Source organism: Mesorhizobium sp. M0340 (assembly GCF_040321535.1).
In the GTDB taxonomy this organism is placed as follows: Bacteria; Pseudomonadota; Alphaproteobacteria; order Rhizobiales; family Rhizobiaceae; genus Mesorhizobium.
In genome coordinates this window covers 1-111,583 of the sequence record NZ_JAMYRR010000002.1, presented here as the reverse complement: position 1 = coordinate 111,583, position 111,583 = coordinate 1, and the positions used below count along the sequence as shown (strand labels likewise).

Below are 111,583 nucleotides of genomic sequence, written 5' to 3'. Positions count from 1 at the left end.
CGATCAGCTTGATCATTGCTGCTTTGTCGGCGTCCGAGACGCCGGGCGGTGCGAAGACGCCACGCCAGTTGAACAGCTCGACATCGATGCCGGCTTCCTTCATCGTCGGCGCATCGATCCCCTCCTGGCGTTTGTCCGCGGAGATGGCCAGCAGCCGCAGCGCACCCGCCTTGACCTGTTCGGCGAACTCGCCGTAGCCGGAGATGCCGGCCGCGACCTGGTTGCCGAGCAGCGCCGAAAGCGCCTCGCCGCCGCCGGCGAACGGCACATAGGAAAGATTGGTGGCCGGAACACCAACGGTCTTGGCGATGAGGCCGAACAATATATGGTCCGAGCCGCCGGCCGAACCGCCGGCAACCGGAACCTGCGTCGGGTCAGCCTTGAGAGCAGCGACAAAGTCCGCGGCCGTCTTGAACGGCGAGGCGGCCGGCACCACAAGCGCCTCGAACTCGCCGGTGAGGCGGGCGATCGGCGTGACCTCGGTAAGGTTGTTGGCCGCCTTGTTGGCGATGATGGCGCCGACCATGACCATGCCGGCCACCATCAGCGCATCGCCCTTGCCCTTCCACTGGTTGACGAATTGCGGCAGGCCGACAGTACCGCCGGCGCCGCCGACATTGGTGATCTGCGAGCCGGAAATCAGTTTTTCGCTGCGCAGCACCTGGTCCATGGCGCGCGCCGTCTGGTCCCAGCCGCCGCCCGGCGCCGCCGGCACGAAAATCTGCAGCTGCGGCGCGTCCTGCGCAAAGGCGGGGACAAAATGCGATGCCGCGAGTCCGGCAGCACCTGCTGCCGCGGTGCTCATCAAGAATCGGCGTCTGTTCAGCATGGGATTCCTCCAAATCGCGACACCTCCTCCGGTGCCTGCCAGAAACGTGGCCTGATTTCAGACCCGCTCGATAAAATTCATGCAGAGTTTGCGTCCTCCTGTCAAAGACAGAACACGCTGCATGCGGCACAATCGGCCTGTGCGGTCTTCAGGCAGGCGAACTCGACGCCGGACGACGTGGCAGGCAGAGGCCAGACGGTGTCCGTCAGGGCTGCCGCTCCAGCAGGATGGTCGGCTTGCCTTGGTAGACGGTTCGCAGCACTTCGCCATAACCACATTTTGCCGCGACGTTCAGCGATCCGGTGTTCTCCGGATCGATGATGCAGACGGTCTTCGCGGCGCCGAACGTCTCGTCGCCCCAGGCAAGCACCCGTGCGACGACTTCGCTGGCCAGCCCGTGGCCATGCGCGCCCGAAACCAGAGCCCAGCCGGTCTCCGGAATTCCCTCAATCGACGGCGTCATGTCGCGTTTCAGATCGTGAAAGCCGGCCTCGCCGATGAAGCAGCCGATCGCCTTATCCTCGATCGCCCAGAAGCCGTAGCCCAGAAGCGACCACAGGCCGGCGTGGCGTAGGAAGCGCATCCAGCTTTCCTCCCGCGTGCGCGGCTTCCCGCCGATAAAGCGGGTGACGACGGGATCGGCCCACATAGCGACATAGGCGTCGAAATCGTCAAGCCGGTGCGGCCGCGGGACCGTGCGCGAGGTCTCAAGCACTGGGGCGACAATTGTATGCGGACTGGCCATGGTCATGTCTCGGTTGTGTTGTCGGTGCCTGATGCAGGTCTTCCAAAAGGGGGACAGCGACACGCACGAGACGGGAAATCCAAATCCGTTGTGAAAAACAAGAGCCAAGGCTGTGTAGATCATCTTCCAGGCTGATGTGAATCCTGCCAGGCGGTGTTAGTTTTTCTCCGGTATTGGTTCAGGCGCGTTGGGTTTCGGCGCTGCCGTCCGACAGAGGGAATCCAGCATGGACACCACCGACCTTGTGCTTGCCATCTTCCATCATTTGCTGGTGTTTTCGTTGGCAGGCATCATCGGCGCCGAATTCGTCCTGATCCGCAGCGACTTGTCCGCCGCGACGCTGAAGCGGCTCGTCGGCATCGACCGCCACTACGGCATCATTGCCATGCTGATCATCGTCGTTGGCATCGGCCGCGTCGTCTATGGTCTGAAAGGCTGGGAATTCTACGTCTACAATTGGGTGTTCTGGGCAAAGATGGCCGCTTTCGCCATTGTCGGCCTGTTGTCGATTATCCCGACCATCCGTTTCCTGTCCTGGAACAGGCAGGCGAGCGTCAGTCCCGGCTTCCAGGTTCCTGCGGTGGAGCTAGCGTCCGTTCGCACCTATGTCCGCACCGAAGCATCGATCTTCCTATTGATCCCGGTGTTCGCGGCGGCGATGGCGCGCGGCTACGGCTACTAGAATAGGTTGGAGGAAGGGTATCGCACGGCCCAACCTTCCCACCCGTTTGCGCAGAGAAACGTGCAGTTGGCCGTTTGAGCGCGATTGTCATTTGTCGGGTTGCGCTAGTTATTGCTCCATCTACAGTCGTTTTGGAGGAACCCGCGCAGCGGTTGGCAATCATATCCTGGGAGGAAACACGATGCGAAAACTCATCGCCGCGCTGGCTGTCGCTGCGGCCGCCATGCTTTATCCGTCGGCGGCTGGCGCGCAGACCTACCCCGAACGCACCATCACCATTGTCGTGCCGTTTTCGGCCGGTGGCCCGACCGACACCGTCGCGCGTCTTGTCGCGGAAGCTATGTCGAAAGACCTCGGCCAGCAGGTCATCGTCGAGAATGTCGGCGGCGCCGGCGGCACGCTCGGCGCCGGCCGCGTCGCAAATGCCGAGCCTGACGGCTACACGCTGCTCCTTCATCACATAGGCATGGCGACAAGTGCTACGCTCTATAGAAAGCTCGCCTACGACACGCTGAACGGCTTCGAATATGTCGGCCTCGTCACCGAGGTGCCGATGACCATCGTCGGCCGCAAGGACCTCGAGCCGACCGATCTGAAGGGGCTGGTCGACTATGCCAAGGCCAACAAGGACAGCATCACCGTTGCCAACGCCGGGATCGGTGCCGCCTCGCATCTGTGCGGCATGCTGTTCATGAGCGCCATCGGCACGCCGCTGGTCACCGTACCCTACAAGGGCACCGGCCCGGCCATGACCGATCTTCTCGGCGGCCAGGTCGATATCATGTGCGACCAGACGACCAATACCACCAAGCAGATCCAGGGCGGCACTATCAAGGCCTATGCCGTAACCTCGCCACAACGCCTCGATGTGCTGCCGGACGTGCCGACGACGATAGAAGCCGGCCTTCCCCAGGTGCAGGTCGGCATCTGGCACGGAATCTATGCCCCCAAGGGCACACCGGCCGAGATCACCGAACGCCTTTCGAAATCGCTGCAGGTGGCGCTGAAGGACCAGAATGTCGTCGCCCGATTTGCCGAACTCGGCACCAAGCCGTCGCCGGAGGCCGATGCCACGCCGGCCGCGCTCAAAGCCAAGCTGGAAAGTGAGATCGCGCGCTGGAAGCCGATCATCGAAGCGGCCGGCCAGTACGCCGACTAAAGGTTCTAACGGGGCGCCATCAGCGCCCCGTTTTTTTACACCGGCATCGGCACGCCCATGAGGCGAGCCGGGAGGACGCAATGAAACCTTTCGCAATCGACAGGACCAACGGCATATGCGCCGCGCTGTTGGTCTTTATTGGCGCCTTTTTCGCGCTGCAGTCGCTGGGCCTCGAAATCGGCACCGCCTTTCGCATGGGGCCGGGCTATTTCCCGCTCGTGCTGGCGATCGTGCTGATCCTGCTTGGCGCCGCCATCCTTGTCCAAGCGGTGCGTTTCGAGAGCGAGCCGATCGGTTCCATTGCGTGGCGCGGCATGCTGTTTATCCTGCCTGCTCCGATCTTCTTCGGCCTGACGGTGCGCGGCCTCGGCTTCATCCCGTCGATCTTCCTGACGGCGCTGATCGCATCGTTCGGTAGCGGCCGCATGAGGCCGCTGACCGCACTCGTGCTGTCGGCCGGCCTGACGCTGTTCGCATTCATCGTCTTCAGCTACGCACTCGGCCTGCCGTTCCGGCGTTTCGGCCCGTGGTTGCCACTGTCGTTGTGAGGAGATGAAATGGAACTCCTCAACAATCTCGCACTCGGCTTTTCGACAGCCACATCTTTGGCAAATCTCGGTTTCTGCCTGATCGGCGTCCTTCTCGGCACGCTGATTGGCGTCCTGCCCGGCATCGGTGCCACCGCAACCATCGCCATGCTGTTGCCGATCACCTTCCAGATCGGCGACCCGGTTTCCTCTCTCATCATGCTCGCCGGTATCTATTACGGCGCGCAGTATGGCGGCTCGACCACCGCCATTCTCATCAACATGCCCGGCGAATCCTCGTCGGCCGTCACCGCAATCGACGGCTATCAGATGGCCAGGAAGGGCCGCGCCGGAGCAGCTCTGGCGACCGCGGCAATAGGCTCGTTCTTTGCCGGCACGGTGTCGACCTTCCTCGTTGCCATCTTCGCCCCACCGCTGACGGCGATAGCGCTGAGATTCGGCGCTGCCGAGTATTTTTCGCTGATGATCGTCGGCCTGGTCTCGTCCGTCGCGCTCGCCCACGGCTCGATCGTCAAGGCGCTGGCCATGGTCGTGCTCGGCCTGCTGCTGGGACTTGTCGGCACCGATATTTACACCGGTACGCCCCGCTTCACGCTCGGCATCCGCGAATATGCCGACGGGCTGAATTTCGTCGCGGTGGCGGTCGGCGTCTTCGGCGTCGCCGAGATATTGCGCAACCTCGAAAACGAGCATGAGCGTTCCGTGCTGATCCGAAGTATCTCCGGCCTTATGCCGAGTAAAGAAGATTTTCGGCGCATGGCGGCTCCCATCGTGCGCGGAACGATCATCGGTTCGGCGCTGGGTATCCTGCCCGGAGGCGGCGCGATCCTTGCCGCCTTTGCGTCCTACACCATCGAAAAGCGCGTCTCGAAAAACCGGGGGGAATTCGGCAAGGGCGCCATCGAAGGCGTCGCCGGACCGGAATCGGCCAACAATGCCGGCGCCCAAACCTCCTTCATCCCAATGCTGACGCTCGGTATTCCGGCCAACCCGGTAATGGCGCTGATGATCGGCGCGATGATCATCCAGGGCATCGTGCCCGGCCCCAATGTCGCCATCGAACAGCCCGCGCTGTTTTGGGGGATCATCACCTCGATGTGGATCGGCAATCTGATGTTGATTGTCTTGAACCTGCCGCTGATCGGGCTCTGGGTGAAACTCCTTACCATCCCCTACTACGTGCTCTTCCCGATCATCATGGCGTTCTGCTCGATCGGCGTTTACAGCGTCAACACCAATGTCTACGACCTCTATGCCGTCGCCTTCTTCGGCTTGCTTGGCTACCTCCTGACCAAGCTGCGCTGCGAACCTGCGCCGCTGCTGCTCGGCTTCGTGCTCGGCCCGCTGCTTGAGGAAAACCTGCGCCGCGCCATGATCCTCTCGCGCGGCGACCCAAGCACCTTCGTGACGCGGCCGATCAGCGCCAGCCTGCTCCTCATCGCGCTCGCCGTGCTCGTCATCGTCTTTCTCCCCGCGGTCAAGAAGAAGCGCGAAGAGGTGTTCGTCGAGGAGAGTTCCTGAACATGGATGTCGCCGCATAAAAGGAACTTTAGATTCAGCTAGCGGGCAGTGGTTGCCGCTGCTCGGTCCTGAGCTGCTTCCACTGGCCCGAGCGGCCCGATCTCGACCAGTGGTGCAGGCACGCTGGTCGTCTTTTCCTTGGCCTTGCAGATATCGGCGATGACGCAGGCCGGGCAATCCGGCTTGCGTGCCTTGCAGACATAGCGGCCGTGCAGGATCAGCCAATGATGCGCATGCCGGATATATTCATCCGGAATGATCTTCAGGAAACCTTGCTCTACCTGTTCCGGCGTCTTGCCCGGCGCCAGGCCGAGCCTGTTACCGATGCGGAAGATGTGCGTGTCGACTGCCATCGTGTGCTGGCCGAAGGCGACGTTGAGCACGACATTGGCGGTCTTGCGGCCGACACCCGGCAGCTCGACTAGTTGATCGCGATCCTCAGGCACCTCGCCGCCATGGTCACGGATCAGCGCCCCGGACAGCGCGATGACGTTCTTGGCCTTGTTGCGCCATAGCCCGATGGTGCGGATATAGTCGCCAAGCTTGGCCTCGCCCAGCGCCAGCATCTTTTGCGGCGTGTCGGCAATTTTGAACAGCGCCCGCGTCGCCTTGTTGACGCCGGCGTCCGTCGCCTGAGCCGAAAGCACCACTGCCACCAGCAGCGTGAAGGGGTTGATATGTTCGAGTTCGCCTCTCGGCTCCGGCCGCTGAACGGAAAAACGGCGAAAAATCTCATGCACCTCGGCCGGGCTGTAAAGCGCCCGCGATCTCGCCGGCCGCGGACGCGGCTTGGCGTTCGAGCCATCGCGGCGGCCGGGCAGCAGGTCTTTTTTGAGCGCGGAAGAGTTTTTGGGCTTGGGGCTTGTCATTGCCTTCCTATAATATTCCCCAATGAGCGACACAAACGCCTCATTTCAGGCCGACGAGCCATTCTTCCAGGCGCTGCTGACACCGCACCGGTCGCTGGGCAAGACCGGCTTTGCCATCCTGATGGGCGCACTGCTGTTCGGGTGGCTGGTGACCGGAGCGTTTTTTCTGTCGCGCGGCGCCTGGCCGGTGTTCGGCTTCTTCGGCCTCGACGTGATCGCCGTCTATATCGCCTTCCGTGCCAATTATCGCGCCGCCCGGGCTCGCGAGGAGGTGTCGGTGTCGCGCACCAGCCTCGATATCCGCAAGACTGCCCCGTCGGGCAAATCGGAATCACACCGCTTCAATCCGTTCTGGGCACGCTTTTCGATCGCCCGCCACGCCGAGATCGGCATCACCAGAATGGCGGTCGAGGCGCAAGGAAAAACCGTCTCGATCGGCGCCTTTCTCAACCCCGACGACCGCGAGAGTTTTGCCACCGCATTTTCGCGCGCTCTGGCGACCGCCAAGGCGCGCTGAGCCAGCGTTTCAGAACCGATAGCGCAACAGCCTGCCGATCTTGCGCAATGCTGGAATGTATTTCCAAAGGCGAACAAACAGTTTCGCGAGCCAGCGCATGCGAGCGGCATGTTCCGGCTTATAGGCAGGGATGTCCTCGATGAACCGCAGCTTCGGAACGGCTCGCTCCAATTCATGCGGGTTCTCAATGCTCCAATGGACCTCGGCGCCGGTGGCGCGGAAGGAGGAATTGAGGCGAATGATCTTCAGGCCCAGGCGACTATAGGCATCGAAAACCAGTTCGCCGCTCGAAAGATGTCCCACCAAACGAGAAAACAGTTGCTGCCCGTCCTCGGCGGCCAGGTAGGGAGTCAGGCCTTCCGCCACGACTATGGCCGGGCGATCCCGAGGTACTTCATTCAGCCATCCAGGTTCGGTGAGCGACGAAGCGATCAGGTGGTAGCGATCCCGCACGGGATAGAGCCTGCGCCTGAGGTCGATGACTTCGGGATAGTCGACGTCGAACCAGTCCACGCCGGCTGGCGGGTCGATACGGAATATGCGCGTGTCGAGCCCACACCCCAGATGCAGCACGATGGCGTCAGGATTTCGGGCGAGAAAGTCCTGAACGCAGACGTCCAGCGTCTTTGCCCTGATTGCTAGACCGATGCCGAGATTGTTGTCGACCTTGAGCCGTGAGAAATCATAGTCGATGTTGCGCACCGCCTCATCGGCAAAGTAGTCCCTGAGCAGCGAATTGGGCAGCCGGCTCTCCAGCGCCTTGCCGTAAAGTGTCAAAAGCAAAGTCTCCTTTGCCCCGGTCAGGTTTACTTTTTCACCAGCCACGACCGTCCTCCCCATTCAAAGCCAGCTCTATCTGGTACATGCTGCGGGAAAGCAAGTTTCGGGTGGTGATCGCCGCCGCGAAGGACGATATTCGCACGCAAGGAGATACTGCCATGAACGCCCAAATGCCTCTCAAAACGACAGCAATCCTTCAGAAAGACATCACCCCTGAAGGCGGTGACTACGAAATCGTCCGTCGTGCCATCGAAAAGATCAGCCTCGACTATCGCGACCAGCCTTCGCTGGAAGTGCTGGCCGAGGAGGTCGGCGAGACGCCGACCGGGCTGCAGAAGCTGTTCACCCGCTGGGCCGGCTTGTCGCCCAAGGCTTTTCTGCAGGCCGTTACCCTCGATCATGCGCGCAAGCTGCTCGATGCCGGCATGCCGCTGCTTGAAACCTCGTTCGAGCTCGGCATGTCCGGTCCAGGCCGGCTGCATGATCTGTTCGTCACCCACGAAGCGATGTCGCCGGGCGATTACAAGACGCGCGGCGCCGGGCTCACCATCCGCTACGGCTACCATATCTCGCCTTTCGGCATCGCCCTGATCATGGTGACCGACCGCGGCCTCGCCGGCCTCGCCTTCAACGATCCGGGCGGCGAGCGTGCGGCCTTTGCCGACATGTCCAGCCGCTGGCCGAACGCTAGCTATGTCGAGGACATGGCTGCAACGGCGCCCTATGCCGCGCGTATTTTCGATCCGACGCTGTGGCGCGCCGACCAGCCGCTCCGCGTCGTCATGATCGGCACCGACTTCCAGGTCCGCGTCTGGGAAGCCTTGCTGCGTATTCCGATGGGCCAGGCCTGCACCTATTCGTCGATCGCCGCGCGCATCGGCGCACCGAGCGCCAGCCGGGCTGTCGGTGCCGCGGTCGGTGCCAATCCGATGTCCTTTGTCGTGCCGTGCCACCGGGCTCTCGGCAAGTCCGGTGCGCTCACCGGCTACCATTGGGGCCTGACCCGCAAACGCGCCATCCTCGGCTGGGAGGCGGGACAGGTCTCTTCGTGAATAGCCAAAGAATGGAACGATAGGAGCGATGTAAGGACCGCTAGGGTGACAAGCAGCGATCTTACGGAGTAGCTTCCCGCATGCGCTAGCGGGAGGCACTTCTTGATCGTCGTCATCGGCTCCATCAATCTCGACCTCATCGCCAGTGTCGACCGCTTGCCCGGTCCCGGCGAGACGGTGCGCGGCTCCGGTTTCGCTACTGCTCCCGGCGGCAAGGGCGCCAACCAGGCGCTGGCCGCCGCCCGCGCCGGGGCTAAGGTGCGCATGGTCGGCGCAGTCGGCAAGGACAGCTTCGCCGGCGAGGCTCTGGCGCTGCTGCGCGACGGCAAGATCGACCTGTCCGGCGTCGGCGAGACCTTTGCCTCTACCGGTACTGCGCTGATCATGGTCGGCGCCGACGGCGAGAACGTGATCGCTGTCGTGCCGGGCGCCAATGATTCGGTCGTGCCGGGTGACCTTTCCAAGGCCTTCCTGAAAAACGGCGACGTCGTGCTGCTGCAACTGGAGATCCCGCTGCAGACCGTCGAGGCAGCACTCGACGCGGCAAGGACGGCCGGCGCGATCACAGTGCTCAACACCGCACCTTTCCACAGCGACGCTGCCGGCTTCCTCGGCAAGGCCGACTATCTCGTCGCCAACGAAACCGAGTTCGACCTCTATGGCGAGGCGCTGTCATTGAGTGGCCGCGACCGCCCGGCGCGGATGCGCGACTATGCCTCGAGAACCGGCCGCACCATCGTCGTCACGCTTGGCCCGGACGGCGTTCTGGCAGCAACGCCGGACGATCTTCTGATGGTTCCGGCGCTGAAGATCACCCCGCTCGACACGGTCGGCGCCGGCGACACGTTCTGCGGCTATTTTGCAGCCGGGCTGGCAGCTGGCCTGCCGCTCGACCAGGCGCTTGCCCGCGCTGCCGCAGCCGGTTCGCTGGCCTGCCTGAAAGCCGGTGCACAGCCGGCCATCCCGCTGGCCAGGGACGTCGATGCCGCCTTGCAGAAATCCGCAGGCTAAAGCGGGATGACAGCCGCGCGCCCGACAACGAAGCATGCGGTGCCGCCCGCCGGCGACATCTGCCGCCTGTCTGCCGTGGAGCTTGCCGAGAAGATCAGACGCCGGCAACTTTCGGTGCGCGAAGTGATCGCGGCATTCCTCGACAGGATCGAGGCGGTTAACCCGCGGGTCAACGCTATCCTTTCGTTGCGTGAGCATGCCGACATCCTGCGCGAGGCCGACAACGCTGACGCCCATCTGGCGCGGGGAGTAGATACCGGATCGCTATTCGGCCTGCCGATCGCGATTAAGGATCTTGCGCTGACAAAAGGCCTGAGAACCACCTTCGGCTCGCCGATCTTCGCCGATTTCGTGCCTGAGGAAGACGACTTCTTCGTCGAGCGCGTCCGCAAGGCCGGCGCCATCATCATCGGCAAGACCAACGTTCCCGAATTCGGGCTCGGCTCCAACACCTACAACACCGTGTTCGGCCAGACGCGCAACGCATTCGACCCGGCGCTGACCGCCGGCGGCTCGAGCGGCGGCGCGGCGGTCGCGCTGGCGCTCGACATGGTTCCCGTTGCCGATGGCAGCGATTTTGGCGGCTCGTTGCGCAATCCCGCTGCCTACAACAATGTCTATGGGTTCCGCCCGTCGCAGGGATTGGTGCCGGCTGGCCCTGACCTTGATGTGTTTCATGCGCAAATGGGCGTCGAAGGGCCGATGGGGCGTAACGTGCGCGACATGGCGCTGCTGCTCGACGTGCAGGCCGGCTATCATCCTCGCGCGCCGCTGTCGCATGATAAGCCAGGCTCGTTTCTCCAAGGGGTGGAAACGCCGGCGGCCGGCGGGCGTATCGCCTGGCTCGGCGATCTCGGCGGCCATCTGCCGGTTGAAGCAGGCATTCTACAGCTTTGCGAAGCAGCACTCGGCCGGTTCGCGGATGTGTCCTTCGAGGCCGAGTCGCTGATGCCGGAATTCGACTTCGAAGCGCTGTGGCAGGCCTTTGTAACGCTTCGGCAGGCGAGCAGCGGTTGTGCGCTCAAGGTGCACTACGATGATCCCTTGAAACGCAGTCTGCTGAAGCCGGAGGCCGTGTGGGAGGTGGAACATGCGCTTCGCCTCACCGCGCCGCAAATCCATGCCGCAACTGTGAGGCGCTCGTCCTGGCATCGAATGCTGCTATCGCTCTTCGAGCGTTTCGACCTGATTGCGCTGCCAGCCGCACAGGTCTTTCCCTTCGACGTCGCCACTCTCTGGCCAAGGGAAGTGGCCGGGCGTGCCATGGACAGCTATCACCGCTGGATGCAGGTCTCAGCGCTCGCCACGCTGGGCGGCTGCCCGGCGATCAATGTGCCGGCGGGCTTCGACTCCAGGGGCAGGCCAATGGGCATGCAATTGATCGGGCGGCCGCGCGGTGACCTCTCCGTGCTGAGGGCGGCTGCCGCCTATGAGGCAACGCTGCCATGGCAGGCCGGCGCCTGCTGAAATCAGCTCCGCATTGTCGGCGCCTCGCCGACTTGCACGCAGCTCATCGCCATGCATTGATCGCGACAGCACGCCGCACGAGCGGCATTCTGCGGAGGGAAAAATGTCGCTGGAACTCTACGCCACCTACGTCGTCGCCTGCATCGTCATCGTCCTGGTGCCTGGACCGACGGTCACGCTGATCATCGCCAACAGCATACGCCATGGCTCCCGCGCCGGCCTCGCCAACGTCGCCGGCACCCAGGCCGGGCTAGCCATCATGATCGCCATCGTCGGCATCGGATTGACTTCGCTGATCGCCGGCATGGGCCACTGGTTCGAATTGGTCAGGCTGATCGGCGCTGCCTACCTGATCTGGATGGGCGTGCAGATGTTCCGCTCGAAAGGCAAGCTGAACGCCGACGGATCGGCAAAAAGACCGCGCGGCGGCTTCTTTTTGCAGGGCCTGCTGGTGGCGATCAGCAATCCGAAGACGCTGGTGTTCTTCGGCGCCTTCTTTCCGCAGTTCATCGCGCCTGAAGGCAATTACGCGTTACAGATCGGCGTCATGGGTCTCACCGCCATGATCTTCGCCGCCCTCTCGGATTCGACCTACGCGCTGGCCGCCGGCCGCGCCGGGCGCCTGCTGTCGGCCGGCCGCGTCAAGCTGCTGTCGCGGATCAGCGGCAGCTTCCTGGTCGGCGGCGGCCTGTGGCTGGCATTTTCAAAGGCGAAGTAACGGCACCTTTCCCTTCTCCCCTTGTGGAGAAGGTGGCCGAGCGAAGCTCGGTTGGATGAGGGGTGTTCCAGCCTGGCAATGACGGCACTCCGCCCAACCCATCAAGGGGGAATGAAGACGGCCCTAAAGCCGCCCCAGCCTTTCCAGCAACAGCTCGAAAAACGCATCGTGGTCGATGTCACGCATCACCATGGCGTTCTTCGGCCGCTTGGTCACCCCCCACCAGTCGATCACCGTCATGCCCATGGTGAGTTCCGAGGCGGTTTCCACAGTGACATTGCAGTTGCGGCCCTTGAACAGCTTCGGCTTCAACAGATAGGCGATGACGCAAGGATCGTGCAGCGGGCCGCCGTCGGTGCCGTATTTTTCCTCGTCGAACCGTTCGAAGAATTCCAGCATGTCCGCGGTGGCCGTGCCGACCCGGGTGCCGAGCTTGCGGAAGGCCTTCGTGCGCTTGGCGGTGGTCAGCGCCTTGTGGGTGACGTCGAGCGGCATCATTACGATCGGAATGCCGGATTTGAACACGACGTCGGCGGCATGCGGGTCGACATAGATGTTGAATTCGGCGGTCGGCGTGACATTGCCGCCCTCGAAGAAGCCGCCGCCCATCAGCACGATCTCCTTGATGCGCGGTGCGATCTTGGGCTCGCGGATCAGCGCCAGCGCAACATTGGTGAGCGGCCCGAGCGCGCACAGCGTGATCGTGCCGCTCTCCTCCCTCATCAGCGTCTCGACGATGAAATCGACCGCATACTCGTCCTGCAGCTTCATCTTTGGTTCGGGCAGTTGCGGTCCGTTGAGGCCGGTCTTGCCATGCACTTCCTCGGCGGTGACGAGTTCGCGCGCCAGTGGCCGGATGGCGCCTGCATAGACCTTGACGTCCGTCCGGCCGGCCAGTTCGCAGATCTTGCGGGCGTTTTTTTCGGTAAGTTTCAGCGGCACGTTGCCGGCCACCGCGGTGATGCCGACGATCTCCAGCTCGGTGCTGCCGAGCGCCAGCAATATGGCGACGGCATCGTCCTGGCCGGGGTCAGTGTCGATGATGATCCTGCGGGATTGGGGCATTTCAATTCCTTGTTTTGGCAAGTCTTTTTGGGCGGGACGTGTGACGGCTTGAAGTCTGCCGGGCGGCGGACCATATCAAGACCATCGGGAAAAATGCCATCCGGGTTTTTCCACTTTATGTCGCTCTTGAGAGGACACTGTAACATGAGCCGAATGACGCCTTTTTCCAGCCCGCTTCTCCTCGGTTTCGATTCCATGGAAAAGACGCTGGAGCGCTTGGCAAAGTCCGGTGACAGCTATCCTCCCTACAACATCGAGCGCCTCAGCGGTGCCGACGGCAAAACCGAAAGGCTGCGTATCACGCTCGCCGTCGCCGGTTTCGCGGAAAGCGATCTCGATGTCACAACGGAGGAGAACCAGTTGGTCGTGCGCGGCCGTCAGAACGACGACACCGAGCGCGAATTTCTCCACCGCGGCATCGCCGCGCGCCAGTTCCAGCGCTGTTTCGTGCTGGCCGACGGCATGCGGGTGATTGCGGCGGAATTGAAGAACGGCCTTCTGTCGATCGATCTCGATCGGCCGGAGTCCGAACGGCTGGTACGAAAAATAAACATATCGGTGAAAGACTGATTTTGCCGATAGCTCTCATGCGGGATGGCCTTGAGCGGCGTCTCGCGGCAAGGAGGCTTGAAATGACCAGAACTAACGAAAATATCATCATGACCAGCGGCGAGTTCGCCCATCTCGGCGAAGGTTCGGTAGCCTATCTCAGGAAAGTGTCGAGCGACGATCTGCGCGGCCGTTTCCCGGGCCTCGGCGAAATCGCGCCGGGTCTGGAACTGTGGGCCCTGTTTGCCGCCAATGGCCAGCCGATCCTGCTTTCGGACGCTCGCGACCGGGCACTGGCTGGCGCGCTGGAAAACGATCTGACCCCGGTCGCTATCCACTAACGTCGTTATCCACTGACAACGGCGCCATCAACTGACACATATGGCGCAGCGATCTGGTTGGAAACGGACAGGGCCGCACACGGCGGCCCTTCAACGGATTTAATCAAAACCTCAGGCGGCGTGCGAGGCCTGCGTGTCCGACAGCAGTGCGTGGATGGCCACGGCGTCGCGCGTGCCTCTGATCTTGGCAACCGTGTCGGCATCGCGCAGCACCCGCGCGATGCGCGACAGCGCCTTGAGGTGGTCGGCGCCGGCACCTTCGGGAGCCAAAAGCAGAAACACCAGGTCGACCGGCTGATCATCGAGGGCCTCGAAGTCCACCGGTGTCTCCAGCCGGGCAAAGACGCCGGCGATCCGCTTCACCCCAGCCAGCTTGCCGTGCGGAATGGCGATGCCGTTGCCGACGCCGGTCGAGCCAAGCCGCTCGCGTTGCAGGATGGTGTCGAACACCTCTCGCTCCGGAATGCCGGAAATCGCCGCCGCCCGTTCGGACAGCAATTGCAGCAGCTGCTTTTTGGAGTTCGCCTTCAACGCCGGCATGATTGCCGGAACGCTGACGAGATCGCTCAGATCCATGCTTGAAATCCCTTGTTCGCCTGCCGTCGCCAGTCCCCACGCTCGCGTGCGGCTGGTTTTTACCCCTGCGCGACCTTGGCCGTGGACGGGTCGATCCAGCCGATATTCCCGTCCGGCCGGCGATAGACGATATTGAGATGGTCGTTTCCGGCATTGCGGAAGACCAGGACCGGGCTGTCCTTGGTGTCGAGTTCGATCACCGCCGACGCCACCGACATGGTCCGCAGCGTCATGGTCGATTCGGCGACGATGGCCGGCGCGAAATTCTCCGGTATGTCCTCCTCGTCGTCGGCAAGCGGCGCCATCACCGTATAGGCGACGTCGGTGAGCTCGCCGTTGCTATTGCCTGAATTGTGCGACTTCAGCCGGCGTTTGTAGCGCCTGAGTCGTGTTTCCAGACGGTCTGCCGCGGTATCGAAGGCAAGCGTTGGATCCTGGGCATCGCCGGTCGCCTGCAGCGAAGCACCGGAGTCCAGCCGGATCATGCAATCGGCCGTGTAGCGCGACCCCGATTTGACGACTACGATTTGCCCTGAAAAGCCCCGATCGAAATATTTCCCGATCACTTCCCCGACACGGTCGTTGATGCGCGTACGGAACGCATCGCCGATATCCATGTGTTTTCCCGATATGCGCAGTGTCATCTGAAAACTGACCTTCCTTGCTCAGGCTTCAAACTGTCCCGAGTTTATACTCGTGGTCCGCGCGCACAAGCTTTTGCGGCGTCACTTGCGCCGATTTTAGATCCGAACTTTCCGGTTGATCACAAGCCGCCTTCTTGGCCGTCCCGTGGCCTACGTCGTGACGGACCATCTCTCGTGCGGGCATCGGCGAACTCAAATCCACTCGCTAGCCCGTCTCATGCGGGCGGGCTTCTAGCCACTTCGTTGCCGCTTGTCAATGAACTGCGAAAGCTGTGGAAATTCCGCCGGAGCTCAACGGCCGGCGCTGGCCAGAGCGCGTTTTTCGCGCCGTCGCTGCACCGAAGAGGGTATGTTCATGCCTTCCCGGTATTTGGCCACCGTGCGTCTGGCAATGTCGACGCCGCTTTCCCGCAGCATGTCGACGATGGCATCGTCGGAAAGCACATCGACAGCTTTCTCCTCGTCGATCAGCTGCTTTATGCGGTCGCGCACCGCTTCGGACGAATGCGCATCGCCGCCACCTGACGAAGCGATCGAGGCGGTGAAGAAATAGCGCAGCTCGAACACACCGCGCGGCGTCAGCATGTATTTGTTTGCCGTGACCCGGCTGACCGTTGATTCGTGCATGCCGATGGCGTCCGCCACCGTACGCAGATTGAGCGGCTTCAGGTGCCGCACGCCGTGGACGAGAAAAGCGTCCTGCTGGCGCACGATCTCAGAGGCCACCTTGAGAATGGTCTTCGCCCGCTGGTCGAGGCTGCGCGTCAGCCAGTTGGCGTTCTGCAGGCATTCGGCGAGGAAATCCTTTTCCGCCTGGTTTTTCGCATGTGGCGTGACCTGGGCGAAATAGATGTGATCGACCAGCACGCGCGGCAGCGTCTCGGCATTGAGCTCGACCGTCCAGCTGCCGTCATTGGCTGCGCGCACCTCGACGTCGGCCACGATTGCATCGCTGGCACCGCGCGAAAACGCCATTCCCGGCCGCGGGTCGAGCGCCCGGATCTCGGCCAGCATATCGAGCAGATCCTCCTCGTCGACGCCGCAAATCCGCTTCAGCGTCTGGAAATCGCGCCGTGCCAGGAGTTCGAGATTGGCGATCAGCGCCTTCATCGCCGGATCGAGCCGGTCGCGCACGGCAAGCTGCAGCAACAGGCATTCGGCGAGGTCGCGGGCGAAGATGCCGGCGGGCTCGAATGTCTGGCAGACCGCCAGGACCCTTGCCACCGCCGTGGCGTTCGTGCCGAGGCGGGCCGCGATCTCGGCCATGTCGGCACGCATGTAGCCGGCCTCGTCGAGGCCGTCGGCAAGCTCGCTGGCGATCAGGCGGGCCGCCGGATCGGCAAAGGCGAGCGCTACCTGCTCGCCGACATGGTCGCGCAGCGTGATGGCAGCCGCCGCCATGTCCGCGACGTCAAAGCCGTCGGAGGAAGAGGTGGAACCGTTGCCGGACGCCGATTTCCATTGCGCCGTCAGGTCGGGCCCCAGCCGCTCGCTCGTACCAGGATCATCGGGAAACAGGTTTTCCAGCGATGTATCGAGCTTTTCCGAGATCGCCTCGGCGCTCCACGCCGTCTCCGCTTCGAACCAGTCGCCGTCGGCAGCCGGTTCCGGTGCAGCGTCGCCCTTCTGCGCCTGGTCGCTGGCGGCGTCCTCCTGCGGTTCGGCACGTTCCAGCAGTGGATTGCGTTCGATCTCGTCGTCGATGAAGCGTTCCAGCTCGAGATGGGTGAACTGCAGCAGGCGGATCGACTGCATCAGCTGCGGCGTCATCACCAGCGACTGCGACTGTCGTAGCTGTAGTTTTGCCGCCAACGCCATGGTTCGGTTTCAAACGCTCCGTCTACGCACCCGCACTGCTGGAAGGAATTTTCCAGGCCAGCATAGAAACTGGCCCGGCTTTTGCTTGTCAAGGCGAGGAGCGGTAAAACTCGCCTGCCGACACGTTTTCAGGCAGAAAATTGAAGAAAAAGCTGCTGGACTACGCCGGAAATCCCGCTCGAACCGGAATTTCGCACTTAGAGCGTAAATCCCTCGCCGAGGTAAAGCCGCCGCACATCGGCATTTGCGACTATCTCGTCGGCCCGGCCATGGGTCAGCACCTGACCGGCATGGATGATGTAGGCGCGGTCGATCAGGCCAAGTGTCTCGCGGACATTGTGGTCGGTGATCAGCACGCCGATTCCACGTGCCGTCAAATGGCGCACGAGCTGCTGGATGTCGGCGACGGCGATCGGATCGATGCCGGCGAACGGTTCGTCGAGCAGCATGTAAGCAGGGCGGGTTGCCAACGCACGGGCAATTTCGAGGCGTCGCCGCTCACCACCGGAGAGCGACAGCGACGGAGCCTTGCGCAGATGGCTGATGTGGAATTCCTCGAGCAATTCGTCGAGCAGCCGCTCACGCTCCTTGCGGCTCTTTTCGACCACTTCGAGCACGGCCCGGATGTTTTGCTCGACATTCAGGCCGCGAAAAATCGACGCTTCCTGCGGCAGGTAGCCGATGCCGAGACGGGCGCGGCGATACATCGGCATCGATGTGACGTCGAAACCGTCGATTTCGATGGTGCCTTCATCGACCGGCACTAGGCCGGTCACCATGTAGAAACAGGTCGTCTTGCCGGCGCCGTTGGGGCCAAGCAGCCCAACCGCCTCGCCGGCGCGCACGCCCAGCGTCACGCCGCTGACGACTTTGCGGCCCTTGTAGCTTTTGGTCAGCCCTTTGGCGATCAAGGTTCCCTTGAACTTTGCCGCTTCGACGGTGACCCTGGCCGGTGCCGCAAGTTTGCTGGCGGCGCGCCCTGGAAGACGCGCCAGCAGCGACGATATGCCGGTCATCAGGGTTTCGCTGCTCCAGACTTCGCCGGTGGCGTGATCGACATCATGACGCGGCCGCCGCAAGCGTCGACCTGGGCAAGGCCGCTCTTCATCTGCACGGTAAGCTTGCAGCCGACAAGCACGTTGTCGCCTTGCGAGAGCACGACCTTGCTGCCCGAAAGCACCAGCACTTCGGTCTTCATATCGAAGGTGCCGCGGTCGCCGGTGGCAACCTGATCGTCCGATTTGATGTAGACCTTATCGTCGACCTCGAGATGGTCGATGTTGGCGGATCCGGTCATTGCCGCGGCACCCGCGGGCTGGGCGCCTTTGGTGGCGCCTGCATCCCTGACGTAATAGACCGTCATTTTGCCGGCCTTGAGCACGGTTGGACCCTGAACGACGTTAACGTTGCCGGTGAAGACGGCGACGCTTTCCGCCTGGCGCACCTCGAGCTTGTCGCTTTCGATCTGGATGGGCTTGTCGCCCGACAGCCTGAGGCCGGACATTTGGCTGGTGGCACTGGATTGCGCCAGCGACGGCGCCGTCCCGAAGGTCAGCCCCAAGGGCAACCCAAGCGTTAACGCCGAGATCGCGGCGAGGCGCCGTGCCGAACTACTGAACCGCATTGGTCTCTCCGCTCTTTGCCTCTGCCGCCTTCAAACTGGCGGGATCGATGTCGACGCGCACCTTGTTCTCGAAAATCAGGACCTTGCCATTGTCCTGGACCGACATCGAATCCGCCCTGATCCGCGACCCGCCGCGGCTGACATCGACAGGTTCGCTTGTCTTCATAGTGCCTTCGGCCATGTCGAGATAGACTGATTTAAATTTTGCCACCACGCCATCCGTGGTCGACACGGTCACGTCGCTGGTCAGGCTGAATGTGTTGCCGTCGCGATCGTAGGTGCCGTGCGCAGCACCGATGGCGGCGGTGTTGTCGGCCGCAATCGGCAGCTTGGCCTTGATACCTTCCAGATCGATGATGCCCTGTTTGCTGACATCCTGTATGGCGCGGAGCGCTGTCATCGAATAGGGCAGGTTTTGCTTGGTGAAGCCGTTGAGCTTGGGATTGGCCATCACCAGCTTGCCATCGGCAAAGGCGCCGCCGTCGGCCTGCACCTCGATTGCAGCGGGTGCCATGAGATAGGAATAGACCGGAAACGCGACCGCGATCGCGGCAGCGACCAGCGGTACGGCCAGCTTCAGGATCCGGACCCGGCGCGAATGACGCTGCGCAATGTCAAACGCGTCGACCCGCGCCCGGCCTGCGGCCTTGGGAGCCAACTCCGTCTCGGTGTTGGTCGGTTCGATTGGTCCCGCTAACATGACTGCTTCTTCTAAACCCCTGCCCGCCAGGCCGCCCTATAGGTGGGATGCCGGCGCCCTCAAGCAAGCACAAGCCGAGGAAAACCGCAAAAATGTGACAGCCGCCCCTGTACAACGAAAATGGCCCCAGCGCAGCCTGTACCTCATACCAGATATAGGCGCACAGTGTTAGAGCCTGTGGAACGCGACAGGTTGAGGCTTGCCGCGAATGCCTAAGGCCTTTGTCGCAAGGCCGTCAGGAAACGGTAGCCGGGCGCGAATGGTTGCTTTAAAAGCATCTGCTCCCACCGACTACGAGGCTGACCATGGCATTGAGAGCCGACGACCTGATCGACCGCCGCCGCTTGCGCCGCAAGCTGACATTCTGGCGTATCGCGGCGATTATCGTCGCCGCAGCCGGGCTGATCGCCTTTTCGGCGTGGATCTATGGTGACGACTTCACCAGCGCGGCAGTCGACCACATCGCCAAGGTCAAGATCGAAGGTACCATCACCGAAGACGAAGAACTGATCAAGCGGCTGGAGGCCATCCGTCAGTCGCCGCGCGTCAAGGCTGTGATCCTGTCGATCGATTCACCCGGCGGCACCACCGTCGGTGGCGAATCGATCTATGAGGCAGTGCGCAAGCTCGCCGCCGACAAGCCGGTGGTGGCCGAGGTCGGCACGCTCGCGGCTTCGGCGGGCTACATGATCGCCACTGCGGCCGACCATATTGTTGCACGCAAATCCTCGATCGTCGGCTCGATCGGCGTGCTGATCCAGTACCCGGACGTCAGCGGCCTCATGGACAAGCTCGGCGTCAAGCTGGAGGAGGTGAAATCCTCGCCCTTGAAGGCCTCGCCTTCTCCGTTCAAGCCGACCAATGACGATGAGCGCGCCATGGTCCGCAAGCTCATCCTCGACAGCTACGACTGGTTCGTCGGCATCGTCGCCGAGCGCCGCAACATGACCAAACCGGAGGCGCTCGCGCTCGCAGACGGGTCGATCTTCACCGGCCGGCAGGCGGTCACCAACAGATTGATCGACGGGGTCGGCGGCGAAGCCGAAGCGATCGACTGGCTTGCAGGCAAGGGTGTCGATGCCAAGCTCAAGGTGGTGGAATGGAAGGACACGGAAAAACGCGGTGGTCTCCTGTTCTCCAAGGCGATGGCGCAGACTGTCGGCGCTGCGCTAGGCCTGCCCGGCCATGGCGGCGACGTCCTTCACGAAATTGGAGCGGACCGCTTGTTTCTTGACGGTCTCGTTTCCGTCTGGCACCCTTGAGGAACCGCTTGGACGAGTGAAAAACCAAATAAAATCATTCTGATAATTTCGGCGGCACTGCTTTCACGGGGAGCCTTTTCATGATCAAATCCGAACTTGTTCAGATCATCGCCACGCGTAATCCGCATCTTTTCCTGCGCGACGTCGAAAACATTGTCAGCGCTATCTTCGATGAAATCACCGACGCGCTTGCCGAGGGCAACCGGGTCGAGTTGCGCGGCTTCGGCGCGTTTTCGGTGAAAAACCGCCCTGCCCGCACCGGCCGCAACCCGCGCACCGGCGAATCCGTGGAGGTTGAGGAGAAATGGGTACCGTTCTTCAAGACCGGCAAGGAATTGCGTGAAAGGCTGAACGGAGGCAAATAGGCGCGGCACGCGCCACCGCTCCTGCCTTTTCTTCCGAACGGAAAAACATGTTCAATCGCTTCATTCTCATCATGGTTTTCGTGCCGCTGGCCGTCATCCTGATTGCGCTGGCCGTCGCGAACCGCGAACCGGTAGCCTTCACACTCGATCCGTTCAATCCCGGCAATCCGGCGCTGACGCTGACCGTGCCGCTCTTCATTTTCCTGTTCCTGGCGCTGGCTATCGGCATGATCGTCGGCAGCCTGGCGACCTGGATCAAGCAGGGCCGCTACCGCAAGCTGGCGCGCCAGCGCGGCGCCGAGGCCGAGAACCTGCGCCAGGCGGTCAGCCGCGCGCCCACCGCGTCGCAGAGCCCAGTCTTGCCGAAGCCGACGAACTGAGCCGCGGCTCGGGCCTGAGGCACAACCGGCCTAGTTCTCCACGGAGCCTTTCATGCTGACCATTTCCGCCGCCGAGGTCGACCGCGCGCTGACCTTTTCCGGGCTGGTCGAGACGTTACGCGCCGCCTTTCGCGATGGCGCCGTGCAGCCGGTCAGGCACCATCACACGGTCGAGCGGCCCGATGGCGCCGCCTCGACGCTGCTTTTGATGCCGGCCTGGACCGACTTCAACGCAGCCGGCACCTCGGCCGATGGCCATATCGGCGTCAAGATCGTCACCGTGTCGCCTGACAACAATGCCGTCGGCAAGCCCGCGGTGATGGGGCTTTACCTGTTGCTCGACGGCGCTACCGGCGAGCCTCAGGCCTTGATCGATGGCCAGAGGCTGACACAGTGGCGCACGGCCTGTGCGTCGGCGCTGGCTGCCTCCTATCTGGCCCGCGAGGATGCATCACGGCTGCTGGTGGTCGGCGCCGGCGCGCTGTCGCCATTTCTTGCAAAGGCGCATTCGGCGGTGCGTCCGATCACGAACATCCGCATCTGGAACCGCACGTCGGCGAATGCCGAAAAGGTCGCGGCAAAATTGCGTGCCGAGGGTTTTGCGGCCGAAGCAGCAGGCGATCTCGACGCCGAACTCGGAAAGGCCGATATCGTATCGTCGGCGACCATCACCACCATGCCACTGATCAAGGGCGCACTCTTGAAGTCCGGCACCCATGTCGATCTCGTCGGCGGCTTCACGCCGGCGATGCGCGAAAGCGACGACGACGCGATTGCACGCGCCCGCGTCTATGTCGACACCCGCGCCGGCGCCACCAAGGAAGCCGGCGATATCGTCCAGCCGCTGGCCTCCGGCGTTCTGAAGCCGGAAGCCATTGTCGCCGACCTCTATGAACTGGCGCGCGGCCAGAAAAAAGGCCGGCAGAACGACGACGAGATCACGCTGTTCAAGTCGGTCGGCGCAGCCCTCGAGGACCTCGCCGCCGGCATTGCCGTGTATCGGGCAAGCGAAAGGGGAGTAGGGGAGTAGGGGAGTAGGAACCGCACTGATCGTGCGGCGCCGCGCCAGCTATGTTTTCCTGTCACGTACTCCCCTACTGCCCTACTGCTCTACTGCTTCACCGCCTTTGCCAATAAACCCGCAGCCGGTGGCTGTCGGGATCAAGCGCGACGAAGGTGCGGCCGAAATCCATGTCGGTCGGCGTCTGCAGAATTTTTAGCCCGCGGCCGGCCCACTCGGCATGGGTGGCGTCGACGGCACCCGGCGTGTCCAGCGCAAAGACGATTTCGGCGCCGCCGCCCGTTGCCGCGGCGGCCGGTTCCACAGTGTGACGCGACCAGAGGCCGAGCTTGAAGCCGTTGTCGAGCACGAACAGCACGAAGGTCGGCGAGGTCTCGACCGGTTGCCGCTCAAGCAGCGCGCTATAGAAGGCGCCGCTTTGCTCAGGCTTGTCGACATAGAGGATGACGAAATTGGGCGGTGTCATGAATTGCTCTCCAGATGGTTTCGACTGGAGGAGCATAGCGCATGCCACTGCCAGATTCTGGCAGCAGTCTCAACTGAGCAGCAGCCTTAGCTTGGCGTGTCGAGCGTCGCCCGCCATTCTTTGAGCAGCACCTGACGGCGGCGCGGATAGCGCATCTCGGTGGCGTTGAGGCCGGATATCCGATCGGCGCGAAAGTGCCTGAAATCCTGGCGCATCTCGCACCAGGCCGCGACGACGCGCACCTTGTCGAAGAAGCCGAGTGCGAACGGCCAGACGGTGCGCTCGGAGGCAGCGCCGCCGGCGTCGCGATAGACAAAGCTCAGCTTGCGCTCCTCGCGGATGGCCTGCCGCACCACGCCGAGATCGATGCCTTCTGTGACCTCGGTGCGCGACCCGACCAGCAGCGTCGAGGCATCGAGTTCCTCGCGCAAATCGTCCGGCAGCACCGCCGCGATCTTGGCCAGCGCGTCGGTGGCGGCGTTCGCAAGCCGCCAGTCCGGCTGCTTGGCCACCCAGCGCGAACCGAGAACGATCGCCTCGATCTCCTCATCGGTGAACATCAAGGGCGGCAGCATGAAACCTGGCCTGAGCACGTAACCCAGCCCCGCCTCACCCTCGATCGGCGCACCCTGCCCCTGCAGCGTGGCGATATCGCGATAGAGCGTGCGGATCGACACACCCATTTCGCCCGCGAGGCTGCGGCCGCTGACCGGCCGGCGATGCCGGCGCAGGATCTGGATCAGGTCGAGCAGGCGTTCGGCGCGGGACATGGATCGCAACCCGGTTTGATGGATGTCCAATTTGAATGGACGATAGTGCGCCTGCCCTTTCGACGGCAAGCAAGACGATCGCCGACCGGAACGTCTGCGCCCTGACGCCGTTGTCTGGCCATTATGGATATACGCGGTTTTCTGTTGTTCTGGTCGGTTTTGACCGCCATCGTCGCGGCGCTCAGCCTTGGGCCGTCTTTCGCCCATGTGCTGGAATCGGTGCCGCGGCTGACCAGATGGCCGCCTTCGCTCTGGCGTGAAACCACTGTCTTTAACGCTCAATTCCGATTCTTCGCGATTGTCGGCGCACCGCTGGACGTGGCGACAATCGTCTGTCCGGGCCTCCTCGCCTGGATGCTGCGCAGCGATCGCCCGGCATTCTGGTGGGTTTTGGCCGCCACCGTGCTCTACCTGATAGCGCTTGGGGCGTGGTTTGCGCTGGTCAAACCGGCAAACGATGTCCTGGCCACTTGGGTACCTGGACCGATCCCGGACAATTTCGAAACTATCCGGAGCCGCTGGGAAACCGGCCATATGGTCGTCACCGGCTTCAAGGCCGTTGGTTTCATAGCGCTCGCAATCGGCCTGCTGTCGATCAGGCGCGGCTGATCCGGTTGCGCACGTCGGCAGCCCTTTTGTTGCGCCGGTCAATGTGCTGTGGCAGAAGCGGCCAAGCCGCCGTCCGGAGATGCGCCTTCTTGAAACCTTTTCGCGACAGACGCCGCGACAGCCGACCGCCCGCAAAAGGCGGGGCGGAGCATGTCCGGCGGCGCGACGCCAGCCCAACCGCCGGTCCGGAGCCTAAACCGCAAGACCGGTCCGAGCCAAAAGCCGCGCCGCGCATGCTCTCGCGCCGCGATGGCGCGCTGCCTGCCGAACATTTGCCGCTGATCCTCGAAGTCGGCCCCAATCAGGACTACGCGCTGCTAGACAGTGGCGCCGGAGAAAAACTCGAGCAATACGGCCCCTACCGCATCGTTCGGCCGGAGGGCCAGGCGATCTGGCAAAAGGCTTTGGCGGCCAGGGACTGGGAACGCGCCGACGCCATTTTCACCGGCGATACCGACGAGGAAGGCATCGGCCGCTGGCGCTTCCCCAAGACGCCGCTCGGCGAGACCTGGCCGATGAAGCATGACGGCATCGAGTATCTCGGCCGCTTCACTTCGTTTCGCCATGTCGGCGTCTTTCCCGAGCAGGCCTCGCACTGGGACCACATGGCCGGACTGATCGCGGCGGCAAAACGGCCGGTGAAGGTGCTGAACCTGTTCGGTTACACCGGCCTAGCCTCCCTGGTGGCGGCGCATGCCGGCGCCGAGGTCACCCATGTCGATGCTTCCAAGAAGGCGATCGGCTGGGCACGCGAAAACCAGGAGATGGCTGGGCTGTCGCAAAAGCCGATCCGCTGGATCGTCGACGATGCCGTGAAATTCGCCGAACGCGAGGAGCGCCGCGGCAGCCGCTACGACATCATCCTGTTCGACCCGCCCGCCTATGGCCGCGGACCGAAAGGCGAGGTCTGGCAGTTGTTCGAGGACCTGCCGGCGCTGACCGATATCTGCCGCGCGATCCTGACGCCGAAGCCGCTCGCCGTGGTACTGACCGCCTATTCGATCCGCGCCTCTTTTTTTGCGATCCATGCCCTGATGCGCGACACCTTCGCCGGCATGGGCGGCACGGTCGAGTCGGGCGAATTGATCATACGCGAGAAATCTGCCGGTCGGGCGCTTTCGACCTCGCTGTTCTCGCGCTGGGTGGCCTGAATGAGTGCGTACGAACGGCACGCAGGCGCGCCAGGGCAGGTGAAGGAAGTCACCAGCCTCGCCAACCCGCTGATCAAGGACATCAAGGCGCTCGCGCTGAAGAAATTCCGTGACCAGCAGAATGCCTTCATGGCCGAAGGCCTGAAGCTGGTCATCGACGCGCTTGATCTCGGCTGGTCGATCAGGACATTGGTCTTCGCCAAGGCCGGACGTGGCAACGCGGCAGTCGAAAAGGTCGCGGCGCGCACGGTCGCCGCCGGCGGCACGGTACTTGAAGTCTCGGAAAAGGTGCTGGTCGCCATCACCCGCCGTGACAATCCGCAAATGGTCGTCGGCGTGTTCTCGCAGAAATTGCTGTCGCTGAAGGACATCCGCGTCGAGGACGGCGACGTCTGGGTAGCACTCGACCGCGTTCGCGACCCCGGCAATCTCGGCACCGTCATCCGCACGGTCGACGCTGTCGGCGCCAGGGGCGTCATCCTGGTCGGCGAGACCACCGATCCCTTTTCGGTCGAGACGGTGCGCGCCACCATGGGCTCGATCTTCGCCGTGCCCGTCGCCAAGGCGCCGCCCGAGGCTTTTCTCGCCTGGCGAAAGAGCTTCCCCGGCCTCGTCGCCGGCACCCATCTGAAGGGTGCGGTCGACTACCGCTCGGTCGATTTTTCAAAAGGCCCGGTGCTTTTGGTGATGGGCAACGAGCAGCAAGGCCTGCCTAACCAGCTTGCCGCAAGCTGCGACAAGCTGCTGCGGATACCGCAGGCCGGCCGCGCCGATTCGCTCAACCTTGCGGTGGCCACCGGCGTCATGCTGTTCGAGATCCGGCGCGACGCGCTGAAGCTCGGCCCGGAGGACGCCAGATCGTGACATCTCAAACCGTGAAACTGCAAACCATGAAGTCCTGGAGGCCGTACGCTCTTCTGGTCGTCGCCGCGATAGCGCTCGACCAGTGGCTGAAATACCTCGTCGAAACCGGCCTTGCCTTTCAGGAACGGCTCGATCTGCTGCCGTTCCTGGCGCTGTACCGCACCTACAACACCGGCATCGCGTTCTCGCTGTTTTCGTCCTTCGGCGACACCGGCCTGGTGGTCGTCGCGGTTCTGGTGGTCGCTTTCGTGCTCTATCTTGCGGCCCGCACGCCGCCCGGCCACCTGCTTGCCCGCATCGGCTTCGCACTGATCGTTGGCGGCGCGCTCGGCAACCTGATCGATCGCGCAATCTACGGCCATGTCATCGACTATGTCCTGTTCCATACGCCGGTCTGGTCCTTCGCCGTCTTCAACCTCGCCGACGCCTTCATTTCCGTTGGTGCCGTGCTGGTCGTCTTCGATGAGCTCATTGGTTGGCGGCGCGGAATGTCGAGCGATTGACCTCACTCGCCTGGCGCCGCACATTCTGATCTGCAAGCCCGAGGAGAAAACATGCCCGAAACCTTCAAAGCCATCCTCGTTTCGCGCGACGCCGAGAAAAACCAGTCGGTCGCGGTGACCGAGCTTACAGAGGCAGACCTGATGGAGGGCGACGTCACCGTCGCGGTCGAGGCGACGACGGTGAACTACAAGGACGGCCTTGCAATTACCGGCAAGGCGCCGGTAATCCGCCGCTGGCCGCTGGTGCCGGGCATCGATTTCGCCGGCACAGTCATCTCGTCCTCCAATCCTGACTGGCGCAAGGGTGACAAGGTCATATTGAACGGCTGGGGCGTCGGCGAGACGCATTTCGGCGCCTTTGCCGGGCGCGCCCGTGTCAAAGGCGACTGGCTGGTGCCGCTGCCGGACGGAATGAGCCCGCATGATGCGATGGCGATCGGCACCGCCGGCTACACCGCCATGCTTTGCGTCATCGGGCTGGAGCGCCACGGCATCGTGCCCGATCGCGGCCCGGTGGTGGTGACCGGCGCTGCCGGTGGCGTCGGCTCGGTCGCGATCTCGATCCTGTCCAGCCTCGGCTATCATGTCATCGCCTCAACCGGCCGCGCTGCCGAAAGCCCCTATCTGATCGACCTCGGCGCCGCGGAAGTGATTTCACGCGACGAGCTTGCCCAGCCGGCAAAACCGCTCGCCAAGGAACGCTGGGCCGGCGGCGTCGATGCCGTCGGCAGCCACACGCTGGCCAACGTTCTGTCGATGACCTCCTATGGCGGCGCCGTCGCCGCTTGCGGCCTCGCCGGCGGCATGGACCTGCCGGCCAGCGTCGCCCCCTTCATCCTGCGCGGTGTCTCGCTGCTCGGCATCGATTCGGTGATGGCACCCAAGGCGGTCCGCCTCGAGGCCTGGCGCCGCATCGGCACCGATCTCGATCACGCAAAGCTTGCCAGTCTGTCGACGAGCATCGGCTTCGACGGCATCATCGGCGCCGCGCATGACATCGTCGAGGGCAAGATCCGCGGCCGTGTGGTGGTGGACATGTGAGCCCCGGGGAAAAAGAGCGCGACCGCTAAAATTCGAACGATCAATCACAACCTTCGATAAGCTCTGTCTGGCAGGAGTTCCGTATGATTGCGGAACCCGGCATCAGAGCGGCGGAACCAGCCGAACGGGCCGACGGGACGGCCCCCGAGGCGCCAGGACGGCAGCTTGTCGCCGCGCCACCGCTGGCGCCGGAATTGCCCGACGCCAACCGCGAAGGCCTGTCCTTCCTGACGCTGGTCGCCATCGTCGTGCTGGCGGGCCTGTCGCATTTGACCGGAGCGCCGATCTTCATCACCATCGGCCTTTTGGCGACAGCCATGGCCGGGCTCGCCATGCATCTGCGCAACAGGCGCACCGAGCGCCGCGCAGTGGCCCTGCTCGATGCCACCACCGCCCGCAGCCGCGCCGAAATCGAGACGCTGGCCGACCGCATGTGGGAGATGCAGGAGAGCGAGGAGCGCTTTCGCGGTCTGATCGATGCACTCGGCGATCTCGTCGTCCACCGCGACCGCGACGGCCACATCGTCTACGCCAACAAGGTTTTCGCCGACCTTGTCGAAACCGACCAGCGCGAGCTGGCCGGCAAGACCCTGGCCGAACTAGGCATCGATGTCGGAATCGTCCCCGACGCCGCCTTTTCCGACCATGAATGCCTGAGTTCCACCGACGTCGCCATTCGCACGCCGGACGGTCCACGCTGGTTCTCTTGGATCGAGCTGTCGGTGCGCGACAAGGACAGCGGCGCCGTTTCGCATCGCGCCATCGCCCGCGACATCACCGCCCGCAAGCGCGCCGAATCCTCGCTGATCACCGCCCGCGAGCGGGCCGAATATGCGAGCCAGGCCAAATCGCGTTTCCTCGCCACCGTCAGCCACGAGATCCGCACGCCGATGAACGGCATCATGGGCATGGCCCGGCTTCTCGCCGACACCAGCCTTTCGCCCGAGCAGCGGACCTATGTCGGCGCCATCTCGACCTCGGCCAGCGCGCTGCTGGCGCTAATCGAGGACCTGCTCGACTACTCCAAGATCGAGGCCGGCCGCTTCGATCCCGAACCGCAGCCGATGTCGGTGCGTGAGATCGCCGACAATGTCGTCGAGCTTTTGGCGGCGCGGGCTTTTGCCAAGGATATCGGCCTCGGCTGTCATGTCGAACCCGACGTGCCGCAGCTGATCACCGCCGACCCCGGCAGGGTCAGGCAGGTGCTGCTCAACCTCATCGGCAACGCCGTCAAGTTCACCGACAGCGGCGGCGTCCTGGCAAGCATCGCCCGCGTCCGCACCGAAACCACCGACCGCATCCGCTTCACCATCACCGACACCGGCCCCGGTCTGCGCGAGGAGGACATGGAGCGCATCTTCGAGGACTTTGAACAGGCTGACGGCACCTCGACCCGTGCGCATGGCGGTGCCGGCCTCGGTCTTGCCATTTCCAAGCGCCTGGTGACCGCCATGGGCGGCACCATCTCTGTTTCGAGCCGCCTTGGCCAGGGATCTGAATTCGTCTTCGAGATTCCCGCTATTTCCGCCGTCGAGGCGCCGCAGATCCGCGAGAACCCGCTGTCGGGCCGGCATGCGGTGATCGTGTCGAAGAACCCGGTCGAGGCCGAAGCCATCGCCCGCACCATTCGCGCCAATGGCGGCACGGTCGATCTGGCCACCGCCGCCGCCCAGGCGACCGCTTTCGCCGAGGGCTGTGACGTGCTGCTGATCGATGCTGCCATGGAGCAAAGCGACGGCAGGCTGCTCAGGCGCCTGCGCCAGAGCGGATTTGCCGAGTGCGAGGCAGTGACGCTGATCGCGCCGACCGACCGCGGCATGCTTGGCGAGTTCCGTGCCAATGGTTACGCCACCTTCCTGGCGAGGCCGGTGCGCGGCGAGACACTGCTGCGCGTGCTTTTGACCAGCCATGCACCGGTCATCGCCGAGCCGCAACTGCAAAGGCGCGGCGCGCAGGCCGGGCATGCCATTGGCGCCCGCCAGCAGGGCCTGTCGGTGCTGATCGCCGAGGACAACGACATCAATGCCATGCTGGCCCGCGCCACGCTGCTGAAGGCCGGGCATCGCGTGAAAGTGGTCGGCAACGGCAAGGCCGCGGTCGAGGCGGTTATCAGCACCGGCCACAAGCACCGCTACGACGTGGTGCTGATGGACTTGCACATGCCTGTCATGGACGGCCTGGACGCCATCGCCGCCATCCGCCGCCATGAGGAGGAGACCGCGGTGCCGCCGGTGCCGATCATGGTGCTGTCGGCCGACAGCCAGGAAAAGACCCGCCATGCCGTGCTCGCTCACGGTGCCAGCGGCTTCGTCACCAAGCCGCTCGACCCCGATGCCCTGGTTCATGCCGTCGAGGGGCAAGTGGCCGCCTGAGGCACAACATAGACGGTTGATAGATTACCCAGCCGACGAAGTATTGCCCGCAGAGCCGTATCACGGTACTGTCACAATCCTGTTGCACCTACACCGTATCCCCGTGCCAAGAGGGATGGCTCGAAGGAGAATCACTCGTGCATACAGTCATGCCGGAATGTGATGCTCGGCCGAACGCCAGCGGGCCTTTGCTCGTCGGCCGGAACGCCGATGCCGTCATAAAAGGCGCATCGCTCGGCCGCATCGGCAATCTCGAAGTGCGGCTCGCCCGCAACGAGGCCGAGATCGCTGCCGCGCAGGAAGTGCGCTACCGGGTGTTCTACGACGAGCTTGGTGCCAGGAAGGACCTGTTCCAGATGCAGGACCGCCGCGATGCCGATCGCTTCGATCCCCTCTGCGATCATCTGCTTGTGTTCGATACTTCGCTTTCCGGCCCCGAGCATCGCCGCATCGTCGGCACCTACCGCCTGCTGCGGCAGGAGATTGCCGCGGCGGCCGGCGGCTTCTATTCCGAAGGCGAATTCGAGCTGACCAAGCTGATCGCGCGGCATCCCGGCCAGCGTTTCCTCGAGCTCGGCCGCTCCTGTGTTCTGCCGGAATACCGCTCGAAGCGCACTATCGAGGCGCTGTGGCAAGGCATCTGGGCCTATATCAACCATTACGGCATCGGCGTGATGACCGGCTGCGCGTCGTTCCACGGCACCGTGCCGGCGGCACATGCCGAGGCGTTGACCTATCTTGCCCACCACTGCCGGACGAATTCATCCTGGGATGTGCGCGCCGTCGCCGGGCGCTATTGTTCCATGGACCTGATGCCGATCGAGGCCGTCAACACCAAGGCGGCGATCGCCGCGATGCCGCCGCTGGTCAAAGGCTATCTGCGCGTCGGCGCGCGCATCGGCGACGGCTGCGTCATCGACCGTGATTTCTCGACGGTCGACGTGTTCGTGGTGATGCCGGTCAAGGAGATCGGTGCCCGCTACGTCAATTATTATGGCGGAGAAGCGCAGCGGTTTGCTGCCTGAGTAGGGGAGAAGGGAACGGCCGGAGTAGGCAAGTGCTCTGCTCTATTTTACCCGACGTAGCGGTATTCCCTACTCCCGTACTGCCCTATTCCCCTACTCCCCCAACTTACGCATCTTTCTCGGCCTGCTCGTTCACCGGCCCCGGCTCCACCGGCGCTTCGCTCGCCACATGCTTGGGGCCGCCCTTGGCGACGCCGACCATGGCCGGCCGCAGCACACGCTCGCCGATCGAATAGCCGGGCTGCACGACCTGCACGACTGTGTTGGCCGGTACGTCGGGATTGGGCACCTCGAACATCGCCTGGTGGAAATTCGGATCGAATTTCTCGCCCTCCGGCTCAAGCTTCTTCACGCCGTGACGTTCAAGCGCCGACAGCATGGCGCGCTCGGTGATCTCGACGCCGTCGATCAGCGCCTTGAAACCGGCATCGCCCGAAGCCTTGGCCTCCTCCGGGATGGCATCCAGGGCACGGCGCAGATTGTCTGACACCGAAAGCATGTCGCGGGCAAAGTTGGCAACCGCATAGGCGCGCGCATCGTGCACGTCGCGGGCGGTGCGGCGGCGCAAATTCTCCATGTCGGCCGCGACGCGCAGCGCGCGATCCTTCAGCTCTTCGTTTTCCTTCAGAAGCCGCACAAGCGCTTCATAGTCGCTGTCGACGCCGCCTTCCCTTGGCTCCGCGGCAGCCTCGGTCTTCTCGGCTTCATCGGGCGCGCGTTCGTCTTTTGCCTGGTCGCTCATCGCCGTTTCCCGTCATTTTCGAATGGTGTGGATTTGCGCCCGATATCGAGGTTTGGCGGCCAAAAATCAAGGGGCAAGCGATACTGCAGCCGCTGGCCACGGCTTGAGGGCGAACAGCAGAGACTTTTCGATTTTAATTCAAACTTTACCGTATCCGACGGCTTTGCTTGCCAGGCTACTACAATGCGGGAACCATTCCTCCTGTGGAAGAGTTTCGAAGCCGACACAGGATTTTGGAAGATGTCCCGCACCAATGGCGAAAAGCGCGACGGGCTCGCCCTCGATATCCGGCGCCAGCTCGGCAATGAGACCACCAAGCGCTTCCTGCGCACCCTGCCGGCATTCCGCACGGAGACGGATATTCCCGACCGCCTGAAGAAATTGCTCGACCGCCTGGATGGCATCGAAACCAACATGGTCGCAGGCGGGCGCCGTCGGTAGGCGCCGTTGCCGGCGACGCGCCCGGCGACTGTGGCCGGGATTCGTCGCATCGCGCGACATTTACCCGCAGTAACTTTGCGTGATCTTCGTCTTGCGGCAGCGCCCTGCTCCGCCTATGTTTCATGATGAACATGATTTCCCCCGAAGCTGTGGCAAACAGCAAGCGCGCCTGGTTGAAAATCCTGTCGCGCTATAAAAAGCCCGACAGGCGTCGCAGCGCCGTCGAACTCGCCATCACCCTCATTCCCTTCGCCACGCTGTGGGCACTGTCCTCGGCCGCCTACGCCTATGGCCACTGGTGGGGTCTGGTCCTCATCCTTCCGGCAGCCGGCTTTCTGGTGCGGATCTTCATGATCCAGCACGATTGCGGTCACGGTTCCTTTTTTGCCAATCGCTATGCCGACGACTGGATCGGCCGTGTGCTTGGCGTGCTGACGCTGACGCCCTACGATTGCTGGCGCCGCGCCCACGCAACCCATCACGCCAGCGCAGGCAACCTCGACGAGCGCGGCACCGGCGACATCAAGACACTGACCGTCGCCGAATACCGGCAACTGTCGTGGCGAGGCCGGCTCGCCTATCGCCTCTATCGCCATCCGCTGGTGATGTTCGGCCTTGGCCCGATATGGATTTTCATGTTCGAGCAGAGACTGCCCCTGGGCATGATGCGGGGCGGTTTCACCCCCTGGGTGTCGTCGATGTCGACCAACCTCGCCATCGCGGTCATCGCCGCGCTGCTCATCTGGTTCGTTGGCCCCGGCGCGTTTCTGGTCGTGCATCTGCCGATCGTCATCCTCGCCGGATCGGCCGGCATCTGGCTGTTCTATGTCCAGCATCAGTTCGAGGAGACGGAGTGGACAAAGGACTCCGAGTGGGAATTCCAGCACGCTGCCCTGCACGGTTCATCCTATTACGACCTGCCGCCGGTGCTGAACTGGATCACCGGCAATATCGGCGTCCACCACGTGCACCACCTTTCGGCCAAGGTGCCGTGCTACCGGCTTCCGGAAGTGCTGAGGGACTATCCGGAATTGCGTGAGATCGGCCGCGTCACGCTCCTCGACAGCCTGCGCTGCGTCAAGCTGGCGCTGTGGGACGAGACCCGCAGCAAGCTGGTATCGTTCCGCGAAGCGCGGATCCCCGTTTAGACACACCGCCGCACCTAAAGCGCGTCGCGCTCGACCGGGCTCACGCGAAGCGCTTTAGGTTCTTGTTTATGCATGCCGTTATCGCAAAACCGCTGAACACTTTTGCGCGACATGCGTTAGGGGTGCGGCAGGCTCCAAAATTCCGAGCTTAAGCCGCCTGGCGTTGGTCGCGCATCAGGATCTCGCCCTGGCGGATCTCGGTGCCCAGCACTTTCAGGCATTCGCGCATGAACGCGGCAAGGCCCGGCCAGCCCTTGGCCGACACCAGATTGCCATCGACATGGGCGCCGGTCGGCGCAACATCGATATAGATGCCGCCGGCCAGCGTGACTTCCGGCTCGCAATATTGCAGTGCCGCGACTTCGCGGCCGCGCACCACGCCGTCGACTGCGATCAGGATCTGCACGCCGTGGCAGATGGTGAAGATCGGCTTTCCCGTCTCATGGAAATGCCGCACCAGCGCCTGCACGCGTTTGTCGATGCGGATATATTCCGGCCCGCGCCCGCCCGCCGCGTAGACGGCATCGTAGTCGGAGGGATTGACCTCGGAAAACGTCTTGTTGAGGATGTAGTCGTGGCCGAGCTTTTCCGTATAGGTCTGGTGGCCCTCGAAGTCGTGCAGCGAGGTCTTCAGGATATCGCCGGCCTTTTTGTCGGGGCAAACGACATGGACGGTGTGGCCGACCGCATGCATGGCCTGTTCAAAGACGAAAATCTCGTACTCCTCGCTGAACTCGCCAACGAGCATCAATATCTTCTTGCCAGCCATACCCGGTTCCTCCCTTGTGGCCACATTTATTCGGATCGCGAAATAATGGGCCTATCCTAAGGCGGAGAGGCGCAAAATAAAAGGCTGAATCGGGAATGTGGTCCGACCAGACAGGCTTCTGGCCCTCTGGAGCAGATCAGCCGGGGCGCACCCGCCGCCAGGAATATTTCGGGCCTTTGGGCTCCGGCTTCACCGCCGGCTGATAGAACAGCGGCAGTCCGCCTGTGCGGCCTTGCTCGAGCCGCTTCAGCAGCACCGGGTGAGAGATCTCGAATTCGTCGAAGCCGAGGCGCAGCATATGCGGCAGCTGGTCGATAAGCACCTGCCCGGTGGCGCGCATGGCGCCGGTGAAGTGGTAACGGCTGCGCAGCAATTCGCCCTTGGAGAAGGAGCGGCCGTCATTGAACGCCGGAAAGGCCAGCGCCACCAACGACAGCTGGTCGAGCAGGCCGGCGATCTTGTCGAGCTGGTCGCCGGGCTGCAGCAGCACGCCGATGCGTTCCTTCGCCGACCGCCGCACCTCCGGATCAAGGCCGAGAAACGCCTGCAGCGGCAGGATGAAGCGGCCATTGCCGACCAGCGCCTCGGCGCTTTCGGCATGAACCCACTCGTCCTCGCGGAACCCATCCGGTGTCCACAGCCGCGTGCCGTTTTCGGCTATCAAGTCGCTCATCAAGAGAATTCCCAAGTCCAAAGATTCTAAAGTGCAAAACACCTCAGGGTGTGTTGAGATTCAGGTCAGGCCTAGCCGGAGCCGAAGGCGGGCGCGAAGCGACCAAAATGGTGGCTTCCAGGAACCGGAGCGGAGCGTACTCTTGGGTACGTGAGCACCGGAAGCGCAGGAATCCGCCGTTTGCAGGCCGGCTGAATATCAATCTACCCTAAAGTGAGGCGTCAGTCAGCGACCTTTCCAACCCCGACAAGTGGATGCCGCATTCGGTCTTGGCGTGCCCGGCCCAGCGGCCGCTGCGCGCGTCGTCGCCCGGTTGCACCGGCTGCGTGCATGGGAAGCAGCCGATCGACAGATAGCCATAGGCGACCAGCGGGTTTTCACGCAGCGCATGTGCGCGCATGTAGCCGGCCTGGTCCGATGTCGTCCAGTGCGCCAGCGGATTGATGCGGATGCGCGAGCCGACCGCCTCGAACACCGGGAGCGCTGCCCGGGTCGCCGCCTGGAAGCGCTTGCGCCCGGTGAACCAGGCGCGGAACGGCTCGACGCCGCGCGCCAGCGGCTCGACCTTGCGCACGTCGCAGCAGGCGTCGGTGTCGGTCTCGTTCAGATTGCCGGTCGGGTCGATCCTTGCCAGCGCCGCATCGTCGGGCCTGATCACCCGGATATCGGTCAGCCCGAAATCGGCGGCCAGCGCGTCACGATAGCCGAGCGTCTCCTCGAAATGCTTGCCGGTGTCGAGAAAGATCACCGGCAGCGTGCGGTCGATCTCGGCGATCATGTGCAGCAGCACCGCCGAATCCGCGCCGAAGGACGAGACGGCGGCGATTTCGCCGTGAAAGAATTCCCGGGTTGACCGCTCGATAATCTCCAGCGGCTTCAGATGGCCGTAGAGCGCGTCGAGACCCGCCGCTTGGGCGGCGATGCCGGCCTCGACGTCGACAATACGGTCAAGCGGCCTTGGCTTCGCCAGCATAGAGCGCCTCCTTGAACGGCGCGGGACCGACACGGCGGTAGGCGTCGATGAATCTTTCGTTTCTGTCCAGCCGAAGCCCGAGATAGGTCTCGACGATCTGCTCGATGGCATCGGTGATCTCTTCCGAACTGAAGCCGCGGCCGATGATCTCGCCGACCGAGGTGTTCTCGTCGGCCGAGCCGCCGAGCGTCACCTGGTAGAGCTCGGCGCCTTTCTTCTCGACCCCGAGAATGCCGATATGGCCGACATGGTGATGGCCGCATGCATTGATGCAGCCGGAAATCTTCAACTTCAATTCGCCGATCTCGCGCTGGCGCTCCAGTGAGGCGAAGCGCCGCGAGATTTCCTGCGCCACAGGAATCGAGCGCGCCGTCGCCAGCGCGCAATAATCGAGGCCGGGGCAGGAGATGATGTCGCTGATCAGGTTCGAATTGGCCGTCGCCAGCCCCATATCGACAAGCGCGTCATAGACCGCTTTGAGGTCGGCCCGCGCGACATGCGGCAGGATCAGGTTCTGCTCGTGGCTGACGCGCAGCTCGTCGAATGAATATTTTTCGGCAATGTCGGCGACCGCTTCCATCTGGCTGTCGGAGGCATCGCCCGGCGTCTCGCCGATGCCCTTGAGCGAGATGGTCACCGCCGCGTAGTCGGGATGGCGATGGGTGACCACATTCTGGTCCAGCCATTCGGAAAAGCTCTTGGAGTCGAGGCGGGCAAGCTTGACCGCCTCGTCGCCTTCCGGCCGATCGACAAGCGGAGGCGGCGCGAAATAGGCATCGATGGCGCGGATGTCTTCTTCCGGCAGCCTCAGCTCGGCGTCCTTCAACTCCTGCCATTCGGCCTCGACCTGGCGGGTGATCTCCTCGACGCCGGTCTCATGGACCAGGATCTTGATGCGCGCCTTGAACTTGTTGTCGCGACGGCCGTAGAGGTTGTAAACGCGCAGGATCGCCGTGCAGTAGGACAACAGATCTGCTTCGGGCAGGAAATCGCGGATCTTCTTGGCGACCATCGGCGTGCGGCCCTGGCCGCCGCCGACATAGACGGCGAAACCAAGCTCGCCGGCGGCGTTCTTCTTCAGGTGCAGGCCGATGTCATGCGTCTGGATGGCGGCGCGGTCGCGCTCGGCGCCGGTCACCGCGATCTTGAATTTTCGCGGCAGGAACGAGAATTCCGGATGCACCGAGGACCATTGCCGCAGGATTTCGGCATAGGGACGCGGATCGGCAACCTCGTCAGCGGCGGCGCCGGCGAAGTGGTCGGCGGTGACGTTGCGAATGCAGTTGCCGCTGGTCTGGATGGCGTGCATCTCGACGCTTGCCAGATCGGCCAGGATCGCCGGGATGTCCGACAGCGCCGGCCAGTTGAACTGGATGTTCTGGCGCGTCGTGAAATGCCCATAGCCCTTGTCGTATTTGCGGGCGATGTGGCCGAGCATGCGCAGCTGCTTGCTGTTCAGCGTGCCGTAGGGCACCGCGATGCGCAGCATATAGGCATGCAGTTGCAGATAGACGCCGTTCATCAGCCGAAGCGGCCGGAACTGGTCCTCGGTGATCTCGCCGGCAAGGCGCCGCGCGACCTGGTCGCTGAACTCGGCGACGCGGGCCTTGACGAAATCGTGGTCGAACTCATCGTAACGGTACATATTCAGGTCTTTCCGGGCGCGTCCGCCCGTTATTTTCTTCGTTCGAGCATGATCGGGATCATGCTTGTGTCATCTATGCCGCGCGCGCGGCATGCGGACGGGCCTGCTTGCCCAGATCGTTGCGGGTGGTTGGGCCGGCAGCACGGATCTTTTCGCGCAGCCGGACCGCTTCGACAGTGCCGTTGGCCACGGTCACGTCGATCAGGTTGACGTCGACCACTTCGTTGGCGGCGGAGGCCTTGGCGCCGATCGCCTCCAGCCGGTCCTCGGCCGCCTTGTCATGGGCGATATCGGCATGGTCGATGGTCTCGGCCCAGCCGCCATTGGCGTACCAGACGGCTATGCCGTCGGCGAGGCGGTTCGCGGTCAGCACTTTCATTGGTTCACTCCTTGCGCCGCAGCACGGGCCACGCTTTGCTGCCTGTGTGCCGCCAGCGGCTCGGACCGTTCGAAATTGGCGCCGGCCACCGCGTCGCCGATGATGGTCATCACCGGGCCGCTAAGGTCGGCGCGCGCCTCCAGCGACGGCAGGTCGGCGAGTGTGCCGTGGAAACGGCGGCGGTTGGCAAGGCTGGCATTCTCGACCACGGCGACGGCCGTATCCGGCGACAGGCCGGCTTCGATCAGCCGGCCGGCGACCTCGGCGGCGACCGAGCGGCCCATATAGACGGCGACCGTCGCGCCGGAAATGGCGAGCTTTGCCCAGTCGGGCAGCGAATTGCCCTTGAGGTCATGGCCGGTGGTGAACACCATCGACGACGACACGCCGCGCAGCGTCAGCGGCAGTTCGAAATCGGCGGCGGCGGCGAAGGCGGCGGTGACGCCCGGAACCACTTCGTAGGCGACGCCGGCATCGCGAAGCGCCGCCATCTCCTCGCCGGCCCGGCCGAACACCAGCGGGTCGCCGGACTTCAGCCGCACGACACGCTTGCCGGCGTGGCCAAGCTCGACCAGCAACGCATTGATCTCGGCCTGGCTCTTGGAATGGCAGCCCTTGCGCTTGCCGACCGGCAGGCGCTCGGCATCGCGGCGGCCCATGGCGACGATCGCCTCCGGCACCAGCGCGTCATGGACGATCACGTCGGCTTCCATCAGCAGGCGATGGGCGCGCAGCGTCAAAAGGTCCTCGGCGCCTGGACCGGCGCCTACAAGCGCGATATGGCCCGATGCCGGTTCTTTCGAAAGCAGCAGGCCGACGGCCGCATCATGCGCCTGCGAAAGCTCGCCGGCCTCGACAGCGCGGGCTGGCGCGCCGCCAAAGAAATCGCTCCAGAAGCGGCGGCGGGCATTGCCTTTCGGCAGCAGTTTTTCGGCCGCGCCGCGAAACGAGGCGGCGAGCGCTGCGAGCGGACCGAGCGACGGCGACAGCATGCGGTCGATGCGGCTGCGCAGCATCTGCGCCAGCACCGGGCCGGCACCTTCCGTGCCGATGGCAATGGCGACCGGCGCGCGGTTGACCAGTGCCGGCGTGAAGAAATCGCATAGCTCCGGCCGGTCGACGGCATTGACCGGAATGCCCAGCCGGCGCGCATCCCCGGCAACGCGGCGATCGAGCGCCTCGTCGCCGCTGGCGGCAAACACCATCACCGCCCCATTGAGATGTGCTGCATCATAGGCGTCGGCGATGTGGGCGGCCCCCGTCTCGGCGATAAAGGCCAGCAGCTCCGGGCTTGTTTCATCGCTGACGATGCGCAGCACAGCGCTCGACTGCGCGAGCAGCCGCGCCTTGGCCAGCGCTTCCTCTGCGCCGCCGACGATGGCTATGGCTTCGCCCTCGACCCGCATGAAGACGGGAAAGGCATTGAGCTTGGGCGTGGCTTGCGGCATGACGAGCGGAATCCTGGAACCGTTTGTCAGTTCTACGCGGGGGCGCGAAAAACCAGAAGGCACCCACTCGCGCATCGCTTCGTAGCAGGCAATCTCTTTTCTGCAAGCACGAAGGCCAAGAGAAAAATATTCCACATTCAAATGCGGAGCAGATTGAAGCTGCTGTTGCAGCCCTTGATCCGCTGCCTTTTTAGCGGCCGGAGGAGCTAACCACAAACCAGATTTTTCTAAATTCTATCAATTTAGTAGATTAAGCCGCCGGATGCTGACCGAGCGATCGACGGCAGCCCCGCACTCTCGCCGACCCCTGTCGGAGCACCGGGTCCGAGTGCCGGAACATTCCCGCCTTGGTACGCGTTTGCCCTATGGACCCGGGCCGGTCACAGCCCTGCAGCAAAGGCCCGGCGATGGGTTCGAAAATCAAAAAGGAGCGCCCCCATGAGCAACGTCAGACTGAAACGCGGACTATGGATCGTGGTGGCAGATGGCGAAAAGGCGCTGTTCCTCGAGAACCGTGGAGACGTCCAATATCCCGATCTTCAAGTCGTGCACGAGATGGAGCAGGAAAATCCGGCAACCCGAGAACAAGGCACGGACCGCCCCGGCCGCTACAGCGACGGCCCTTCCGTCCACCGCAGTGCGGTCGAGGACACCGACTGGCACCGTCTCGGCAAGGAGCGTTTTGCCGAAGAGATTGCCGACAGGCTCTACAAGCTCGCGCATCGCGGCACATTCAAGGAGATCGTGCTGATCGCGCCGCCGCCGGTGCTGGGCGACATGCGCAGGAAACTGCACAAGGAGGTCACCGACAAGTTAACGGCCGAAATTCCCAAGACGCTGACCAACCACAGCATACCCGATATCGAGAGCCTGCTGCAGGCGAGCTGATCGGGCATCGGCGGCGTGCAATTTCCTTACTAATCCCAGGCTGGAGCAGGTCCTCCCGTGAAGGATGGGGAGAGGGGGTCGCAAGCGCTGGGGTTCCCCCTTCTCCCCGTTCTTCACGGGGGAAGGTGCCTGGCCGGCGGGATGAGGGGCAGCGCCGACAATTGACAAAACTCAGCCGCTCAAACGTGCTGGCCGCCGTTGATGTGAATTTCCGAGCCGGTCACGTAGGACGCCTGCTGCGAGCACAGGAAGAAAATGATGTCGGCAACTTCCGCCGTGGTGCCCAGCCGCCTCAGCGGGATCGTCTCGACGATTTTTTCTGTGCCCGGCGACAGGATCGCCGTATCGATCTCGCCCGGCGCAATCGCATTGACGCGGATGCCGTGCGGGCCGAAATCATGCGCCATTTCGCGGGTCAGCGAGCCGAGCGCCGCCTTCGATGTCGCATAGGCGGTGCCGGCGAAAGGATGCACGCGGGTGCCGGCGATCGAGGTGACGTTGACGATCGAGCCCTTGGCCGATGCCAGTTCCTTGAACAATCCCCGCGCCAGCATGATCGGGGCGAAGAAATTCACCTGGAAGACGTCGCGCCAGACATGCATCGGCGTGTCGATCGAGTTCATGCGGCTGTTGCCGTCCTTGAGCTTCGGCGAGATGCCGGCATTGTTGACCAGCGCATGCAGCTGGCCGCCATGTGCTTCCAGGCGGTGGCGAATCTCGGAGATCGCGATGCCGACATCCTCCTGGTCGGCGAGATCGACCTTGATATGGTCTTCCGGGCCGGCCGGCCACGGGCAGTCCTCGGCAAAGGCCTGGCGCGAGCAGGTGATGACGCGCCAGCCTTCGCGTGAAAAGCGCTTGACCGTGGCATGGCCGATGCCGCGGCTGGCGCCGGTCAGCACGATCGTCTTTCTGGTGTCGAGTTCAGCCATGTCGCTTGTCTCCAGGCGGACATGTAGCGGAACACGGTCGCGGTTGCGAGGGGGATCAGCCTCAGCCGCCCGTCAGAATATCCAATATCGAGGTCTGCCGCTTCTTGACCGGGCCGCCGACTTCGCCGGGCGGCACCGGGTGCTTGATCGATGCGGTGGCGCTGTCGACGCCCGGCATGGCCAGCCCGCCGGCATCGACCGTCTCGGCAGGACGCACGGGACGCGAGGCCGGCTGGGTAGCTGCTGTTGGGGGCGCCGATTGGCCGACGGAAGCGACCGGCGCCGGCGGCGCCGTGTCGGACGGTATGTCATCCGGGACGATGGTGTCGGGCGGCGTCGATTTCCAGGTTCCAGGCAGCGGCCGCACCGGCACGCCCTCATGCGCGGCGACCATGAACTCGTGCCAGGCCTGCGCCGGCAGCGCGCCGCCGGTGACCTTCTTCATCGCGCTGCCGTCATCGTTGCCGAACCAGACGCCGGTGGTCAGATTGGCTGTATAGCCGATGAACCAGGCGTCGCGCGAATTCTGGCTGGTGCCGGTCTTGCCGGCCGCCGGCCAGGCGAACGCCGCCTTCCTGGCAGTGCCGATCTCGACCGTGCCGGTCATCATCGAGTTCATCATACCGACGACGTCGGGCTTGACGACGCGCGGCGCACCGCCGCCATTGTTTTCGTAGAGCACCTTGCCGTCACTCGTCGTGACCCGGCGGATGAAATGGATGTCCGGCTTGTAACCGCCATTGGCGAAGGGAACATAGGCCGAGGTCAGTTCCAGCGGCGTCACTTCCGAGGTGCCCAGCGCGATCGAGGTGTTGGCCGTCAGCTCGGACTGGATGCCCATGCGGTGCGCCGCCTCGACCACCGCATTCGGCCCGACTTCCATGGTCAGCTGCGCGGCCACCGAGTTCAGTGATTTTGCCAGCGCCGTCGCCAGCGTCACCTTGCCGAAATATTTGCCGCCGTAATTGTCGGGCGTCCAGTTGCCGATCTTGATCGGCGCGTCGTTGCGCACGCTGTCGGGCGTGCGGCCGGATTCCAGCGCCGCCATATAGACGAACGGCTTGAACGCCGAGCCCGGCTGCCGGCGCGCTTCCGAGGCGCGGTCGAACTGGCTGGTCGAATAGTCGTAACCGCCGACCATCGCGCGCACCGCGCCGGAATTGTCGATCGACACCAGCGCGCCCTGGCTGACATTGAGTTTTTTGCCGCTCTGGTCGATCAGCCGGCGGATCGATTGCTCGGCGAGCTTCTGCAGCGTCAGATCGACGGTCGTGTCGACGACGATATCGCGGCGCACGTCGCCGATCAGGTCGGGCAGTTCTTCCATGATCGTATCGGCGACGTAGTTTTCCGAGCCGGTCCAGTACGACGGCGCGCGCGTCGCCGGCGCGCTCATTGCCGTGGTCTGCTCCTTGGCGCTGATCTTGCCCTCGTCGCGCATCGCAGCGAGCACCAGCTGCGCGCGCTGCTCGGCCGCCTTCGGGTCGCGCGCCGGCGACAGCCGCGACGGCGCCTTGAGCAGGCCGGCGAGAAGTGCCGCCTCCGACAGCGTGACGTCACGCGCGCTCTTGCCGAAATAGCGGCGCGAGGCTGCTTCGACACCATAGGCGCCAGAGCCGAAATAGACCCGGTTGAGGTACATTTCGAGGATCTGGTCCTTCGTATGCTTGTGCTCCAGCCACAGCGCCAAGAGCACTTCCTGCACCTTGCGTTCCAGCGTGCGGTCCGGCGTCAGGAACAGGTTCTTGGCCAGCTGCTGGGTCAGCGTCGAGCCGCCCTGCGAAAAATGCCCGCCCAGCACATTGGTCACCATGGCCCGGGAAAGGCCGATCGGGTCGATGCCGAAATGCGAATAGAAGCGGCGGTCTTCGATGGCGATGACGGCCTCGGGAATATAGGGCGACATTTCGTGCAGGCCGACGGCCTCGCCGCCGCTCATGCCGCGATTGCCAAGCAGCTGGCCGTCGACCGAGACGATCTTGATGTTGGGGGCGCGATCGGGAATGGCCCAGGTGGTGGCCGCCGGCATTTTCGCGCCGTAATAGACGACGATGCCGGCAGTGGCGATGCCGCCCCAGATGGCCAGCACGAAGCACCAGTAGAACAGCCGGCCAAGCACGCCGAACACACCGCGCCGGCTCTTGCCGCGCCCGCCACGAGACGGCTTGGCCTTGGTCGATTTGCGCTTTGCAGCGGCTTTACGGTTGCTCGGCACGACGCGGTCCTCCTCGCTCACCGAAAAACCGGCCGAGGATCTCGCCCCTGGCGATGCCTCGAAGCTGGGCTCGATGCGGTTGTCTTTCCGGTTCGCCATGCGCTGTGCTGTCTTCCCCATGCCTATGGCGTTCGGGTTGAAGACTAGATGCGGCGATTTAAGGGCGGGTTAAGTCGGGAAAAATCGAAATAAAGTGTATTCAACCGTTTGCGGAGCAGGCGCGGCCCGCGACAGCGCCAAAGCCGGAAATGAAAAACCCGCCTCGGCGGGCGGGTTGTTGGAGCCAATGAGCACCATAGCGAGATTAGTAGCATAGCTGCCGGCACAAAGCAAGAACAAAATACGCGTTGCCGCGCAATAATTGCTCGGTTGGCGCTGCCCCTCACCCTTACCCTCTCCCCGTGAAAGACGGTGCGAGGGGAGATCGCCGGCGTTGCGGCCAAGCCCCTTCTCGCCGTTCTCACGCGGAGAAGGGGCTTGGCAGCGGTTGAGGGCAGCGCCGAGTTCGACCGTTGCGACAACCCTCAGTCGTCCGCGTCCGGGTCGTCGGAGGCCGGCCGCCAGCTGATTGGCTCGATCTTCCTTTGCGTATGGCCGTCCGTATAGGCCCACCAGCCGGCATCGCTTTCGTCCCAGTCGCCGCCGGCCGCCTTCAGCCGGTCGAGCGAACGGTACTGCGCGATGCTCTCGTTCATCACGCCGTCGCTGTCCTGCCAGTAGACGGTGACCTTGGAACCGTCCTTGGGTGCCGTCTCGATTGGTTTTCGCGCAGCCATCTCAATTCCTCCCGGTGAAGCGAACGGAGGGCCGGGACAAGCGCCCTCGGTTGCTGGCCGATGGCCTTTATGAGAATTCGCTCCGGCGAGACATATGGCGTGGTTTTCGAGAACCGGAGCGCAGCGGACATTTGGGTCCGTGAGCACCGGAAGCGGAGAAAACTGCGCCAGATGGCCGCCGGAGTAGAATTATCATGAAGGCCATTAGCTGTGGGCGAAGATATCCTCCTCATCCCAGCCCATCAGGTCGAGTTTCGCACGCGTCGGCAGGAAGCGGAAGCAGGCATCGGCCTCCCTGGTCCGGTTGTCGCGCGCCAGACGCGCGCTCAGTACGTCGCGCAGCCGGTGCAGGTAGAGCACGTCGGAGGCGGCATATTCGAGCTGCTCAGGCGACAGCGTCTCGGCTGCCCAGTCGGATGATTGCTGCGCCTTCGACAGGCCGACCCCGAGAAGCTCGAAGCAGATGTCCTTCAACCCGTGCCGGTCGGTGTAGGTGCGCGTCAGCCGCGACGCGATCTTGGTGCAGAACACCGGCTCCGGCATGACGCCGAAGGCGTTGTAGAGCACGGCGAGATCGAAGCGGCCGTAATGAAAAAGCTTGGTGATGCTGCGGTTCTTGAGCAGGCTGACGAGGTTCGGCGCCTTCTTCTGGCCGGGCGCAATTTGGATGACGTCGGCCGAGCCGTCGCCCGGCGAGATCTGCACGACGCAGAGCCGGTCGCGATGCGGGTTCAGCCCTAGCGTCTCGGTGTCGATGGCGACCGCCCCGACATCGTAATGCAGCAGGCCGGGCAGATCGTTTTTGTGGAAACGTATGTCGCTCATCGTCTTCTCCGGTCGCGGCCCCGTGCAGCGATGCGCGACGGACCGTGCCCGTCCTTGCCGCGATCCGGCGAAAAATCAACAAAAACTTGAGTCTGGCGCAATTTCAGCGTGTCAGCGCCTCGAGAATGCGCGCCCAGGAGCGCTGGCCCTTGTGAAAGGAGCTCATCTCGTACTTCTCGTTCGGCGAGTGGATGCGGTCGTCGTCGAGGCCGAAACCGACCAGCAGCGATTCCATGCCGAGATAGGTCTGGAAATCGCCGACCACCGGGATCGAGCCGCCGCCGCCGGTTATTACCGCCGGCTTCGGCCATTCGTCCGACAGCGCCTGCTTGGCCTTGGCCAGGAAGGGCGAGTCGTAGGAAAGCTGGATTGCCGGCGAGCCGCCATGCGGATGAAATTCGACCGAGCAGTCCGCTGGCACGCGCTGCCTGGCAAATGCCTGGAAGGCGGCGCGGATTTTTTCCGGATCCTGTTTGTGGACCAGGCGGAAGGAGACTTTTGCCGAGGCTTGCGCGGCGATCACCGTCTTGAAGCCCTTGCCGGTATAGCCGCCGATAATGCCGTTGAACTCGGCCGTCGGTCGCGCCCAGGTGAGCTCGAGCACCGAGCGGCCCTTTTCGCCGGACGGAATCGACAGGCCGATCGGGCCGAGGAAGGTCTCGGCCGTCTCGCCGAGCGACAGCCACGATTGCAATATCTGCGACGGCGTTTCCTCGACGCCGTCATAAAAACCTGGAATGGTGACGTGACCATCGGCATCGTGGATGTCGGCCAGGATCTTTGCCAGGATGCGGATCGGATTGGCGGCCGCACCGCCATAGAGCCCGGAATGCAGGTCGCGGTCGGCGGCAGTCACCGTGATCTCCTCGCCGACCAGCCCGCGCAGCGAGACGCAGATCGACGGCGTATCGCGGTCCCACATGCCGGTGTCGCAGACCAGCGCGAAATCGGCCTTGAGCTCATCCGCATTCGCCTCGAGAAACGGCTTCAGCGACGGCGATCCGGACTCCTCCTCGCCCTCGAACAGTATTGTGATTCGGCACGGCAATCCGCCATGCACCTGCTTCCACGCGCGGCAGGCCTCGACGAAGGTCATCAGTTGGCCCTTGTCGTCGGCCGCGCCGCGGCCGGTGATCACCTTGTGGCCGGGCCCGATCTCCTTGACCGCCGGCGCGAACGGGTCGCTTTCCCACAGCTCGATCGGATCGACCGGCTGGACGTCGTAATGGCCGTAAAACAGCAGATGCGGCGCGCCCGCCGGCCCATCGTGATGCGCGACCACCATCGGATGCCCCGGCGTGTCGCGCAAGCTGGCGTCGAAGCCGATCAGCTTGAGCTCGGCGACCAGCCATTCGGCGGCCTTGCGGCAGTCGGCGGCGTAGTCCGGATCGGTGGAGATTGACTTGATGGCGAGCAGGCCGAACAGGCGTTCCAGGCTCTGGTCGAAGTTCTTGTCTAGGCGGTCGAGAACAGGGGAAACTGCGGACATCTGGCGGGCCTTTCGATTCTGGCGGCAAATCTAGAGCCCATGCGGCGAAACGGAAAGCCCGCGACCGTTGGGCCACAGCTTCCTATCCAACGGCAAAAAAATGCCGCCGTGGTGGAGGGGAACCACGGCGGCCTTTACTCGAAACGATGCGGCAGCCCGGAGAGGGGGGATAGGCTGCCGCAAGTGTCCGGCATAGGCGGGGGACGGGCCTTGCTCCGGACTTCGGCGAAAACTGCCGATGCGTTTTATCTGTGTCTGCGAACGTGGCGATTCAAGGGCACAAAAATTACACTTTTGTAACATAGGCGTGAGCGAACAAAGCTGCGGCCAAGCGCCAGGGCCGGCCAAGCTCGCACGCCATTTGTCAGGGTGTTGCCGGAACCCTTGGCGCAAGCCGCCTTTGGCATGGACCGCGGCGCTGCGCCGCGCTATCCCTCGTGCCATGAAAAAAGGCGATCATCTCTTCCTTGTCGACGGCTCCGGCTACATCTTCCGTGCCTATCACGCGCTCCCTCCGCTGTCCCGCAAGTCCGACGGGCTGCCGACCAGTGCCGTGCTCGGCTTCTGCAACATGGTCTGGAAGCTGACGCAGGACGCCCGCAACACCGATGTCGGCATCGTGCCGACGCATTTCGCCGTGATTTTCGACTATTCGTCGAAGACCTTCCGCAACGACCTCTACCCCGAATACAAGGCCAACCGCTCGGCGCCGCCGGAAGATTTGATCCCGCAATTCGGCCTGATCCGCCAGGCGACCAGGGCCTTCAACCTGCCTTGCCTCGAGACGGAAGGCTACGAGGCCGACGATTTGATCGCCACCTATTGCCGGCTTGCCTGCGAAGCCGGCGCCGACACCACCATCATCTCCTCCGACAAGGACCTGATGCAGCTGGTCGGCCCAACGGTTGCCATGTACGACCCGATGAAGGACCGCCAGATCGGCGTTTCCGAGGTGATCGAGAAATGGGGCGTGCCGCCGGAGAAGATGATCGACCTGCAGGCGCTGACCGGCGATTCGGTCGACAATGTGCCGGGCGTGCCCGGCATCGGGCCGAAGACGGCGGCGCAATTGCTCGAACAGTTCGGCGACCTCGACACGCTGCTCGCCCGCGCCGGCGAGATCAAGCAGGACAAGCGGCGGGAATCGATCATCGCCAATGCCGACAAGGCGCGCATTTCGCGTGACCTGGTGAGGCTGAAGAACGACGTCCCGGTGACCGAAGGGCTTGACGAGTTCGTGTTGCACGCGCCGGACGGCCCTAGGCTGATCGGCTTTCTCAAGACCATGGAATTTTCGACGCTGACCCGCCGCGTCGCCGAAGCGACCGGAACCGACGCGGGCGACGTTCCAGCCACCCCCGTCACCATAGAGCGTGCCGATACCGCGCACGGCCCCGATATGGGTTTTGGCCTGTCCGCCGCCGCCGAGAGCCCACCGCCGCCGGACGAAGCGGCGCTCGAAGCCCCCGCTGCAGCCAAGCAAGGCGACACCCCATCCCTGCTTTCGGCGCTTCGCCTGGAGGCTGCCACCACCCGCAAGATCGACACCAGCGCCTACGCCTGCATCCGCGATGCCGCGACGCTGAAGGTCTGGATCGCCGAGGCGATGGAGAGAGGCATCGTCGCCTTCGACGTTAAGGCCTCCTCGCCCGATCCGATGCGGGCCGAACTGATCGGCCTTGCCATGGCCGTCGCGCCTGGCCATGCCGCCTATGTGCCGCTTGCCCATAAAAACGGCAATGGCGACCTGCTCGGCGGCGGCGCGGTCGAAAACCAGATCCCGGTCCGCGACGCGCTGGCGTTGCTCAAGCCGCTGCTCGAGGACAAATCCGTCCTCAAGATCGTGCACGACATGAAATACCGCCTTGTCGTCATGAGCCGCCACGGCATCGAGATCGGCCCTTATGACGACACCATGCTGATCTCCTACGTGCTCGAGGCCGGCACCCACGGTGGCCACGGCCTGGAGGCGCTGGCCGATAAATGGCTCGGCCACGCGACCATTCCGCTGAAGGAACTGGCCGGTTCGGGAAGAAGCTTCGTCGGCCTCGATCAGGCCGACCTCGGCAAGGCGACGGCTTACGGCGCCGAGCACGCCGACGTCGCGCTCAGGCTCTGGCAGGTGCTGAAGCCACGGCTTGCCGCCAAGGGCCTGGTCTCGGTCTATGAACGGCTGGAACGGCCGCTGGTGCCGGTCTTGGCGCGGATGGAACAGCGCGGCATTTCGGTCGACCGGCAGATCCTGTCGCGGCTCTCCGGTGAACTGGCACAGGGTGCCGCACGGCTTGAGGACGAAATCTACCAGCTGGTCGGCGAACGCATCAACATCGGCTCGCCAAAACAGCTCGGCGACATCCTGTTCGGCAGGATGGGCCTGCCCGGCGGTTCCAAAACCAAGACCGGCCAGTGGTCGACCTCGGCGCAGCTTCTCGAAGACCTCGCCGCCGAAGGCCATGAATTGCCGCGCAAGATCGTCGACTGGCGCCAGCTGACGAAGCTGAAATCGACCTATACCGATGCGCTGCCCGGCTTCATCCATCCCGACACCAAGCGCGTCCACACCTCCTACGCGCTTGCCGCGACGACGACCGGGCGGCTGTCGTCCTCGGATCCCAATCTGCAGAACATTCCGGTCCGCACCGTCGAGGGCCGAAAGATCAGGACGGCCTTCATCGCCGACAAGGGCAACAAGCTGGTTTCCGCCGACTACAGCCAGATCGAGCTGCGCGTGCTCGCCCACGTCGCCGAAATCCCGCAGCTCAAGCAGGCCTTCGCCGACGGCGCCGACATCCACGCGATCACCGCGTCTGAAATGTTCAACGTGCCGGTCGAAGGCATGCCTTCGGAAGTGCGCCGCCGTGCCAAGGCGATCAATTTCGGCATCATCTACGGCATTTCCGCTTTTGGCCTCGCCAACCAGCTGTCGATCGCGCGCGAGGAAGCCGGCGACTACATCAAGAAATATTTCGAGCGTTTCCCCGGCATCCGCGACTATATCGATGCGACCAAGGCCTATGCCCGCGAGCACGGCTATGTCGAAACCATTTTCGGCCGCCGCATCCACTATCCGGAAATCAGATCGTCAAATCCTTCGGTCCGTGCCTTCAACGAGCGCGCCTCGATCAACGCCCGCCTGCAGGGCACCGCGGCCGACATCATCCGCCGCGCCATGATCCGCATGGACGATGCCCTGGAAAAAGCCAGGCTTTCCGCGCGCATGCTGCTGCAGGTGCATGACGAGCTGGTCTTCGAGACCGTCGAAGCCGAGGTCGAGGCGACGATCCCGGTCGTCTGCCACGTCATGGAGAACGCCGCCATGCCGGCGGTGTCGATGTCGGTGCCGCTGCACGTCGACGCCCGCGCCGCCGACAACTGGGAAGAGGCGCATTAGCGTGCGGACGTCCGCGGCCGACCAATTGTAATCTGTAGCGATCTTTCGCGCCCCCTCTGTCCTGCCGACATCAAAAGGTCGCCACCGCTATGTTTCGGCCTAACCGGCCTTCAAGCCGCCTCGGCCAAACACTTCGCACATGTCCCACGAAACTCGATCACCGCCTTCTTGGCGGCGAAGCCGGTCGAGCGCACCCATTCGTCGAGCCGGTGGCCGACATCGTGGTCGGAGAACTCGGTTACCTGGCCGCAGCTGTCGCAGATGGCAAACGCAGTCATCGAATGGCTGTGGTCGTGCGGCTCGGCACAGGCGACGAAGGAATTGAGGCTTTCGAGCCTGTGCACGAAGCCGGATTTCACCAGCGTGTCGAGCGCCCGGTAGACCTGCAGCGGCGCGCGAAAACCGCGTTCGCGCAGTTGGTCGAGCAACGTATAGGCGCTGAGCGGTCCGCTGGCGGCCTCGAGTTTCTCGAGCACGCAAAGCTGGTTCTTCGTCAGTACATCCCTTGCCGCCATGATCCCGTTCCAAGCCGCTCCGTGCCGATCGCTGCCATTAGGCATGCAATCCGGCCTCTTCCACTGAGATAGCGACGAACTGCCTTTTTTGCTACTGTTTGTATTCGCAGCCGATGGTCGGCCGGCCGGCGACGCCATATTCAAAATACTGACATCCTCGGCCAGGCTGGCCGTGCTTGGAAATTCGATCGGGCTTGGGGAAGCAATCATGATCAAAGTGACGCGGCGGACGCTGCTAGCCGGCACGTCCGCGCTGGCCGCTGCCGGCCTGGTGCCGTTTCGGGCATTCGCAGCGGCGCGCACCTACCATGCGCTGCTTGTTGCCTGCACCGATTATCCGAACCTGCCGAAGAAGAACTGGCTGATCGGACCGAAGAACGATGCCGGCCTGGTGCGCGATTACCTCCTGAAGTACACGCCCGCGCCGGTGAAGTTTTCAGCCGAAAACGTCGCGCTGCTCGCCAAGGATGTCGAAGGCGCCAACGGACCGCCGACACATGCGGCGATCAAGGCAGCACTCGCCGACCTTGCCGCCAGGGTCCAGCGTGACGATTTCGTCTACCTGCATTTGTCCGGTCACGGCGCGCAGCAGCCGGCGGCGAACGAGGGCGACGAGACGGACGGCCTCGACGAGATTTTCTTGCCGTCCGACATCGACAAATGGGTCAACCGCGAGCAGGGCGTGCCCAATGCGCTGGTAGACAACGAGATCGGCACCGCGCTTGACGCTATCCGCGACAAGGGCGCCTTTATCTGGGCCGTATTCGACTGCTGCCATTCCGGCACTGCGACGCGCGCCGCCGAGGTCGACGACGAGCTGGAACGCAAGGTCGAGTTCGCCGATCTGGTCGGCGGCGACGACGCTGCCAGGGCGGCTGCGGTGAAAGCCTATGACGGGATTGCGTGGGCCGCGCCGCGCGGCTTTGACGAGGACGGGAAGCGCAAGCCGGCCTTCAAGCTGACGCCGACCGGCGCCGAGCCGACCACCAAGGGCAAATTGGTCGCCTTCTACGCGGCGCAGACGGTGGAGACGACGCCCGAGATGCCGCTGCCCAAGGGCGCGGCCGATGCGCCGCGTTTCGGGCTGTTCACCTTCACAATCCTGTCGAAACTGGCCGAGAACCCCAACATCACCTACCGCCAGCTCGGCCAGGCCGTGCTGCAGCAATATTCGGCGGACGGCCGCACCCGGCCGACGCCGCTGTTCGAAGGGGAACTCGACGCCCGCGTCTTCGGCACCGACAAGACAGACGCGGTCATGCAATGGCCGATCGTCATCGAGAACGACAAAGCCACGATCGGCGCCGGACTGCTGCATCGGCTCACCCCTGGCAGCAGGCTCGCAATATTGCCCTCGGCGCTGTCGCCGCTGTCCGACGCGCTTGGCTATCTCCAGGTACAGTCGGCGAAAAACCTGGAAAGCCGGGTCAAGCCGGTCGAGTTCGGTGGCAAGCCGGCGCTCAAGCTGGCCGACATCCCCGCCAATGCCTATGCCCGGCTCGCCGAGCTCGCCGTCGACTACAAGCTCGTGATTGCGCGGCCGGCGGCGACCAAAGGCCTCGAGAAAGAGGCCGCGCTGGCGAACTCGGTTCTCGACGATCTGGCGGCCAGGGAGAACTCAGGCTTCCACATCGCGCTGGTCGAGCCGGGCAAGAGCGCCGATCTGCGTCTCGCCGTGCTGCGCGAGAATGCAATCGCCGGCGCCGCCGAAGATGCCACCGACGCGCCGGCACTGTGGTTCCTACCGGCTTCGGGCGACATGACGCTCAAGGGCGGCAGCAAGCCGCCGCTGATCGTCATTCATCCGGACGGCCGCGAAAAGTTGGTCGATGCCGCGGCCAAGAACCTGACGAAAATCTTCCGCGCCATCGGCCTGTCGCGGCTGGCCGCCGCTTCCGATTATCGGCCGGAAGAGGTCAGCGTCGACTTCCGGATCAAGCGTTTTGACAGCGACACGCTGCAGCCGATCGAACCGTCGACGGTGCCGCGTGTTTCGCCCGACGATCAGGTCCACGTGCTGGCCAGGAATGGTTCGACCAACCTGGTCGACATCAACGTGCTCTATGTCGGCTCCGACTATTCCATCCAGCATTTTCTTGCCGAGCGCCTGACCGAAGGCGCCGTGCTCGAGGAAGGCCTGTTCAAATTCACCGACACCAGCTTCGGCATGGAGCGGATGATCGCCGTCTTGACCGAAGCACCGCCGCAGAGCGAGAAGCAGGATCTGAGTTTCCTGGCGCAAGAGGGCGTTGTCTCTGTAACGCGCGGACTTGGACAACCAAACTTCTCCGATATGCTGGCCGATATCGGCATGGCGCCGGCGACGCGTTCGGCCATGCGGCTCACCGACGACAAGGGGTCGAAGGGCGCCGTGATGATTTTCCCGATGGAGACGGTGCCGCGCGCCTGAGGCGGGGTCAGGTGCCCGGCCGGGCCTCTTGCCTAATCGGCTGATAATGAACATTCTTCGACCGCTGCTGTCGGCGGCCGAACGGAACGGATGAGGGCGTTCGTGAACAGGATCGTATTTTCGTGGCGCGCAACAACCGCCGGTCTTGTCGCCGGGCTGCTGCTGGCCGCCAATGCTTCGGCGGACGAGGCTTGCGGCCTCTGCGCCAGGGAGGTCGTCATCAATTCCGAACTGGCGAGCTGCTTTCTCGACCAGTACGACCAGATCGCCAAATCCGGCAACGCCGCCGTCATCGTCGATCTCAGCAGCTGCACCTCACGCGGCGTGGTCGAACCATTGCCGTCGCCGGGCAAGGCGCAGGTGGCGCCTGACGTGCAGTTCATCGTTTCGCGGGCGCAGCTGGATTGCCTGAAGAAGAAGCTGGAGACGCCGGGCATCGTGCTCGACCCGTCCGCCACCATAGAACTGGACAGCTGCGGATGACGAAAGCGGAGGGCAACGCAACGCAGCAGGCAGTGACGGCGCCGGTGCCGCAAAAGAAGCCGGTGTCGCTGCCGGAAACCGTCGAAGGCCTGCCGTGGGTGAGCAATCACGAGGTCAAGAAGGAGGCGAACCCGTTCACCGATCGCGACTGGCGCATGCTCGTCTATGCCTGGTCCGGATTGCTGGTGCGCCTGGCGATCATCTTCACCTTGATCTTTTCGGTCTACCAGTTCTTGGCGAACCAGGAGCAGAAGCGCGTCGAGCAAACGATGTCGCTGGTCGAGCTCTGGGAAAGCAAGGATTACCAGCAGGCGCAACGGGCCCTCAAGCAACGCCTGGCGGCGCTCAACGCCAAATACGGGAATCTGCTCAGTGCCACTCCGACGCCGACCGAGGAACAGGTGTTCAGACAGCGCATCGGCATCGAAGCGATGAGCGCAACCGGCGGCGACATGCCGCTCGCCGAGTTCAGCGACAATTTCGACCGCATCGTCTATTTCCTCAACCGCCTTTCCTCCTGCGTCGAAGGCGGGCTGTGCTCGCGTGAGGTCGCCGACTCCTATTTCCGCGACTATGCCGCTTCCTTCTGGAGCTATTTTGCCGGCTATATCGACAAGGAGCGCAAGGCCGGGTCACCGACTTTCGCCCAGCCGATCGAGAACTATGTCCGCCAGGCGCCACCCTCAGACCAGCCCAGATAATCCCCGAAAAATGCGAAGCCGGCGACGGAAATGCTCCGCCGCCGCCTTTGATTGGAGCATTTTTGCAGCCGAGTGTGACTACACTTGGCGTCGCAGAAATGCAGCTGAATAGATAACCCGCCCCGATGATCGCGGCGGGAACTCTGCAGGCCTATTTGTACAGGCTGTTGATCCACTGGACGTTGATGGCGTTCAGACGCACGGCGGTGTTGGCATCCGGGCTCTCGGCCACGTTCACGCCGGTGATGACGCGCTGCTTGGAGCCATTGTCATAGGCGTAGACCGAGCTGCCGCTCGATCCCGGATAAGTGTCGCAGTCATACTGGAAATACTCGATGGCGATGTGTTCGGCGAGCACTTCGCAGGTCGCCTTCCACATCGTGCCCATCGGCTTGTCGCCGGGATAGCCGACGATGTTGGCGGTGAAGTCGCCGAGATCCACATAATTGGCATAGCCCAGCCAGCCGAGGTTGGTGCCGACATCCTGCTTCAAGGTGACGATGCCGAGATCCCATGGCACGACCGAGCCGTAAAAGCCCTGATAATTGTCGATGAAGCCCTGGACGATATAGGCGCTTTCATAGGTGAAGGCGCCGAACGGTGCGTCGTCGGCAGTCTTGCCGTTGAGAGCCGGCACGAACAGGATATCGTCCAGCCAGGCCTTGTCTTCGTGGCTGTAGAGACAGTGCGCCGCGGTGAGCACCGTGCGCGGGCCGATCAGCGTCGCCGAGCAGCTGCCATAGCTGCCGCTCTTCGATTTGCCTTCGAGGTAGCCGATCGCGGTGAACGGGTAGGTTTTGGTATTCTTGATCTGCTCCCGGTCGTCCGTCCCGAACACCTGGCGGCCGGCCTCTTCGCCTCCGCTCAGCCCGGAATTCTCGGACTTCTGTCCCTCGGCGGGCGCGTTCATTTCCTTGATGACAAGGTCCTTCAGCGTCTCGTTCGGATCGATCTTGATGTCCTTGCCATCGGCGGAGCGGCCGACGATGCCATAGGATTTGACGGCCGTTGCTTCGTCGGTGAGCGGCGCGGCACGGTTGGCCTCGTCCTCTGTCAGTTTCGGCGGGGCGATCGGTTTCGCCCGGCCAGGCTTGTAATCGCCCGATGTCACGTCACGCATGCTTTCGCCGTTGCCGGCATTGGCGGAACCTGGCTCGGCAGCCAAGGCAGGAACCGCCCACATTGCGGTGGAAAGCAACGCAGACGCAATAATGCACTGTGTCAGTTTTGTCATGGTGAGACTCTCCCAAAAGTCAGCAAGGACTGGATCAAGATATAGAAATATTGTCGAGATCGTGGTGGCGCCGAAAAATGAATTTGGTTGCCGGCGCCTTTACCAGGCCATTATTCAGTGCAGCCAGTTTAGGTCCCCGCCAAAAATGGCCGCAACGGTATACTGCCTAAAATAATCCAACATTGGCAACGACAAATTGCTTCCACATAGCCCGTGGGGGTTATAGATTTGGGCGGGTTTGGCTCGACACCACGATTTAGCAAAAGTGGTACTCGGTTTTGTGACGGATCACGCTCCACATCGGCGCATGATCGGCTCACCGGTCGGTTCCCCTCTCAGTGGATCCCGCGTCTAGGCTGATCTGTCGGAACATCGTCTCAGGGGGCTCGAGGTGAAGATCATCCTTAGGTTCAGACCGATTGCTGCAGCCTCGCTGCTTGCCATCGCGGCGGCCTTGCCGGTCGTCAATTCCGTTCATGCCACGGACGCGGCCGCCCGGCCGGAGGCGGCGATCTCGCCGATGAAACGCGTGGCCGAGGCCAGGGCAAAAGCCAAGGCGGAGAACCCCGGCGGCGCCGATCGCGTCTACGGCGGCAAAGAGGCTGAGAAGGGCGCCTATCCGTTCCAGGTGGCGTTGCTGACCACCGGCAAACTGGACGAAAGTCCGGCCTCGCAGGCGAATGCGCAGTTCTGCGGCGGCAGCCTGATCGCGCCGCAATGGGTGCTGACGGCGGCGCACTGCCTCAACGACGACGGCGAGCCGATTTCGCCTGACGTGGTCACCGTGCTCACCGGCGCCACCGATCTCAGCGAGGGCAAGCGCTACAAGGCGGTAGAAATCATCGTCAACGAGGGCTACAGCGAGCAGACGCTGGACAACGATCTCGGCCTGATCCGGCTGGCCGAGCCGGCCGATGCCCCGGCCATCAAGATTGCCCGTGAGCCGACCCCCGACGCCGGCAAGACCACGGTCACCGGCTGGGGCAAGATGCAGGACGGAACATTTCCCACCGCGCTGATGGTTGCCGACCTGGACCTCCAGCCGAACGCAACCTGCAACAACGGCATCAAGGCGATTTATGCGCGTGATTTGAAGGCTGCGCTCGGCGAGCTCGCCCGCCGCATGCGTTACTCGGAAAGGAGCATCGAGGCGGCCGCCAATGCAATTGCTGCTGATATGGCCGATCCGCTGACCGGCAACATGATCTGCGCCGGCACCGCCAGCGGCGAGCGCGACGCCTGCAATGGCGACAGCGGCGGACCGCTGTTCATGACCGGCGCCGATGGTCCGGTGCAGGTTGGCGTCGTCAGCTGGGGCGAAGGTCCGGCCGACGGCAGCACCGCCTGCGGCCACAAGAACGCCTACGGCATCTACACGCGGCTGGCCAATTACACCGGCTGGATCGAGGAGAAGATGAAGACGGCAGCGCCTGCACCCGCAGCGTCCAAAGCCCTCGGCACGGCCCAGAAGCCAGACACACCCTGACCGGCGTCATTTGCTGAATGACGGGGGGAGCAATCCCGCCGTTTCTGCCCGGAACCTTAGGTTGGGACTAGAACCAGCGATCGCGGCGCTGGTCTGTGGCGGCCAAGGTGAGGCCCAGTAGCGCCCCTAGGGCCGCTCCGAGTATGAATGCGGACGATACTGTGCCGGGATTCTCCTGGACGACCCCGGACACCGTCTGCGCCCTGTTGCGCAGCGCTTGTGCCGTCCGCGAGGCGCGCTCGGCAGCGCTGTCATACCAATCGCCGGCGTCTTCGATCGCCTCTTCCGCGCGTTCGGCCAAGGTCCGATTGATCTTGCTGATCTCGCGCTTCAGCTGCGCGACCTGCTTCTCCAGGGCTTCCTGAGCTTCACGTTGAGTCATCTTCGGTGTTGCGGATTCGTTCGGTTCGTCGGCCATGGTAATCTCCTTTGCTCAGGTTCGGCTCAACGGCCGGCCCGCTATCTAGGTTCCTCCGCAAAACGCATCTGTCCGGTGTTTGTTCGATGAGAGACCGGGTTTTGTCCGGCATGTGTGCGAAATCGGCCTGAACATAGGATCGTTCCGGCGCTCCCCGCGTTGGTGAAAACGCCACAAGGGAGGAACCGTCATGGACAACGATCGGCATGAAAAGATTCGGCAGCGAGCCTATGAAATCTGGATCCGCGAGGGCCGCCCGGATGGCGCGCATGAGCGTCATTGGCAGCAGGCGAAGCAAGAGCTTGGCTATGATGAGACGACGACCGGTCAGGCTGATGATGACGCGGCCGAGCACGGTCCCACTGGAACGATCGCCAGTTCCGACGTTCTGACGGTCGAGGCACTGGCGATGCGCACCGGGATAACCGGTGATCAGGCGCAAGAGTTGATCGACAGGCTTGGCAACGACAGGGCGACGCTCGAGCAAGCCGCGCGGAACATCAAGGCAGCCGAAAGTTAGAGCCTGTTTGAGGAGAAATCTCCAACGTGCCTCTGGATTCATCGCACGCTCTTAGCGGCGCTCGACACCCTTTGCCGCCAGCATGTCGTCAACGGCTGCCGACATCAGAAATTCCGACAGCTGCCCGGCAGCTTCTGCGTTCGTTGAACCGGCACTGATGCCAATGGCGAAGTCGACGTAACTTTGGAGTTCTGCCGGAAACCGACCGACAAGCACGACCTCGGGAGCGGCCGCGAAAATCGAAGTCACGGGAACGACCCCCAACTCGGCTTCCCCACGGCCCACGGCTTGCGCTGTCTGCCCTCCTGGTATGGCCACCAGCTTGGGCTTCACCTCATCCGCTATCCCCAAACGTTCCAGCAAGCCGGAGAAGTAGCCACCGCTGGTTCCTTCACTGGCGTAGGCGATCGATCTGGCGCTCTTCAACGCCTGTTCGAATGCTTCCACGGACGCGATATCGAGCGGTCGACTGCCTGCCTTGGCTGCCACCCCCATTGCTATCCGGCCAAACGCCACCTGGCTCCCCGCCTTGACCTTTCCCGAGGCAGTCAGATCCTGAACCAGGTCCGGATTGGTGATGACGAGGTCAAAAGCTTCCCCAGCTTCAATCTGCTTCTTTACTGTCGGATTGAGCTCCCACCTGACCGCAACCGTGAATCCTGTGGCCGTTTCGAACTGGGGTATGAGGGCTAGGATGGCGGGGCGGACCGCAATAGCGCCAAAAAGCCGGGTTTCCTGATTCATCGCCTAATCCCGAATCGGTCTAAACGACTTCCTTACAATGCGCATTTAGCCTTCATTCCACGGCTGCCCGGCCATTCTATGCTCAGCGTCGCGGAAGCCGTCGCTGTTTGGCGACCGGATGCGGTCGTCGCCTACTTCCTCGGCGGCCCCTTGCGCTCGGCCGATGCCGCCCAGAGGTTGATGTCCGACTCGCGGGCAAAGGTGTCGATCTCGGCGAGCTCGGCATCGCTGAAGTCGAGCGCCTTCAGCGCCCCGACACAATCCTCGACCTGTTCCGGCCGGCTGGCGCCGATCAGCGCCGATGTGACCCTGCCCCTGCGCAGCACCCAGGCCAGCGCCATCTGCGCCAGCGTCTGGCCGCGACGACGGGCGATGACGTTCAGCGCCTCGATATTGGCGATCGATTTGTCGTTGATGAATGCCGGGCGCAGCGACTTGCCCTGGCTGGCGCGGCTGCCATCGGGGATGCCGCCGAGATATTTGTCGGTCAGCATGCCTTGCGCCAGCGGCGAGAACACGATCGAGCCGACGCCAAGCCCCTCCAGCGTATCGAGCAGGCCATCATCCTCGACCCAGCGGTTGAGCATCGAATAGCTCGGCTGATGGATCACGCAAGGCGTGCCGAGCTGCTTCAAAATGTCGGCGGCCTCGCGGGTGCGCTGCGAATTATAGGAGGAAATGCCGGCATAGAGCGCTTTGCCCGAGCGCACCGCGTGATCGAGTGCGCCCATCGTCTCTTCCAGCGGGGTGTCGGGGTCGAAGCGGTGCGAATAGAAGATGTCGACATAGTCGAGCCCCATCCGCTTCAGGCTCTGGTCGAGGCTGGCCAGCACATATTTGCGGCCGCCCCATTCGCCATAGGGCCCTGCCCACATTTCGTAGCCTGCCTTGGTCGAGATGATCAGCTCGTCGCGATAACCGGCAAAGTCCGTCCGCAAGATCTCGCCGAACGCCCGCTCCGCCGAGCCGGGCGGCGGGCCGTAATTGTTGGCGAGATCGAAATGCGTGATGCCCAGATCGAAGGCCCTGCGCGTGATCGCCTGTTTGGTCCTATGCGGCGTGTCGTCGCCGAAATTGTGCCACAGCCCAAGCGAGATCGCCGGCAGCTTCAGGCCGGACCGCCCGCAGCGATTGTAGACCATCTTTTCGTAGCGGTTTTCGGCGGGAACATAGGGCATGGGAAATCCTCATATCGAAACGAGCCGACAGCTGCCGCCGCGATGACGGGCAAGTCGAGTCCGGCCCACCCTTAGCCTCTCCCCGCGCAAACGGGGAGAGGCTTTTCGCGGTGCTTGGGAGGTGCGCCGCCTACTTGGTTTTCTTCTTCGCCAGCAGCTCCTTCGCCGCCTTGACGCCGAGTGCCGCGGGCCGTTCGCAGCTGGTCTGCATGGCGACGAACTTTCCCGTTTCGCCGGAACGCAACAGGCCGGTCATAACGTCGACGGCATGCAGCGCCAGTTCCATCGAGCAGCGGTGCGGCCTGCCTTCCCTGATCGCGATCGCCATGTCGGCCAAACCGGCGGTGCGGTAGTTGGCCATCATGCCTTGCGAATGCACCTCGTTGGGCACGCCGAACGGATGCGGCCATTTCGGCAGCTTCTTCACCGGCTTGGCGGCTTCGGTGTAGCGCACCTCGCCGCCGAAGAAGTTCGGATCCGGCACGAACACCGTGCCCGCCTCGCCGTAGAGCTCCATCGGCGCGTGGCCGTGGCTCCAGACATCCCAGCTGGTGTTGAGCGTCACCACGGCGCCGTTCTCGAATTCCAGCACGCCATGGATCGTCGTCGGCGTGGAGACCGGTATCTTTTCGCCGGCGCGCGGCTTCGAGCTGATGATGCGTTCCGTCATCGGGATCGAAGCGAAGGCGGCGACCCGCTTCACCGGCCCGATCAGCTGGATCAGGTTGGTGATGTAATAGGGTCCGATGTCGAGCACCGGCCCGGCGCCCGGCTGGAAGAAGAAGTCCGGATTGGGGTGCCAATGCTCCATGCCATGGCTCATCACATGACAGGTGCCGCTGGTGACCTTGCCGAGCCTGCCGGTGTCGATCAGGTCGCGGACAAGCTGGTGCGAGCCACCAAGGAAGGTGTCGGGGGCAGAGCCGATGCGCAGCCCCTTGTTTTCCGCCCGTTTCTTCAGGTCGAGCCCTTCCTTGACCGACAGCACGAAAGGCTTCTCCGAATAGACGTGCTTGCCGGCGTCGAGGATCTGCTTCGACACCTCGTAATGCACCGCCGGAATGGTCAGGTTGACGATGATGTCGATATCGTCGGCCTTGAGCAGCCCCTCGACAGTCTCGGCGCGCAGCTTGAACTCTTTTGCCCGCGCTTTCGCCGCCTCCATGTTGATGTCGGCGCAGGCGCGCATTTCGATGCCGCGAAACAGCGGTGCCAGCGAGAAATACGCCTTCGAGATGTTGCCGCAGCCAATGACGCCGATGCCAAGTTTTGTTGCCATGCTGATGTGCTCCTAATAGGTCTTGGCGGCTGCGATCGAGCGGCGGGCGAAGCGCTCGATGTCGTTGGGATTGTCCTGTTCCATGACGTAGTATTTCGCAGCGCTTTTGGCGCGCAGCGCCTTGATCAGGCCGGGCCAGTCGATGGTGCCGTGGCCGACGTCGGACCAGCCGTCCTCGTCGAGGCCCTCGCCCGGCTTGGCCATGTCCTTGACGTGGACGGCAACGATGCGCTTGCCGTGCTTCTCGATCCAGGGCAGCGGATCGACGCCGCCGCGCACCACCCAGGCGACGTCCATCTCCCAGCCGATGTCGGGCGCCGAGGACAGGATGTGGTCCTGCGGCACCGAGCCGTCGGCAAGCGCCTTGAACTCGAAGTCATGATTGTGCCAGGCAAAACCATAGCCGGCTTTCCTGGCCGTCTCGCCGACCTTGGCCAGGCGTTCGCCGAAGCCGCGCCAGCCGGCCGCGTCGGCCGGCCTGAACTCGGCGTTCAGGAAGGGGCAGATGAGCAGCGTGATGCCGAGCGCATCGGCCGTCCTGCGCACGCCGTCGAAATCCTTCTCGAGCGCGTCGATCGAGAAATGCCCGGTCGGCATGGCAAGGCCGTTCTTGTCGAGCTCGGCACGGAACGCCTTGGGATCGTCATAGACGCCACCGAACCCTTCGACTTGGCTGTAACCAAGCTCGCCCAGCATTTTGAGCACGCCCTCCCAGGGCTGGAAATTACGCGCGCTGTAAAGTTGGAATGACCAGTTCATCGTCTCTGTCCGTTTCTTGGGGATGGTTAGTCTTGGGGGGAAATGGAAAAGTCTTGGGAGGCTAAATCAGGCTCTAGAGGCGGTTACCTGTGGCAGCGTCGAACAGCGAGGCGCGCATCGGGTCGAAACCGATGCCGACCGCCTCGGCGTTGTTTGGCGTACGCTCGGCTGTCACCCGTACCGTGAAATTCTGGCCGGCGAGCTTCAGCCAGACCAGCGTGTCGGAACCCATGGGCTCGACGACCTCGACATTTGCGGTGGCTGCGAACGGCCATCCCGTGCCACTGTTGAACGCCACGTGCTCGGGGCGGATGCCGAACACGACCGGCCCCGGCACCGGGTCCTTTTCGAAAGCATAGGTGGCAAGCGGTATCCGCACATCCTCGGCGACAAAGTGCCAGTCGCCGTCCGCCTGCTCCAGCCTGCCGTCGAGGAAATTCATTGCCGGCGAGCCGAGGAAGCCGGCGACAAACCGGTTGACCGGCCGGTTATAGATGGTCTGCGGCGCATCGAGCTGCTGGATGACGCCGCCCTTCATCACCGCGATGCGGTCGGCCAGCGTCATCGCCTCGATCTGGTCGTGGGTGACGTAGATCATAGTATTCTCGAGCTTGCGATGCAGCAGCTTGATCTCGACGCGCAATTCCGCGCGCAGCTTGGCGTCGAGGTTGGAGAGCGGCTCGTCGAACAGAAAGACATCGACGTCGCGCACAAGTGCGCGCCCGATCGCCACACGCTGACGCTGGCCGCCGGACAGGGCCGCTGGCTTGCGATGCAAAAGTGGTTCGATCTGCAGGATCTCGGCGGCCCGGGCGATGCGCTTGGCAATCTCGTCCTTGGCGAGGCCGGCAACGCGCAGCCCAAACGACAGGTTCTTCTCCACCGTCATCTGCGGATAGAGCGCGTAGGACTGGAACACCATGCCGATGCCGCGATCCTTGGGCTCTTCCCAGGTGACGTTCTTGCCCTTGATGAAGATGCGGCCTTCGGAAACGTCGAGCAGCCCGGCAATGCAGTTGAGCAAGGTCGACTTGCCGCAGCCGGACGGGCCGAGCAGCACGATGAACTCGCCTTCGGCGACATCGAGATTCAGCGTCTGCAGCACCGATATCGCGCCGAAATTCAGCGACAGGTTCTGGATCGAGACGCTGGTGCCGTTTGTCCCTTTGCTGCCGTTTGCCGCAATGCTGCCGTTTGCGTTCATCGCCATCATCCTTTCACCGCGCCGGCGGCGATGCCGCGCACAAACAATTTTCCGGACAGGAAATAGACGATCAGCGGCACCAGGCCGGTCAGGATGGTGGCTGCCATGTTGACGTTGTATTCCTTCACGCCTTGCACCGAGTTGACGATGTTGTTGAGCTGCACCGTCATCGGATAGGTGTCGGGGCGGGTGTAGACGACGCCGAACAGGAAGTCGTTCCAGATGCCGGTCACCTGCAGGATGATGGCGACGACGAAGATCGGCAGCGACATCGGCAGCATGATGCGGAAATAAATGCCCCAGAAGCCGGCGCCGTCGACACGCGCTGCCCGGAACAGCTCCTCCGGCATGGAGGTAAAGTAGTTGCGGAACAACAGCGTGAGGATCGGCATGCCGAAGATGGAATGGACGATCACCAGGCCGCTGAGGCTGCCGTAGAGGCCGACTTCGCGCAGGATGATGACGATCGGATAAATCATCACCTGATAAGGGATGAAGGCGCCGACGATCAGGATGATGAAGAAAGTGTCGGCGCCTTTGAAGCGCCAGTTGGCAAGCGCATAACCGTTCACCGAGGCGAGCGCGATCGACAGGATCACCGACGGGATGGTGATACGCACCGAATTCCAGAAGCCACGCGACAGCCCGTCGCAGTTGAGCCCGGTGCAGGCGCTCGACCAGGCCTTGACCCAGGGCTCGAAGGTGATTTCCATTGGCGGCGAGAAGATGTTGCCGAGGCGTATCTCGGGCATGCCTTTGAGCGATGTCACCACCATCACGTAGAGCGGCAAAAGATAGTAGAGCGCCACTACGATCAGCGTGCCGTACAGGAAGATGTTACGGCGCGAGAATGTGTGGCGCGGCTTCGGCCCGCTCGGCCCGTAGCCTTCCAGCCCGCCGGCGCCGGCAATGGCGGACAATGAAACGGGATGGTCAGACACGCTTCTTGCCTCCGAACTCGAGATAGGCCCACGGCACGATGACGATGATCACCGACAGCAGCATCATCGTCGAGGCGGCGAATCCCTGGCCGAGGTTCTGGGCGAAGAACATGTAATCATAGACATATTTGGCCGGGACTTCGGAGGCGATGCCGGGCCCGCCGCTGGTCTGGGCGACGACAAGGTCGTAGACGCGAACGATGTTGGAGGCGACGATGACCAGCGTGGTGATGAAGACCGGCCGCATCATCGGTATGATGATGAACAGATAGGTCTTCCAGGTCGGTATCCCGTCGACCCGCGCGGCCTTCCAGATATCCTCGTCGATGCCGCGCAGGCCGGCCAGCATCAGGCACATTATGAGCCCGGTGCCTTGCCAGAGGGCGGCGATCAATATGCCGTAGATGACGATGCTGGAATCATAGAGCGGATTGAAGCTGAAGCTCGTCCAGCCGAGGCTGCGCACCACTGCCTGGACACCAAATTCGGGGTTGAGCAGCCACTGCCAGACCAGACCGGTGACGATGAAGGACAGGGCGAAAGGATAGAGGAAAATGGTCCGGAACGTGTCCTCGAACCGGATCTTCTGGTCGAGCAGGGCTGCAAGAAGGAAGCCGATGACCAGCGAGAACACCAGCGACAGCACGCCGTAGATCAGCAGGTTCTCGATCGAGATCAGCCAGCGCGGCGTCGCCCACAGCCGATAGTACTGGTCGAGACCGACAAAGTGCAGCCGCGGCAGCAGCTTGGAATTTGTGAAGGAATACAGCACCGTCCAGAGGGTGCCGCCGACAAAAATCACCAGCGCGGTGAAAATCATCGGGATCGAAGCGACTTTCGCATTGAGGTTGCGAAAGAGTTGGCTAGGGCGTTCGCTCTTGCTCATCTGCACAGCCGCGCTGGATCGGGTAAGGGCCGGAGGGTCAAGAGGCCTTGACCCTAGCTCCCGACCCTGCGTTCGCAGGGGCGGGAGTGAGGCGGTTGGTCGATCGCTCAATCGGCCGAACCGACAATGGCGGCGAAGCGCTTCTGCGCATCTTCCACGGTCATGTCCTGCTTGGCGAAGAACTCGGAGAACAGATCCTCCTTCTGCTTCTGCGTATCCTGCGAAAGCAGCTGGTCGGTCCAGGGCATGACATTGCCCTTGGCGAGAATTTCGAGCCCCTTTTTCATGCAGTCGTTCGCCGCCTTGAGGTCGACGTCGCCGCGCACCGGCAGCGAACCTTTCTTGAGATTGAAGGCGACCTGCGTCTTGGGATCGAGCAGCGTGTGGGCCAGCACTTCCTGTGCCTTCGATTTTTCGGGATCCTTCAGCAGCGGAAAGTAGAAAGCGTCGCCGCCGGTGGCGATGACCTCGTTGAGACCGAGGCCCGGAAGGCAAGTATAGTCCTTGCCGGCGGTCTGGCCGGCAACCTGGAACTCGCCTTGCGCCCAGTCACCCATGATCTGGCCGCCCGCCTTGCCGGTGATGACCAGATTGGTGGCCTGGTTCCAGTCCTGCACATTGGTGTTCTTCGCCATCTTGCGGGCGTCGTCCGCGGCCTTGAAGACCTTGGCGACTTCGGGCCCGGCGGCGAATTCGGCGTCCTTGTCCTTGTAGACCTTGAGGAAGGCGTCGGTGCCGCCGACCGCCGCAAGCAGCACGTCGAAAGCGCCGGAGGCCTGCCAGGGCTGGCCGCCGACCGCAAGCGGCTGGATGCCTGCCTTTTCCAGCGCGGGCGCCGCAGCGACATATTCATTCCAGTTCTTCGGCACCGGCACGCCGGCCTTTTTGAAGGCGGCGTTCGACAGCCACAGCCACTGCCAGGAGTGGATATTGACCGGCACGCAATAGATCTTGCCGTCGAGGGTACAGCCGTCGAGCAGGCTCTTCGGCTGCACGATTTCCGTCCACTTTTCCTTGGTGGCGAGATCGGTGAGGTCGCGCATCAGCCCGGCCTGCACCAATTCTTCAGCCTGCCGGCCGTGATTGAACTGGGTCGCGCCCATCGGGTCGCCGCCGGTGATGCGGCTGATCATGATCGGCCGCGCCGTGCCGCCGGAACCGGCGATGGCGCCGTCCACCCAATGATTGCCGGTTGCGTCGAAAGCCTTGGCGAGTTCGGCGACCGCTGCCGCCTCGCCGCCGGAGGTCCACCAATGGGTGACTTCCAGATCCGTCGCGGCCGCCGGGCCGGCAAATTGCAGCGCGACCGTCGCTGCCAGCGCAGCAGTCATGAGTTGGTATCGCATTTCGTTCCTCCCAGAATCTGAAACGTTACAGATTTTCGATACGGCAATTGCTTGAGGCGCGCAACCCCTCAGGCGAAGGTGGCATCAAGTTTTTTCGAAGCACGAATAAAATCGCGCGGCTCGCTGGCCTACCGGATCGCAACCAGAGTGGTTGCACTGCAAAATGCAATGCTGCGACGCCAAAAAATCGGAAAAGCCCGTTCCAATCGCTGTTTTGGGCCGATTGCAGCGCCGCTCGTTCCGCACCTGTCACCAGTGATGTGGCAATGGTCGTGACAATCTGTAACGTTTCAGTATATAGCGGTTTCATTCGGTGAAGGCCCGCGGCGAACCCGCGGCCGGCCGATTGCCGGGCGGTTCGGCAACTGTTATGCGCCTGACGGGGCGGGACGAATGAACAGGCATCAAAAAGAGAAGGCCGACGACGCGTCGGGCCAGGGCCGGCCGACGCTGAAGACGCTCGCCTTCATGACCGGGCTAGGCGTCACCACCGTGTCGCGCGCGCTGAAGGACGCCCCCGAGATAGGCGCCGAGACCAGGCGTCGCGTTCAGCTTGTCGCCAAGCAGATCGGCTATCGGCCCAACCGTGCCGGCGTCCGCCTGCGCACCGGCAAGACCAATGTCATCAGCCTGGTGCTCAACACCGAGCACGAGATCATGAGCTTCGTCTCGGACATCATCTACGGCGTTTCGGAAGTGATCGCCGACACACCCTATCATTTGATCGTGACGCCCTATTCGCGCTCCCAGGATCCGCTCGACCCGATCCGTTACCTCGTGGAAACCGGTTCAGCCGACGGCGTCATCATTTCGCGCACGCAGCCGAACGATCCGAGGGCCCGTTATATGCTGGAGCGCGGCATCCCCTTTGCCACGCATGGCCGCACCGACATGGGGCTGATCCATCCCTATCATGATTTCGACAATTACGCTTTCGCAGCCGAGGCGGTGCGCCATCTGGCCGGCCTCGGCCGCCGCCGGCTGGCTCTGTTGGCGCCGCCGGTCGAGCTGACCTATCACGGCCACACGCTCGCCGGCTTTGCCGATGCGCTGAGCGAGGTCGGCGCCAGCGAGATCCCGTTCAACACCGTTTCGATCGATCATTCGATCGAGCAGATCAGAATGCGGACGGCGCAGCTGATGCGCCGCGAAAACCGCCCGGACGGTTTCATCAGCAGCGCCGCCGCCGCGACGCTCGCCATCGTCGCCGGCATCGAAGACGCCGGCCTCAAGCTCGGCCGCGATGTCGATGTGGTATCCAAACAATCGTCGGAGCTTCTGCACCTGTTTCGCAGCGAATTGCTGGTCGTCAACGAGAACTTCCGGCTGGCCGGCGCCGAACTCGCCCGCTCGGTGCTGGGCTGGATCGGCGGCGCCGCACCCGGCACCCTGCAGAGCCTGAGCGAACCGGGCGAAGTCCAGGCCTATCGCCGCCCGGCGTGAGCGGGACATGTTCAAAGTGAACTGGCACCCGGCTCCAATGCGCGCTGCTGACTGCCTTGGGGCCGGAAGCAGACTGGCCGATTCTAGGCTGGAACACGCGAAAACCGAACATTCAGGCCATCACGTCCATCGCGGCGGACGAACAGTCCGCTTGGGTGACTCCGGGCGGTTCATTTCCCTTTAACTCGATAACTCGCTCAAGGGATGGGTACGGCTCATGAAGTCTCATCTCAAGGGTTGGACCTGGCTACCTTGTTACAAATAGTCACCGTCAACTCCGATGTTACATCGCTCGCTGAGACAGCTGGTCATGTCACTTCAGGGTGTACCCTGAAGTGGTTCGCAATGGCGGCGCCCGCCCGCCCGGATATTTCAAAGTGAGAAGGAGATCCATGCGCATGACGAATGATCAGTACAGGTCGCGGACGCGTACGAATGGGCCGCCAGTGATCGCCTCGTCCTCTCCGCCATGTCATCGACTGGCGTACAATCGCATTGATGAGAGGGCAAACCGGTTCCGCCGATGCTCCAGTGTAACGCTGAGAAGCTGGACAAGGGATGGTAGCTTGCTTCCTTGCTGCCAGAAGTCTCCAACGGCGACCCCGTTCGCGGCCAGTGGAAAGGCCGGGCGAGAGTTTCCGCTGCCGGGCAAGAACTCATAAAGGAGATCAGCAATTGCGCTGATAGCGGTCGCCTCTTTCATGCTGAGTGACATCGGCTACCCCCTCCCAGCATTTTTCGGCGCCTGGTCCGGATGACAGGCAGGTGTCTGGATTTCGACGTCGCAAACCACGCAACAGAAAAATCCGTTCGTGGTGGCGAGTTGGCTGGTTTGGGCATCTATGGATCCGTCGGCTTTCCTTGCCAGTGACCGACTGTGATCGTCCGACCGAAACCGCATGTATCGGCTAATGTTGGCTAGGCCGACAAACAATGGCCGAAACCCAAAACCATGCCCCTGTTCGGTGTAGTAACGGGATACTCCTTCGTCCAGGGCCAATTCGAGCGCGGTGCCCGCATCAACCAGATGGGCATATGTCGGGTTGCTGCGAAGGCTGTTCAGGACCCCCATTCCAGCATCCGCCACAACAAATTCGAAGCGGCCGGGAGAGGCGCTATAGACAACGTAGCCGGAATCGATACGCCCGCTATGGTCGATGACGTTTGCATAAAACTCGCCAATCGCCGCCGTTAGCTTACCGCCATAGTCGTCAGAAAAGCCGGCCGATATCGCTGCCCGTTTGGCGCGTAGCACGAAGTCGGTCCATGCGAGCTCATCTCTCCGAAGTTTGTCGACCGAAACAAATCCCTGGTATCCTGATCTTGGCTCGAACCAAGCATCCGTTTCGCGCATGTTGCGCATAAGTTCGCGGTAGTTGTCCGCCGTTAGCCAAAGGGGTCCGCCATCTCGGTTTAAAATGTTTGGCTGCGTGTGCCGCAACTCTAAAAGCGGCCCGAGGCCATCGGCATTGGTCGTCGGTAGGTCAGCCTCCGTGATCGTGCCGCTCTGCACTCCGAGGCAAATGTCATCTACAAGATCGAAGGTCAGCGTCTCGATTTTCCACCTCACGCAGCTTTTGCAAAAGGCGCATCGCAGCCGTAGTAGGTGGCTCGCAAAAAGGCGATCTGCTCTTCAACATTGTGGCTCAGAAGCTTATCGACAGTCTCATTGACAACGGTCGGCGCCGGGAGCCAGCGAAGCGCATTGTTGTCCAATCGTTCGGCGCGCTGGCGCTTCAAGGTTTTCATGAAAGCATTGGTCTCAATGTAGATGACGCGGCGGTAGAATTGCCGCAGGAACGGAATGACCTGAGGATCGCCGCGCACCACGATGTCCAGTTCCCTGCCGGAGGCCTTGGCTAGATCAGCAAGCCTATCTAAGTGAAACTGCGTTCTGAGCTTCTGACCTGAGCCGGTGATAAATTCGTAGGCGAGCGTCTCGATCTCGGAGCGCTCGGCAATGAACGTCGACCAGCGCTCAAAGTCCTGATAGGTCCGCCCGTTGGGATGTAGTGCGCAGGCCACCCCTTCACGCTGGAATTCTTCGAATGTGATGGCGATACGCTTTATCGCGTGAAGATCATCTGTTCGCGGATTGTCGAGCAGAAGACTGAAGTTCGGGGTCGTTACAAGCGCGATTCCCAGTCCCTTCATCGCCCTAATGATGGCGATGCGCTGCTCGCCAAGGGTCCACCAGGGCTCAATCCGATGATCGTGATTGACGCCGGTTAGAACAAGGTCAGCGGTGGAGTCTATGTTGTATGTCCGACACAAGGCTTCGCGCGTTTCGAAGTGAAGCCTCCCGAGTTTGAAATCGACGAGATCGGGCAAGCGCAAGGCGAACGCTTTGCCAGCGAGCGCTGTCATTCGACTGCTTCCATGGTAGATGAGCGGCACGATATCTGCGCTCAATTGGGCAGAACAAACCGCTGTGCGTGGAATGTCCTCAAATCCAAAGCCGCCAACCTCCCGCATCTGCTGCACAAAGAGCTGCGGCTTATGCCGACAGACGCGCGTGCAGTGAGCCGAGTCCCCGCAGCAGAGTTGCAAACAATCGAAAATTGAATCACGGACCGAGAGGCCGCCGCATTCAGAGAAGTGCGGGCATCCGGGGCAACCCAATGCCATGGTGTTCCGATAGGGATCGTCTGTTAGCGACCGGACGATCACCTCATGGCTTCGCGTATCTGGGCGATTAAGGTTCAGCACAGAGATACTTCTGCTTTCTTCGAGAGCTTGTGTACTCGGCCAACGACACCGTTCGCTGCGCCTCCCGATTTTTCAATTGCAGAAATTACGTCGCCAGCGGGATTATCAAATGAACCGACGACGCTATTGCCCCGGCGTAAACTCACCCGTCCGCCCTTAGTCTCTACGATAAGCACTTCACCGTTGGCGACATTTACCCCAGCGGTGATCGACGCAATCGCGCGGCGCGGCTGGTTCGTGGGATTGACCGTGAACAAGCCGGGCGTCGCAAGCTCTGCCCGCTTCGTATCGACGTGCTTGCGGATCGTTTTCTTTGTTCGGTTTAAAAATTCGACCCCCATCAGATTACCTCCTCAAATAACGGACGATAGTATTTCGAACGACCCTGAGCAAACTCACGAATCACGCCGCGAGCCGCAAGACTGGCAAGCCGATTGTTCCACGCCGTCGTGCTCTTGGTTTGCTCAGCTTCTCCAAATTTTTCCATGAGATGGTTGGCATCAACTCCATTATATTCGTTCACCAAGTCGAATGTCATCTGTTGCTTCGGATCAAGGCTGCCAATCAACTCCGCTCCCGAGACGCGTTCGTCGCGGTCCAGGCGGCAGCTCATAATCGCATCACCTTTAGCATTCGCGACAATCAGCAATTCATCCCAAATATCGTCATTTATATTCGCAACAACTGGGTAATACTTGGATGAAAGGGTTCGCATGTACGCTTTCAGAGCGAACACCGATTCTCGAAGATAGCTGGCGGTAGCCACATCGATATTTGTAAAATCGAGGAATAAAGGCGTCGGCGCAGCCGGCTCGCGATCAATGGCCTTCACAAAGGCCGCAAAAGCAGCTTTGCCATTGATGGAGCCTGATAGCACGGGGCCGCTCCCAATGATTGCCATGTCCATTTTCATAGTCGTCACCTTCCTCACGTGTTTGACGTGAGATTAGCTCGCTTGCCCATAATGTCAAGAATTTTCTGGACTATCGGTGACCTGCACTGGCGATGGGACAGGCCCGCCGTTCCGACAGGCCCAGCTCGGCCTGCAGATGCGCGACGGCTTCGCGCCTAGCGGCAGGCCCTACCATTTTTTGACAGAAGCTCGCGCAGCGCCGTAGTTTCCGGCAACTGGTCCCCAGAAGCCGCTTCAGCTTCGCGTTCTCGTCTTCCAGCGCCTTCAGCCGCTTGGCGTCGGAGACGTCCATGCCGCTATACTTGGCTCTCCAGTTGTAAAGCGTCGCCTCGGAGATCCCGTGCTTACGGGCCAGATCGCACGCCTTCGCCCCCTGCCTCATCTTCGCGCAAAACCGCGATGATCTGCTCTTCCGTTAAGCGCTTTCTCTTCATCAGTCCGTCCTTCAATCATGGGCCGGACTCTAATCAAAACCGGAGGAAATTACCCGTGGCAGGTCAGACGCCAAATACCTGGATGGCACCAGTCAGACGAAGTCGCCTGAATGCCGCAGTAGCCGCGGAGCTCTCGATCGCGAAAGCGGTTTTTAGCCCCCAACTTGCTTCGGCCTGATCGAGGGGAACGTCGCTGACATAAGACGACCTACCAGCCAATGACGGTTTCCGACGCTTAATCCTGTCTGCAGATCGTCCTGGCCACAGCCCTCGCAATCATTCTGTCTACTGCCCTGCCCACCATTATCGCTGCGGCAATAGGAGGATAATCGACAAACAAGCCGCCTGTCTCTTCCGAGGCAGGCGGCAAATCGTAATGCGACCGGCGTGCGGACGAAGACGGATGCGGTCCGGTGATGCACATCTTAATCCACTGAAATTACTTGCTGCCTACTTGCGTAATCGCGCGTAATCGGGCTTACAAAAGACGGCTTGCGGATAGATTTTTCTGTGGGGGATCTTCACAGGTGAAAGCAAGACGGCTCTAGTGCTTCCCGGAGAATGCGACGAGAGCGATACGCTATGGTCCATTATGCTACATCGCATAGGAGTATCCGCAAGCCGCCCCTCCCATGACAGTTGTTTCACTTAAGCTAGAGCAGTACAAGAAAGCGGAAACTCTGACCGATGTGGCACGGATTCTGGACCTCAAGCCGGCGCACATCTCCTATGCGCTTTATAAGCTCTCCAAAGTCGCCAAGTACGACGAATTCACCGTGCCTAAAAAGTCTGGCGGTGAGCGGACGATTCGTGCGCCCCACAAGGTTTTAAAAGCCGTTCAAAAACGCCTCGCTAATGATTTGCTCCTGATCGAGCAGCAGCTTGAGGCCAGCAGGATCACGAAACGCAACTGCATTCTCGCCCATGGTTTCAAGAAAAAGCTTTCCATAATAACCAACGGAGAGAACCACCGCGGTCAGCGATACGTTTTCAATGTGGATCTCAAGGACTTCTTCCCTGCGATCAATTTTGGGCGGGTCTTCGGATTCTTCACCAAGCACAAGGACTTCGCACTCAAGCCCAAGGTAGCCGCTGTCCTGACGCAGATTGCGTCCTTCGACAACCAACTGCCGCAAGGCAGCCCATGCTCACCGGTCATTTCAAACCTAATCGCCGGCGTGATGGACATCCGCCTTAATGAATTGGCGAGACAGAACCACTGCACATACACGCGGTATGCCGACGACATTACGTTCTCGACCAGTGAGCGGCTGTTTCCTTCAGCTATTGGGCGGCGGGTAAATGGCAGCATCAACCTTTGGGAAGCTGGCCCGAAATTGGTGAAGGCCATATCCCGTGCCGGGTTCGAACTAAACCCGATCAAAACGCGTATGCAGTATTACTATTCCAGGCAGGACGTGACAGGCGCCGTCGTCAATCAAAAGGTCAATATCGCATCAGATTATTACGCTACCGTCTGCGCCATGTGCCACTACCTGTTCATGGACGGTTCGTGCCACGTGAAGGTCGATGGCGTGAAACAGCCGTTCCCGATAGCGAAGCTTCGAGGCCGCCTGGCCTTTATCTACCAAGTCCGCGGCCGGGGGCCGAAGGTACGTCCAGTTCCTGACGACAAGGACGAGCAGGCGAAGGCGCCTCCACAGAAAATCTGGGCCAGTTTCAAGCTCTTTGAGCGCTTTCTGAATTATGTGGACTTATACGGCGCGGACCGACCTATTGTCCTCTGCGAAGGCGTGACGGACAACATTTACATCAAGTCAGCCGTTCAGGCCCTCGCCGCCAAGTACCCAACACTTACGAGCCCCGGTGGCGAGCTTAAATTCAAGCTGTTCAAATATACAAGGACCTCGGCTGCCGTTCAGCAGCTAGGGGGCGGTTGCGGCGATCTTACCAAACTCGCGAGAATGTTTTCGATACGCGGAAAAGGCTTTAAGAGCGGGGGCAAGCACCCGCTAATCATGGTCGTTGACTCGGATGATGGCTCGAAAGACCTGTTTAAGCACATCTTCCATGTCACGAAAAAGAAAGTGGATGGAACCGACAGTTGGCACCATCTGGAATCCAACCTTTATGTCATTCCCATCCCTAAGGTTGGCGGCGGCGATACACCCATCGAGAAACTTTTCGAACAGGGGCTCCTCGACCAGCCGTACGAGGGCAAGAAGTTCGAAATTAAGCTGAAGGACACCGATGGCGCTACACACATTTCCAAAAAGACGTTCGCAAGCAAGGTCGTTGCGGCCAACAAGGGCTCGATCAACTTCAGTGGATTCGAACCCGTGCTTAATTCAATCGCCGAAGTGATTGAAGACTATAAGAAGAAAGTCGGCCTACTGCCGCCCGCTGCAGCCGTGCCAACTCCAGCCCCAGTTGCCGCGGTACCTTAATCTCCTTGCCAGCGGAAACCGCGCATCCATATAATCCCCGGAAGCTAAAGCAAAACCATCCGCGAAAGAAAACGCGGCGCTCCTTCCGGTCATGACACGCTATCCGCCACCGCCAGCGGGTGCCTATGTCATTCGCCCGCCGGGTCAACATCCGGTACGGAAGATATCCGTTCCGAACGGCCGCTTCACCACCTGTGTGCGAAGTCATTCCACACCGCCGCAAATCAGCTTCCCGTCCTTCTCGCTCCTTTGTTCTAGTCCCACCGACTGACTGCTTTCGGGATTATCGAGAACCGGGGGACGTCCGTCTTTGGGCGCTAACCCGCCGCCCCGCTCCCCCACGGGCCATGAAAAGCACCCTGCCCATCGATGCGCTCGAAGCCGTGCGCGCCGAAGAAATCGCGTTGCGCCTGGATCAGGTTCGAAGTGCCGCGGCCCTGCCGGTAACTGTCGAAATAGGCAAGTGCAGATGACAGGGCCGGCACCGGCGAGCCGGCTTCGGCCGCCCTTGCCACGACCCGGCGAAGCGCCGGATGTGCCTCCTGCATCAACGAGACGAAAGCCGGCGCCATCAACAGGTTGGTGGCCGCCCCGCCGGCGCCGAAGGCCTCCGCCATCGTATCCAGCAATTGCGAGCGGATGATGCAGCCGGCCCGCCAGATCTTGGCGATGACCGGCATCGGCAGGTTCCAGTTGAATTCCTTCGACGCGCCGCTCATCACCGCGAAGCCTTGCGCGTAGGCGGCTATCTTGCCGGCAAACAGCGCCAGCTCGAGATCGCCGAGCAGGGCGTCCCTGTCCCCGGAAATCCTGCTCACGCCGCCGCCATAGACCTTCTCGGCGGCCAGCCGCTCGTCCTTGATCGACGACAGAACGCGTGCCGCCACCGCCGCTTCGATCGCGGTGGCCGGGATGCCGAGTTGCTGCGCCTCGATCACCGACCATTTGCCGGTGCCTTTCTGGCCGGCGCGGTCGAGGATGATGTGGACCACCGGTTTGCCGGTCTTGGGGTCGTCGGCGGCCAGCACCTTGGCGGTGATCTCGATCAGGTACGAGTTGAGCCTGCCCGTGTTCCACTGGGAAAACACCTCAGCGATTTCTTTCGGTCCCATGCCCAGCCCGTCACGCAAGATGCCGTAGATCTCGGCGATCATCTGCATGTCGGCATACTCAATGCCGTTGTGGATAGTCTTGACGAAATGGCCGGCGCCGTCGGTGCCAAGCCACGCCGCGCAAGGCTCGCCCTTGAACTTGGCCGAGATCGCGGTCAGCACCTTTTCGACCCGCTTCCAGGACTCTTCGGTGCCGCCGACCATGATCGAGGGACCGTGGCGTGCGCCCTCCTCGCCGCCGGACACGCCCATGCCGATGAAGGTCAGGCCCGAATCGGTAAGCTCCGAGAAGCGCCGCATCGTATCGCGGAAATTGGCGTTGCCGGCGTCGATGACGATATCGTTGGCCGACAGCACGCCGCGCAATGCTGCGATCTGCTCGTCGACCGGCTTGCCGGCCAGCACCATGATGATGATCGGCCGCGGCGGCCGGATCGCGGCGGCCAGTTCCTCGAGGCTGTAGCAAGGCACCACCCTATCCCTGAGCGCGCCGGCATTTTCGACAAAGGCATCGGTACGCGCCGCGGTGCGGTTGAAGACGGCGATGCGGTGCCCCTTCTCGGCGATGTTGAGCGCCAGGTTGGAGCCCATCGTGCCAAGGCCGATCAGGCCGATTTCGGCTTTTTCCATTGTTTCTTCCCTGCTTTCGGATCTTGTTGCTTTGAGCCGCGATTGGGTTGGATGCCCATTCTTGATGACGATGATTGACGGGCCTTCAAGGCCGCGTCAACCGTCTCGCCGAATTGCGTTGCGCGGACCAGCGCTGTCTTCATGGCCGGATATCGATCGGCGCTTCGATCTTCACCATCTCGAAATCGGAGACCAGGATATCGAGCCGCGCCGTCCAGCGGCCGGCGACCGGAATGACGAGTTGGTCGACGCGCCAGGTGCCGTCGCCAAGCCTCGTCGCCGGGCGTCTTATCGGCTCGATACCGGAATCGGGCTTTGACAGCACCAGCGTCACCTGCTTGGCGTCGAGCGGGCCGAAATCGCCGGTCATGATGAAGATCGAAGCGGCAACAGGCCCGGTATGGCCGGGCACAATGCTGAGATCGGCCATCGCCTGCAGCGTGTGGATATGCACCGATGCCGGCTGTGCCGCGGCGATCGCCAGCGCGCGCGGCGGCGGCGTGAAGCGCCAGCCGGCGGCAACGCCGAAGATCGCCAGCACGATCAGCAGCTCGATAAAGATCGAGCGGGCCAGCCGCCGCTGGACCTCCGTATTTCCTGCCTCAGCCAGGGCCGTAAGCTTGAAGCGATTGACGGCGGCGAGCGTGAACAGAAAGACGAGCAGCACCAGCTTGAGCAGCAGCAGCCGGCCGTAAGCGGTATGGACCAGCGCAGACGGCGTTTGCACCTGGATGACGGCGAGCACGATGCCGGCTGCCGCAAGCACCGCCACGACGAACAGGATCGCTCGCGAAAACCGGCGCAGCAAAGGCCCCGCTTTGTCCGGCTGCCGTTTCAAGGCAAGACCGAGCGGCGCCAGCGCTCCGACCCAGACAGCAATGCCGACGCCGTGCAGAAACACCATCGGCCTTGTCAGCCATTGCGGCTCGGCGGCACTGGCATGCCCGCTTGCGGCAAGTGCTGCGCCAACTCCAACCAGTCCGGCCAGGGCGAGCGGCCTTGCGTTGGCGCGCGGCACGACCAGCGACAACAGGCCAAGGCCGAGCGCCATCAGCGCGATCAGCACTGTCCAGCCGAAGCTGGTGCCGAGCCCGGTCTGCCAGATGACCGGCTGCGCCAGCCGGGCAAGCGGCGCGCCAAGCGCATCCAGGCCCTGGAAACCAAGCGACAGCGGTGCGGCGGCCAGCCCGCACAGGATCGCAGCGGCGACAAGCTTCTGGCCGGATCGCCCGCCTTGTGCCAGCCAGCCCAGCGCAAAGGCACCGCCGACGCCGAAAAACAGGCCGATATACAGAAAAACCTTGCCGATCCAGATCGCCGTTCGAAGCCCCCGGTCAACGGCATCGGAGGCGGCCGGCGCGGCACTCGGTGTGCCGACCGAGAACAGCACCGAGCCGCCGACCGGATGCCCGTCGGCGGAGATTACCCGCCAGCTCAGCACATGCGTGCCCGATTTCAGCGCCTGCGGATTGTCGATCTCGACGGTCTGTCCGCCGAGCCGGAAGGAGGTCAGCGGGACCGCCGTGCCGTCGGGCCGCACCAGCGTCAGTACCAGCGGCGAAACCGGCTCGCTGAAAGTCAGCGACAGCTGCGACGGGCTCTGCCCCAGCACCGCACCGTCAGCCGGCTCGGCCTTGATCAGCGCCGCATGGGCGAAGGCCGGACCAGGCATGGCAATTGCGGCGAGCAGCACGATGGCGGCCAGCAAGCCAGCCACAAGCCGGCCAGAATAGTTGCCGGCCATGCAAGCTTGCCGCAGGAAGGATGCCACGCTCATCTCACCGCCAGGAGCAGCGGCGCGCCCATCCGCCAAAGTGCGCCGCCGGAGCTCACTTCTTCGGCAGCAGCTTGAGGCCGGGCGCCGGAAATTCCAGCGCATCCTCAGCCTGCCCGGCCGCCGGAATCTCGATCCAGCGATCGGCAACGCCGTCACATTCCTGCACCACCGGGAAATGCAGCATCTGGCCTGCCGGCAGGTCGGACGCCAGTGTCGCGCGAAAGACGAATTCGTCGTAGAATTCGTCCGGCAGGCTGCCGGCGCTCCAGTCGATCTCCTTGACGCCGCTGGTCACTGCCTGGCCGTAGAGCTGGTAGGACTTCTCGTATTTGCCGTTCTTGACCTGCAGTGTCCAACCCGGCTTCGGCATCGGTTTGACCGAAAGCACCCCTTCCGGAATCTGCACGCGCACGGCGGTCGTCGCCTTGCCCTCACAGCCATGCGGCACCCGAAGAACCGCCTTGTAGGTCGAGCCTACCGCCGCCTCCGGCGTTTCGAGCGTGATGTGGGCAAAGGCCGCGCTGGTCCCGAGGACGAAAAGCACGCAGCCGGGCAAAAGAGATTTCTTCATGATGGTACCTCTCGAAGCGGCCAAGTCAGTGGTCGTCCTGCGGCGCCGCGCTGCCGATGCCTTGCACGGCGAATTCAATCTGCACAGGCCCGGCTTTTTCGAAGGTCAGGGTTGCGGAGAACATTTCGCCCTCCTTGGGCTGCCGCTTCAAATCCATGAACATCAAATGATAGCCGTTGGGCGCCAATGCGACCTTGCCGCCAGCCGGGATTTCGAGGCCGCCGGTGACCGGCCGCATGGTCATGACGCCATTGCTGACGCCCATCTCGTGCAGTTCGGCCTTGGCCGAAATGCCGGAGGTGATCGACAGCAGGCGATCCGGCGCACTGCCGGTGTTGGTGATGGTGAAGTAGCCGCCGGCTACCTTGGCACCGGCTGGCGTGGCGCGCGACCAGGGGTGCCCGATCTCGAGATCGCCAAGCTTGAACTCGTGTGCCAACACGATCTGGACGCTGGCGAACAGGAGGGCAAGAACGCAAAGGGCGACGCCGAGACGCTGCTCGAAACGACCCAGTACGAAGCGCCCGCGGCTGGATGCGGCAGCGCGAAAAGAGTGAGACATGATTGCTCCGTGGATTTTAAGGGACCCGCGCCGACGGCCGGTCGCGAACGATGTCGATAAACGCGCCGGCAAAGGGTTGCGCGGCGCGAACCAGAACGGATCAGGCCGTCGCCGGTGGTGCGCGCGGATTGGACGGAGTGCGGGCGCGGGCGAAATCGCGATGCCGGAAGGCCGGCAGGAAAAAGGCGATGGTTTCGACGGAGAGGCTGCGAGCCAGGCTCCCGGCGGCATCGGGCGGCGCGTAGACCGCCGAAACGAGGTTGCAGCCAAGCATGCAGCAAGCCGGCATGTGCTGATGATGCGGATCGCCGGCGGGGAGTTGCGCCGCACCGTCATGGGTGCAGATCGTGTTGCCGAAAGCATCGAATTGCGAGGCGTTCGGCTCGCCGCCTGAAGCAAACGCGCCGAACATCGACTGGAGCACGAAAAGCCACGCCGCGGCGAACGCGACCGGCATGCTCCATCGTCTCCGGCGTATGGTCAAGAACCAGCCTCTTCACGCAGCAACGTCAGTTCTCTACCACGGAGCCGGCGGCCGGAAAATCGCCAAAACGTTGCTGCGGCAACGCAACACAATCACGCGCGTTGCGGCTGCCTGCCCTCGGGAATGGACGTCAGCAGCGTGTGGCGGGCCGATTTCAGGTGCTTGCGGCAGGCGGCGTCGACCTTGGCGAGATCGCGCGATTTGAGCGCGGCGATATAGGCGAGATGCTCCTGGACCGCGACTTCGTTGCGCTCGCGCTCCTGCGCCTTGTTCCACTGGTAGTGGTAGTGGAAGATCATGGCGATGACGTCGTAGAAATCGACAATGAAGCGGTTGTGCGACGCCCGGTGGATAAGCCGGTGAAAGCGCTCGTCGAGCTCGGAGAATTCGTTGAACCGCACGGCGATCTCGCGCGCCAGCAGGCGATGCTCGTCCTCCAGGCGGTCGAGGTCGGCCCACACCGGGCTGTCCTCGGGCAGAGCGGCAAAGGCTGCGGCCGAGCGCAGTTCGAACATTTCGCGGATCTCGGTCAACTCCAGCGCGAAGGCGCGGGTAAAGCCTTTCAGCACCCAGTGGCTGTTGCGGCGCTTCTCGATCAGCCCAAAGCGCGAGAAGCGGATCAGGAATTCGCGCACGCTGGTAGTGCCGACGCCGATCTCGCGCGCCAGCTCGAGCTCGTTGATCTGCATTCCGGCTTCGGCACCGCTGGCAAGCAGCCGCCGCATGAAGGAACGCTCTATGATCTCGGCCAGCGTGTCGGTTTCTTCCTCGGGGAAGAAATCATCCGGCCGCGGCTCGCGCAGAACGGTCTTGCTGCGCTTGTTCCAGTCGATCAGCCCGGTCTCTTCCATGCGCGCAAGGATAGTGCGGACGGTCGTGCGGCTGACGCCGAGCAGCGTACCCAGTTCCGGCTCCGAAGGCAGGCTCCTGGTTTCGTCGAGCAGCCTCAGACCGCGATTATAAGCGTCCTTGTAAACGTTGTTGCTCTTCGACATCCCCTGCCCCGTGGCGCATTGGCGATTGCGGCCGGTTTGAAGCGTTTCGCGCGCATGAAATCGGAATCGCTTCGCAAAACACCATGCGCAACGCTAGTCCTGGTTGTAGAGCCTACTTCACGCATCCAAAAGACGCGTCGTGCTCTGGCGAAAAAACAATTGACGCAAAAATGTTTTTTCACGATAAAAGACATTATATGTTAAGAGCCGCGTGTCAATCCGCTCGCGCACCCAGGAACACACCCAGGAAGCTCCCGTGAACGCCGCAAACAGCATTCTTCTGTCTCCCGCCGACAATGTCGCGGTCGCCAATGGCCGCATCGAGATCGGCACCGTGCTGCCGGGCGGCGCCGTCGCCGCCGCGCTGATCGAGCCGGGCCACAAAGTGGCGATCAAGCCGATTGCGGCCGGCGAAGCCGTGGTCAAATACGCCCAGGCGATCGGCCGCGCCACGCAGGACATCGCGCCTGGCGAGCATGTCCATTCGCACAATCTGGTCTTCGAAAGCGGGCGTTTGCCGGTGGTGCCGCCGAGCGAGGCAGTGCATGCGACCGAGGCCGACCGCGCCCGCACCTTCATGGGCTACCGCCGCGCCGACGGCCGCGCCGGGACGCGCAACTTCGTCGGTATTCTCGCCAGCGTCAATTGCTCGGCCACCGTCTGCCACGCCATCGCTGACGCGGCGAACCGCACGCTTCTGCCGCAATATCCGGGCATCGACGGCTTCGTCCCGATCGTCCACGGCCAGGGCTGCGGCATGAGCGCCACCGGCGACGGCATGATGGTGCTGCACCGCACGCTGGCCGGCTATGCCCGTCACCCGAATTTCGGCGGCGTGCTGATGGTCGGGCTCGGCTGCGAGGTCAACCAGCTCACCCTCTATGGCCAGAAGGGCGTTGCCGCGGGAAAACGCCATTTCAATATCCAGGAAGCCGGCGGCTCGCGCAAATCGGTCGAGAAGGCGCTGGTCGTGCTGGCCGAGATCGCCGAAGAGGTCGGCAAACTTCAGCGTGAGCCGATCCCGGTCAGCGAGATCGTCGTCGGCCTGCAATGCGGCGGTTCCGACGGCATGTCCGGCATCACCGCCAATCCGGCGCTGGGTGCCGCCGTCGACATCCTGGCCGGCGTCGGCGGCATCGGCATCCTCTCCGAAACGACGGAGATCTACGGCGCCGAGCACCTGCTCGCCTATCGCGCCGCAACCCCCGAGATCGCCGCCAAGCTCGACGGTTATGTGAAATGGTGGGAAGACCACGTCGCCAAGCATGGCGCATCCATCGACAACAATCCCTCACCGGGCAACAAGCGCGGCGGCCTGACCACCATCCTGGAAAAGTCGCTCGGCGCGGTCGCCAAGGGCGGCCAGACGCCGCTCAACGGCGTCTTCGGCTATGCCGAAAAGGTCACCGGGCACGGGCTGGTGTTCATGGACACGCCCGGCTACGACCCGGTCTCGGCCACCGGCCAGGTGGCGGGCGGCGCCAACGTCATCGTCTTCACTACCGGCCGCGGCTCCTGCTTCGGCTGCCGGCCGACGCCGTCGATCAAGGTCGCCAGCAACTCGACCATGTACCACGCCATGGAAGAGGACATGGACGTGAATTGCGGCGTCATCGCCTCGGGCGAAAAGACCATTGCCGGCATGGGCCGCGAGATCTTCGAGCTGATCGTGGAGACAGCTTCGGGCCGCAAGACCAAGAGCGAGGAATTCGGCTACGGCGACAACGAGTTCGTGCCGTGGCACCTCGGCGCGACGCTCTAAGCCTTACCGTCCGGGAAGTCGCGAGCGCCTGACGTGAACGCCAGGTGTCACAGTTCGTACACCGCCAAAAACGAATGTACATTCCATATTGACTGGTTGATGGAATTAATATTCCATGCGGGATATTGAAGCAGATTGGCAGCGGAGTTCCGACAGAAAAAATCTTCCATCCAGCCATTCGAAGCGGCCATCAAACAGCGCTTGCGCCGACCGAGATGATGCACTATCAAAACACGGTAAATGTTTTTTATTGATAAAGTTCCGTTTGGGCCGCGCCATCCGAATGGAGCTTCCGTAACATTCACCGGGCGACTTAGGGAGGACTCCTAATGAAATTCGTGACCAGCATTCTCAACCGCCGCGCCTTCGTGGCACTCGCAGCCGCGTCGATGCTTGCCGGCGTGATGCATTCGGCTCCGGCATCCGCGGCCGACGTGACCATTCCGATCATCGTCAAGGACACCACGTCCTTCTACTGGCAGATCGTTCTGGCCGGCGCCCGCAAGGCCGGCAAGGATCTCGGCGTCAACGTGCCGGAGCTCGGCGCCCAGGCCGAGACCGACGTCAACGGCCAGATCTCGATCCTCGAGAATGCCGTCGCCGGCAACCCGGCGGCCGTCGTCATCGCGCCGACCGAAGCCAAGGCGCTCGGCAAGCCGATCGATGAGGCCGCCACCAAGGTCAAGATCATCGGTATCGACTCCGGTGCCGACTCCAAGGCCTTCACCTCGTTCCTGACCACCGACAACATCCAGGGCGGCCGCGTCGCCGCTGACGGCCTTGCCGCAGCCATCGGCGAAGCCAATGGCGGCAAGGTCGAGGGCGACGTCGCCCTGATCACCGCGCTTCCGGGCGCCGGCTCGCTCGAACAGCGCGCCCAGGGTTTTAAGGAACAGCTCGCCGCCAAATATCCCGGCCTCAAGCTGGTCGCCGACAAATACGCCGACGGCCAGGCCACCACCGGCCTCAACATCGCCACCGACCTGATCACCGCCAACCCCAACCTCAAGGGCATCTTTGCCTCCAATCTGATCATGGCGCAGGGCGTCGGTCAGGCGATCGCCGAGAACAATCTTGCCGGCAAGGTCGCGCTGGTCGGTTTCGACAGCGACGAGAAGCTGATCAAGTTCCTCAATGACGGCGTCATTTCGGCTCTCGTCGTTCAGGATCCGTACCGGATGGGCTATGACGGCATCAAGACGGCGCTCGCCGCCTCGAAGGGCGAGAAGGTCGAGGCCAATGTCGACACCGGCGCCAACCTGGTCACCAAAGCCAACATGAAGGATCCGAAGATCGACGCGCTGCTCAACCCCAAGCTCGACTGAGCATCGCCACAAGTGAACTGTTTCCGGGGCCTTTGCCCCGGAAACATCCCACTCGCGCCAATCGTCAGGCCATCTGGCGGGCCAATCTGGGAGGATTGTCATGATGTCGACGGCGCAGGAACTCCATCCGGCCCCAACGCTGGAACCGGGCAGGACCATCCTAGAACTCCGCGGCCTGGAAAAACGCTATCCCGGCACCCACGCGCTGAAGCCGGTCGACCTCGCCTTCAAAGCCGGCGAGATCCACGCCATCGTCGGCGAGAACGGCGCCGGCAAATCCACCCTGATCAAGCTTCTGACCGGCGTCATGCCGCGCACCTCCGGCGACGTCATCTGGGAGGGCAAGCCTGCCGCATTGGCAACGCCGCATGAGGCGATGGCACTCGGCATCAATGCCGTGCATCAGGAAGTGGTCCTGTGCCGCCATCTCACCGTCGCCGCCAACATGTTCCTCGGCGAGGAGGATGCACGTTTCGGCATCCTGCAGCAGCGGGCGATGGTCAGGCAGGCGCAGAAGATCATCGACGACCTAGGCTTCGACTTGCCCGCGCATGTCATGCTGGGTGACCTGACCATCGGCCAGCAGCAGCTGATCGCCGCCGCCCGCGCCACCGTGCGCGGCACCAAATTCCTGATCTTCGACGAACCGACCGCCTACCTCACCCGCAAGGAGGCCGACCAGCTGTTCACGCTGATCCGCCGGCTGAGGGGCGAAGGCGTCACCATCATCTACATCAGCCATCGCATGGAAGAAGTGTTCGAACTCGCCGACCGCGTCTCAGTGCTGCGCGATGGCACGCTGGTCGGCACCAGGAACATTGCCGAGACCAATGACGCCGAGTTGGTCAAGATGATGATCAACCGCTCGATCGAGCAGGTCTACCACAAGGAGCATTTCACCTTCGGCGCGACCATCGTCGAAGCGAGGAACCTGTCGGGCAAGGGCTTCGAAAATGTCTCGATGTCCGTCCGCGCCGGCGAGATCGTCGGTCTCTATGGCCTGATCGGCGCCGGGCGCAGCGAGTTCGTCACCACGCTCTATGGCCGCCACCGCAAATCGGCCGGCCAGATCCTCTGGGAGGGCAAGGAGGCCAAGGTCAATTCCGAACATGACGCGATCAGGCTCGGCATGGCGCTGGCCCCCGAAAGCCGCCGCGACCAGGGCCTCTGCCTCAACCTGCCGGTCGGGCTCAACCTCAATCTGCCGATCTACAAGCGCATCTCGAGCAATCTGCTGATCTCGCGCGCGCAGGAAAAGGCGCAAGCCGATCGCCAGATCGCTGACCTGCGCATCAAGACGCCAACACGCAGCGCCCTGGCCTCCAGCCTGTCCGGCGGCAACCAGCAGAAGATCGTCATCGGCAAATGGCTCGGCCACGGCGCCAAGCTGTTCATCTTCGACGAGCCGACTGTCGGCGTCGATGTCGGCACCAAGGCCGAGATCTACCGCCTGTTCGGCGCGCTGCTATCCAAAGGAGCCGGCATCATCCTGATCTCGTCCTACCTGCCCGAGGTCTATGAACTCGCCGACACGCTGCATGTGTTCCGGCGCGGCAAGCTGGTGGCTACGCACGGGTTTCGGACCGCTGATCACGAGGAGATCCTCACCCAGGCGCTGGCCGAGAAACAAGAAAGACCGGGAGGACGGATATGAGCACGGAGGCGATCGCTGCCGAAAGGCCGAAACGCAACTACAACGCCCTGTTCGGGCTGACACTGCTGGCACTGCTGGTTCTTTTGTGGGTCATCCTGTCGGTGGCGACGCCGAGCTTCGCCTCGGCCAACAACATCTCGAACCTGTTGCGGCAAGGATCGATGATCGCCATCCTGGCGGTCGGCCAGACCTTCGTCATCATCACCGGCGGCATCGACCTTTCCGTCGGCGCCGTGGTCGGCTTCGCCACCGTCATCGTCGCGATGCTGATCAACGCCGGCACACCGGTTTTCCTGGCCATCCTGATTACCTTGCTGGTCGGCGTCGCCATCGGCATGTTCCATGGGTTCGGCATCGTCAAGATGGGCCTGCCGCCCTTCATCATCACTCTGGCGACGCTGACCTCGCTGCGCGGCATCGGTCTGTTGATGACCAACGGCAACTCGATCTCGATCAACAACGATGCCTTCCAGACGTTCTCGCGCAGTTCCTTCGTCGGCGTCCCCAATCTGTTCTGGATGGTGATCCTGGTCGGCATCCCGGCCTACATCTTCCTGCACCACAGCCGCTGGGGCCGCTATCTGTTCTCGGTCGGCTCCAACGCCGAGGCGTCGCGCCTGTCAGGCGTCAACGTCCAGCGCACCATCTATATGGCCTACACGCTGTCGGGGCTGTGTGCGGCATTCGTCGGCGTGCTGCTTGCCTCGCGCATCGGCATCGGCAATCCGACACAGGCCGAGGGCTGGGAATTGCAGGCGATCGCCTCCTCGGTGATCGGCGGCACCTCGCTGTTCGGCGCTGTCGGCTCAGTGCACGGGCCGCTGCTCGGCGCCTTCATCCTTGCCACCATCAACAACGGCGCCAATCTGCTCAACGTCAACGCCTTCTGGCAGCGCATCATCACCGGTGTGCTGATCATCGTCATCGTCTATTTCGACGGGCTGCGCCGCCGCGGCAAATAGACCGCCTCCCCACAACCGCCGGCCTCGCGACAGCAGAGCCGGCGGTGCCATGAACCGACTGGATTGAAGCATGAAAGCCGTCGTCTGCCGCTCGCCCGGCGAACTTGTCCTCGAAGATCGTCCGGCGCCTGGCGCGCCGCCAGCCGGCTGGGCGCTGGTCGCCGTCAGCCATGTCGGCATCTGCGGCACCGACTATCACATCTTCGAAGGCAAGCACCCGTTCCTCGCCTATCCCCGCATCATGGGCCACGAAGTTTCCGGCACCGTGATCGAGGTTGGTGAGGGCGTCGATCTGGCAATCGGCGAACCGGTGGTCGTCAATCCCTATCTCGCATGCGGCAAGTGCATCGCGTGCCGGCAAGGCAAGCCGAATTGCTGCGTCAGGATCGAGGTGCTCGGCGTCCACCGCGACGGCGCCATGTGCGAGCAAATCCCGGTGCCGGCGCAAAATCTTTATCCGGCAAACGGCTTGTCGCTGGCCGATGCTGCTGCCGTCGAATTCCTGGCGATCGGCGCCCATGCGGTGCGGCGCTCGCTGGCTGATCCAGGTGCGCGCACGCTGGTCATCGGCGCCGGCCCGATCGGGCTCGGCACGGCGCTGTTCGCCCGCATCGCCGGGCTCGACGTGACGCTGCTCGACATGAGTGCGGAGAGGCTGGGGTTCGCCGAAAGCGAACTCGGCTTCGCGACCCTCGACGGCTCGCAGGGTGCTGCTGCGGACCTGGTGCGGCAAGCAACCCACGGCGACGGTTTTGACATGGTTTTCGATGCCACCGGCAACACCCAGTCGGTGCAGTCGGCCTTCGCCCATGTCGCGCATGGCGGGGCGCTGGTCCTGGTCAGCGTCGTCAAGGACGACATCGCCTTTTCCGATCCCGAATTCCACAAGCGCGAGATGATGCTGATCGGCAGCCGCAACGCGCTGCGTGCCGATTTCGACCATGTCGCCGCCTCGATCCGCAACGGCGCGGTGCCGTTGGCAAAGCTCGTCACGCACCGCACCACGCTTGGCAAAACGCCGCACGATCTTGCCCGCTGGGCGCATGAGAAGTCCGGCCTGATCAAGGCGGTTATCCAGGTCGGATGATGCCAGGGCTGGCGCATCTCAGAGCGCCGATAGTTTGAGCTCGATCCGCTCGGCCGGGAAGCGCGACTCCGAAAACTGGATCGGCTGACCGTCGGGCGTGACGTTAACGGCGACCGTCACTAGCACGATGGCGCCGGGCTGCAGGTCGAGGTCCGCAAGGTCGGCGGCATCCGCATGGCGCGCCGACAGCACCGTCGATTGCCGCAGATAGTCGTCAATGCCGAAACGTGCCAGCGATGCGGTGATCGAACCGGTTTCCGCCATGGCAGCATCGATGCCGGCAAAGCGCCTGGCATCGAACCAGCCGGCAGCGCGGGACACCGGCATTCCATCGGCTTCGCCGCGCGTTTCCAGACGTATCACGTCGGCCCCCTTTGCAAGGCCTAAGCTCTCTGCCACACGACGGTTGGCAGGCTCGACCGATGATGCAAGCAAGGTGATATGCCGCTCGGACGCCTGTCCTTGCAATCCTTCGGAAAAGCGGGTGCGGGCGCCGATCGGATATGACAGCCGCCTGCGCGACAGCACGAAGGTGCCGCGCCCCTGCTCTGCCCTGAGCACACCCTCCTGCACCAGCGCTGCAATGGCGCTGCGGACGGTGTGGCGGTTGACGCCATAGCGCTCGGCAAGTGCCACCTCCGGCGGCAACGCCGCATTTTCGGGAAAATCGCCGACGGCAATCGAATGCAGGATCTGATCGGCGATCTGCCGCCACAGCGCGACACCGCTGCGCCGCTCGATGCTGTTGGCTTGTCCGATCATTTTCTGCCCCAACCTTTGCGCCCCCTCTTCTCGCCCTGTCATGCACCCGTCATAGACACGCATTAGATAATAGGTATAATTTGTATAATTGTCTATATCAATAGACAAGTGTCGATGCAAGGGAGTGTTAACCATGCGAGGACAGGAAGCGCGCGATCAGGCTGAGCGCAAGGCCGTTATGACAACGCTGGCGCAATCGACCGGCGACGATATCGTCCGTCTGTGGAACGAAGCCGGCCTGCCTTCTGAGGCGGAACTCCTGCGCGGCCCCGAAACCGGCCTGGTGACCGTGCGTGGCCGCATCGGTGGCGGCGGCGCGCCGTTCAACGTTGGCGAGGCGACGGTCACCCGCGCCACCGTCAGGCTCGCCTCCGGACAGGTCGGCCACTGCTATGCGCTCGGCCGCGACAAGCAGAAGGCAAGGCTGGCGGCAATCGCCGACGCGCTCTGGCAGGACCCGGCTCACCGCAACGAGGTCGAGGCCAGGCTCGTCGCGCCCTTGCGGGCGGCACTGGCCAAGGCCCGTGACCAGCGCCGCGCCGAGACGGCGGCGACCAAGGTCGATTTCTTCACCATGGTACGCGGAGAAGACTGATGGACATCGCAACCCAAGCGATCGAAGGCGGCTTTGCCGATCCGGTGTTCGACGCCCAGACGGTCTTCCGCGCAGTGATGGACGCGATGGCGCGGCCGGGCACACTGCAGCCCCTGCCGGTCTTTACCCATCCACCGACGCCGCTGTCAGCCACCGCGGGCGCCATTGCGCTGGCGCTGTGCGATAACGACACGCCGCTCTGGCTCGACCCCGCCTTGCAGGCTTCAGCGACGGTGAAATCCTGGCTTGGCTTCCATACCGGCGCGCCGCTGGCCAACACATCGGCCGACGCGCATTTCGCGCTGATCGCCACCCCGGCCGAGATGATGGCGCTCGACGGGTTTTCGCAAGGCACCCAGGATTATCCCGATCGCTCCACGACGCTGATCCTCGAGGTCAGCGATCTTGTCTCCGGCGCTCCGCTGCTGCTCGAAGGCCCGGGCATCGAGAAGACGGCGACGATCGCGCCGGCGCAAATGCCGCGCCATTTCGTCGAGCAATGGAAGCAGAACAACCAGCGCTTTCCGCGTGGCGTCGACATCATCCTCGCCACGTCCGAAGCAATTGCCTGCCTGCCGCGCACGACGCGCATCAAGATGATGGAGGCATAGGATGTATGTCGCGGTAAAGGGTGGCGAAGCGGCCATTCGCAACGCCCACAAACTGCTCGCCGACCGCCGGCGCGGCGATCGTTCGGTGCCCGCACTTCGCCTCAACCAGATCGTCGAGCAGCTGGCGCTCGGCGTCGACCGGGTGATGAGTGAAGGTTCGCTCTACGACACGGAATTGGCGGCACTCGCCATCGTCCAGGCGCGCGGCGACATGATCGAGGCGATCTTCCTCATTCGCGCCTACCGCACCACGCTGCCGCGCTTCGGCTACACCAGGGCGGTCGAAACCGGCACGATGCTGGTCGAGCGGCGCGTGTCGGCCACCTACAAGGACCTGCCCGGCGGCCAGTTGCTCGGCCCGACTTTCGACTACACCCACCGGCTGCTCGATCCCGAGCTTGCTGCAGGCGGCGAAGTCGCCGAGCCGGAGCAGCGTGCCGGCGAAGCGGAAGCCATGCCGCGCGTGTCGGCGATCCTCGCCCGCGAGGGCCTGATCGAATCCGACGGCGACATGCCTGAAGATCATGTCCCCGGCGACATCACCCGCGAGCCGCTCGAATTCCCGATGGCGCGCGACATCCGCCTGCAGGCGTTGTCGCGCGGCGATGAGGGGTTTTTATTGGCGCTCGGCTATTCCACCCAGCGCGGCTATGCGCGCAACCATCCCTTCGTCGGTGAGGTCCGTATCGGTGAGGTCGAGCTGGAGCTCGACGTGCCGGAACTGCCTTTCGCAGTGCCGCTCGGCAGTATCCGCGTCACCGAGTGCCAGATGGTCAACCAGTTCAAGGGCTCGGCCAAGGCGCCGCCGCAATTCACCCGCGGCTACGGCCTTGTCTTCGGCCAGAGCGAGCGCAAGGCGATGGCCATGGCGCTATGCGACCGCGCGCTGCGTGCCTCGGAGTTGGGTGAGGATGTCGTCGCCGCCGCCCAGGACGAGGAGTTCGTCATCTCGCATTCCGACAATGTCCAGGCGACCGGCTTCGTCGAGCATCTGAAGCTGCCGCATTATGTCGATTTCCAAGCCGAGCTCGACCTCGTGCGCCGCATGCGCGCCGAGCACGACGCCCGCGAAAACGCCGGCAAGGCCGAAGAGAAGAGAGAGGCCGCGGAATGACCGCACAACCAACCGACATCGCCACCTACAACTTCGCCTATCTCGACGAGCAGACCAAGCGGATGATCCGCCGGGCGATCCTCAAGGGTATCGCCATCCCTGGCTATCAGGTGCCGTTCGCCTCGCGCGAAATGCCGATGCCCTATGGGTGGGGCACCGGCGGTGTGCAGGTCACCGCTTCGATCATTGGTCCCCTCGATGTGCTGAAGGTCATCGACCAGGGCGCCGACGACACCACCAATGCCGTCTCGATCCGCGCCTTCTTCAAGAAGGTCGCCAATGTCGCTGTCACCACCGAGACGGCGAAGGCGACCATCATCCAGACTCGCCACCGCATCCCTGAATATCCGCTGAGCGCCGGCCAGGTGCTGGTCTATCAGGTGCCGATCCCCGAGCCGTTGCGCTTTCTCGAACCGCGCGAAACCGAGACGCGCAAGATGCATGCGCTGGAGGAATACGGGCTCATGCATGTCAAGCTTTACGAGGACATCGCCAAACATGGCCGCATCGCCACCACCTACGCCTATCCGGTCAAGGTGGAGCGCCGCTATGTCATGGACCCGTCGCCGACGCCGAAATTCGACAATCCGAAGATGCACCGTTCGCCGGCTTTGCAATTGTTCGGGGCCGGCCGCGAAAAGCGCATCTATGCACTGCCGCCCTTCACCGATGTGGTCAGCCTCGACTTCGAGGACCATCCGTTCGAGGTGCAGACCTTCGACCAGCCCTGCGCGCTGTGCGCGGCCGAGAACGTCTATCTCGACGAAGTTATCCTCGACGACCATGGCGGCCACATGTTCGTCTGCTCCGACACCGATCATTGCGAGAAGCGGCGGGCCGAAGGCCATCGCGGCCATCTTGCGCCTGAAACCCCTCTTGCCCTGGAAAAAACGGAGCCGGCCCAATGACCGACGAACCGCTGCTGCGCGTTTCGGCGCTGTCCAAATTCTACGGCTCGCGCGTCGGCTGCGAGGACGTCACCTTCGACCTCTGGCCGGGTGAAGTGCTGGCGGTGGTCGGCGAATCCGGCTCCGGCAAGACCACTTTGCTCAACTGCCTGTCGACAAGGCTACTGCCCAGCTCCGGCACCGCCAGCTACCGCATGCGCGACGGCCAATTCCGCGAGCTCTATCGCATGAGCGAGGCCGAGCGCCGCTTTTTGATGCGCACCGACTGGGGCTTTGTCCATCAGAACCCCGCCGACGGGCTGCGCATGACGGTGTCGGCCGGCGCCAATGTCGGCGAGCGGCTGATGGCGGTCGGCGACCGTCACTACGGCAAAATCCGCGCGACGGCGGTCGACTGGCTGTCGCGCGTCGAGATCGACGAAGACCGCATCGACGACGAGCCGCGCGCCTTTTCCGGCGGCATGCGCCAGCGCCTGCAGATCGCCCGCAACCTCGTCACCGGGCCGCGGCTGGTGTTCATGGACGAGCCGACCGGCGGCCTCGACGTCTCGGTGCAGGCGCGCCTGCTCGATCTGTTGCGCGGCCTGGTCACCGATCTCGGCCTGGCGGCCATCGTCGTCACCCACGATCTCGCCGTGGCGCGGCTGTTGTCGCAGCGCATGATGGTGATGAAGGACGGCCGCGTCGTCGAAAGCGGCCTCACCGACCGCGTCCTCGACGATCCGCGCGCGCCCTACACCCAGCTTCTCGTTTCTTCCATTCTGCAGGTGTGACTATGGCAACCCCGCTCGTTGTCTCCGACGTCGCCAAGAGCTTCACCATGCATCTGCGCGACGGCATCAAATTGCCGGTCGTCGCCGGCGTCTCGTTCGCGATCAGGGCCGGCGAATGCGCCGTGCTCGGCGGCCCGTCCGGCGCCGGCAAGAGCTCGATCCTGAAAATGCTCTACGGCAATTATGCCGCCGATGAAGGCCAGATCATCGTCCAGCACGAGGGCGGGCTCATCGATCTCGCAACTGCCAGCCCGCGCACCGTGCTTGCCGTGCGCCGGCTTACCATCGGCTATGTCAGCCAGTTCCTGCGCACCGTGCCGCGTGTCTCGGCGCTCGATGTCGTCGCCGAGCCGCTGGTCGAGCGCGGCGAGGAGCGTGAGGTCGCGCGCGGCAAGGCACGTGCCTTGCTGGCGCAGCTGAACCTGCCGGAAAAACTCTGGGCGCTGCCGCCGGCGACGTTCTCCGGCGGCGAACAGCAGCGCGTCAACATCGCGCGCGGCTTCATCACCGAGCATCCGATCCTGCTGCTAGACGAGCCGACCGCCTCGCTCGACGCAAGGAACCGCGACGTGGTGATTTCCCTGATCGCCGCCAAGAAGGCCTCGGGCGTCGCCTTGCTCGGCATCTTCCACGACCACGACGTGCGCGAGGCGGTGGCCGACCGTATCATCGACGTGACCGCCTTCGCCGCCGGAAAAATCGCCGCATGACGAGGAAACTGTCGGAGGCGCCGCTGATCCACGAGACGGCGGAAGTAGAGAACTCAACGCTTGGCCGCTGGACCGAAGTCGCCGAGCGCTGCCGGGTTTCGGAAAGTGCGTTGGGCGACTATTCCTACATGATGCAGGACTGCGGCGTCTGGTGCGCGACGATCGGCAAATTCGCCAACATCGCCGCCAATGTGCGCATCAACGCCACCAACCATCCGACCTGGCGGCCGACGCTGCACCATTTCACCTATCGCGCCTCCGACTATTGGGACGACGCCGAGCACGAGAGCGAATTCTTCGCCCAGCGCCGCGCCAAACGCGTCACCATCGGCCACGACACCTGGCTCGGCCATGGCTCGACCATCCTGCCCGGTGTTACTGTTGGCGATGGAGCGGCAGTCGGCGCCGGCGCAGTGGTGTCGAAGGACGTCGCGCCCTACACCATCGTCGCCGGCGTACCGGCCAAGCCGATCCGCGAACGCTTCGACCGCCGCACCGCGGAGCGCTACCAGGCGCTCGCCTGGTGGGATTGGGATCACGCCCGGCTGCGCGCCGCGCTCGACGATTTTCGGGAACTGTCGGCCAATCAGTTTTTGGAGAAGCATGGGGGTTGACGTCCCGAATAAGTCAGCCGCTCAGGCAAATGTCCAAAATAATAGAAAGAAATCCTAACGTGATAAGAATAGCACCACCAGTCTGATTTAACCTGATAAGTTCTATAATTTTTTTGTCATAACCAATATCTACAAGCGATTTGGTTTTTTCCTCAATCTTATTTGCAAAATTTATCGTAACTAGCGCAATTAAAAAAATGAGAATCATTATAATAATGGCCGCGTCGCGCCCATTTCCATAATTGTACAAGTATCCCGGTATTGGATGGTTCAAGCTACCAACCCGATATACGGACATCAAAACCAGGGCCACTGTGAAACTTATCGCAGCGACTACCCCTGCAGCATACAGCCGCAACCACTGGCGCCAACGTAGCAATTAGGAAGCCTCTCTTTGATACGAGTTTGAATCTTTATTTCAATCTTGATGATGTGCAAACCCCGGCAGAATCGCTTGGCGAGTCCTGCCTTTGATATTCTACTTCTTGGCACGGTTTTGATGTCCCTGACACATCGTCGGGGCAGAACGCGGCCTTTCCTCTGGAGATCGCAATGCCTGTTTCAGTCAAACCTTCGCTCGCCGGATACTTTGCCGGCTCGAACCTGACCCCTCCGCTGCATCTCGGCAGGCGCTACGACACCTCTGGCAATTTCCTGACCGAGCCCGGCAACACGGTCGTCTGCCATCTCGTCGACGGCTCGCCGTCCGAGGCAGTGGTGGTCGAAGTGCGTGAGCGGATGCGCGCCATGCCCCATACCGACCGGCTGGCCTTCACGCCGGTCTCCAGCCTGCACATGACGCTGTTCCAGGGCATCATCGAATATCGGCGCCGGCTTCCCTATTGGCCTGAGGATGCGCCCCTCGACACCAGCATCGACGACATGACCCGCCTCTATCAGGAACGCCTGAACGGCTTCGAAGGCCGCGGCGCCTTCAAGATCAGGGTTGTCGATGTCGTGCCGACGGGCTTGACCGTTGCCGGCGCAACCGATGAGGACGTGCGTATCCTGCGCGCATGGCGCGATGCCTTGTCGGCGCCCTTCGGATATCGGCATCCCGACCACGACAGCTACACGTTCCACATAACCTTCGCCTATCAGATCCGCCGTCTCGACGATGAAAGGATAACGCAATGGCAACAACTATTCGATGATTGCCTCTCGCTGCCGTCCGTCAGACTCCAGTGATCGAGCTGCTGCCTCCGGCATTTTGCAGCTTCAAGGACATGAAGCATTTCGAGGAGCTTCTTGTCCTGGGCTGATCCAAAGGCGCGCGGATGAATTCCCCGGGCGAGGCGTACCTGTGGGCAGTAACAAAACTGACATCGTTCCGACACCGCAGGTTCATGCGGCTGCGCTAGCGAGGGTTAACAGACCTTCAATTGCGATTGGACTGGAGCCTGCACCATGTCAGCTACGCTCGAAATCCGCGGCGTCACCCGCCGGTTCGGCAAGAACACCGCCGTCAGCAATGTCGACATCGCGATCCCGCACGGTCAGATGGTCGGCATCATCGGCCGTTCCGGCGCCGGCAAATCGACGCTTCTACGCATGATCAACCGCCTCATCGATCCCAGCCAGGGATCCATCCTGTTCGACGGCGTCGAAGTCTCCGGGTTGCGCGGCTCGCCGCTCCGGCGATGGCAGCGCGACTGCGCCATGATCTTCCAGCAGTTCAATCTGGTGCCGCGCCTGGACGTGCTGACCAATGTGCTGCTCGGCCGGCTCAACCACCGCTCGACGCTGTCCAACCTGTTCGGCATGTTCTCGCGCAGTGAATGCGCCGAGGCTGTTGCGGCCCTTGAGCGTCTCGACATCGCCCGCACCGTACTGCAGCCCGCCGGCACGCTTTCCGGCGGCCAGCAGCAGCGCGTTGCTATTGCGCGTGCCATGATGCAGCAGCCGAAGGTGCTGTTGGCGGACGAGCCGATCGCCTCGCTCGATCCGCTCAACGCCAAGGTGGTGATGGATTCGCTGCAGGACATCAATTTGCGCGAAGGCATCACCGTCATCACAAATCTGCATACGCTTGATACGGCCCGCAACTATTGCAGCCGTATCATCGGCATGGCCGCCGGCAAGGTTGTCTTCGACGGCCCGCCCGAAGACCTCAACCGCGAGGCCGTGCGCATGGTCTACGGCGCCGACAGCAATGGCGGCGAAATCTCCGAGGCCATCACCTCGACCAGCGTCGCCATCAAACAGAAAATCGCTGCATCCGCCGGACCGCTCGAGCCCGTATTCCCTGGCTACTGAGAACGGCCTGATCGCCCGCCCGCGTCAAAGGCACTCGTCAAAAGTTCGAACGCTCCGGCGCGAAGCCGGAACCAACAGGAGAGAGATAATGTTCAGGAAGATGGTTTTTGGCGCGGTTTCATTGCTCGCCATCGCAACAAGTGCCGCTCACGCCCAGGATATCAAGGAATTCCGCATCGGCATCCTTGGTGGTGAAAATGAAGCGGACCGGCTGCGCAACTTTCAGTGCCTCGCCGATCACCTGAAGTCCGAATTCGGCTTCGAGAAGGTCTCGCTGTTCCCGGCCGCCGACTATGACGGCGTAATCCAGGGCCTGCTCGGCGGCACCCTCGATTTCGCCGAGCTTGGCGCGTCAGGCTATGCCAGCGTCTACCTCAAGGATCCGAACGCCGTGACCCCGATCCTCACCACCCAGCAGACCGACGGCGCGACCGGCTATTATTCGATCGGCCTGGCGCTGAAGTCGTCCGGCATCACCGACATCAAGTCGGCAAAGGGCAAGAAGCTCGGCTATGCCGACCCGGATTCGACCTCCGGCTATCTGATCCCGCTGACCCAGATTCCGAAGGACACCGGCGCCTCGAACGAAACCTTCTTCGCCTCGACCCAGTTCAATGGCGGCCACGAGAACAACCTCCTCGCCGTTCGCGACGGCAAGGTCGATGTTGCGGTTGACGACTCCTCGGGCATTGGCGACTTCAAGAATGGCTACACCTCCGGCACCTTCCACAAGGAAGTCGCCAAGGGCGCCGTCGACCCCAACGATTTCGTCGAAGTCTGGCGCTCCGGCCTGATCCCGAACGGCCCGCTGGTCGTGCGCACCGCGCTCGGTGGCGATATGAGCGCCAAGCTCGCCAACTTCTTCACCAGCCTGCCGGCCAAGGACAAGCCCTGCTTCGAGGCCATCGAAGGCGGCGATTTCACTGGCTACGTTCCTGTGAAGCCGGACTTCTACAGCGTCATCGTCGAAGCCCGCAAAGCCGCGATCGGCGGCTGAATGCAGTTGCAAAGGGCGGCCTTATCAGCGCCGCCCTTTTTGCATGCCCGATCATGACCATCTCAGCCACGATCCGTTCAGACGCGACCCGGCGGACAGCCGACTCCTGGCGACGGCAGACGTCCTTGCGCCGGTTCTACACGGCGCTCGGCATCGGTTTGCTGCTTATCGCCATGTGCACAGCCATGTGGTTTGCCGACGAGGCCAATGCCGGACATTTCTTCGATCGGCTGCCGCACATACTGGATTTCCTTAGCTGGCTTGTTCCCAAAGACTGGAACGACGTCTGGCGGGCGCTGTTCGACATCGCATCGCCGCACGACAAGGGCAGCCAGGAGTTCAACTTCCCGCTTGGCCGCGTTTATCTCTGGGGCGGTTTTTACCTACCCGAATATTTCGAGCTGATGCTCACCACGCTCAACGTGGCGCTGGTTTCCACTTTCATCGGCTTCGTCTTTGCGGTGCCGTTCTCGTTCATCGCCGCGCGCAATTTGACACCCAGTCCGGTGCTCAGGCTCGTCGTCAAGCGCTTCATGGAACTGCTTCGCGCCTTCCCCGAGATCGTCATTGCCGGCCTGTTCGCAGCCATCCTCTCGACTGGCCCGGTCGCGGCCATCATCGCCATCGGCCTGCATTCGATCGGCGCCCTCGGTAAGCTCTTTTACGAGATCAACGAAAACATCGACATGCGCGCCGAAGAAGGCCTGCGCGCGGTCGGCGCCAACTGGTTCGAGCGCGTGCGCTTCGCCGGCCTGCCGCAGGTGCTGCCCAATTTCATGTCCTATGCGCTGCTCAGGATCGAGATCAATGTCCGTATCTCGACCATCATCGGCGCGGTCGGCGGAGGCGGCATCGGCGAGGAGCTGAAGCTCTCCATCTCACGCGGCTTTGGCGCCAAGACGCTGGCACTGGTGCTGCTGTTGTTCACCACCATCTTCCTCGTCGACCAGTTCTCCGCCTGGCTTCGTCGCAAGCTCGTCGGCGAGCAGGCCTTCATGATGGGCGCCTGACCATGATCCCAAAAAGTGGATTCCGGTTTTTGGAAAAGATCTTGGCAAATCAACAAGAAGACTGCCCATGACCGCGATGACCGCCGATGAGATGCAGGCGATAGAGGAGCGCTTTCCCCAAGTGTTCCGACGGCCCTTGTACAAACGCTTCGGCCCGCTGGTGCTGTTCGCCGGCATCCTGCTCTACCTCGTCTATGCCTTGTGGTTCTTCAGCCTGCCGCAAGTGCTGAGGCAATCGCACTGGGAGCGCCTGCCGCTCTTCCTGACGCAATGGATCAGCTACGATCTGCAGCCGGAATTCCGTCTCGATCAGCCTCAGATCACCCCCAAATACCCGCGTTTTTCTGCACTTGGCGAAGACCCGCATCCCGATTGGGTCATCACCAATGCCAACGGCTCCTACACCGTTCTGATCGACGGCCGAGCCAAATCCGTCACCTTCGACAAGGCCGAGGCAACGCTTGTCGCCAATGGCCAGGCGGTGCCGGTGTCGTTGACCAGCGGCAAGCCGGTGATAACCGGCCCGGTGCCGGACTGGATCACCGCGCATGACGATGAAATCGTCGCCCGGATGGGCTTTGCCGGCGAGGTTCGCATAACCGTCGATCGCGTCAAGGTCCGCAAGCGCTTTCTCGGCTGGGCGAATTTCGTCTTCGACACACGCTCGCCCTTCTTCGGCAAGTCGCCCGGCGAGGTGGTCTCGTTGCTGATGTCCGGACCCCAGCTCAAGCCGGGCACATCGAACATTGCGCTGGCCGCGGACAATATCTGGAACAACGCCCAATGGCAGCATGGCGACGTCTGGACGAAGCTGTTCCAGACCATCGTCATGGCGTTTCTCGGCACCTTGCTCGGCGGCATCGTCGCCTTCCCGCTCGCCTTTTTCGCCGCCCGCAACATCACCCCGAGCGGCCTCCTCAGCCAGGTGCTCAAGCGGTTCTTCGATTTCATGCGTTCGGTCGACATGCTGATCTGGGCGCTGTTCTTCACCCGCGCCTTCGGCCCGGGCCCGCTGGCCGGCAGCGCCGCGATTTTCTTCACCGAGATCGGCACGCTCGGCAAAGTCTATTCGGAAGGCCTCGAGAACATCGACGACAAGCCCCGCGAGGGCATCCAGTCGACCGGCGCCAACGGCTTGCTGGTGCAGCGCTATGGCGTGCTGCCGGAAGTGATCCCGGTCTTCATCAGCCAGACGCTCTACCAGTGGGAATCCAACACCAGGGGCGCGACGATCATCGGCGCCGTCGGTGCTGGTGGCATCGGCCTGAAGCTTTGGGAAGCGATGCGCACCAACTCCAACTGGGCCAATGTCTTCTACATGGTGCTCTTGGTCCTGCTCGTCGTTTTCATCTTCGACAACATTTCCAATTTCCTGCGCCGCCGGCTGAGCAGGACGATCCACGACTACAACAGGATCCAGGCTGAGCAGGGGTGACGGGTGCGGCATCGGGCTGGCCGATCATTATGCAGCTTTCCTCCACCCGTTCTTAATGTGCCTGTAGCCGTCGCGGTAGACAGCTTCCGGGCCTTCGGAAAAGTCGCGCCACACCTTGGTGGCCGCGGCCAAGTCCTTCAGCGAACGCCCGAACGCCTCGATCGTCAGCCAATCGTCGTAGCCGCTCTTGCGGATGGCGGAGAAAGTCTCCTTCCAGGGAATATGGCCACGGCCCGGCACCCCGCGATCGTTCTCCGAAATGTGGATATGGACGATGTTGTTGCGGTTGCGCGTATAGGCGCCAATCGGGTCGGCTTCTTCGATGTTGGCATGGAAGGTGTCGTACATCGCCTTGATGTGCGGCCGGTCGATCGCGTCGATATGCTCCGACAAATCGTCCATCGTGTTGAACAGATAGCATTCGAAGCGGTTGAGCGCCTCCAGCCCGATGGTGACGCTCTTGTTGCCGGCATAGTCGCCAATGGCGCGTTGCGAAGCGATCGAACGTTTTTTCTCGGCCGCTGTCGGCCCGCTGCCGGAGAAGGCCCCGAGTGTCGAATGGAGCGGGCCGCTCAACGTGTTCGCGCCAAGCGCCTGAGCGCAGTCGATCGCCGATTTCATGTAGTCGATACCGGCCTTGCGCGTCGAGGCATCCGGCGAGATCAGGTTCATCGCCGGATCGCCCATCGCCGAGACGGCGGTGCGTTGCAGCCCGATACGGTCGAGCAGTTCGCCGAGTTTCCTGTAGTTGTCCGGCGTGCCGGAGAAGACCGGTATTTCGACGCCGTCGAAGCCGGTCGCCTTGATGTCCCTCAGCAACGGCTCGTGTTTTTTCGAGACACTGGTCGTCCACAACAACATGCACATGCCGATTTTCATCGACGCCCCCTCCCTTCATTCGCTCGATCGCCGGAGGAGTGGTGAGATTCAGGTCAGGCCGAGCCGAAAATGGTGGGTTCCGAGAACCGGAGCGGAGCGTGCTTTTGGTACATGAGCACCGGAAGCGCAGGAAACTGCCATTTGCAGGCCGGTCTCACCTGACTATCACCACCACCCTTCAGAGCTTCGTCCACGCCCCATTCTTCTTCGACGACTTCACGCAGGCCTCGATGAAGGCCATGCCCTCGACCCCGTCCTGCACGGTCGGGAAGACGACATCCTTGGCCGGCTTCCCGCCCTTCCGGCGCGCTGCACGAATAGCCCGCGCGGCTTCCTGATAGATGTTGGCGAAACCTTCGAGATAGCCTTCCGGATGCCCTGGCGGAACGCGGCTGACGCGCCCGGCGACGGGGAGCGCGCCGGCGCCATTACGGGTGATCAACTGCTTCGGCTGGCCGAACGGCGTGTACCAGAGATAGTTCGGGTCGGCCTGCACCCATTCGAGGCCGCCCTTCGAGCCGTAGATGCGCAATTTCAACCCGTTCTCGTGGCCGGGCGCCACCTGGCTTGCCCAGATCATTCCCTTGGCCGGGTGCGACCCGCCGACCGGCTTGAAGCGCAGCAGCACATTGATGTTGTCGTCGAGCAGCCTCCCCGGCACGAAGGCATCGAGATCGGCCGACAACGAATCGAGCTCCAGCCTGGAGACGAAACGGGCAAGGTTGTAGGCATGCGTGCCGATATCGCCCAGTGCACCGCCGGCACCCGCCTGCTTCGGGTCAGAGCGCCACGCAGCCTGCTTCTGGCCGGTGGCGGCCAGGTCTTCGGTCAGCCAGTCCTGCGGATATTCCGACTGCACGATGCGGATATCGCCGAGCTGTCCCTTGGCGACCATCTCGCGTGCCTGCCGCACCATCGGATAGGCGGTGTAGTTATGCGTCAGCACGAACACCTTGCCGGTCTTTTCGACCAGCGCCGCCAGCCTCTTTGCCTCGGCTAGCGTCGTCGCCAGTGGCTTGTCGCAGATGACGTGGATGCCGGCCTCGAGAAAAGCTTTGGCGGCCGGCACGTGCACATTGTTCGGCGTGACGATGGCCACCACTTCGATGCCATCCGGCCGCTTGGCCTCCGCCTTGGCCATCTCGGCATAGGAGCCGTAGCTGCGTGCCGGATCGAGCCCAAGCTCGGCCGCCGAGGCCTTGGCGCGCTCCGGATTCGACGAGAGGGCGCCGGCAACCAGCACGAACTCGTTGTCCATGCGTGCCGCGATGCGGTGCACCGCGCCGATAAAGGCGCCTTGTCCGCCGCCAACCATGCCGTAGCGGATCGGACCGCCTCCCGTTTCCGTCTTCGATGCGCCAACCACGATTTTCTCCCTCGTCATTGAAATACCCCTCCCCTTGAGGGGAAGGTGGCCCGCAGGGCCGGGTGGGGTCGGTTCATGCCGAGCCCTACGCCCAGCGACCCCACCCCGATCCGCTGCGCGGATCGACCCTCCCCTCGAGGGGGAGGGATATCTGTGCTAGATCCCCATCATGCCGCGCAGCACCTTTGTATCGGTCTTGCCGCCGGCGAAGTCGTCGAATGCTTTTTCCGTCACCCTGATGATGTGGTGCTGGATGAAGGGAGCGCCTTCGGCCGCACCATCCTCCGGGTGCTTGAGGCAGCATTCCCATTCCAGCACCGCCCATGAATCGTAATTGTATTGGGTGAGCTTGGAGAAGATGCCGCCGAAATCCACCTGCCCGTCACCGAGCGAGCGGAAACGCCCGGCACGGTTGGTCCAGCTCTGGTAACCGGAATAGACGCCTTGCCGCCCGGTCGGATTGAATTCGGCATCCTTGACGTGGAACGCCTTGATCCGCTCGTGGTAGATGTCGATAAAGTCGAGATAATCGAGCTGCTGCAGCAGGAAGTGCGACGGGTCATAGTTGATGTTGCAGCGCTTGTGGCCGCCGACCGAATCGAGGAACATCTCGAATGTCGCGCCGTCGAACACGTCCTCGCCCGGATGAATTTCGTAGCCGACATCGACGCCGTTGTCGTCATAAACGTCGAGGATCGGCGTCCAGCGTTTGCCGAGTTCGGCAAATGCCTCCTCGATCAATCCCGCCGGCCGCTGCGGCCAGGGGTAGAGGTAGGGGAAGGCCAACGCTCCGCAAAACGACACCGACGCCTTGAGCCCGAGATTCTTCGACGCCTTGGCGGCGAACTTCATCTGTTCGACCGCCCATTGTTGCCTGGCTTTTGGATTGTTGTGCACCGCAGCCGGCGCGAAGCCGTCGAACTGCGCGTCATAGGCGGGATGCACCGCCACCAATTGCCCCTGCAGATGCGTCGACAGTTCGGTGATCTCGACGCCGGCATCGGCGCAGATGCCCTTCACCTCGTCGCAATAGGCCTTGGAGGAGGCTGCCTTCTCGAGATCGAACAATCGGGCGTCCCATGTCGGGATCTGCACGCCCTTGTAGCCCAGACCGGCCGCCCATTTGGTGATCGAGGCCAGCGAATTGAACGGCGCGGCGTCGCCCGCAAACTGCGCCAGGAACAGACCAGGCCCCTTCATCGTCGTCGGCATCGGCATCTCCCTATGTTTTACGACCAAGCATAGCGCCGATTGAAAACAGGGCCAGCGTCTTTGGTCTCTTTGCACAGCGCGCTCAGCGCCACTATTCTGGTATTACCAAATGCCGAAATCTGGTCAAGCCATTTGACGCGCTGCCGCAGTCCTGCAACCATGCCGAGTTAAGCCACATGTTTAAGTATAATCAATAGCATAGACAGGAGCCAACGCTTGATGGCAGCACTTCTTGCCGTCCAGATGAAATTACTGTAGACCTCCCATCAAGCCCAATTGGTCGAACCAGTTTGCAAAAAAATGCTGGGACGGCTTGGGGAGGAATCATGCGGCGGCTTCGGCAGAGTGCGCCGCAGGCAAACTGGTACAGGCGATTCTGGGAAGGATAGACCATGCATCTTTCGACGCACAATTGGATGCGGGCGGAGCCGCTGGAAACGACGCTCAAGCGCATCAAGAAATTCGGCTATGAGTCGATCGAGATTTCCGGCGAACCCGAACAGTACAAGCCCAAGGAGACGCGCGCACTGTTGAACGAGTACGGCATTCGCTGCTGGGGAGCGGTGACGCTGATGCTGGGCGAGCGCAATCTCGCCGCCAAGGACCAGGGCCAACGCGAGCGCTCGGTGCAGTACGTCAAGGACGTGCTGACCATGGTCAGCGAGCTCGACGGCGAGATTATCACGCTGGTTCCCGCCACCGTCGGCAAGGTCGTGCCGGACGGCACCGAGGAAGAGGAATGGAAATGGGTGGTCGACGCCACCCGGGAATGCTTCACCCACGCCAAGAAAGTCGGCGTCAAGATCGCGGTTGAGCCGCTCAACCGCTTCGAGACTTATCTGTTCAACCGCGGCGCCCAGGCACTGGCGCTGGCCGATGCGGTCAGCCCCGAATGCGGCGTCTGCCTCGACGCCTACCACATCCACATGGAAGAATTTAACGTCTACGACGCGATCCGGCAGGTCGGCAAGCGCCTGTACGATTTCCATGTCGCCGACAACAACCGCTTCGCCGCCGGCCTCGGGCAGATCGACTGGCCGAAGATCGTCGGCACGCTGAAGGAGATCGGCTATGACGGCGCGCTGACCAATGAATTCGTCGCCCCCGTCGACCGCACGCCGGCTGCTCCCTATCCCGACATGGTCGAACGCAACCCCGTCGACATCTCGCCGGAGCAGTTGAAGTTCATTCAGGACCACGGCTCCAGCGTGCTCACGGAGAAATTCTACACCGACCAGATGCGCATCAACGCGGAAACGCTGCTGCCGCTGATCAAGTAGCCGAGCCGTTTGGAAAGAGCCCTTCCGCCTCACCGCGGCCGGGCCGAGGATGAACATGCGCATCAAAACGGTCCAAGCCTGGTGGGTCCGCATACCGATCGAAGTCGCGAAGCAGCACCGCAGCGACTTCGGTCAGGTGGCGACGTTCGACGCCGCCATCCTGCGCATCGAAACCGACGACGGGCTGGTCGGCTGGGGCGAAGGCAAGAATGCCGCCGGCAGCGCCGGCAGTTACGGCGCTCTCGTCCATTTGCTGAACTACGAGGTCGGCCCGCAGCTGGTCGGCCGCGACCCGGCCGACATCGGCGTCATCTGGGAGATGCTCTATAATGGCACGCGCCACGACAGTGCCGCTCGCGCCGGCCATGCCATGCCGCAACTGGCACGACGGGGCATGAGCATCGCCGCCATCAGCGCCGTCGACATCGCTTTGTGGGACATTCTCGGCAAATCGCTCGGCGTTCCGGTCTGGCGGCTGCTCGGCGGCCGCAAGCTGGACCGCATGCCGGCCTATGCTTCCGGCGGCTGGGCCACCGCGGAAGCCATCGGCGACCAGCTGCAGTCCTACATCGCCAAGGGCGGCTTCAAGGCGCTGAAGATGCGCGTCGGCGCGATGGACGGCGCCCCACATATCTCGGCCGCTCGCGTCCGCGCCGCAAGACAGGCGCTCGGTCCCGATATCGACCTGATGGTCGACGCGCACGGCACTTACACGGTGGCCGAAGCCAAGCGCTTCATCCATCTCGCCGGCGACCTCGATCTCGCCTGGTTCGAGGAGCCGGTGATCGCCGACGACAAGCCCGGCATGGCCGAGGTGCGCGCCTGCGGTTCGATCCCGATCGCCACCGGCGAAAGCGAGGCGACACGCTATGCCTTCCGCGACCTCGCCGTGCTCAAATCCGCCGATATCTTCCAGCCGGATCCGGCCTTTTGCGGTGGCATCAGCGAGGCGATGAAGATCGGCACCATCGCCAGCGCCTTCAATCTGCGCTTTGCGCCGCATCTTTGGGCCGGCGCGCCCTGCTTCTTTGCCGGGCTGCATGTCTGCGCCGCTTCGCCGGCGAGCTTCACCGTCGAATATTCGCTCGGCGCCAACCCGATGATCCACGATCTGATCGAAGAGACTGTCGAAGCAAAGGACGGTATGGTAGCGATCCCTGATAGACCCGGGCTGGGATTCACCATTTCGGAGCGGTTCCTGGAGGCGCACGCGCAACACGGCTGACATGAAAGAAAAGAACCTTCTCGCGGAACTTGCCGCCTATCTGTTCTCCCATTCCGACAAGGAGACGGGCCGCACGCCGTCGGAGCGCGAACTGGCAGAGCATTTCAGCGTCAGCCGCGGACAGATCCGCGAGGCGCTGGCCATTCTCGAGGCGATGCGCATCGTCGAGCGACGGGCGAAATCCGGCATCTACATCGATACGAAGCAGGCGAGCGTCGAGGCGATGGCGCTGTTCGCCCGCGCGGGCCTGCCGCTCGATCCCGTCCAGATCTACGAGACGGTCGAGTTGCGCAAGATCCACGAGATCAAGGCCGCCGAACTGGCCTGTTCACGCGCCACCGAGGAGAATTTCGAGCGGCTGCGCGAGATCCTGAAGGCGTCCGAGGATCGCATCGCCGCCGGTGAAGGCCTTGCCCGGGAAGACCGCGAGTTCCACCTCGAGATCGTGCGGGCGACCAAGAACAGCGTCTTCCACAATATCTGCAGCGTCTACTACATGATGGGTGAGCTGCGCCTGCCGATCTATTTCAACGATCCCGAACGCAGCGTGCGCTCCCATGCCGAGCATATCCAGATCTACGAGGCGCTGCTGCGCCGCGACGGCAATCTCGCCCAGGCGCTGATGAGCGCCCATCTGCAAGGCGCCGAAAGCTACTGGAAGGGGCTGATCGAGGGGCGTGGGGCGGAACCGCAAAGCCCAGCGCTCGAAAAGGCCTGAAATGCCCAAGATCCTGTCGACACACAGACTGCACCCCCGTGCCTCTTCCATGCTGACAGGGACCGGCGAACTCGTCGTTGCTTCCGCCCTCGATGCGCACACGCTTGCCGCCGAGGCAAGGGACGCCGATGTCATCATCGTTCGCGCTCCCTTGCCTGCGTCGCTTTTCGAAGGAGCGAGGAGGCTCAGGGCCGCGATCCGCCACGGCGCCGGGCTGGACATGGTACCTATGGAAGCGGCCAATGCGGCCGGCGTGCTGGTGGCGAACGTACCGGGGGTGAACGCGCGATCCGTCGCCGAATACGTGATGTTCGCGGCGCTGGCGCTGCTTAGGCGCTTTCGTGTGTTGGACCGCGACCTGCGTGCGAAGGGCTGGCTGGCCGGCCGCGAACACACGGTGGTGGCCAGCGAGCTAGCGGGCAAGACGATCGGCATTGTCGGCCTCGGCGCGATCGGCCAGGCGGTTGGCCACATCGCGGCACATGGGTTCGATCTGAATGTGGTGGCGACGACGCGCAGCATGCGGCCGGCGCCGGACAGGGTCGGCTTCCTGTCGATCGATGCGCTGATCGAACAGAGCGACATCATCGTTCTGTGCTGCCCGCTGACGCCCGAAACACGGGGGCTGATCAGCCGCGAGCGCATTGACCGGATGAAGCCGGATGCGCTGCTGATCAATGTTTCGCGCGGGCCGGTGATCGACGACGACGCGCTGATCGAGGCCTTGCAGAAGGGCCGCATCGGCGGCGCCGCACTCGATGTTTTTGCAACACAACCGCTGCCGCCCAACCATCCTTATTTCGGGTTCGACAACGTCATCGTCACCCCGCACATGGCTGGGATCACCGAGCAGTCGATGATGCGCATGGGCGTCGGCGCGGCTGGCGAAGCCTTGCTGGTGCTGGCCAACAGATTACCGGTCAATCTGCGCAACCCGGAAGTGGTCGAGCACTACCGGCGGCGGTTCCCTGTCGATCTCTGAGCGCCTCAATTTTCCCGAACTCGCCGGCGATGGTGCCGGCATGGTAAACGTCACAAAATTCCTGCTGACCGCTGGCTTCTGCGTGGCGACGGCGCAAGTCTTCGCCAACGGACAGGGCAGCTACGTGTTCTGCGACAACGGCTTGCGCTGCGTGGCGGCACCCTGTCCATCGAACAGCGCACTCGACCTCGCTACTGGTAAGCTCATCAAAGGCGTTTCAATCGACATTGATCGCCTGCCGCAGCAAGACAAAGCCCTCAATCTTTCGGACAAGCTCTATGCCGGCGAGGTCGTTGTTGTCGGATCGATCGAGAACCGCACCCGGACCTTCAACGGCAAGCGGTACACCCTGCCTTGGCTGGTTGCCACCGGCATCGAACGCGCCGCCAAGGACAGCGAACGCGGCCACTGCTCGTCGCGCTGACACGCGCTGTCGGATCAATTTGCAAGCAGCGCCTCCACGCCGGCTGCGATGCGCAGCAGGTGGTGGTCATGACCATTGCGCGCCACCAGCATCAGCCCGGCCGGGCGCGCCTTTCCCGGCATGGGCAGCGAGATTGCTGACAGATCGAACTGGTTGGCGACCTGCGTGTTGCGCAGCAGAAGACCCTCGATCCTGTTGCAGAGGGCCTCGTCGCCGGTCATCGAGACTATCGTCGGCGCCGTCACCGGCGTGGTCGGCAGGGCCAGTACGTCTACCCCTGCCAGCCGCTCATCCATTGCGGCGGCAAGTGCTGCGCGACGGCGCATTGCCCTGATATAGACCGTGGCCGGAATGGCGGCGGCGCGCGACAATGGTCCGCTTACCCGCGGGTCGACCGGCGTCGCCGCTCCCGTCGCCAGCCAGTCGGCATGGATCTCCGCCCCTTCCATCGCCGCGATTGAGGCGCGCTTGGTTGCCGCGCGCAACTCGGCAAGCAGGTCGTCGATCGACAGTTCCGCAAGCCGTGCGCCGCTAAGCTCCATCTTGCGAAGACACCAGTCGAATGTCGTCGCGACCTCTTCCTGCGTATCATCGAACAGCACGCCGCGCGCAATACCGATGCGCAGGCCGTCCAGCGGAAGCGGCAACAGTGCTGCCAGGTTTTCGCCCGACATCACTGCATCGGCCGCCGCACATTCGGCGACGGTGCGGGCCAGCGGACCGATCGAGTCCAGCGTGGCCGACAGCGGAAACGCACCCGCGAGCGGCACGCGCCGCGCGGTCGGCTTGAAACCGACGACGCCATTCAGCGATGCCGGAATGCGCACCGAACCACCCGTATCGGAACCGATAGAGATTTGGCTGGTGCCTTCGCCGACCGAAACGGCGGCGCCTGAGGACGAGCCGCCCGGAATACGGGTGGCATCGCTTGCATTGCCGGGGGTGCCGTAATGCGGATTGACGCCGATCGCGGTGAAGGCGAACTCGGTCATGTTGGTCTTGCCGAGGATGACTGCACCGGCCTGACGCAGCCGTCGCACGACAATGGCATCCCGCAGCGCCGGCGCTGCGGTGGCGAGCAGCAGGGAGCCCGCCGTGGTCGGCTCGCCAGCGACATCGAACAGATCCTTGATCGAGACGATCGCCCCATCGAGCGGCCCGAGCGTGACGCCGGCTTTTCGCCGCGCATCGGCGGCGTCGGCCGCCGCCCGTGCGGCTTCCGGGTAGAGCTTTACGAAAACGCTTTCATCGTCGACGCGAGCGGCAAGACGCGAAAGAATTGCTTCGAGGCGATCACGGGCTGATTGCATTTTCGGTGTCGGACTCCGCACGCTTGCGACGTCTTAAGGTAGCAGCCGGAAACTGGCCGCAGGAGACATAGCCCGGCACGGTCGGATTTGCACCTGTCGAACCGAAGGAGGAAGGCCCGATGTTCTACCAAGGCAGCTGCCACTGCGGCAAGGTCGCGTTCGAGGTCGAAGGCGAGCTGACCGGAGCCGTACGGTGCAATTGCTCGATCTGCTCGCGCAAGGGTGCACTGCTATGGGCAGTGCCGCATGAGAGTATGCGGGTGCTTGCCTGGGGCGATGATCTCGGCCGCTACAGCTTCGGCAACCATGTCATCGCGCACCGCTTCTGCCGCAGCTGCGGCATTCACCCCTTCGCCGAGGATGTCGGCGAAGGGAGCGGGCGAAGTGCCTATATCAATATTCATTGTATCGAGGCGTTGGACGTCGCCGCCGTGCCGGTCTTCGACTTCGACGGCCGTTCCGTCTAGGCCTTGGGATCGTCGATCGGCTTGGGGCCAAGGAAGAACGCCGCCAGTGCCGCAAGCAATGTCGCCGCCGCGCAATAGGCGAAGGCGCTGGCAACGCCGGCATTGTCGACCAGCAGGCCGCCGAAGACGGCGCCCAACGCGATGGCGACCTGGAACGTCATAACCATGAGCCCGCCGGCGCTTTCGGCCTGATCGGGGGCGGCCCGCACCAGCCAGGTCTGCAGCCCGACTGGGACGGCGCCGAACGCAAAGCCCCAGCTAGCCACTGCTATTGCAGCCACCACGGGTGAGCCTCCGACGACCAGCAGCAAGAGCGCCGAAAACGCGATCAGCAGAGGCGCCAGGCTGACGGCTGCCTTGAGGCTGCGTTCGGCAATGAAGCCGCCGGCAAAATTGCCGAAAAAGCCACCAATGCCGTAGGCGAGCAGCACAAGCGAGATCGTCTCGATGTCCAGCGCGGGCACCTTCTCGAGAAACGGGCGGACATAGGTGAAGCCGGCAAAGTGTCCCGAGGCGACCAGCAGCACCACCAGCAGCGCTACTCTGATCATCGGCCGCTTCATCACCTCCAGCAGCGTGCGAAAACCTGCCGTACCTGCCGGCGGCAGTCGCGGGATGGTAGCCACCTGCACCAGAAGCGCCAGCGCGCCGACCACGGCGGCGATCATGAACGCCGTCCGCCATCCCCAGATGTCGCCGACATAGGCGCCGACCGGAGCAGCACAGACCGTCGCCACCGAAACGCCGGTGAGGATGATCGACATGGCGCGCGGCATCAACCGCATCGGAACGAGCCGCATCGCCATGGCCGCCGACATCGACCAGAAGCCGCCGAGACTGATCCCGAGCATGATGCGGGCGATCAGAAGAACGGGAAGCGACGACGCAAACGCGGCCACCAGGTTTGACAGCACAAGCAGCACCGTCAGCGCCCACATGACCAGCCTGCGGTCCAGCCGCTTGGTGACAATAGCCATGGTCGGCGCCGCAATCGCGCCAATGACGGCCGTTGCCGTTACCGCCTGCCCGGCGGCGCCTTCGGTGATGCCGAGATCCTGCGCAAGCGGCGTCAACAGGCTGGCCGGCAGAAATTCTGCGGTCACCAGGCCGAAGACTCCGAGCGCCAGGGAGACCACCGCCCCCCATGCGGGCTCGGATCGTTCGCCAGTTTCCGATGGATCGAGAACGGCGTCCATGACGCCTGTCGCGGGTTCGGTCATGAGGGATCTCCGGTCTGTTGCAGCGCAGCATTTGACTGCGATGCAACATAAGGAGTGACCAGCTGGAGTTTCCATGCTAGAAACACCATCATGTTTGACCGTTCGTCCAAAATCCCCGTAACCGGCGATCCGCTGACGGACATACTGCGTGGATTGGGCCTCGAAGGCGTCGATTACGGCCGTTGCGAGATGAAGGAGCCTTGGGGCATCCATTTTCCGGCTCAGGCGGCGGCACGGTTTCATTTCATCGGCCGCAAAGGCTGCTGGTTGCTGCAGCCGTCCGGCGAATGGGTCGAGCTCAAGGCGGGCGACGCTGCCTTGTTGCCGCGCGGCTCAGCTCACACGCTGGCGAGCGAGCCGGGTGTCGAGGCGGCGCCGATCCACGGCTATGAGGTCGAGGAAATCTGCAAGAATGTCTATTGCATGTCGAATGACGGCGTGCCCGGCTGCCGTCCGGGGACCTTGCTGTTTTTCGGCAGCATGTATTTTAATCTCGATGGCTTGCACCCTTTGCTCGGCATGATGCCGGACGTGATGCGCGCACATGAGTTGGAAGCCTATGAACCAGGTATCCCACATTTGCTGGAAGCGATGGCCCGCGAGGTGACGATGGAGCGCGTCGGCTCCGGCGGCATCCTGGCGCGGCTGGCCGATGTGCTTGCCGCGACCGTCATCCGCTCATGGGTCGAGCGCGGCTGCGGCGACTCTTCCGGATGGATCGCGGCGGTCAGGGATCGCGAGATCGGCCGGGTGCTGGCCGCGATCCACCTGGAACCGAACCGTGACTGGACGGTGGAGGCTCTGGCGAAGATGATGGGTGCCTCGCGATCGGGTTTCGCCGATCGCTTCGCCACCATTGTCGGCGAAACACCGGCAAAGTACGTCACGCAGGTGCGGATGCACCAGGCGCGGCAATGGCTGGTCCGCGACCGGCTCAAGATTTCCGTCGTGGCGGCGCGCCTCGGCTACGAATCCGACGCCTCCTTCAGCCGCGCCTTCAAACGGGTCATCGGATCGCCGCCCAGCCATTTCCGGGCCGAGGAACAGGCGGAGATCCGCTAGGCCGGCTAAACGGCCGGCTTATTGCTCGGTGATACAGGCCGAGCCGGCACTGCTCTTGCAATATTTGCCGGAGGCCCCGCACCTGCCATCCGAGACTTCGACGACGGTGCCGCTCAACAACAGTTTGCAGTCGCTGGTGGACAGATTGACCGTGCCGTTGAGGCCCTTGATCTTCTTGGCGTCGACCTTCGCACCGGCGACGACTTTCTTGGCTGCCTGCGCCTCGCCCAGATGCGCCGCCAACAATCCATACCGGCGACAACCAGGATCGTCGCAAATGTGCGGAACAGATTTCCCATAGCCAACCCTCCATTTCGGGTCTCCAAATTGCGCTTGCAAAGCCCGTTTGGGACCAAAGGATCAGCCTATTCGACAAATCGGCGCATCCGCATCCCCCGCACGGGGGAGATGACGGGAAGACTCGAGCATTTCGCACCAAATGGAATCACGCAGCGTCGCACAAATGCGGCTAAAACACATAGATGGAGCAGGAAACACGGTTCGCGTTGAACGCATCCCGCCCCAAGCTGCAGTAAAGAGGCTTGTACTTAGCCGGCGTGACGCAGGCTTATTCCGCTGCCCTTGTCGAACAGCACCACCTTGTCCGGGTTCCAGGCAAAGCGCACCGGCTGCTCTATCTGGACGTCGGTCCTGGCCGGCACGGTGGCGCGCAGCATGGCGTCGCCGACCCGCAGCGTCAGGATCTTCTCGACGCCATGGTTCTCGACATCGTGGACCCGCGCCTCGACCGGCGCGCCGGTCTCGAGATAGACGTCCTCGGGACGAATACCGAAGACGAGCGGGCGACCGTCGGTCGCCGCGCCCGTCTTGGGGGGGGGCGGGGGGGGGGGGGGGGGGGGGGGGGGGGGGGGGGGGGGGGGGGGGGGGGGGGGGGGGGGGGGGGGGGGGGGGGGGGGGGGGGGGGGGGGGGGGGGGGGGGGGG

Annotated in this window: 111 protein-coding genes and 3 pseudogenes (1 of these 114 cut by a window edge); 58 read left to right on the top strand and 56 right to left on the bottom strand. The window is 62.8% G+C overall.

Going from position 1 to position 111,583, the window contains the following annotated elements; genetic code table 11:
• Positions 1-829 carry the 5' portion of a Bug family tripartite tricarboxylate transporter substrate binding protein gene (locus NKI79_RS03250; RefSeq protein WP_352649569.1) on the bottom strand. Its footprint begins 149 nt before the window's first position, so only the first 829 of its 978 coding nucleotides appear in the window; it begins with the start codon at positions 827-829; its stop codon lies beyond the left edge, outside the window.
• A 205-nt stretch (positions 830-1,034) separates the two neighbouring features.
• Positions 1,035-1,574 carry a GNAT family N-acetyltransferase gene (locus tag NKI79_RS03245; RefSeq protein WP_352799832.1) on the bottom strand — a complete coding sequence of 180 codons (540 nt, stop codon included), beginning with the start codon at positions 1,572-1,574 and terminating at the stop codon, positions 1,035-1,037.
• Between the two features lie 226 nt (positions 1,575-1,800).
• Between NKI79_RS03245 and NKI79_RS03240 the strand changes: the two genes are divergently transcribed.
• The 4 genes from NKI79_RS03240 (at position 1,801) to NKI79_RS03225 (ending at position 5,484) form a co-directional block, all read left to right on the top strand.
• The gene (locus NKI79_RS03240) at positions 1,801-2,256 is read left to right on the top strand and encodes a DUF2214 family protein (RefSeq protein ID WP_352476417.1); all 456 of its coding nucleotides are present in this window, start codon (positions 1,801-1,803) and stop codon (positions 2,254-2,256) included.
• 181 nt (positions 2,257-2,437) lie between these two features.
• Positions 2,438-3,415 (top strand): tripartite tricarboxylate transporter substrate-binding protein, encoded by a 978-nt coding sequence (locus tag NKI79_RS03235; protein ID WP_254816829.1) that lies wholly within the window; start codon positions 2,438-2,440, stop codon positions 3,413-3,415.
• An 80-nt stretch (positions 3,416-3,495) separates the two neighbouring features.
• Complete coding sequence (locus NKI79_RS03230; RefSeq protein ID WP_352799830.1) at positions 3,496-3,963, top strand: tripartite tricarboxylate transporter TctB family protein; 468 nt, start codon at positions 3,496-3,498, stop codon at positions 3,961-3,963.
• A gap of 9 nt (positions 3,964-3,972) precedes the next feature.
• The gene (locus NKI79_RS03225; protein WP_352799828.1) at positions 3,973-5,484 is read left to right on the top strand and encodes a tripartite tricarboxylate transporter permease; all 1,512 of its coding nucleotides are present in this window, start codon (positions 3,973-3,975) and stop codon (positions 5,482-5,484) included.
• Positions 5,485-5,522: 38 nt separating this feature from the next.
• Here the strand turns inward: NKI79_RS03225 and nth are convergent, their stop codons facing one another.
• Positions 5,523-6,353, bottom strand: coding sequence for an endonuclease III (gene nth, locus NKI79_RS03220; protein ID WP_352799826.1), 831 nt, complete (start codon positions 6,351-6,353; stop codon positions 5,523-5,525).
• Between the two features lie 22 nt (positions 6,354-6,375).
• Here nth and NKI79_RS03215 point away from each other — a divergent pair, with 22 nt between their 5' ends.
• The gene (locus NKI79_RS03215; protein ID WP_254816825.1) at positions 6,376-6,870 is read left to right on the top strand and encodes a DUF2244 domain-containing protein; all 495 of its coding nucleotides are present in this window, start codon (positions 6,376-6,378) and stop codon (positions 6,868-6,870) included.
• Positions 6,871-6,879: 9 nt separating this feature from the next.
• Here NKI79_RS03215 and NKI79_RS03210 read toward each other — a convergent pair whose 3' ends face one another.
• Positions 6,880-7,695 carry a class I SAM-dependent methyltransferase gene (locus NKI79_RS03210; RefSeq protein ID WP_352476413.1) on the bottom strand — a complete coding sequence of 272 codons (816 nt, stop codon included), beginning with the start codon at positions 7,693-7,695 and terminating at the stop codon, positions 6,880-6,882.
• Between the two features lie 113 nt (positions 7,696-7,808).
• Between NKI79_RS03210 and NKI79_RS03205 the strand changes: the two genes are divergently transcribed.
• From NKI79_RS03205 to NKI79_RS03190, 4 genes are all read left to right on the top strand, one after another.
• Positions 7,809-8,702 carry a methylated-DNA--[protein]-cysteine S-methyltransferase gene (locus NKI79_RS03205; RefSeq protein ID WP_254816823.1) on the top strand — a complete coding sequence of 298 codons (894 nt, stop codon included), beginning with the start codon at positions 7,809-7,811 and terminating at the stop codon, positions 8,700-8,702.
• Between the two features lie 102 nt (positions 8,703-8,804).
• Positions 8,805-9,713, top strand: a complete 909-nt coding sequence (locus tag NKI79_RS03200; protein WP_352799823.1) for a ribokinase — start codon at positions 8,805-8,807, stop codon at positions 9,711-9,713.
• A 6-nt stretch (positions 9,714-9,719) separates the two neighbouring features.
• Positions 9,720-11,180 carry an amidase gene (locus NKI79_RS03195; protein WP_352799821.1) on the top strand — a complete coding sequence of 487 codons (1,461 nt, stop codon included), beginning with the start codon at positions 9,720-9,722 and terminating at the stop codon, positions 11,178-11,180.
• 103 nt (positions 11,181-11,283) lie between these two features.
• Positions 11,284-11,898 carry a LysE family translocator gene (locus NKI79_RS03190; protein WP_352799819.1) on the top strand — a complete coding sequence of 205 codons (615 nt, stop codon included), beginning with the start codon at positions 11,284-11,286 and terminating at the stop codon, positions 11,896-11,898.
• 123 nt (positions 11,899-12,021) lie between these two features.
• Here NKI79_RS03190 and NKI79_RS03185 read toward each other — a convergent pair whose 3' ends face one another.
• Positions 12,022-12,963, bottom strand: a complete 942-nt coding sequence (locus NKI79_RS03185; RefSeq protein WP_352476409.1) for a nucleoside hydrolase — start codon at positions 12,961-12,963, stop codon at positions 12,022-12,024.
• Between the two features lie 144 nt (positions 12,964-13,107).
• Here NKI79_RS03185 and NKI79_RS03180 point away from each other — a divergent pair, with 144 nt between their 5' ends.
• Both NKI79_RS03180 and NKI79_RS03175 read left to right on the top strand, forming a co-directional pair.
• Positions 13,108-13,533, top strand: coding sequence for an Hsp20 family protein (locus NKI79_RS03180; protein WP_023675270.1), 426 nt, complete (start codon positions 13,108-13,110; stop codon positions 13,531-13,533).
• Positions 13,534-13,595: 62 nt separating this feature from the next.
• The gene (locus tag NKI79_RS03175) at positions 13,596-13,853 is read left to right on the top strand and encodes a BQ00720 family protein (RefSeq protein ID WP_023675269.1); all 258 of its coding nucleotides are present in this window, start codon (positions 13,596-13,598) and stop codon (positions 13,851-13,853) included.
• A 111-nt stretch (positions 13,854-13,964) separates the two neighbouring features.
• Here NKI79_RS03175 and ptsN read toward each other — a convergent pair whose 3' ends face one another.
• The 6 genes from ptsN to lptC all read right to left on the bottom strand — a co-directional run bounded on the left by ptsN (position 13,965) and on the right by lptC (position 19,215).
• Entirely contained in the window at positions 13,965-14,429 is a 465-nt protein-coding gene (ptsN, locus tag NKI79_RS03170) for a PTS IIA-like nitrogen regulatory protein PtsN (protein ID WP_023675268.1), read from the bottom strand.
• A gap of 59 nt (positions 14,430-14,488) precedes the next feature.
• A complete protein-coding gene (gene hpf, locus NKI79_RS03165) occupies positions 14,489-15,073 on the bottom strand; it encodes a ribosome hibernation-promoting factor, HPF/YfiA family (protein WP_023675267.1) in 585 nt (194 codons plus the stop codon).
• Between the two features lie 291 nt (positions 15,074-15,364).
• Positions 15,365-16,891, bottom strand: a complete 1,527-nt coding sequence (rpoN, locus tag NKI79_RS03160) for an RNA polymerase factor sigma-54 (RefSeq protein WP_352799817.1) — start codon at positions 16,889-16,891, stop codon at positions 15,365-15,367.
• A gap of 197 nt (positions 16,892-17,088) precedes the next feature.
• Entirely contained in the window at positions 17,089-17,907 is an 819-nt protein-coding gene (lptB, locus tag NKI79_RS03155; protein ID WP_023718959.1) for an LPS export ABC transporter ATP-binding protein, read from the bottom strand.
• Complete coding sequence (locus NKI79_RS03150) at positions 17,907-18,515, bottom strand: LptA/OstA family protein (RefSeq protein WP_352799815.1); 609 nt, start codon at positions 18,513-18,515, stop codon at positions 17,907-17,909. Before NKI79_RS03150 ends, lptB begins: the two co-directional genes overlap by 1 nt.
• Entirely contained in the window at positions 18,502-19,215 is a 714-nt protein-coding gene (gene lptC, locus NKI79_RS03145) for an LPS export ABC transporter periplasmic protein LptC (protein ID WP_352799813.1), read from the bottom strand. The genes NKI79_RS03150 and lptC overlap by 14 nt, the downstream gene beginning before the upstream one ends.
• Positions 19,216-19,520: 305 nt before the next feature.
• Between lptC and sppA the strand changes: the two genes are divergently transcribed.
• From sppA to lhpI, 4 genes are all read left to right on the top strand, one after another.
• Complete coding sequence (gene sppA / locus NKI79_RS03140; RefSeq protein WP_352799811.1) at positions 19,521-20,477, top strand: signal peptide peptidase SppA; 957 nt, start codon at positions 19,521-19,523, stop codon at positions 20,475-20,477.
• An 80-nt stretch (positions 20,478-20,557) separates the two neighbouring features.
• The gene (locus NKI79_RS03135) at positions 20,558-20,842 is read left to right on the top strand and encodes an integration host factor subunit beta (RefSeq protein ID WP_023675261.1); all 285 of its coding nucleotides are present in this window, start codon (positions 20,558-20,560) and stop codon (positions 20,840-20,842) included.
• A gap of 47 nt (positions 20,843-20,889) precedes the next feature.
• Complete coding sequence (locus NKI79_RS03130) at positions 20,890-21,222, top strand: LapA family protein (protein WP_352799809.1); 333 nt, start codon at positions 20,890-20,892, stop codon at positions 21,220-21,222.
• Between the two features lie 52 nt (positions 21,223-21,274).
• Complete coding sequence (gene lhpI, locus NKI79_RS03125) at positions 21,275-22,252, top strand: bifunctional Delta(1)-pyrroline-2-carboxylate/Delta(1)-piperideine-2-carboxylate reductase (protein ID WP_352799807.1); 978 nt, start codon at positions 21,275-21,277, stop codon at positions 22,250-22,252.
• 88 nt (positions 22,253-22,340) lie between these two features.
• On the opposite strand, the gene NKI79_RS03120 is transcribed toward lhpI, so the two are convergent.
• Both NKI79_RS03120 and NKI79_RS03115 read right to left on the bottom strand, forming a co-directional pair.
• Entirely contained in the window at positions 22,341-22,709 is a 369-nt protein-coding gene (locus tag NKI79_RS03120; protein ID WP_352799805.1) for a VOC family protein, read from the bottom strand.
• Positions 22,710-22,795: 86 nt separating this feature from the next.
• Positions 22,796-23,479, bottom strand: coding sequence for a helix-turn-helix transcriptional regulator (locus tag NKI79_RS03115; protein ID WP_352468341.1), 684 nt, complete (start codon positions 23,477-23,479; stop codon positions 22,796-22,798).
• A gap of 123 nt (positions 23,480-23,602) precedes the next feature.
• Here NKI79_RS03115 and NKI79_RS03110 point away from each other — a divergent pair, with 123 nt between their 5' ends.
• The 7 genes from NKI79_RS03110 to olsB all read left to right on the top strand — a co-directional run bounded on the left by NKI79_RS03110 (position 23,603) and on the right by olsB (position 31,044).
• On the top strand, positions 23,603-24,088 hold the full coding sequence (locus NKI79_RS03110; RefSeq protein WP_352799803.1) for an anthrone oxygenase family protein: 486 nt from the start codon (positions 23,603-23,605) through the stop codon (positions 24,086-24,088).
• A gap of 89 nt (positions 24,089-24,177) precedes the next feature.
• Positions 24,178-25,239 carry an RsmD family RNA methyltransferase gene (locus NKI79_RS03105; protein WP_352799801.1) on the top strand — a complete coding sequence of 354 codons (1,062 nt, stop codon included), beginning with the start codon at positions 24,178-24,180 and terminating at the stop codon, positions 25,237-25,239.
• Positions 25,240-26,103 carry a TrmH family RNA methyltransferase gene (locus tag NKI79_RS03100; RefSeq protein WP_352799799.1) on the top strand — a complete coding sequence of 288 codons (864 nt, stop codon included), beginning with the start codon at positions 25,240-25,242 and terminating at the stop codon, positions 26,101-26,103.
• Positions 26,104-26,129: 26 nt separating this feature from the next.
• Positions 26,130-26,606, top strand: coding sequence for a signal peptidase II (gene lspA, locus NKI79_RS03095; protein WP_352506692.1), 477 nt, complete (start codon positions 26,130-26,132; stop codon positions 26,604-26,606).
• Positions 26,607-26,657: 51 nt separating this feature from the next.
• Positions 26,658-27,647, top strand: coding sequence for an acrylyl-CoA reductase (NADPH) (acuI, locus tag NKI79_RS03090; protein WP_352799797.1), 990 nt, complete (start codon positions 26,658-26,660; stop codon positions 27,645-27,647).
• An 83-nt stretch (positions 27,648-27,730) separates the two neighbouring features.
• On the top strand, positions 27,731-30,019 hold the full coding sequence (locus tag NKI79_RS03085; protein WP_352799795.1) for a hybrid sensor histidine kinase/response regulator: 2,289 nt from the start codon (positions 27,731-27,733) through the stop codon (positions 30,017-30,019).
• Between the two features lie 149 nt (positions 30,020-30,168).
• On the top strand, positions 30,169-31,044 hold the full coding sequence (gene olsB / locus NKI79_RS03080; protein WP_352800171.1) for a l-ornithine N(alpha)-acyltransferase: 876 nt from the start codon (positions 30,169-30,171) through the stop codon (positions 31,042-31,044).
• A gap of 106 nt (positions 31,045-31,150) precedes the next feature.
• Here olsB and grpE read toward each other — a convergent pair whose 3' ends face one another.
• The gene (grpE, locus tag NKI79_RS03075; RefSeq protein ID WP_352799793.1) at positions 31,151-31,786 is read right to left on the bottom strand and encodes a nucleotide exchange factor GrpE; all 636 of its coding nucleotides are present in this window, start codon (positions 31,784-31,786) and stop codon (positions 31,151-31,153) included.
• Between the two features lie 240 nt (positions 31,787-32,026).
• Between grpE and NKI79_RS03070 the strand changes: the two genes are divergently transcribed.
• Both NKI79_RS03070 and NKI79_RS03065 read left to right on the top strand, forming a co-directional pair.
• Entirely contained in the window at positions 32,027-32,227 is a 201-nt protein-coding gene (locus NKI79_RS03070; RefSeq protein ID WP_352799791.1) for a hypothetical protein, read from the top strand.
• A 125-nt stretch (positions 32,228-32,352) separates the two neighbouring features.
• On the top strand, positions 32,353-33,375 hold the full coding sequence (locus NKI79_RS03065; protein WP_352799789.1) for a fatty acid desaturase: 1,023 nt from the start codon (positions 32,353-32,355) through the stop codon (positions 33,373-33,375).
• Between the two features lie 148 nt (positions 33,376-33,523).
• Here NKI79_RS03065 and NKI79_RS03060 read toward each other — a convergent pair whose 3' ends face one another.
• From NKI79_RS03060 to cysG, 6 genes are all read right to left on the bottom strand, one after another.
• On the bottom strand, positions 33,524-34,144 hold the full coding sequence (locus NKI79_RS03060) for a DJ-1/PfpI family protein (RefSeq protein WP_352476396.1): 621 nt from the start codon (positions 34,142-34,144) through the stop codon (positions 33,524-33,526).
• Positions 34,145-34,280: 136 nt separating this feature from the next.
• Entirely contained in the window at positions 34,281-34,817 is a 537-nt protein-coding gene (locus NKI79_RS03055) for a DUF934 domain-containing protein (protein WP_254816801.1), read from the bottom strand.
• A gap of 208 nt (positions 34,818-35,025) precedes the next feature.
• On the bottom strand, positions 35,026-35,790 hold the full coding sequence (locus tag NKI79_RS03050) for a phosphoadenylyl-sulfate reductase (RefSeq protein ID WP_352506614.1): 765 nt from the start codon (positions 35,788-35,790) through the stop codon (positions 35,026-35,028).
• A complete protein-coding gene (locus NKI79_RS03045; protein WP_352799786.1) occupies positions 35,765-37,435 on the bottom strand; it encodes a nitrite/sulfite reductase in 1,671 nt (556 codons plus the stop codon). The genes NKI79_RS03050 and NKI79_RS03045 overlap by 26 nt, the downstream gene beginning before the upstream one ends.
• Before the next feature lie 73 nt (positions 37,436-37,508).
• On the bottom strand, positions 37,509-37,814 hold the full coding sequence (locus NKI79_RS03040; protein ID WP_352702663.1) for a DUF2849 domain-containing protein: 306 nt from the start codon (positions 37,812-37,814) through the stop codon (positions 37,509-37,511).
• The gene (gene cysG / locus NKI79_RS03035) at positions 37,811-39,262 is read right to left on the bottom strand and encodes a siroheme synthase CysG (protein WP_352799784.1); all 1,452 of its coding nucleotides are present in this window, start codon (positions 39,260-39,262) and stop codon (positions 37,811-37,813) included. Before cysG ends, NKI79_RS03040 begins: the two co-directional genes overlap by 4 nt.
• 438 nt (positions 39,263-39,700) lie before the next feature.
• Between cysG and NKI79_RS03030 the strand changes: the two genes are divergently transcribed.
• The gene (locus NKI79_RS03030; RefSeq protein WP_352649543.1) at positions 39,701-40,150 is read left to right on the top strand and encodes a baeRF12 domain-containing protein; all 450 of its coding nucleotides are present in this window, start codon (positions 39,701-39,703) and stop codon (positions 40,148-40,150) included.
• 179 nt (positions 40,151-40,329) lie between these two features.
• On the opposite strand, the gene NKI79_RS03025 is transcribed toward NKI79_RS03030, so the two are convergent.
• From NKI79_RS03025 to NKI79_RS03005, 5 genes are all read right to left on the bottom strand, one after another.
• Positions 40,330-41,082 (bottom strand): SDR family NAD(P)-dependent oxidoreductase, encoded by a 753-nt coding sequence (locus NKI79_RS03025; protein WP_254816795.1) that lies wholly within the window; start codon positions 41,080-41,082, stop codon positions 40,330-40,332.
• Positions 41,083-41,143: 61 nt separating this feature from the next.
• On the bottom strand, positions 41,144-43,396 hold the full coding sequence (locus NKI79_RS03020; protein ID WP_352799782.1) for a transglycosylase domain-containing protein: 2,253 nt from the start codon (positions 43,394-43,396) through the stop codon (positions 41,144-41,146).
• 425 nt (positions 43,397-43,821) lie between these two features.
• The gene (locus NKI79_RS03015; RefSeq protein WP_352448348.1) at positions 43,822-44,073 is read right to left on the bottom strand and encodes a hypothetical protein; all 252 of its coding nucleotides are present in this window, start codon (positions 44,071-44,073) and stop codon (positions 43,822-43,824) included.
• 204 nt (positions 44,074-44,277) lie between these two features.
• Positions 44,278-44,898: a ribonuclease D gene (locus NKI79_RS03010; protein WP_023675237.1), complete on the bottom strand. Its 621-nt coding sequence runs from the start codon at positions 44,896-44,898 to the stop codon at positions 44,278-44,280.
• Between the two features lie 103 nt (positions 44,899-45,001).
• Positions 45,002-46,387: a M20/M25/M40 family metallo-hydrolase gene (locus tag NKI79_RS03005; protein WP_352799780.1), complete on the bottom strand. Its 1,386-nt coding sequence runs from the start codon at positions 46,385-46,387 to the stop codon at positions 45,002-45,004.
• A 442-nt stretch (positions 46,388-46,829) separates the two neighbouring features.
• Between NKI79_RS03005 and polA the strand changes: the two genes are divergently transcribed.
• Positions 46,830-49,778: a DNA polymerase I gene (gene polA, locus NKI79_RS03000; RefSeq protein ID WP_352799778.1), complete on the top strand. Its 2,949-nt coding sequence runs from the start codon at positions 46,830-46,832 to the stop codon at positions 49,776-49,778.
• A 110-nt stretch (positions 49,779-49,888) separates the two neighbouring features.
• On the opposite strand, the gene NKI79_RS02995 is transcribed toward polA, so the two are convergent.
• Positions 49,889-50,293 (bottom strand): Fur family transcriptional regulator, encoded by a 405-nt coding sequence (locus tag NKI79_RS02995; protein WP_023721937.1) that lies wholly within the window; start codon positions 50,291-50,293, stop codon positions 49,889-49,891.
• A 208-nt stretch (positions 50,294-50,501) separates the two neighbouring features.
• On the opposite strand from NKI79_RS02995, the gene NKI79_RS02990 reads away from it, so the two are divergent.
• The 3 genes from NKI79_RS02990 (at position 50,502) to NKI79_RS02980 (ending at position 53,887) form a co-directional block, all read left to right on the top strand.
• Complete coding sequence (locus tag NKI79_RS02990) at positions 50,502-52,703, top strand: caspase family protein (protein ID WP_352799776.1); 2,202 nt, start codon at positions 50,502-50,504, stop codon at positions 52,701-52,703.
• 102 nt (positions 52,704-52,805) lie between these two features.
• Positions 52,806-53,186 (top strand): hypothetical protein, encoded by a 381-nt coding sequence (locus NKI79_RS02985; protein ID WP_352476386.1) that lies wholly within the window; start codon positions 52,806-52,808, stop codon positions 53,184-53,186.
• Positions 53,183-53,887, top strand: coding sequence for a DUF4760 domain-containing protein (locus NKI79_RS02980; RefSeq protein WP_352476385.1), 705 nt, complete (start codon positions 53,183-53,185; stop codon positions 53,885-53,887). The genes NKI79_RS02985 and NKI79_RS02980 overlap by 4 nt, the downstream gene beginning before the upstream one ends.
• A gap of 151 nt (positions 53,888-54,038) precedes the next feature.
• On the opposite strand, the gene NKI79_RS02975 is transcribed toward NKI79_RS02980, so the two are convergent.
• Positions 54,039-55,121, bottom strand: a complete 1,083-nt coding sequence (locus tag NKI79_RS02975; protein WP_352476384.1) for a trypsin-like serine peptidase — start codon at positions 55,119-55,121, stop codon at positions 54,039-54,041.
• Between the two features lie 391 nt (positions 55,122-55,512).
• Here NKI79_RS02975 and NKI79_RS02970 point away from each other — a divergent pair, with 391 nt between their 5' ends.
• Positions 55,513-56,607, top strand: a complete 1,095-nt coding sequence (locus NKI79_RS02970) for a S1 family serine peptidase (protein ID WP_352476383.1) — start codon at positions 55,513-55,515, stop codon at positions 56,605-56,607.
• Between the two features lie 67 nt (positions 56,608-56,674).
• On the opposite strand, the gene NKI79_RS02965 is transcribed toward NKI79_RS02970, so the two are convergent.
• On the bottom strand, positions 56,675-57,025 hold the full coding sequence (locus NKI79_RS02965) for a hypothetical protein (protein ID WP_352476382.1): 351 nt from the start codon (positions 57,023-57,025) through the stop codon (positions 56,675-56,677).
• 190 nt (positions 57,026-57,215) lie between these two features.
• Between NKI79_RS02965 and NKI79_RS02960 the strand changes: the two genes are divergently transcribed.
• The gene (locus NKI79_RS02960; RefSeq protein WP_352476381.1) at positions 57,216-57,545 is read left to right on the top strand and encodes a DUF2934 domain-containing protein; all 330 of its coding nucleotides are present in this window, start codon (positions 57,216-57,218) and stop codon (positions 57,543-57,545) included.
• A gap of 51 nt (positions 57,546-57,596) precedes the next feature.
• Here the strand turns inward: NKI79_RS02960 and NKI79_RS02955 are convergent, their stop codons facing one another.
• The 8 genes from NKI79_RS02955 to NKI79_RS02920 form a co-directional block, all read right to left on the bottom strand.
• The gene (locus tag NKI79_RS02955) at positions 57,597-58,289 is read right to left on the bottom strand and encodes a molybdate ABC transporter substrate-binding protein (protein ID WP_352799772.1); all 693 of its coding nucleotides are present in this window, start codon (positions 58,287-58,289) and stop codon (positions 57,597-57,599) included.
• 131 nt (positions 58,290-58,420) lie between these two features.
• Positions 58,421-59,467, bottom strand: a complete 1,047-nt coding sequence (gene mgrA / locus NKI79_RS02950) for an L-glyceraldehyde 3-phosphate reductase (RefSeq protein ID WP_352506631.1) — start codon at positions 59,465-59,467, stop codon at positions 58,421-58,423.
• Between the two features lie 130 nt (positions 59,468-59,597).
• Positions 59,598-60,746 (bottom strand): Gfo/Idh/MocA family protein, encoded by a 1,149-nt coding sequence (locus NKI79_RS02945; RefSeq protein WP_352799770.1) that lies wholly within the window; start codon positions 60,744-60,746, stop codon positions 59,598-59,600.
• Between the two features lie 12 nt (positions 60,747-60,758).
• On the bottom strand, positions 60,759-61,505 hold the full coding sequence (locus NKI79_RS02940) for a sugar phosphate isomerase/epimerase family protein (RefSeq protein ID WP_352799768.1): 747 nt from the start codon (positions 61,503-61,505) through the stop codon (positions 60,759-60,761).
• Positions 61,506-61,578: 73 nt separating this feature from the next.
• Positions 61,579-62,709: an ABC transporter ATP-binding protein gene (locus NKI79_RS02935; RefSeq protein ID WP_352799767.1), complete on the bottom strand. Its 1,131-nt coding sequence runs from the start codon at positions 62,707-62,709 to the stop codon at positions 61,579-61,581.
• A 5-nt stretch (positions 62,710-62,714) separates the two neighbouring features.
• Positions 62,715-63,650, bottom strand: coding sequence for a carbohydrate ABC transporter permease (locus NKI79_RS02930; protein ID WP_352799765.1), 936 nt, complete (start codon positions 63,648-63,650; stop codon positions 62,715-62,717).
• On the bottom strand, positions 63,643-64,536 hold the full coding sequence (locus NKI79_RS02925; protein WP_352476374.1) for a carbohydrate ABC transporter permease: 894 nt from the start codon (positions 64,534-64,536) through the stop codon (positions 63,643-63,645). Before NKI79_RS02925 ends, NKI79_RS02930 begins: the two co-directional genes overlap by 8 nt.
• A 107-nt stretch (positions 64,537-64,643) precedes the next feature.
• Positions 64,644-65,882: an ABC transporter substrate-binding protein gene (locus NKI79_RS02920; protein WP_352506635.1), complete on the bottom strand. Its 1,239-nt coding sequence runs from the start codon at positions 65,880-65,882 to the stop codon at positions 64,644-64,646.
• Between the two features lie 393 nt (positions 65,883-66,275).
• Between NKI79_RS02920 and NKI79_RS02915 the strand changes: the two genes are divergently transcribed.
• On the top strand, positions 66,276-67,325 hold the full coding sequence (locus tag NKI79_RS02915; protein WP_352799763.1) for a LacI family transcriptional regulator: 1,050 nt from the start codon (positions 66,276-66,278) through the stop codon (positions 67,323-67,325).
• Between the two features lie 718 nt (positions 67,326-68,043).
• Here NKI79_RS02915 and NKI79_RS02910 read toward each other — a convergent pair.
• From NKI79_RS02910 to NKI79_RS02890, 5 genes and pseudogenes are all read right to left on the bottom strand, one after another.
• On the bottom strand, positions 68,044-68,895 hold the full coding sequence (locus NKI79_RS02910) for a hypothetical protein (protein WP_352799762.1): 852 nt from the start codon (positions 68,893-68,895) through the stop codon (positions 68,044-68,046).
• On the bottom strand, positions 68,892-69,692 hold the full coding sequence (locus NKI79_RS02905; RefSeq protein ID WP_352799761.1) for a hypothetical protein: 801 nt from the start codon (positions 69,690-69,692) through the stop codon (positions 68,892-68,894). The genes NKI79_RS02910 and NKI79_RS02905 overlap by 4 nt, the downstream gene beginning before the upstream one ends.
• 335 nt (positions 69,693-70,027) lie before the next feature.
• Positions 70,028-70,375 (bottom strand): hypothetical protein, encoded by a 348-nt coding sequence (locus tag NKI79_RS02900; protein ID WP_224592270.1) that lies wholly within the window; start codon positions 70,373-70,375, stop codon positions 70,028-70,030.
• The gene (locus tag NKI79_RS02895; protein WP_352799760.1) at positions 70,375-70,947 is read right to left on the bottom strand and encodes a hypothetical protein; all 573 of its coding nucleotides are present in this window, start codon (positions 70,945-70,947) and stop codon (positions 70,375-70,377) included. Before NKI79_RS02895 ends, NKI79_RS02900 begins: the two co-directional genes overlap by 1 nt.
• Positions 70,948-71,020: 73 nt before the next feature.
• Positions 71,021-71,381, bottom strand: a pseudogene (locus NKI79_RS02890) (transposase); the annotation flags it as partial.
• 632 nt (positions 71,382-72,013) lie between these two features.
• Between NKI79_RS02890 and NKI79_RS02885 the strand changes: the two are divergent.
• Together NKI79_RS02885 and NKI79_RS02880 are read left to right on the top strand one after the other, a co-directional pair.
• Positions 72,014-73,789 carry a retron Ec67 family RNA-directed DNA polymerase/endonuclease gene (locus NKI79_RS02885; protein ID WP_352799759.1) on the top strand — a complete coding sequence of 592 codons (1,776 nt, stop codon included), beginning with the start codon at positions 72,014-72,016 and terminating at the stop codon, positions 73,787-73,789.
• A 70-nt stretch (positions 73,790-73,859) separates the two neighbouring features.
• Positions 73,860-74,060: pseudogene (locus NKI79_RS02880) on the top strand (hypothetical protein); the annotation flags it as partial.
• 46 nt (positions 74,061-74,106) lie between these two features.
• On the opposite strand, the gene gnd reads toward NKI79_RS02880, so the two are convergent.
• From gnd to NKI79_RS02845, 7 genes are all read right to left on the bottom strand, one after another.
• Positions 74,107-75,531: an NADP-dependent phosphogluconate dehydrogenase gene (gene gnd / locus NKI79_RS02875; RefSeq protein ID WP_352799758.1), complete on the bottom strand. Its 1,425-nt coding sequence runs from the start codon at positions 75,529-75,531 to the stop codon at positions 74,107-74,109.
• Positions 75,507-75,674, bottom strand: a complete 168-nt coding sequence (locus NKI79_RS02870) for a hypothetical protein (protein WP_352799756.1) — start codon at positions 75,672-75,674, stop codon at positions 75,507-75,509. The genes gnd and NKI79_RS02870 overlap by 25 nt, the downstream gene beginning before the upstream one ends.
• Positions 75,671-77,308 (bottom strand): copper resistance CopC/CopD family protein, encoded by a 1,638-nt coding sequence (locus NKI79_RS02865; RefSeq protein WP_352799754.1) that lies wholly within the window; start codon positions 77,306-77,308, stop codon positions 75,671-75,673. Before NKI79_RS02865 ends, NKI79_RS02870 begins: the two co-directional genes overlap by 4 nt.
• Positions 77,309-77,360: 52 nt before the next feature.
• Positions 77,361-77,879, bottom strand: coding sequence for a YcnI family copper-binding membrane protein (locus NKI79_RS02860; protein ID WP_352799753.1), 519 nt, complete (start codon positions 77,877-77,879; stop codon positions 77,361-77,363).
• Positions 77,880-77,904: 25 nt separating this feature from the next.
• Positions 77,905-78,441, bottom strand: coding sequence for a copper chaperone PCu(A)C (locus NKI79_RS02855; protein WP_352799752.1), 537 nt, complete (start codon positions 78,439-78,441; stop codon positions 77,905-77,907).
• 100 nt (positions 78,442-78,541) lie between these two features.
• Positions 78,542-78,898 (bottom strand): DUF2946 family protein, encoded by a 357-nt coding sequence (locus NKI79_RS02850; protein WP_352691120.1) that lies wholly within the window; start codon positions 78,896-78,898, stop codon positions 78,542-78,544.
• Positions 78,899-79,017: 119 nt separating this feature from the next.
• Positions 79,018-79,920, bottom strand: coding sequence for a GntR family transcriptional regulator (locus NKI79_RS02845; protein ID WP_352476364.1), 903 nt, complete (start codon positions 79,918-79,920; stop codon positions 79,018-79,020).
• Positions 79,921-80,176: 256 nt separating this feature from the next.
• Between NKI79_RS02845 and NKI79_RS02840 the strand changes: the two genes are divergently transcribed.
• From NKI79_RS02840 to NKI79_RS02820, 5 genes are all read left to right on the top strand, one after another.
• Positions 80,177-81,682, top strand: a complete 1,506-nt coding sequence (locus tag NKI79_RS02840; protein ID WP_352691122.1) for a UxaA family hydrolase — start codon at positions 80,177-80,179, stop codon at positions 81,680-81,682.
• 329 nt (positions 81,683-82,011) lie between these two features.
• Entirely contained in the window at positions 82,012-83,007 is a 996-nt protein-coding gene (locus tag NKI79_RS02835; RefSeq protein WP_254816763.1) for an ABC transporter substrate-binding protein, read from the top strand.
• A 100-nt stretch (positions 83,008-83,107) separates the two neighbouring features.
• On the top strand, positions 83,108-84,661 hold the full coding sequence (locus tag NKI79_RS02830) for a sugar ABC transporter ATP-binding protein (protein ID WP_352799751.1): 1,554 nt from the start codon (positions 83,108-83,110) through the stop codon (positions 84,659-84,661).
• Complete coding sequence (locus NKI79_RS02825; RefSeq protein WP_352649512.1) at positions 84,658-85,623, top strand: ABC transporter permease; 966 nt, start codon at positions 84,658-84,660, stop codon at positions 85,621-85,623. The genes NKI79_RS02830 and NKI79_RS02825 overlap by 4 nt, the downstream gene beginning before the upstream one ends.
• A gap of 70 nt (positions 85,624-85,693) precedes the next feature.
• Entirely contained in the window at positions 85,694-86,710 is a 1,017-nt protein-coding gene (locus NKI79_RS02820) for a zinc-binding alcohol dehydrogenase family protein (RefSeq protein ID WP_352799750.1), read from the top strand.
• A gap of 18 nt (positions 86,711-86,728) precedes the next feature.
• Here the strand turns inward: NKI79_RS02820 and phnF are convergent, their stop codons facing one another.
• Positions 86,729-87,472, bottom strand: a complete 744-nt coding sequence (phnF, locus tag NKI79_RS02815; RefSeq protein ID WP_352476358.1) for a phosphonate metabolism transcriptional regulator PhnF — start codon at positions 87,470-87,472, stop codon at positions 86,729-86,731.
• Positions 87,473-87,605: 133 nt separating this feature from the next.
• On the opposite strand from phnF, the gene phnG reads away from it, so the two are divergent.
• From phnG to phnE (NKI79_RS02755), 12 genes and pseudogenes are all read left to right on the top strand, one after another.
• Positions 87,606-88,067 carry a phosphonate C-P lyase system protein PhnG gene (phnG, locus tag NKI79_RS02810; RefSeq protein WP_352476357.1) on the top strand — a complete coding sequence of 154 codons (462 nt, stop codon included), beginning with the start codon at positions 87,606-87,608 and terminating at the stop codon, positions 88,065-88,067.
• Positions 88,067-88,678, top strand: coding sequence for a phosphonate C-P lyase system protein PhnH (gene phnH, locus NKI79_RS02805; protein WP_352476356.1), 612 nt, complete (start codon positions 88,067-88,069; stop codon positions 88,676-88,678). Before phnG ends, phnH begins: the two co-directional genes overlap by 1 nt.
• A 1-nt stretch (position 88,679) precedes the next feature.
• Positions 88,680-89,792 carry a carbon-phosphorus lyase complex subunit gene (locus NKI79_RS02800; protein WP_352799748.1) on the top strand — a complete coding sequence of 371 codons (1,113 nt, stop codon included), beginning with the start codon at positions 88,680-88,682 and terminating at the stop codon, positions 89,790-89,792.
• Positions 89,789-90,700, top strand: a complete 912-nt coding sequence (locus NKI79_RS02795) for an alpha-D-ribose 1-methylphosphonate 5-phosphate C-P-lyase PhnJ (RefSeq protein ID WP_352476354.1) — start codon at positions 89,789-89,791, stop codon at positions 90,698-90,700. Before NKI79_RS02800 ends, NKI79_RS02795 begins: the two co-directional genes overlap by 4 nt.
• The gene (phnK, locus tag NKI79_RS02790) at positions 90,697-91,473 is read left to right on the top strand and encodes a phosphonate C-P lyase system protein PhnK (RefSeq protein WP_352476353.1); all 777 of its coding nucleotides are present in this window, start codon (positions 90,697-90,699) and stop codon (positions 91,471-91,473) included. The genes NKI79_RS02795 and phnK overlap by 4 nt, the downstream gene beginning before the upstream one ends.
• Positions 91,474-91,475: 2 nt before the next feature.
• Positions 91,476-92,183: a phosphonate C-P lyase system protein PhnL gene (gene phnL, locus NKI79_RS02785; protein WP_352476352.1), complete on the top strand. Its 708-nt coding sequence runs from the start codon at positions 91,476-91,478 to the stop codon at positions 92,181-92,183.
• Positions 92,180-92,797, top strand: a complete 618-nt coding sequence (locus NKI79_RS02780) for a DapH/DapD/GlmU-related protein (RefSeq protein WP_352799746.1) — start codon at positions 92,180-92,182, stop codon at positions 92,795-92,797. Before phnL ends, NKI79_RS02780 begins: the two co-directional genes overlap by 4 nt.
• Positions 92,798-93,349: 552 nt before the next feature.
• Positions 93,350-94,059 (top strand): annotated as a pseudogene (locus NKI79_RS02775) (DUF1868 domain-containing protein).
• Positions 94,060-94,204: 145 nt separating this feature from the next.
• Entirely contained in the window at positions 94,205-95,053 is an 849-nt protein-coding gene (phnC, locus tag NKI79_RS02770; RefSeq protein ID WP_352476350.1) for a phosphonate ABC transporter ATP-binding protein, read from the top strand.
• Between the two features lie 88 nt (positions 95,054-95,141).
• Positions 95,142-96,050 (top strand): phosphonate ABC transporter substrate-binding protein, encoded by a 909-nt coding sequence (gene phnD, locus NKI79_RS02765; RefSeq protein WP_352476349.1) that lies wholly within the window; start codon positions 95,142-95,144, stop codon positions 96,048-96,050.
• A 53-nt stretch (positions 96,051-96,103) separates the two neighbouring features.
• The gene (gene phnE, locus NKI79_RS02760) at positions 96,104-97,060 is read left to right on the top strand and encodes a phosphonate ABC transporter, permease protein PhnE (protein WP_254816749.1); all 957 of its coding nucleotides are present in this window, start codon (positions 96,104-96,106) and stop codon (positions 97,058-97,060) included.
• Positions 97,061-97,127: 67 nt separating this feature from the next.
• Positions 97,128-98,495 carry a phosphonate ABC transporter, permease protein PhnE gene (gene phnE / locus NKI79_RS02755; protein ID WP_352476348.1) on the top strand — a complete coding sequence of 456 codons (1,368 nt, stop codon included), beginning with the start codon at positions 97,128-97,130 and terminating at the stop codon, positions 98,493-98,495.
• Positions 98,496-98,522: 27 nt separating this feature from the next.
• On the opposite strand, the gene NKI79_RS02750 is transcribed toward phnE (NKI79_RS02755), so the two are convergent.
• The 3 genes from NKI79_RS02750 to NKI79_RS02740 form a co-directional block, all read right to left on the bottom strand.
• Positions 98,523-99,374: a sugar phosphate isomerase/epimerase family protein gene (locus tag NKI79_RS02750; RefSeq protein ID WP_352476347.1), complete on the bottom strand. Its 852-nt coding sequence runs from the start codon at positions 99,372-99,374 to the stop codon at positions 98,523-98,525.
• A gap of 178 nt (positions 99,375-99,552) precedes the next feature.
• Positions 99,553-100,758 carry a Gfo/Idh/MocA family protein gene (locus NKI79_RS02745; protein ID WP_352799745.1) on the bottom strand — a complete coding sequence of 402 codons (1,206 nt, stop codon included), beginning with the start codon at positions 100,756-100,758 and terminating at the stop codon, positions 99,553-99,555.
• A gap of 138 nt (positions 100,759-100,896) precedes the next feature.
• Positions 100,897-101,952 (bottom strand): sugar phosphate isomerase/epimerase family protein, encoded by a 1,056-nt coding sequence (locus NKI79_RS02740; RefSeq protein ID WP_352476345.1) that lies wholly within the window; start codon positions 101,950-101,952, stop codon positions 100,897-100,899.
• Between the two features lie 392 nt (positions 101,953-102,344).
• Between NKI79_RS02740 and NKI79_RS02735 the strand changes: the two genes are divergently transcribed.
• Genes NKI79_RS02735 through NKI79_RS02715 form a run of 5 tightly spaced genes read left to right on the top strand, consistent with a single transcriptional unit; the run spans position 102,345 to position 106,581 of the window.
• Positions 102,345-103,232: a sugar phosphate isomerase/epimerase family protein gene (locus NKI79_RS02735; protein WP_023675190.1), complete on the top strand. Its 888-nt coding sequence runs from the start codon at positions 102,345-102,347 to the stop codon at positions 103,230-103,232.
• A gap of 55 nt (positions 103,233-103,287) precedes the next feature.
• Positions 103,288-104,457: a mandelate racemase/muconate lactonizing enzyme family protein gene (locus NKI79_RS02730; protein WP_254816744.1), complete on the top strand. Its 1,170-nt coding sequence runs from the start codon at positions 103,288-103,290 to the stop codon at positions 104,455-104,457.
• Between the two features lies 1 nt (position 104,458).
• The gene (locus tag NKI79_RS02725; RefSeq protein ID WP_254816743.1) at positions 104,459-105,175 is read left to right on the top strand and encodes a FadR/GntR family transcriptional regulator; all 717 of its coding nucleotides are present in this window, start codon (positions 104,459-104,461) and stop codon (positions 105,173-105,175) included.
• Between the two features lies 1 nt (position 105,176).
• Positions 105,177-106,157: a hydroxyacid dehydrogenase gene (locus tag NKI79_RS02720; protein WP_352476344.1), complete on the top strand. Its 981-nt coding sequence runs from the start codon at positions 105,177-105,179 to the stop codon at positions 106,155-106,157.
• A 40-nt stretch (positions 106,158-106,197) separates the two neighbouring features.
• Complete coding sequence (locus NKI79_RS02715; protein WP_352476343.1) at positions 106,198-106,581, top strand: hypothetical protein; 384 nt, start codon at positions 106,198-106,200, stop codon at positions 106,579-106,581.
• 14 nt (positions 106,582-106,595) lie between these two features.
• Here the strand turns inward: NKI79_RS02715 and NKI79_RS02710 are convergent, their stop codons facing one another.
• Positions 106,596-107,891 (bottom strand): amidase, encoded by a 1,296-nt coding sequence (locus NKI79_RS02710; RefSeq protein ID WP_352476342.1) that lies wholly within the window; start codon positions 107,889-107,891, stop codon positions 106,596-106,598.
• Positions 107,892-108,010: 119 nt separating this feature from the next.
• Here NKI79_RS02710 and NKI79_RS02705 point away from each other — a divergent pair, with 119 nt between their 5' ends.
• Positions 108,011-108,358: a GFA family protein gene (locus tag NKI79_RS02705; protein ID WP_352476341.1), complete on the top strand. Its 348-nt coding sequence runs from the start codon at positions 108,011-108,013 to the stop codon at positions 108,356-108,358.
• Here the strand turns inward: NKI79_RS02705 and NKI79_RS02700 are convergent.
• Positions 108,355-109,578, bottom strand: coding sequence for an MFS transporter (locus NKI79_RS02700; RefSeq protein ID WP_352476340.1), 1,224 nt, complete (start codon positions 109,576-109,578; stop codon positions 108,355-108,357). The two genes, NKI79_RS02705 and NKI79_RS02700, sit on opposite strands and share 4 nt — an antisense overlap.
• Before the next feature lie 90 nt (positions 109,579-109,668).
• Between NKI79_RS02700 and NKI79_RS02695 the strand changes: the two genes are divergently transcribed.
• Positions 109,669-110,640 (top strand): AraC family transcriptional regulator, encoded by a 972-nt coding sequence (locus NKI79_RS02695; RefSeq protein ID WP_352799743.1) that lies wholly within the window; start codon positions 109,669-109,671, stop codon positions 110,638-110,640.
• An 18-nt stretch (positions 110,641-110,658) separates the two neighbouring features.
• Here NKI79_RS02695 and NKI79_RS02690 read toward each other — a convergent pair whose 3' ends face one another.
• Both NKI79_RS02690 and NKI79_RS02685 read right to left on the bottom strand, forming a co-directional pair.
• A complete protein-coding gene (locus tag NKI79_RS02690) occupies positions 110,659-110,883 on the bottom strand; it encodes a hypothetical protein (RefSeq protein WP_352799742.1) in 225 nt (74 codons plus the stop codon).
• A 305-nt stretch (positions 110,884-111,188) separates the two neighbouring features.
• A partial coding sequence (locus tag NKI79_RS02685) for a TOBE domain-containing protein (RefSeq protein ID WP_352799741.1) occupies positions 111,189-111,583 on the bottom strand: 395 nt, incomplete at its 5' end.

Bases quoted from the DNA above. Each gene is read 5' to 3' on its own strand.
- NKI79_RS03245 (WP_352799832.1), bottom strand. From the start codon at position 1,574: ATGGCCAGTCCGCATACAATTGTCGCCCCAGTGCTTGAGACCTCGCGC.
- NKI79_RS03240 (WP_352476417.1), top strand. From the start codon at position 1,801: ATGGACACCACCGACCTTGTGCTTGCCATCTTCCATCATTTGCTGGTG.
- NKI79_RS03235 (WP_254816829.1), top strand. From the start codon at position 2,438: ATGCGAAAACTCATCGCCGCGCTGGCTGTCGCTGCGGCCGCCATGCTT.
- NKI79_RS03230 (WP_352799830.1), top strand. From the start codon at position 3,496: ATGAAACCTTTCGCAATCGACAGGACCAACGGCATATGCGCCGCGCTG.
- NKI79_RS03225 (WP_352799828.1), top strand. From the start codon at position 3,973: ATGGAACTCCTCAACAATCTCGCACTCGGCTTTTCGACAGCCACATCT.
- nth (WP_352799826.1), bottom strand. From the start codon at position 6,353: ATGACAAGCCCCAAGCCCAAAAACTCTTCCGCGCTCAAAAAAGACCTG.
- NKI79_RS03215 (WP_254816825.1), top strand. From the start codon at position 6,376: ATGAGCGACACAAACGCCTCATTTCAGGCCGACGAGCCATTCTTCCAG.
- NKI79_RS03205 (WP_254816823.1), top strand. From the start codon at position 7,809: ATGAACGCCCAAATGCCTCTCAAAACGACAGCAATCCTTCAGAAAGAC.
- NKI79_RS03195 (WP_352799821.1), top strand. From the start codon at position 9,720: ATGACAGCCGCGCGCCCGACAACGAAGCATGCGGTGCCGCCCGCCGGC.
- NKI79_RS03190 (WP_352799819.1), top strand. From the start codon at position 11,284: ATGTCGCTGGAACTCTACGCCACCTACGTCGTCGCCTGCATCGTCATC.
- NKI79_RS03185 (WP_352476409.1), bottom strand. From the start codon at position 12,963: ATGCCCCAATCCCGCAGGATCATCATCGACACTGACCCCGGCCAGGAC.
- NKI79_RS03180 (WP_023675270.1), top strand. From the start codon at position 13,108: ATGAGCCGAATGACGCCTTTTTCCAGCCCGCTTCTCCTCGGTTTCGAT.
- NKI79_RS03175 (WP_023675269.1), top strand. From the start codon at position 13,596: ATGACCAGAACTAACGAAAATATCATCATGACCAGCGGCGAGTTCGCC.
- ptsN (WP_023675268.1), bottom strand. From the start codon at position 14,429: ATGGATCTGAGCGATCTCGTCAGCGTTCCGGCAATCATGCCGGCGTTG.
- hpf (WP_023675267.1), bottom strand. From the start codon at position 15,073: ATGACACTGCGCATATCGGGAAAACACATGGATATCGGCGATGCGTTC.
- rpoN (WP_352799817.1), bottom strand. From the start codon at position 16,891: ATGGCGTTGGCGGCAAAACTACAGCTACGACAGTCGCAGTCGCTGGTG.
- lptB (WP_023718959.1), bottom strand. From the start codon at position 17,907: ATGACCGGCATATCGTCGCTGCTGGCGCGTCTTCCAGGGCGCGCCGCC.
- NKI79_RS03150 (WP_352799815.1), bottom strand. From the start codon at position 18,515: ATGCGGTTCAGTAGTTCGGCACGGCGCCTCGCCGCGATCTCGGCGTTA.
- lptC (WP_352799813.1), bottom strand. From the start codon at position 19,215: ATGTTAGCGGGACCAATCGAACCGACCAACACCGAGACGGAGTTGGCT.
- sppA (WP_352799811.1), top strand. From the start codon at position 19,521: ATGGCATTGAGAGCCGACGACCTGATCGACCGCCGCCGCTTGCGCCGC.
- NKI79_RS03135 (WP_023675261.1), top strand. From the start codon at position 20,558: ATGATCAAATCCGAACTTGTTCAGATCATCGCCACGCGTAATCCGCAT.
- NKI79_RS03130 (WP_352799809.1), top strand. From the start codon at position 20,890: ATGTTCAATCGCTTCATTCTCATCATGGTTTTCGTGCCGCTGGCCGTC.
- lhpI (WP_352799807.1), top strand. From the start codon at position 21,275: ATGCTGACCATTTCCGCCGCCGAGGTCGACCGCGCGCTGACCTTTTCC.
- NKI79_RS03120 (WP_352799805.1), bottom strand. From the start codon at position 22,709: ATGACACCGCCCAATTTCGTCATCCTCTATGTCGACAAGCCTGAGCAA.
- NKI79_RS03115 (WP_352468341.1), bottom strand. From the start codon at position 23,479: ATGTCCCGCGCCGAACGCCTGCTCGACCTGATCCAGATCCTGCGCCGG.
- NKI79_RS03110 (WP_352799803.1), top strand. From the start codon at position 23,603: ATGGATATACGCGGTTTTCTGTTGTTCTGGTCGGTTTTGACCGCCATC.
- NKI79_RS03100 (WP_352799799.1), top strand. From the start codon at position 25,240: ATGAGTGCGTACGAACGGCACGCAGGCGCGCCAGGGCAGGTGAAGGAA.
- lspA (WP_352506692.1), top strand. From the start codon at position 26,130: ATGAAGTCCTGGAGGCCGTACGCTCTTCTGGTCGTCGCCGCGATAGCG.
- acuI (WP_352799797.1), top strand. From the start codon at position 26,658: ATGCCCGAAACCTTCAAAGCCATCCTCGTTTCGCGCGACGCCGAGAAA.
- NKI79_RS03085 (WP_352799795.1), top strand. From the start codon at position 27,731: ATGATTGCGGAACCCGGCATCAGAGCGGCGGAACCAGCCGAACGGGCC.
- olsB (WP_352800171.1), top strand. From the start codon at position 30,169: ATGCCGGAATGTGATGCTCGGCCGAACGCCAGCGGGCCTTTGCTCGTC.
- grpE (WP_352799793.1), bottom strand. From the start codon at position 31,786: ATGAGCGACCAGGCAAAAGACGAACGCGCGCCCGATGAAGCCGAGAAG.
- NKI79_RS03070 (WP_352799791.1), top strand. From the start codon at position 32,027: ATGTCCCGCACCAATGGCGAAAAGCGCGACGGGCTCGCCCTCGATATC.
- NKI79_RS03065 (WP_352799789.1), top strand. From the start codon at position 32,353: ATGAACATGATTTCCCCCGAAGCTGTGGCAAACAGCAAGCGCGCCTGG.
- NKI79_RS03060 (WP_352476396.1), bottom strand. From the start codon at position 34,144: ATGGCTGGCAAGAAGATATTGATGCTCGTTGGCGAGTTCAGCGAGGAG.
- NKI79_RS03055 (WP_254816801.1), bottom strand. From the start codon at position 34,817: ATGAGCGACTTGATAGCCGAAAACGGCACGCGGCTGTGGACACCGGAT.
- NKI79_RS03050 (WP_352506614.1), bottom strand. From the start codon at position 35,790: ATGCTGGCGAAGCCAAGGCCGCTTGACCGTATTGTCGACGTCGAGGCC.
- NKI79_RS03045 (WP_352799786.1), bottom strand. From the start codon at position 37,435: ATGTACCGTTACGATGAGTTCGACCACGATTTCGTCAAGGCCCGCGTC.
- NKI79_RS03040 (WP_352702663.1), bottom strand. From the start codon at position 37,814: ATGAAAGTGCTGACCGCGAACCGCCTCGCCGACGGCATAGCCGTCTGG.
- cysG (WP_352799784.1), bottom strand. From the start codon at position 39,262: ATGCCGCAAGCCACGCCCAAGCTCAATGCCTTTCCCGTCTTCATGCGG.
- NKI79_RS03030 (WP_352649543.1), top strand. From the start codon at position 39,701: ATGAGCAACGTCAGACTGAAACGCGGACTATGGATCGTGGTGGCAGAT.
- NKI79_RS03025 (WP_254816795.1), bottom strand. From the start codon at position 41,082: ATGGCTGAACTCGACACCAGAAAGACGATCGTGCTGACCGGCGCCAGC.
- NKI79_RS03020 (WP_352799782.1), bottom strand. From the start codon at position 43,396: ATGGCGAACCGGAAAGACAACCGCATCGAGCCCAGCTTCGAGGCATCG.
- NKI79_RS03015 (WP_352448348.1), bottom strand. From the start codon at position 44,073: ATGGCTGCGCGAAAACCAATCGAGACGGCACCCAAGGACGGTTCCAAG.
- NKI79_RS03010 (WP_023675237.1), bottom strand. From the start codon at position 44,898: ATGAGCGACATACGTTTCCACAAAAACGATCTGCCCGGCCTGCTGCAT.
- NKI79_RS03005 (WP_352799780.1), bottom strand. From the start codon at position 46,387: ATGTCCGCAGTTTCCCCTGTTCTCGACCGCCTAGACAAGAACTTCGAC.
- polA (WP_352799778.1), top strand. From the start codon at position 46,830: ATGAAAAAAGGCGATCATCTCTTCCTTGTCGACGGCTCCGGCTACATC.
- NKI79_RS02995 (WP_023721937.1), bottom strand. From the start codon at position 50,293: ATGGCGGCAAGGGATGTACTGACGAAGAACCAGCTTTGCGTGCTCGAG.
- NKI79_RS02990 (WP_352799776.1), top strand. From the start codon at position 50,502: ATGATCAAAGTGACGCGGCGGACGCTGCTAGCCGGCACGTCCGCGCTG.
- NKI79_RS02980 (WP_352476385.1), top strand. From the start codon at position 53,183: ATGACGAAAGCGGAGGGCAACGCAACGCAGCAGGCAGTGACGGCGCCG.
- NKI79_RS02975 (WP_352476384.1), bottom strand. From the start codon at position 55,121: ATGACAAAACTGACACAGTGCATTATTGCGTCTGCGTTGCTTTCCACC.
- NKI79_RS02965 (WP_352476382.1), bottom strand. From the start codon at position 57,025: ATGGCCGACGAACCGAACGAATCCGCAACACCGAAGATGACTCAACGT.
- NKI79_RS02960 (WP_352476381.1), top strand. From the start codon at position 57,216: ATGGACAACGATCGGCATGAAAAGATTCGGCAGCGAGCCTATGAAATC.
- NKI79_RS02955 (WP_352799772.1), bottom strand. From the start codon at position 58,289: ATGAATCAGGAAACCCGGCTTTTTGGCGCTATTGCGGTCCGCCCCGCC.
- mgrA (WP_352506631.1), bottom strand. From the start codon at position 59,467: ATGCCCTATGTTCCCGCCGAAAACCGCTACGAAAAGATGGTCTACAAT.
- NKI79_RS02945 (WP_352799770.1), bottom strand. From the start codon at position 60,746: ATGGCAACAAAACTTGGCATCGGCGTCATTGGCTGCGGCAACATCTCG.
- NKI79_RS02940 (WP_352799768.1), bottom strand. From the start codon at position 61,505: ATGAACTGGTCATTCCAACTTTACAGCGCGCGTAATTTCCAGCCCTGG.
- NKI79_RS02935 (WP_352799767.1), bottom strand. From the start codon at position 62,709: ATGAACGCAAACGGCAGCATTGCGGCAAACGGCAGCAAAGGGACAAAC.
- NKI79_RS02925 (WP_352476374.1), bottom strand. From the start codon at position 64,536: ATGAGCAAGAGCGAACGCCCTAGCCAACTCTTTCGCAACCTCAATGCG.
- NKI79_RS02920 (WP_352506635.1), bottom strand. From the start codon at position 65,882: ATGCGATACCAACTCATGACTGCTGCGCTGGCAGCGACGGTCGCGCTG.
- NKI79_RS02915 (WP_352799763.1), top strand. From the start codon at position 66,276: ATGAACAGGCATCAAAAAGAGAAGGCCGACGACGCGTCGGGCCAGGGC.
- NKI79_RS02905 (WP_352799761.1), bottom strand. From the start codon at position 69,692: ATGACAGCGCTCGCTGGCAAAGCGTTCGCCTTGCGCTTGCCCGATCTC.
- NKI79_RS02900 (WP_224592270.1), bottom strand. From the start codon at position 70,375: ATGGGGGTCGAATTTTTAAACCGAACAAAGAAAACGATCCGCAAGCAC.
- NKI79_RS02895 (WP_352799760.1), bottom strand. From the start codon at position 70,947: ATGAAAATGGACATGGCAATCATTGGGAGCGGCCCCGTGCTATCAGGC.
- NKI79_RS02885 (WP_352799759.1), top strand. From the start codon at position 72,014: ATGACAGTTGTTTCACTTAAGCTAGAGCAGTACAAGAAAGCGGAAACT.
- gnd (WP_352799758.1), bottom strand. From the start codon at position 75,531: ATGGAAAAAGCCGAAATCGGCCTGATCGGCCTTGGCACGATGGGCTCC.
- NKI79_RS02870 (WP_352799756.1), bottom strand. From the start codon at position 75,674: ATGAAGACAGCGCTGGTCCGCGCAACGCAATTCGGCGAGACGGTTGAC.
- NKI79_RS02865 (WP_352799754.1), bottom strand. From the start codon at position 77,308: ATGAGCGTGGCATCCTTCCTGCGGCAAGCTTGCATGGCCGGCAACTAT.
- NKI79_RS02860 (WP_352799753.1), bottom strand. From the start codon at position 77,879: ATGAAGAAATCTCTTTTGCCCGGCTGCGTGCTTTTCGTCCTCGGGACC.
- NKI79_RS02855 (WP_352799752.1), bottom strand. From the start codon at position 78,441: ATGTCTCACTCTTTTCGCGCTGCCGCATCCAGCCGCGGGCGCTTCGTA.
- NKI79_RS02850 (WP_352691120.1), bottom strand. From the start codon at position 78,898: ATGCCGGTCGCGTTCGCCGCGGCGTGGCTTTTCGTGCTCCAGTCGATG.
- NKI79_RS02845 (WP_352476364.1), bottom strand. From the start codon at position 79,920: ATGTCGAAGAGCAACAACGTTTACAAGGACGCTTATAATCGCGGTCTG.
- NKI79_RS02835 (WP_254816763.1), top strand. From the start codon at position 82,012: ATGAAATTCGTGACCAGCATTCTCAACCGCCGCGCCTTCGTGGCACTC.
- NKI79_RS02830 (WP_352799751.1), top strand. From the start codon at position 83,108: ATGATGTCGACGGCGCAGGAACTCCATCCGGCCCCAACGCTGGAACCG.
- NKI79_RS02825 (WP_352649512.1), top strand. From the start codon at position 84,658: ATGAGCACGGAGGCGATCGCTGCCGAAAGGCCGAAACGCAACTACAAC.
- NKI79_RS02820 (WP_352799750.1), top strand. From the start codon at position 85,694: ATGAAAGCCGTCGTCTGCCGCTCGCCCGGCGAACTTGTCCTCGAAGAT.
- phnF (WP_352476358.1), bottom strand. From the start codon at position 87,472: ATGATCGGACAAGCCAACAGCATCGAGCGGCGCAGCGGTGTCGCGCTG.
- phnG (WP_352476357.1), top strand. From the start codon at position 87,606: ATGCGAGGACAGGAAGCGCGCGATCAGGCTGAGCGCAAGGCCGTTATG.
- phnH (WP_352476356.1), top strand. From the start codon at position 88,067: ATGGACATCGCAACCCAAGCGATCGAAGGCGGCTTTGCCGATCCGGTG.
- NKI79_RS02800 (WP_352799748.1), top strand. From the start codon at position 88,680: ATGTATGTCGCGGTAAAGGGTGGCGAAGCGGCCATTCGCAACGCCCAC.
- NKI79_RS02795 (WP_352476354.1), top strand. From the start codon at position 89,789: ATGACCGCACAACCAACCGACATCGCCACCTACAACTTCGCCTATCTC.
- phnK (WP_352476353.1), top strand. From the start codon at position 90,697: ATGACCGACGAACCGCTGCTGCGCGTTTCGGCGCTGTCCAAATTCTAC.
- phnL (WP_352476352.1), top strand. From the start codon at position 91,476: ATGGCAACCCCGCTCGTTGTCTCCGACGTCGCCAAGAGCTTCACCATG.
- NKI79_RS02780 (WP_352799746.1), top strand. From the start codon at position 92,180: ATGACGAGGAAACTGTCGGAGGCGCCGCTGATCCACGAGACGGCGGAA.
- phnC (WP_352476350.1), top strand. From the start codon at position 94,205: ATGTCAGCTACGCTCGAAATCCGCGGCGTCACCCGCCGGTTCGGCAAG.
- phnD (WP_352476349.1), top strand. From the start codon at position 95,142: ATGTTCAGGAAGATGGTTTTTGGCGCGGTTTCATTGCTCGCCATCGCA.
- phnE (WP_254816749.1), top strand. From the start codon at position 96,104: ATGACCATCTCAGCCACGATCCGTTCAGACGCGACCCGGCGGACAGCC.
- phnE (WP_352476348.1), top strand. From the start codon at position 97,128: ATGACCGCGATGACCGCCGATGAGATGCAGGCGATAGAGGAGCGCTTT.
- NKI79_RS02750 (WP_352476347.1), bottom strand. From the start codon at position 99,374: ATGAAAATCGGCATGTGCATGTTGTTGTGGACGACCAGTGTCTCGAAA.
- NKI79_RS02745 (WP_352799745.1), bottom strand. From the start codon at position 100,758: ATGACGAGGGAGAAAATCGTGGTTGGCGCATCGAAGACGGAAACGGGA.
- NKI79_RS02740 (WP_352476345.1), bottom strand. From the start codon at position 101,952: ATGCCGACGACGATGAAGGGGCCTGGTCTGTTCCTGGCGCAGTTTGCG.
- NKI79_RS02735 (WP_023675190.1), top strand. From the start codon at position 102,345: ATGCATCTTTCGACGCACAATTGGATGCGGGCGGAGCCGCTGGAAACG.
- NKI79_RS02730 (WP_254816744.1), top strand. From the start codon at position 103,288: ATGCGCATCAAAACGGTCCAAGCCTGGTGGGTCCGCATACCGATCGAA.
- NKI79_RS02725 (WP_254816743.1), top strand. From the start codon at position 104,459: ATGAAAGAAAAGAACCTTCTCGCGGAACTTGCCGCCTATCTGTTCTCC.
- NKI79_RS02720 (WP_352476344.1), top strand. From the start codon at position 105,177: ATGCCCAAGATCCTGTCGACACACAGACTGCACCCCCGTGCCTCTTCC.
- NKI79_RS02715 (WP_352476343.1), top strand. From the start codon at position 106,198: ATGGTAAACGTCACAAAATTCCTGCTGACCGCTGGCTTCTGCGTGGCG.
- NKI79_RS02710 (WP_352476342.1), bottom strand. From the start codon at position 107,891: ATGCAATCAGCCCGTGATCGCCTCGAAGCAATTCTTTCGCGTCTTGCC.
- NKI79_RS02705 (WP_352476341.1), top strand. From the start codon at position 108,011: ATGTTCTACCAAGGCAGCTGCCACTGCGGCAAGGTCGCGTTCGAGGTC.
- NKI79_RS02700 (WP_352476340.1), bottom strand. From the start codon at position 109,578: ATGACCGAACCCGCGACAGGCGTCATGGACGCCGTTCTCGATCCATCG.
- NKI79_RS02695 (WP_352799743.1), top strand. From the start codon at position 109,669: ATGTTTGACCGTTCGTCCAAAATCCCCGTAACCGGCGATCCGCTGACG.